The following is a 115343-nucleotide window of genomic DNA, read 5'->3' as shown; positions in this document are numbered from 1 at the left end:
GATACCACCGATACGCGGTGCATCGGGCTGGATGATGTCGACCGCACCGGCCTCGATCAGGCGCACGTGCTCGCCGACGCTGGCGAGCATCTCACCGGTGGCGATGGACGTGTCGAGGCTGCGTGCGAGGTGCGCATGGCCTTCGGCGTCGTAGGCGTCGAGGGGTTCCTCGATCCAGATCAGGTTGAACTTGTCGAAGATTCGACCCATCCTCATCGCGGTGGGGCGGTCCCACTGCTGGTTCGCGTCCACCATCAGCGGGACCTCGTCGCCGAGGTGTTCGCGGACCTTCTCCAGGCGGGCGATGTCCTGCTTCCAATCGGGCTGGCCGACCTTGATCTTGATGCCGCCGATGCCGCTGGCCAGCGAGGCCGAGGCGTTCTCGAGGACCTGCTCGATCGGAGTATGGAGGAAACCGCCGGACGTGTTGTAGGTCTGCACCGAATCACGATGGGAGCCGAGCAGTTTGGCGATCGGCAGACCGGCGCGCTTGGCCTTGAGGTCCCACAGTGCGATGTCGACGGCGGCGATGGCCTGGGTGGCGACGCCGCTGCGACCGACGGACGCTCCGGCCCAGACCAGTTTGGTCCAGATCTTGGCGATGTCGTTGGGGTCCTCACCGATCAGGACCGGCGCGATCTCCTGCGCGTGGGCGAACTGGGCGGGGCCACCGGCTCGTTTGGAGTAGCTGAATCCGATGCCCTCGTGGCCCTGCTCGGTGCGGATCTCGGCGAACAGGAACGCGACCTCGGTCATCGGCTTCTGCCGGCCCGTGAGCACCTTGGCGTCGCTGATGGGGTTCTTCAAGGGAAGGGTGATCGAGGACAGCTTCACCGACTCGATGCGGTCGAGCGTGGCCGCACCGGCCGCCAGTGCCTTGATCGCGGCGTCGGGTGCTGCCAGCGCGCTGGTCGGGCGGCTCGCGAGGGAATTGGTGGACATCGGTCATTCTCCTTCAGGGTGGCGTCGTTGCCGGGGTGGTGAGCGTTCGGTCAGCTCTGCGTCACGGCGCCGTCGATGCGCCGCCAGATGCCGAGTGGATTGCCGGTGCGCAGTTCGTCGGCGAGGAGTTCCTCGGGAACGTTCTGGTAGGCGACCGGGCGCAGGAAACGTTCGATGGCACGGCTGCCGACGGAGGTCGTCGACGGCGCGGTGGTGGCGGGGAACGGCCCGCCGTGCACGATGGCGTGGCCGACCTCGACACCGGTGGGCCACCCGTTGAACAGCACCCGGCCGGCGATGAGTTCGAGCCGGTCGACCAGGACGCGTGCGTGCGCGTGATCGGTCGGGGCGGCCTGAATCGTGGCGGTCAGCTGCCCCTCCAGGCGGTCGATGATCGCCGTCAGTTGTGCCACGTCCGCGACTCGGACGATCACCGAAGCCGGGCCGAAGACCTCGTCCTGGAGCTGATGGTCGTCGAGGAATTGCTCGCCGGTCGTGACGAACAGTTGCGGCACCCCGGAGCACCCGGCCTGAGCGGGAGCGGTGTCGGCAACGGCCACGGTGTCGATGTTCTCGTTCGCCGTCAGTCGGCGGGCGCCGTCGGCGAACGACGTCGCGATGCCGGAATAGAGCATCGGCGCCGGCGTGGCGGCCCGCACAGCGTCGGAAGCCGCCCGGACGAACCGGTCAGCGCCGGGAGCATCGACCAGGAAGACGAGGCCGGGGCTGGTGCAGAGCTGACCGACACCGGTCGTCATCGACGCGATGAAACCTGAGCCGAGTTCTTCGGCCCGGTCGGCAAGGGCACCGGGCAGGACGAAGACCGGGTTGATGCTCGACATCTCGGCGTATACCGGGATGGGCACCGGGCGCGCCGCCGCGGCTGCGGTGAGGGCGATCCCGGCCTGCTGCGACCCGGTGAATCCCACTGCACGGATGCGCGGGTCGGTGACGAGCGCGATGCCGATGGTCTGACCCGGGCCGAACACGAGGGAGAAGGTGCCCTCGGGCAGGTTGTGAGCGCGGACCGCGTTGCGGATCGCCCGCCCAACCAGTTCCGAGGTGCCGGGGTGCGCCGAGTGCGCCTTGACGATCACCGGCGCCCCGGCGGCGAGCGCGGAGGCAGTGTCGCCGCCGGCGACCGAGAATGCGAGCGGGAAGTTGCTGGCGGCGAACACGGCGACCGGGCCGAGTGGCACCTTGCGCTGACGCAGGTCCGGCTTCGGCAACGGCGTGCGGTCCGGGTTCGGGGTGTCGAGTCGTGCGCCGGTCCAGCTGCCCTCCCGGACCACCGCCGCGAACAACCGAAGCTGGCCGGTGGTGCGGGCGAGTTCACCCTGAACCCGCGCAGCAGGGATACCGGTTTCGGCATGGACCCGGTCGATCAGCACCGAACCCAGGTCGTCGAGTTCGGCCGCGATCGTGTCGAGGAACGCGGCTCGCTGCTCGAAGCTGGTGTGCCGGTAGCTGCCGAAGGCCTCCCAGGCAAGTTCGGCGGCCCTCGCGACAGCCGCCTCGTCGGCCTCGTGGTAGATCGGCTCGAGTGCGGCGCCGGTGACCGGGTCGGTGGCCTGGAACGGGGACCGGGTGCCGGGAATGTCGTCCGCGCCGATGAGAGAGGCTCCGGTGAGTTCGATTGTGTGCGAGGCGGTCACGATCAGCTCACCTTCTTGATCAGGTCGGCGAGTTCGGCGAGTTCGACGTCATCGAGGTCGGTGAGCGGGCTGCGGACGGGGCCGGCGGGCCGGCCGATGACCTTCATGCCGGCCTTGATGATGCTGACCGCGTACCCGGCCTTGCGGTTGCGCAGGTTGCAGTACGGGATCACGAACTCGTTGAGGGCGTTGACGACGAACGCGTTGTCTCCGCTGCGGAGGGCGTTGTAGAAGTCGAGTGCGAACTGCGGGACGAAGTTGTAGATCGCCGACGAATACGTCGTCACACCGAGTGCCAGATACGGCAGAGCGAACATCTCCGCGGTCGGCAACCCGCCGACGTACGTGAGGCGGTCCCCGATGCCCGCGTAGATGCGCGTCATCTGCTCGATGTTGCCGACCCCGTCCTTGAACCCCACCAGATTCGGGCAGCTGTCGACGAGTTCGGCGACAGCCGACTCGGTGTAGACGGCGTTGGCGCGGGAGTAGATGGTGACACCGAGATCGGTGGCGGCGCAGACCTGTTTGACGTGCGCGACCAAACCGTCCTGGCTGGCCTCGGTGAGATACGGGGGAAGCAGCAGGATTCCGTGCGCGCCTGCACGTTCGGCGGACCGGGCCATCTCGACCGCGGTCGCGGTGCCGTAGCCGGCGGGGGCGATCACCGGCAGGCCTTCGGGGGCCTCCCGGACCGCGGCGGTGACGACCTGCTCGACTTCGGCCGGGGTGAGGGAGAAGAACTCGCCGGTGCCGCCGGCCGCGAACAGTCCCGACGCGTCGAACTGGCTGAGCCAGGCGATGTTCTCGCGGTAGGCCGCCTCGTCGAACGACCCGTCTTCGCGTAGGTGCGTGACCGGGAACGACAACAGACCGGAGCCGAGCTTGCGGGCGATCTCCTGGGGTGAGGCGGTGGTCATGGCGTTTGATCTCCTCATCGACAATCGTGCGCTTCCTGTGCACTGATCCACAAGGCTAGGAACTAGGTACTATTCAAGTCCAACACTTCTTAAGAATCATTTGATACAGGAAAGGTATCGGATGTTTTCTCTCAATCAGCTGACGCAATTCGTGGCCGTCGCCGAAGAAATGCACTTCGGGCGGGCCGCGAATCGGCTGCGCATGACACAGCCACCGCTGAGCAGGCAGATCCAGCTCCTCGAGAAGGACCTCGATGTCCTGCTCTTCGACCGCTCGAGCCGGGCGGTCAAACTCACTCCGGCGGGCAAGGCGTTCCTGGCCGATGCCCGCAGGCTCCTGCAACAGTCCGAACGTGTCGCGCTGTCCGTGCGCAAGACGTCCCAGGGCAGGACGGGCATTCTCCGGGTCGGATTCACGGGCGGCAGCGTCTACTCGGGCCTCGAGACCGTGCTGACATCTGCCCAGGCGACCATCGAGGACGTGGAGGTCGAACTGCGGGAGTTGGTGACCATGGATCAGCTCGAGGCGCTGTCGGAGGGCTCGCTGGACCTGGGGCTGGTCCGCCCACCGGTGACGCGGCCCGACCTGGCCTCGCACCCGCTGCTGCGTGAACCGCTCGTCGTCGCCATCCCCATCGAGCACGAGTTGGCCGGCCTGACCAGGCCCGTCGACGTCACCGATCTGCACGGGGTCGAGATAGTGATGTACACGCCCATCGAGTCGCGGTACTTCTTCGAACTGCTGTCGTCGGTGTTTCACGAGGCCTCGGTTGCCCCCGTCGTCGTCCAGTACATGCACCAGTTCCACAGCATGCTCGCCCTGCTCAATCTCGGCTGGGGGCTCGCCCTCGTGCCCGAATCGGCGAGCAAGATGCACTTCGACGGTGTCACATACCGGCCGTTGACCACACCGCGTCCCGCACAGGTCGAGTTGGACCTGGTGTGGCGGATCGACAACGAGAATCCGGCCCTGGCGCGCCTGCTCGCGAAGTTGGTTGCCGAGACGCCCACTGACCAGGCTCCACTAGGCGCCGAGTCTGATACCTAACTTGGATGACTTGATGCGATTTCGGGCTTGGACGCGCATACGTCGGCGTCTGTACATTCGGTTCATTCGCGCATGTGACTCACGACACGGTCCATTCGCCGGCACCATTCTTCACGCCCCTCCGAAGGAGCCCTCAGTCATGACCCTCAGTCGCTCGGTCGACGAGTCGACCATCGCCTCGACCTTGAAGATCGGCAAGGTCCGATACACGATCCTGGCGATGATCTTCGCGGTGACCGTGATCAACTACGCGGACCGCGCGACCATCTCGATTGCCGGCGACTCGATCCAGGACGAATTCGGTATCAGCTCGGTCACCCTCGGGTACATCTTCTCCGCCTTCGGGTGGGCGTACCTGATCGGGCAGATTCCGGGCGGCTGGCTTCTCGACCGCTACGGCGCGAAGAAGGTGTACGGCTGGGCGATCGTGACCTGGTCGACCTTCACCGTCCTGCAAGGCTTCCTCGGCAGCTTCAGCATGGGCACCGCGGTGGGTCTGCTGGTCGGCCTCCGCTTCCTTGTCGGGCTCACCGAATCCCCTGCCTTCCCCGGCAATTCCAAGATCGTCTCCGCCTGGTTCCCGGCCAAGGAGCGCGGGACCGCTGCCTCGATCTTCAACTCCGCCCAGTATTTCTCGACCGTCGTCTTCGCCCCGATCATGGGGTGGCTCGTCACCGCGCTGGGCTGGGAGCACGTATTCACCGTCATCGGTGGCATCGGAATCGCCCTCGGATTGATCTGGACGAAGGTCGTCTACAGCCCCCGCAAGCACCCGCGCCTGAAGAAGCCCGAATTCGAGTACATCGAAGCCGGTGGCGCGCTGGTCGACATGGACCAACCGGGCCAGAAACAGCAGGCCGGATCCGATCAGCTTCGCTACATGAAACTCCTGCTGACGAACCGGATGACGCTCGGCGTGTTCGTCGGTCAGTTCTTCATCACCACCATCACCTGGTTCTTCCTCACCTGGTTCCCGGTCTACCTCGTCCAGGAACGAGGCATGAGCATCCTCGAGGCGGGCTTCATCGCCGTCCTCCCCGCGATCTGCGGTTTCGTCGGCGGCATCAGCGGTGGCCTGATCTCGGATGCGCTGCTGCGCCTGGGCTGGTCCCTGACCAGGGCTCGCAAAACCCCCATCATCACCGGTCTGCTACTGGCCACCGCGATCATCGGCTGCAACTTCGTCGAGGCCTCCTGGCTCGTCGTCGTCCTGATGTGCGTGTCCTTCTTCGGCAAGGGCCTCGGCGCGCTCGGCTGGGCCGTCATGGCCGACATCTCGCCGAAGGAAATCTCCGGCCTCGGCGGCGGCGTCTTCAACACCTTCGGATCGGTCGCCAGCATCACCACACCGATCGTCATCGGCTACATCGTCGACAGCTACGGCTCCTTCGAACTCGCGCTCGTCTACGTGGGTGTGTGCGCGCTGCTGACAGTCGTCTCGTACATCTTCGTCGTCGGCCCGATCAAGCGCCTCGACCTCGCCGAGATGCAGGCCCGCGCCGACCGCAAGCGCGCCCTGCGGCGGCACTGACAGCGAGCCCGTTGCACCTCGTCGTGCGAGTCGACGATGATGAGGCGGTGATCATCGAACGCAGCTCGGTCGTCGGCGCGCCGATCGGGCAGGTGTGGGCGAGGGTCGTCGATCCGGAGGGAATCAACGACGAGATGCGTCCGTGGATGACGATGAGCATCCCGCGCGGTCAGGAGTCGATCACCATCGACTCGGTCGCGGTCGGTGAACCGCTCGGCCGGGCGTGGCTGCGACTGTTCGGGCTGGTCCCGTTCGACTATGACGATCTGACCATCGCGGAGCTGGAACCGGGCCTGCGGTTCCACGAGAAGTCGACGATGCTCAGCATGCGCCGGTGGGAGCACGAACGCACGCTCCGGCCGTTCGACGACGGCAGCACCGGCGTCCACGACCGGATCACGTTCGAGCCGAGGCTTCCGCTGGTGCCGCTGACGCCGGTGCTCGCCCGCGTCCTGGGCGCGTTCTTCGGGCACCGGCACCGGCGTCTGGCGCGGCACTTCGGCTGACGGCCTCAGTGCGCCGTGTAGCCACCGTCGACGACGAGTTCGGTGCCGGTGGTGAAGCCGGACTCGTCCGAGGCGAGGTAGAGCACCCCGTACGCGATCTCGTCGGGTTCGCCCTGCCGCGGAAGGGGGTTGCCCGACACGAGTTGGCGGTAGTACTCCTCCGGCCCGAGCGCGCTGCCCTCCGCCGACCGCCGGCTCATCGCCGTTCGCATCGACCCGGGGTGGATCGAGTTGACGCGAATCCCGTCCGGCCCGTACGTGACGGCGTCGGATTTGCTCAGCAGCCGCACCGCGCCCTTCGACGCGTGGTACAGCGGGACGTTGGCGCCTCCGGTCAGCCCGTGGATCGACGAGAAGTTCACGATGCTGCCCTTGTTCCGGCCGATCATGTGGGGCACCACGTGTTTGGTCATCAGCCAGACGCCCTTGACGTTGACGTCGAAGATCTGGTCGAACTCGGCGACCGACGCCTCGTGTGACGGTGCGGGCCTGCCGATGATGCCGGCGCAGTTGACGAGAACGTCGGGGACGCCGACGGTTTCGACGATCGCTGCGACGGCATCGGCGACACTGGTCTCGTCGGTGACGTCGACGGCGAATGGCGTGATCGCCTCCGAATCCCACGGTGCGTCCGGGAGTTTCAGGTCGAGCGCGGCAACCAGCGCCCCTTCCTCGGCGAGCATCCGGGCGGTCGCGCCGCCGAGATCACCGTTCGCTCCCGTGACGACGGCGACCTTCCCTGCCACTCGACCTGTCATGACCTTCCTCCCACTGCTGCGACGGCCCACGGGCCGATCATCGGAATCCATTCGGTGATGTCGTACGACGCGACGTATCCGTGCGTCCGGAACGGGTCGCCCTCGACGACGTCGACGACGTCCTGCCGGTCCGCGGCCTCGTAGACCATGGCGGCGCCGGGATCTTCTCCCCCGGCGAACGGTCCCGACCCGAGGATGAGTCCGCGGTCGGCGGCGGCCTGCAGGTGACTCTTGTGTTCGGGACGATGCGTGTCCCGGCCGGCGGTGTCGCCGGTGTATGCGTAGCGGACGAGGTAGAACGGCACGTCAGACCTCCTCCAGGACGGTCGGTGTGGTGGATTCGCTGCGCAGCGACGCGAGGATCTCGGCGTCCCGGCCGATGGTGTATCCGAAGACGAGGGCGGGCCCGATGTTGGCGCCGTAGCCCGGGTATCCGCCGCCGAAGATGCTGACCGCCGCGGAACCGGCCGCGAAGAGACCGGGGATCGGCTGGTTGTCGTCGTCGAGGACCTGGCTGTGCCGATCGACGGCGAGGCCGGAGTAGGCGCCGAGATCGCCCATCTCGATCTTCGCCGCGTAGTACGGTCCCTTGTCGAGCGGCTCGAGGTTCGGATTGGGCTGGTGCTCCATGTCGCCCTTGAAGTGGTGGAACCAGTTGGATCCGCGATTGAACTTCGGGTCCTCCCCCTTGGCGGCACCCGCGTTGAACTCGGACAGGGTCTTCTTCAGCCCGGCGGCGTCGACACCGATCTTTCGAGCGAGATCCTCGACCGTGTCGGCCTTGTGGAGGAATCCGGTCTTCTTGAAATAGCCCTGCGGGATGGGCCGCGGCTTCGCGTAGCCGATTCCGTACTTGTTCATGGCTTTCGAGTCGGCGATGATGTAGCCGAACGTCTCGTCTTGGCCGGCGTTCTCCTGAATCATCGCCATGCCGAAGTCGTGGTACGAACTCGACTCGTTGGCGAAGCGTTCGCCCTTGCGGTTCACGGCGATCAGTCCGGGAAGCCCGAACGCACGCAGGTGCGGGAAGATCCGCTGCTGTCCGCGCAGACCGGTGAACACCGTGACCGGCGCCCAGGCTGCCGGCTCGTGGACGTCGGTGTCGACGTGCCCGCCGAGCGGCGCGGCCAGGCGCACGTTGTCGCCGTCGTGCCCGACGGTGGGCGTGAAGTGGTTGTCGCCGTGCGGATCATGACCCCAGTACTCGGCACGCAGGGCGGCGTCCGAGGAGTAGCCCCCTGCCGCGATGACGACTCCGAGCCGCGCCTCCACCGTTGCCGCGTGAACTCCCCCGAGCACGGCGCCGGTGACGACCCCGTTCTCCGACTGCAGGATCTTCGTGACGGGTGTCTCGGTCCACATCCGGATGCCGAGCTTCGCGGCGGACGACACCATCCGCACCATCAGCGAATTGCCGTTGGTCCGGTCGAACGACCGTCGGCAGAGCACCGTCTCGACCCACGTCTTGAGGAGCTTCTTCGACACGTAGGCAAACGATTTCCACGACTGGTTGGCGTGCAGGAATTGCGCGATGTCTGGTCCGACCTCAGGCATGTACCCGAACACAGTGTAGGTGTCGAGGTAGGGGCGCAACCGGAGCCGGTTCTCGCCGAGCGTGCGCGCGTCGACGACCTTGCCGGAGATCGCGCGCCCCGACGGCTTCGCACCCGGGGCGTCCATCTGGTAATCCGGAGCCATTTCCGGATAGACGAATTCGACGTCGGTGTCGCGTTCGAGCCAGTCGATCGCCTCGGGGACCTCGTCGAGGAAGGTGTCGACCATCTCGGCCTTGTAGCAGTCCTTGGCGAGTGCCCGGATGTACGTTTCGATCTCCTGGCGGGTGTCGCCCTGCGCGACGCCCTGCTTGTTGCCCGGCACCCACGCCCAGCCGCCCGAGATGGCGGTGGTGCCGCCGAGCCACTTCGACTTCTCGGCGACGATGACGCTGTGACCTTCGCTCGCGGCCTTGAGCGCGGCGGCCATGCCCGCGGCCCCGGACCCGATGACCAACAGGTCGCATTTGACGGATTTCGAACTCATATGTGGACCTTCCCTGGAGAGTCTGCACTCGATCGCGGCGCGCGAAGACACTGCTGTGCAGCATGTTTGGAGTCACACTGTGCGATCGGTGACGGTGTGTTCGTGTCACCCACTCTGGCCCAGCCGAGACTGGGGTCACAGCTCGACTCCAATGGATGGAAAGGTTTCTGTCAGTGCCGCGATCCGCGCGTCATCGCCCGGGTGATGCCGCGCGACGCCGTCGTCAGAGCCGCCACCACCGACTGCGGGTTCGCCTGATCGTGCGGGATGACGACGGACAGGGCGGCGATCACCTTGCCACCGTCGCTGTCCCGCACGGGCACAGCGACTCCCGTCGCACCCGGGGTGATGAGACCGGCGGCCACCGCGAAGTGCTGGTGCCGCACCTCGGCGAGGAGACGCCGCATCTGGTCGGGGTCGGTGACGGTGGCGTCGGTGTACCGCTCGAGCGGTTGCGACAGCAATTCGTCCTGCACGTCGCGGGAGGCGTTCGCCATCAGGACCAGACCGGACGAGCACGCATGCACCGGCAGCCGTCCGGCGATCTTGGTGACGTTGACGACGGACCCGCGGGTGGAGAGCCGTTCGACGAACAGCACCTCGTTGCCGTCGAGGACGCCCAGCTGCGTGTGCTGTTTGATCGCGGCGTTCACGTCTTCCATGAACGGCATCGCCGCCTCGCGCAGGCTGAGCGTGTGCGAACCGCGGGACCCCAGTTCCCACATCCGGACCCCGATGCTGATGCGGGTGTCGTTGCGTTCGAGGAGGCGGAACTTGACGAGTTCGCCGACGATGCGGTGCGCCGTCGCGACGGGGAGGTCGGATCGACGCGCAATGTCGGACACCGACAGGGACGGTGTGTCCGCGTCGAAGGAAGACAAGACCCTCACGACGCGGGCAGTGACCGATTCTCCTGTCGGTGTCCGTGACATCGCCCCATTGTCCTCCGGCTACTCCCGCGAGGTCGACGGACGCCCGAGTTCGGCCAGCGGCACCCGGTACGTCTCGCGGGCGGTGAAGGCGGCGACGGACGAGACCAGCATGCACAGTGCCGTGAACACCGCGACCGGGACCCACGCGTTCGCCCCGGTGCCCAGCAGTGCCCAGCCGATCGCCGGGGCGAAACCGGCGATGAGGAAACCGATCTGCGTGCCGACGGCGAAACCGGAATAGCGCACGGGCGCCGCGAACATCTCGGTGAAGAAGCTCGGCCACAGGCCGTTCACCATCGAGTAGAACAGCGTCATCGTGAGCAGGGCGGCGACGAAGATCAGCGGAACGGAGCCGACCGAGATGGCCCAGAAGTACCCGAAGATGGTGACACCGCATCCGAGAGTGCCGGTGATCCAGACGGGGCGGCGTCCGACGCGGTCCGACAGCTTGGCGAGCAGAGGTATCGCGACGATGGAACCCGCGATCGACGCCGACGACGCCCACAGCATCGTGGTGCGGTCGATGCCGACGTCGGGTCCGGTGGCGTAGGCGAGCCCGAAGACGGTGAACACCGTCTGCCCGACGGCGAACAGCGAGCACAGCGCGATCCTCAGGACGTCCCGCCACTGGGTGGTGACGACGGTGACGACGGGCAGTTTCTGCACCTCCGCGTGCTCGCGTGACTCCTCGAACACCGGAGTCTCGTCGAGCTTGGTGCGCACGAAGTAGGCGACCACGAGCATCACGGCGCTGCACCAGAACGGAATTCGCCAGCCCCAGCTGTCGAGTTGCTCCTTCGGCAGCGCGGCCACCGGGATGAAGACGAGGGTCGCGAGGACCATCCCGGCCGCGTAACCGGTCATCGTGAAACTCGTGAAGAACGCCCGCCGCCCCTCCGGTGAATGCTCGAGCGTGAGCGTGCTGGCGCCTGCCGCCTCACCGCCCGCGGAGAATCCCTGCGCGAGGCGGCACAGGACCAGCAGGATCGGGGCGGCGATGCCGATCTGCTCGTAGGTGGGCAGGAACCCGATCGCGAGACTCGACAGTCCCATGATGAGCAGCGTCAGCAACAGAATCTTCTTACGGCCCAGCTTGTCCCCGAAGTGGCCCAGCACGATTCCGCCGACCGGCCGGGCCACGTAGCCGACGCCGAACGTCGCGAGCGCGGCGACCGTGCCGATCGCGTCGTTGCCGGCCGGGAAGAACGTGTGCCCGAAGACGAGGGCGGCGGCGGACCCGTAGATGAAGAAGTCGTAGTACTCGAGCGCGCTCCCGAGGAACGACGCGAGCGCCGCCTTCTTCGGCGTCTTCGCGACCTCGACGGGTGGCGCGTCTGTCGGGCTGTCGTGCGTCACGGCGGATACGTTCATCGACTCTCCTGCGATCGGGCCGGGCGTGGTGTGACTCAACGTGCCAACCGCGCCCACGCGTGCGCAACGTCACATCCATCCATTGGAAAGGTCGCACCACCGTTCTGTCCCGGACGAACGGGACGCCCGTTGCGTCAGATCGAACGAGCGTCCCGTTCGTCCGAGAAGGTTAGGGGTTCGCCGGGGACAGTTTTGCCCGCATCCACCCCCACGTGAGTGCTAAAGCGTGCCCCGGCACACGACGCCACTCACATGGGGCCGAGTTCACCCAGGACGGCCGAGAGAATGGTGTGCGCGCTGGCGATGACCGTCTCGATCGGCTGAGGGTTCTCCGACAGCACCCACTGCTGGGCGATCATCAGCACCGCTCCGACCAGGCCGGTCGCGAGGGTGCGGAGGTGGAACTCCGGGAACGCGGTGCGGTCGACGGCCGGACCGATGACGACGAGCACGGCGTCCACGAACGACCGCGTGACGCGGCGGTAGGCGGCGTCGACTTCCGGGCCGACACCGAGGACCTCCTGGAACGCGATCCGTGGGATCCGCGGGTCGTCGGCGACGGATTGGAAGAACGCGGTCAGCGCCCCGCGAACCCTGGCGTCCAGATCGGCACCCCCGTCCCCCGCGCCGCGCAGGACGCTGTCCCGGAGGCGGTCGGTCACGCTCGCGTACGCCGCCAGCAGCAGGGCCTCGCTGTCGTCGAACGACTCGTAGAAGTAGCGCTTGGTGAGCCCGGCGGTCGCGCAGATCTTCTCGACGGTCGCCGACCGGTATCCGCTCGTCCCGAACACTTCGACAGCGGCGTCGACGAGCCGCGCGCGGCGCTCTTCCTGACGCTGGCGAGGGCCCGCACCTCGGTAGGTGCGGCCCGTCTCGTCGAGCCTGGGCGAACTCACTCCCCAATATTGACACCGCACAGTTCCAGATACAAACTGACACTGAACGGTGCCAGATCACACGCCAGGAGATCCCATGCCCACGCTCAGGAACAAAGTCGCACTCGTCACCGGAGCCGCGCGGGGCATCGGAGCCGAGACGTCCCGCACCCTCGCCCGCAAGGGCGTCAAACTGATCCTGATCGATCTGGACGCCGAGCCGCTGAAGGCCCTCGCCGCGGAACTCGGTGACGACGTCGCGCTCGCCGTGGCCGCCGACGTCTGCGACCTGCCCGCCATGCAGAAAGCCGTGGACTCCGGCGTCGCGAAGTTCGGGGGCATCGACGTCGTTCTCGCGAACGCCGGCATCGCCAGCTACGGCTCGGTGATGCAGGTCGACCCCGCCACGTTCACGCGGGTCATCGACGTCAACATCCTCGGGGTCTTCCACACCGTCCGGGCTGCACTTCCGTCCGTGATCGAACGCAAGGGCTACATCCTGATCGTCTCCTCGCTCGCCGCGTTCGCACCCGCGCCCGGTCTGGCCGCGTACTGCGCGAGCAAGGCCGGCGTCGAACATTTCGCCAATGTCCTGCGCCTCGAAGTCGCGCACCGCGGCGTCGCCGTGGGCTCGGCCCACATGTCGTGGATCGACACCCCGCTCGTCCAGGACGCGAAAGCCGACCTCACCGCATTCAAGCAACTTCTCGCGGCCCTGCCGGGACCGGTCGGCAAGACGTCGCCGGTGGGTCCCTGCGTCGACGCATTCGTCGATGCCCTGGCCAAGCGGAGACGCCGGGTCTACGTTCCGCGGTGGGTCGCGCTCGCCGGCTGGCTGAAGGCGGTGGTGACGTCGCGCGTCGGCGATCGCAACACACTGCCCCACGTCCCCCGCATTCTTCCGCTGATGGACGAGGAGGTGGCGAAGCTCGGCCGCTCGACCAGCGCACGTAATGTCGCTCTCGACGACGTCGCCGTAGACCCGAAATAGTCAGCCGTCCCACCCAGCGAGAGAGTGTTCATGTCACACACCGATACCGCCGCCGACACCACCGGCGCGAAGGCTCCCGTCGAACACCTCGACGTGCTGATCGTCGGGGCCGGACTGTCCGGGATCGGTGCCGCGTACCACCTGCAGGACAGCTTCCCCGGCCGGACCTACGCGATCCTGGAGAGCCGCGAGTCGATCGGCGGCACGTGGGACCTGTTCCGCTACCCCGGAATTCGGTCCGATTCCGACATGTACACGTTGGGCTACCGCTTCCGGCCGTGGGAGAACGACAAGTCGATCGCCGACGGTCCCGCGATCCTCGAGTACGTCAAGGACACGGCGACCGAGCACGGGATCGACCGGAACATCCGGTTCCGGCACAGGGTTGTTCGCGCCGAGTGGTCGACCCCGAACGCCTGTTGGACGATCGACGCCGAGCGCACCGACACCGGTGAGACCGTCCGGTTCACCGCCGATTTCCTGATGTCCTGCAGTGGGTACTACCGCTACGACGAGGGCTACACCCCCGAGTTCCCGGGCATCGACCGGTTCGCCGGGCAGGTCGTGCACCCGCAGAAGTGGCCCGAAGACCTCGACTACGCCGGCAAGCGGGTGGTCATCATCGGCAGCGGCGCCACCGCGGTGACGCTGGCGCCGTCGATGGCCGCCGAGGCCGCACACGTGACCATGCTGCAGCGCTCGCCCACGTACATCATCTCGATGCCGGCCAAGGACAAGCTGGCCAACAAACTGCGGCGCCACCTGCCCACGCGGCTCGCCTACGCGCTGACACGGCTCAAGAACGCGTCGGTGGCGACGGCGATCTACCAACTGTGCCAGAGGTACCCGGAATTCATGAAGGGCCGCATCCGGCAACTCCAGGAGAAGTGGCTGCCCAAGGGCTACGACATCGACAAACACTTCACGCCCCACTACAACCCGTGGGATCAGCGACTGTGCCTCGTGCCCAACGGGGATCTGTTCCGCGCCATCCGCAACGACGAAGTGTCGATCGTGACCGATCACATCGACACGTTCACCGAAACCGGGATCACGCTGAAGTCCGGCGACGAGCTGCGCGCCGACGTCGTCGTCACCGCAACGGGTTTGAACCTGCTCGCGTTCGGCGGGATGACACTCGCCGTCGACGGCCGCGACATCGACCTCACCGAGACCATGGCGTACAAGGGGATGATGCTCAGCGGGGTGCCCAATTTCGCGTTCGTCATCGGGTACACCAACGCGTCCTGGACGCTCAAGGCCGACCTGGTGTGCGAGTACGTCTGCCGTCTGCTCGCGCACATGGACGCGAACGGGTTCGCGCAGTGCTCCCCGGAACGGGACAGTTCGGTCGACGAGGAGCCGTTCCTCGACTTCGCCGCCGGCTACGTGCTGCGGTCGGTGGAGTCGTTCCCGAAGCAGGGTTCGAAAGCACCGTGGCGGCTGCGGATGAACTACTTCCGCGACCTGGTGACGCTGCGGCACGGCAAGATCGTCGACGACGCTATGCGCTTCGCGCCCGTGAGTACTTGTTAACCGCCGGCGGTTAACAAGTACTCACGGGTGGTGTCTTCCGACATTCGGAATCGGAGTTGGAAACGGGTGACCTGTCAGCCACGGTAAGTGGGTCGTGAGCCACATCACAGCCCACCTCCGAGGAAGAGCAGGTCCCGAGCATGCAATTCGACCTTCGCGAACGCATCGACAGCAGTCCGATGACGCACTACCAATGGGGCGCCATCGCCATCTGCGGTCTACTCAACGTGCTCGACGGCTTCGACGTCCTCGTCATGGCGTTCACCGCGCAGTCGGTGTCGCAGGAGTGGGAACTGTCCGGCTCCGTCGTCGGCCTCCTGCTCAGCGCCGGGCTGTTCGGCATGGCCGCGGGATCGCTGTTCCTGGCGCCGTGGGCAGACACCATCGGTCGCCGCGCCATGATCCTGCTGTGCCTGGCGCTGGCGTCGTCGGGCATGCTGCTGTCCGCGGTCAGCCAGAACGCGATGCAACTCGGTCTGCTCCGCGCGCTCACCGGAGTCGGAATCGGCGGAATCCTCGCCAGCAGCAACGTCATTGCCAGTGAGTACGCGTCCAACCGCTGGCGCGGGCTGGCCGTGAGCCTCAATTCCACCGGGTACGCCGTCGGCGCCACCCTCGGCGGCATCATCGCCGTCGTGCTGCAGAATTCACTCGGCTGGCGCTCGGTGTTCCTGTTCGGTGGCCTGTGCACGGCCGTGATCATCCCCGTCGTCTACGCGCGACTCCCCGAATCGATCGACTTCCTGCTCGTGCGTCGCCCGGCCAATGCCCTCGACCGGATCAACGCGTTCGCGCGGCGGGCCGGTCAGCCGCCCCTCGACGACCTGCCCGCACCGCGCGCCGCCGCCGCTGCGGACGCCGGATTCGCGGTGCGCGTGCTCCTCTCCCCGGAGCGGCGCCGCAGCACCCTCCTGGTGTGGTTCGCGTTCTTCACTGCGATGTTCGGCTTCTACTTCGTCACCAGTTGGACGCCGAAACTGCTGGTCGAGGCTGGCATGTCCGCGAACCAGGGCGTCACCGGCGGCGTGCTCCTCAACCTCGGCGGCATCTTCGGCGCTACCCTGCTCGGCGCGCTGTCGGCGCGGTTCGCCCTGAAGCGGGTGCTCATCGCCTACCTGGTGATCGCTGGGGTGCTCCTCGTCGTCTTCGTCCCCGCCACCGCATCCATCGTCGTCGCGTTCGGGCTCGGCGCCCTCATCGGCGTCTTCGCCAACGGCTGCATCGCCGGGCTGTACGCGATCACCCCGTCGGTCTACTCCCCGGCCGTCCGCGCCACCGGAGTCGGCTGGGGCATCGGCATCGGACGCGTCGGCGCCATCGCGTCCCCGATCGTCGCGGGCGCCCTCCTCGACCGCGACTGGTCGCCGACGCAGCTGTACACACTCGTCGCCGTGTCCTTCCTGCTCGCCGGCATTGCCGTGTCGCGACTGCGATTCGAGAAGACCGGCGGCTCCGCCACCCGTGAGTGGTTAACGAGTGCAGAGACTCGCTAACCACTCACGGGCCCGGAGGGCCTAGGCGTGGACGTGGAGAGGTTTGCCGGCCACTGCCAGCAGTGCCTCGCCGAGGGCCTCGCCCTGGGTGGGGTGGGCGTGCACGAACTTCGCGGCCTGGGCGGCGTCGATCCCGAAGTTGTACAGCAGCTGCGCCTCGCCGATCAGCTCGCCGACGCGGTCGCCGACCATGTGCACACCGACCACGACGCCGTCCGGCGCCGCCACGAGTGTGACCGCCCCCGACGTCTTGAGGATCTGACTCTTGCCGTTGCCGGCGAGGTCGTAGACGACCGTCCGGATCTCGTCGCCGAACTTCTCGCGCGCCGCGGTCTCGGTCAGCCCGACCGACGCGACCTCGGGGTGGGAGTACGTGACGCGGGGAATGCCGGTCTCGTCGATGACGTCCGGACGGAGTCCGGCGATCTCCTCCGCCACGAAGATGCCCTGCTGGAACCCGCGGTGCGCGAGCTGGAGTCCGGGCACGATGTCGCCGACCGCGAAGACGTTCGGCACGGTGGTGCGCAGCCGGTCGCTGGTGACCACGAATCCCCGGTCGAGGACCACGCCGGTCTCCTCGTACCCCATCGAGGCGGTGTTCGGACCGCGGCCCACCGCGACCAGCACGACGTCGGCGTCGAGCACGTCGCCGGAGTCGAGGGTGACGGTCACCGCGTCGTCGTCCTGCGCCACCTCGGTGACCCGCACCCCGGTCTTCGCGGCGATCTTGCGACGACGGAACGCCCGCTCCAGGTATTTGGAGACCGTCTCGTCCTCGTTCGGGACCAGCCTCGGCATCGCCTCGACGATCGTCACCGACGCGCCGAACGACGCCCACACACTGGCGAATTCGACGCCGATGACGCCGCCGCCGAGGATGATCGCCTTCTTCGGGACCGTCGGCAGCACAAGCGCCTGATCACTGGTGACGACCCTGCCGCCGATGCTGATGCCCGGCAACGCCTTCGGAGACGAGCCTGTCGCCAGGACGACAGCCCCGCCGGTGATCACCTCGCCGTCGACCTCGACACCGTTGGGCCCGACCAGCCGTCCGCGTCCGTTGACGACGGTGATGCCGTGGGAGTCGACGAGACCGTGCAGGCCCTTGTGCAGGCGGGTGACGATGGCGTTCTGATAGCTCAGCACCTTTTCGAGGTCGACCCCGCCGAACGTGACGTCGACCCCGAACTGCGCGGCCGTGCGGGCACTGTCGGCGACCTCGGCGGAATGCAGCAGCGCCTTGGTCGGAATGCACCCCTGGTGCAGGCAGGTGCCGCCGAGTTCGTTCTCTTCGATCAGAATGACCGAACGGCCCAGTTCGGCCGAGCGGATGGCGGCCGCGTAGCCGCCGGAACCGCCGCCGAGGATGACGACATCTGCAGATCGGGACATGGGAACTCCTTGCTGGAACGGAAAGGGAATCGACATCAGAGGGCAGCGGTGGCGGCGACCGCTTCGGCGTGCAGGCGGCCCGCCCGGTAGGACGACCGCACGAGCGGGCCGGACAGAACGCCGAGGAATCCGATCTCGCGGGCGACCCCATCGAGCATCACGAACTCGTCGGGTGTCGCCCACCGCTCCACCGGATGATGCCGGGCCGAGGGCCGCAGGTACTGCGTGATCGTGATCAACTGGCAGCCGGCGGCGTGCAGGTCCCGGAGTGCCTGAATCACCTCGTCCGTGGTCTCCCCCATCCCGAGGATCAGGTTCGACTTGGTGATCAGGCCGTCCTCCCTGGCCCGCGTGATGACGTCGAGGGAACGCTCGTAGGTGAAGGCAGGCCGGATGCGACGGAAGATCCGGGGAACGGTCTCCACATTGTGCGCGAGTACCTCCGGGCGGGTGTCGAACACCTCGCGCAACTGCGCGGCGTCGGCATTGAAATCCGGGATCAGCAGTTCGACGCCGGTGCCCGGGCACAGTTCGTGAATCTGCCGGACCGTCTCGGCGTACAGCCAGGCGCCGCCGTCGGGCAGATCGTCGCGCGCCACGCCGGTGACGGTGGCGTACCGGAGGCCCATGGTCTGCACCGATTCCGCGACCCGCCGGGGTTCTCCTCGATCGAGGGCCGCGGGACGGCCGGTGTCGATCTGGCAGAAGTCGCACCGCCGGGTGCACTGGCTGCCGCCGATGAGGAACGTGGCCTCACGGTCCTCCCAGCATTCGAAGATGTTGGGACATCCGGCTTCCTGACACACGGTGTTCAGGTTCTCGCGTTCGACGAGGGCGGCGAGATCACGGTATTCGGGGCCGGTCCGCATCTGCACCTTCATCCACGACGGTTTGCGTTCGACCGGGGTCTGGGCGTTGCGGACTTCGAGGCGGAGCAGGCGGCGGCCCTCAGGGTGTGCAGTCATGTGGGGAACTCCTATGACCGGTCGAAACCGGTCGGTATGCGACCCCCGGCAGCACGGCACGAGGGAAAGTGAGGGGGAAGGCGAGCACACGACGACAACCGTTGTACTCGAGGCTGTCTGGGCTCTCACCGATCGGCGTGTGCGGTCACGTCCGAGCGAGGATCACTCGAGGATGCCAAACGACGAGGCGTTTTGGCAACATCGTCGCCCGCTCGGCGACCGGGACGGAGCCTGGGGAGACAAACCCGCCACGCCTGTGTACTGTTTGGCCAACCACAACTGAATACGCCGTTGACGCGCAGCGGGAGAACCTCCTTTTCGGAGGCGCCGTAGGAGCAACTTCCTCCCCGGGAATCTCTCAGGCCCCAGTACCGCAGCGTAGAGGCAACTCTGGAGAACAGAATCGGCCGCAGGCCGGTACTTACCGAAGGTGAAGAGCACGCCGCTCATGCGGTGCGCCCAAACTCTCAGGTTTCAGGACAGAGCGGGGAGGTGCCCCCTTGTCGATGTCCGGTGCGGTCCGGACTCAACGAAACCGGAGTCACCTCGTGTCAGTCGAATCCCGCCACGTGCATCGCAGCGCGCCTCTCACCAGCGATTTTCCGTCACGCCACATCGGCCCCGACGCTTCCGCCACCCAGCGCATGCTCAGCGCCCTCGGTTACGACACGCTCGATCAGCTCATCGATGCCGCGGTTCCTGATCAAATCCGCAGCTCGGAGGCCATGGACCTGCCGGTGGCACGGTCGGAGCAGCAGGTGCTGTCCGACCTGCGCACGCTGTCGGAGCGCAACGAGACCCGCGTCCAGATGATCGGCCTCGGTTACCACGACACCATCACGCCCGCAGTTCTGCGCCGCAACATGCTCGAGTCGCCGGCCTGGTACACCGCGTACACGCCGTATCAGCCGGAAATTTCCCAGGGCCGGCTCGAGGCGCTGCTGACGTTCCAGACGGTCATCGAAGACCTGACGGCGCTGCCCCTCGCCGGTGCGTCCCTGCTGGACGAGGCCACCGCGGTGATGGAAGCGGTGCTGCTGATGCGGCGCGCGAACAAAGCGAAGTCCGGCACCAACAGGGTGGTCGTCGACGCCGACTGTCTGCCGCAGACCCTCGCGGTGGTGTGCGGCCGGGCCAAGTCGGTGGGCATCGACGTCGAGGTGGCCGACCTGACCGGCGGACTTCCGGACGGTGACCTGTTCGGCGTCGTGTTCCAGGCGCCCGGGGCCAGCGGCCACGTGCGCGATCTGGCCCCGCTCATCGCCGTCGCCCAGGAGCGCGGTGCACTGACCACGGTCGCGGCCGACCTGCTGTCGCTGACGCTGCTGACGCCGCCCGGCGAGCAGGGTGCCGACATCGCGGTGGGATCCGCGCAGCGTTTCGGTGTGCCGCTGTTCTTCGGCGGGCCGCACGCCGGGTACATGGCCGTGCGCGGCGGACTCGAGCGGATGCTCCCCGGCCGGCTCGTCGGGGTGTCCGTCGACGTCGACGGGAAGACCGCCTACCGGCTGGCACTGCAGACCCGCGAACAGCACATCCGGCGCGACAAGGCGACCAGCAACATCTGCACCGCGCAGGCGCTCCTCGCGAACGTCGCCGCCATGTACGCCGCCTACCACGGCCCGGAAGGTTTGCGCGCCATCGCGACTCGGGTACACGGACACGCGACGTCCGTCGCGGGCGGCCTCCGCACGGCGGGACACTCGGTGGTCCACGACAGCTTCTTCGACACCGTGCTGGTGCACGTTCCGGCCGGAGCGCGCGACGTCGTCGACCGTGCCGACCGCGCCGGCATCAACCTGAGGCTGGTCGACGCGGACCACGTCGCGGTCGCCTGCGACGAGTGCACCACCGACGAGATCGTCGACCGCGTCCTGGCCGCGTTCGGCGCCCGCGCCCAGGCGGGAACCACCTCCGCGCTGCCGCAGTCGCTGCTGCGCACGTCGAACTACCTACAGCACCCCGTGTTCCACGAGCACCGGTCCGAGACGGCAATGCTGCGGTTCCTGCGCGCCCTGTCGGACAAGGACCTCGCACTCGACCGCACCATGATCCCGCTCGGCTCGTGCACGATGAAGCTCAACTCCGCCGTGGAGATGGAGCCGATCAGCTGGCCCGGGTTCGCGAACATCCACCCGTACGCCCCGGTCGAACAGACCAGCGGCTACCTGCAACTCATCCGCGGCCTCGAGCGGTGGCTGGGTGAGATCACCGGATACGACCGGGTGTCGTTGCAGCCCAACGCCGGATCGCAGGGCGAACTGGCCGGGCTGCTGGCGATCAACGGCTACCACGACAGCCGCGGCGACCACGGACGGGACATCTGCCTGATCCCGCAGTCCGCGCACGGCACCAACGCCGCGTCCGCGGTGCTGGCGGGCATGCGGGTGGTCGTCGTCGCGACCGCGGAGAACGGCAACATCGATCTCGATGACCTGCGCGCGAAGATCGCCGCGCACGAGGGCACGATCGCCGCGATCATGCTCACCTACCCGTCCACCCACGGCGTGTACGAGAACGACGTGCGGACGGTGTGCGATCTCGTGCACGAGGCCGGCGGCCAGGTGTACGTCGACGGCGCCAACCTCAACGCGCTCGTCGGCCTGGCCCAGCCCGGGAAGTTCGGCGGCGACGTGTCGCACCTGAACCTGCACAAGACGTTCTGCATCCCGCACGGCGGCGGCGGCCCCGGCGTCGGACCGGTCGCGGTGCGCAAACATCTGGCGCCGTTCCTCCCCGGCAACCCGCTCGGCGGAGACCAACTCGGCACTCCGGTGTCGGCGGCCAACTACGGCTCCGCCGGCATCCTGCCGATCACGTGGGCGTACATCGCGCTGATGGGCCCGGACGGTCTGACGGAGGCCACCAAGTCCGCGGTGCTGGCCGCCAACTATGTCGCGAAGGCGCTCGACGCGCACTTCCCCGTCCTGTACACCGGACCCTCGGGTCTGGTGGCGCACGAGTGCATCCTGGACCTGCGTCCGGTCACGAAGGCCACCGGCGTGACCGCCGAGGACGTGGCAAAGCGGTTGATCGACTACGGTTTCCACGCCCCCACCCTGTCGTTCCCCGTCAGCGGCACCCTGATGGTGGAGCCCACCGAATCCGAGGATCTGGCCGAACTCGACCGCTTCATCGAGGCGATGATCTCGATCCGCGGCGAAATCGACCTGGTCGGCGACGGCGTGTGGCCGCTCGAACGCAGCCCACTGCGTCAGGCCCCGCACACCGCGGATCAGGTCACCGCCGACAACTGGGATCTGCCCTACCCGCGGCACCTGGCCGCCTTCCCCGTCGCGTCGCTGCGGGCAGGCAAGTACTGGCCCCCGGTACGCCGCATCGACGGCGTGCACGGCGACCGCAACCTCGTGTGCTCCTGCCCCGCGCCCGAGGCCTTCGAGAACACCACCGACATCAAACTGCCAATCAAAGCAAATTCCGGGGCCCTCGCCGAGACCCCCGAGGAGGCCTTCGCATGACCGTCACCACCACACCCGCGTCCCCGCTCCTGGGCGAGCACGGCGCTCTCGGAGCGCATTTCACCGACTTCGCGGGCTGGCAGATGCCGCTGAAATACGATAGCGAACTCGCCGAACACCACGCCGTCCGTAAGTCTGCCGGACTGTTCGACCTCTCGCACATGGGTGAGATCGCCGTCACCGGAACGGAATCCGGCGCACTGCTGGACTACGCGCTGGCCGGCGAGCTGTCGAAGATCGGTGTCGGGCGGGCCAAGTACTCGCTGCTGTGCAACGCGGACGGCGGCGTGATCGACGATCTCGTCGTCTACCGGCTCACGAACGAGCACTTCCTGGTGGTCGCGAACGCCGCGAACGCCCCGGCCGTGTACCGCGAACTGGCGGCACGCGCCGACGGTTTCTCGGCGACCGTCGACGACCAGTCCGCGGAGACCGCGCTGATCGCGGTGCAGGGACCGGCGGCCCAGGACATCGTGCAGTCGCTCGTCCCCGCCCCGCAGGTGGAGACCGTCGCGGAACTGAAGTACTACGCGGTCACCCGCGCGGTCGTCGCCGGCCTCGACGTCCTCCTGGCCCGCACCGGCTACACCGGTGAGGACGGCTTCGAGCTGTACGTGCCGAACGCACAGTCCGTGGCGTTGTGGCGCGCACTGCTGGCCGCCACCACGGAGCGGGACGGCGTCCCCGCGGGTCTCGCGTGCCGCGACACCCTGCGCCTCGAGGCCGGAATGGCGCTCTACGGGCACGAACTGACCCTCGACACGAATCCGTACGAGGCCGGTCTCGGCAAGGTGGTCCGGCTGAACAAGGAGTTCGTCGGCCGCGACGCCCTGCAGACGTTGTCGGAGCAGGCCCCGCAGCGGGTGCTCGTCGGACTCGCAGGCACCGGACGCCGCGCCGCCCGCGCCGAATACACCGTCCACGACGCGACCGGCGGAACGGCCGTCGGCACGATCACGTCCGGCGCCCTGTCCCCGACGCTCGGACATCCGATCGCGCTGGCGTTCGTCGACATCGCGTTCCGTGAGCCCGGCACCGAGCTGACCGTCGACATCCGCGGCAAGAAGGAACCGTTCGTGGTCACCCCCTCGCCGTTCTACCGCCGTTCCTGAACCCTCCCACTCCCTTCGGCCCCGAAAAGGTACCGCCATGTCTTCAGCAGCCTTCCCCGACGACCGCAGCTACACCGACGACCACGAATGGGTTCTGATCGCGCCGGGCGCCGATCTCCCCGACGAGCCCGTCCGCGTCGGCATCACGTCCGTCGCCGTCAACTCGCTCGGCGAACTCGTCTTCGTCGATCTGCCCGAGGTCGGGACGACCATCGTCGCCGGCGAATCGTGCGGCGAGGTCGAGTCCACCAAGACCGTCTCCGAGCTGTACCCGCCGGTCAGCGGCCGGGTGACCCTGATCAACGCTGCCGCCGTCGACGACCCCGGCCTGGTCACGTCCGACCCGTACGGGGAGGGCTGGTTGTTCGCCGTCCAGCCGTCCGCGGCCGGCGAGCTCCTCACCGCCGCCGAGTACGCCGAGAAGAACGGAGCGAACGCATGAGCGTCCTGAACCGTGACCTCGCGGACTTCGACCCGGATGTGGCCGCTCTGATCGGCAAGGAACTCGATCGTCAGCGCACCGGCCTGGAGATGATCGCGTCGGAGAACCACGCGCCGCTCGCGGTCATGCAGGCGCAGGGTTCGGTGCTGACCAACAAGTACGCCGAGGGGTACCCGGGGCGCCGCTACTACGGCGGCTGCGAGCACGTCGACTCCATCGAGCAACTCGCCATCGACCGCGTCAAGGCCCTGTTCGCCGCCGAATACGCCAACGTGCAACCGCATTCCGGTGCCACCGCGAACGCGTCGGTGATGCACGCGCTGATCGAGCCGGGCGACACGATCCTCGGACTGTCCCTCGCCGACGGCGGCCACCTCACGCACGGCATGCGGCTGAACTTCTCCGGCAAGCTCTACAACGTCGCCGCCTACGGGGTGTCCGAGCAGGACTACCTCATCGACATGGACGAGGTCGCGAAGGCCGCGCGCGAGCACCGGCCGCAACTGATCATCGCCGGCTGGTCGGCCTACCCTCGCCAGTTGGACTTCGCCCGCTTCCGGGAGATCGCGGACGAGGTCGGCGCCTACCTGATGGTGGACATGGCCCACTTCGCGGGCCTCGTGGCCACCGGATTCCACCCGTCCCCGGTGCCGCACGCGCACGTCGTGACGTCGACGACGCACAAGACGCTCGGCGGTCCCCGCGGCGGGATCATCCTGACGGGTGACGCGGCCATCGCGAAGAAGATCAACTCGGCGGTCTTCCCCGGCCAGCAGGGTGGGCCGCTCGAGCACGTGATCGCGGGTAAGGCAACGGCATTCAAGATGGCGGCCGAACCCGAATTCGCGGAACGTCAGGAACGCTGCCTGGACGGGGCGAAGGTTCTCGCCGAGCGCCTCAGCCGCCCCGACGTCAAGGAAGCCGGCATCAGCGTCCTCACCGGCGGCACGGACGTGCACCTCGTCCTCGTCGACCTCAGGGACGCCGACATCGACGGGCAGCAGGCCGAGGACCGCCTCGACGCGATCGGAATCACCGTCAACCGCAACGCCGTTCCGTTCGACCCGCGGCCACCGATGGTGACGTCCGGCCTGCGCATCGGCACGCCGGCACTCGCGGCGCGCGGTTTCGGCCGGGACGACTTCGTGACGGTCGCCGACCTGATCGCGCAGGCCCTCGTCGCACCCTCCGACGCGGACACGTCCGGATTGGCCGCCCAGGTCCGGGTCCTCGCGGACAAATACCCCCTCTACCCGGAGCTGTAGGGATGACCATCAGCGTCTTCGACCTCTTCTCCGTCGGCATCGGCCCCTCCAGTTCACACACGGTCGGGCCGATGCGGGCGGCGGGGACGTTCGTCGACGACCTCGGCGCACTCGGCGTTCTCGGGGACGTCGCCGGTGTCCGTGTCGACCTGTACGGCTCGCTCGCAGCGACCGGCGCGGGACACGGCACCATGTCGGCGATCCTCCTCGGCCTCGAAGGGTATCGGCCGGAGACCATCGCCACCGAGGAGATGGAGACGCGGCTCGACGAGGTGCGAGCGAGCCGGCGGATCCGCGTCGGCGGGACGGTCGACATCCCGCTCGCCGAGGACGAGATGGTGCTGCATCCGTTGACGGTGCTGGATTTTCACCCCAACGGCATGACGCTCACCGCCACCGGGGTGGACGGTCGCGAATTGCATGCGCAGACGTACTTCTCGATCGGCGGCGGCTTCGTGGTCACCGGCACCGAACCGGCTGTGTCGGTCGGTGCCGGCGCGAACGCGCTGTCGTTCGGGTCGGCTCGCGAATTGCTCGAACTCAGCGAGCACTACGGACTCGGCATCAGCGAGGTGATGCTCGAGCACGAACGGGCCCTCCGGCCCGAGTCGGAGGTCCGGGCGCGACTGCTGCACATCCGGGACGTGATGGTCGAGTGTCAGCAACGCGGCATCAGCCGGGACGGGTACCTGCCCGGCAATCTGCAGGTGCGCCGACGCGCCCGCGGCTGGTACGAGCGGCTGAACACGGAAGACCCCCACCGCGATCCCGCGTTCGCCGAGGACTGGGTGAATCTGGTGGCCCTCGCCGTCAACGAGGAGAACGCGTCCGGTGGGCGGATCGTGACCGCCCCCACCAACGGCGCGGCCGGCATCATCCCGGCGGTGCTGCATTTCGCGCTGCACTACACCGCCGTGGGGAAGGCGGATCCGGACGGCACGTCGGTGCGATTCCTGTTGGCGGCAGGCGCAATCGGATCCCTGTACAAGGAGCGGGCCTCGATCTCCGGGGCCGAGGTGGGCTGCCAGGGCGAGGTCGGCTCCGCGGCGTCGATGGCCGCCGCCGGTCTCGCCGAGATCCTCGGCGGCACCCCCGCGCAGGTGGAGAACTCGGCGGAGATCGCGATGGAACACAGTCTCGGTCTGACGTGCGATCCCATCGGGGGGCTGGTGCAGATTCCGTGCATCGAGCGCAACGCCATCTCGGCGGGCAAGGCGATCAACGCCGCCCGGATGGCACTGCGCGGCGACGGCACCCACCGCGTCAGCCTCGATCAGGTGATCGAGACGATGCGGGCCACCGGCGCCGACATGAGCTCGAAGTACAAGGAGACGTCTACCGGCGGTCTGGCCGTCAACGTGTCGGTGAACCTCGTCGAATGCTGACGCAGTGCCGGGGATCCGATCGGGATCCCCGGCACCGCGGTCATGCAGGTGCGGGCTGCAACAGACCGATCCGGTCGAATCGCGCCGCACGTTCGGAGAGTCGCTGGGTGGTGTCCGCCGCATCGAGGAGCGCCAGCTCGCGGTGGAGCACCGCACCGACCCGGGTGCAGAATGCCGTGGATTCCTCGGCTGCGTCGGGGAATTCGGGGATCACCTCGTCGACGATGCCGCTCGCGAGGAGATCGGACGACCGGATGCCCTGGCGGGCGGCCATGTCCGGCGCGTGCGCGATGTCGTGGTGCAGGATCGCGCTCGCACCCTCGGGCGGCAGCGGCGACAGCCAGCCGTGCTGGGCCGCGAGCACCCGGTCGGCCGGAATCAACGCCAGCGCGCCGCCGCCGGTGCCCTGCCCGAGCAGCAGGGAGATCGTGGGAACGTCGAGTGAGACCATGTCGGCGATGCAGCGCGCGATCTCGCCGGCGAGCCCGCCTTCCTCGGCCTCCTTCGACAACGCGGCTCCCGCGGTGTCGATGACCGTCACCAGCGGCAGGTTCAGTTCCGCCGCCAGCCGCATTCCCCTGCGCGCTTCCCGCAGGGCGGCCGGGCCGAGCGGCGACCGGGTGGTCTGCCCGCGACGGTCCTGCCCGAGCAGGACGCAGGGCATGTCACCGAACCGGACGAGGGCGAGGATCAGACCCGGATCGATCTCCCCCTGACCGGTTCCGTTGAGCGGGAGAACATCCGAGGCCGAATGGAACATCACGTCGCGTACCCCGGGCCGGTCCTCGCGTCGCGACGCGAGCACCGAGTCCCACGCGGGCACGTCCGGCAGACTCTCGTGCACGGCGGGGTCGGCGGGAGCCGGCCGGCCACCACGGCTGGAGGTGATGATGCGCAGCGCGCGGTCGACGATCTCGGCGAGCTGGTCCGGCGGCCGCACCGCGTCGATGAGTCCGTGCGCGTGGAGGTTCTCGGCGGTCTGGACACCCGTCGGGAACGGCGACTCGTACAGCGCCTCGTACACGCGCGGCCCGAGGAATCCGACGAGCGCTCCCGGTTCCGCGATGGTGACGTGGCCGAGTGATCCCCAGGACGCGAACACCCCGCCGGTCGTGGGGCTCCGGAGGTAGACGAGATACGGCAGGTGCGCCTCCTTGTGCTTGATCACCGCCGCCGTGATCTTGACCATCTGCAGGAAGGCAGTCGTCCCCTCCTGCATGCGCGTCCCACCCGAGGTGGGCAGGGCGAGCAGCGGAAGCCGCTCGTGGGTGGCGCGGCGGATCGCGGCGACCAGGCGCTCCCCCGCCGCCACGCCGATCGAGCCGCCGAGAAAACCGAACTCACAGACGAGGATTGCGGTTCGGCGGCCGCGGATGGTGGCGACTCCGGTGAGCACCGCCTCGTCGAGGCCGGTCTTCTCCTGCGCGCGGAGAAGCTCGTCCGCGTACTCGGAGTCCGCAGCGACCTGGATCGGCGGGGTGTCCCACGACTCCCAGGTGCCGGCGTCGACCACCAGATCGAGCAGTTCGGGAGCGGTCAGGCGCGCCATCAGCTGCATTCCTTCAGCCACGACATCACGGTGTCGTTGTCCGCGCCGAGGACCGGCGGTGCGGTGTGCCGGGTTTCGGTGACCTCGGTGCCGTCCGGTTCGAAGAACCGCAGGGGCGGGCCGGGCAGCGTGATGTTGCCGAGTGTGCGGTGGTCGACGTCGACGAGCAGCCCCTGCGACTTCGTCTGCTCCCATTCGTAGACCTCGGAGATGGTGCGGACGCGTCCCGCGGGCACCCCGATCCGGTCGAGTTCGATGAGGAGTTCGTCGCTCGTGTACGCGCCGAACGCGTCCTCGACCATCTCGAGGACCTGCTTGTGGTTCTCGACGCGTTCGGGATTGGTGGCCATGCCGGGGGCGTCGGGGTCGAGGTGGAAGCCCGCGCAGAACCGCTTCCACAGCCCTTCGCTGCCGACCGAGATCTGCACGGCGCCGTCGGCGGTGCGGAACAGTCCGTACGGGGAGATCGAGGGATGGTGGTTGCCCTGCGCCTCGCCGACCTCGCCTGCGACGGTCCACTTCGTCCCCTGGAAGGCGTGCACGCCGACGACGCTGGCCAGCAACGACGTTCGCACGACGCGGCCCCGTCCGGTGCGTTCGCGTTCCTGCAACGCGGCGACCACCCCGAACGCCCCGTACATGCCGGCGAGCAGGTCCGCGATGGGAACGCCGACGCGCTGGACGTCGTCGGGATTGGGTCCGGTCAGCGACATCAGCCCGGCCTCGCCCTGTGCGATCTGGTCGTAACCGGCGCGTCCGCCTTCGGGTCCGTCGTGACCGAAACCGCTGATGGACAGGACGACCAGGCGCGGGTTCAGTTCGGCGAGACGCTCGGTGGTGAACCCGAGCCGGTCGAGGACCCCGGTGCGGAAGTTCTCCATGAGGACGTCGGCCCGCCGGACGAGGGACTCGAGGGTGTCGCGTCCGTCTTCGGCCTTGAGGTCCAGGGTGATCGACTTCTTGTTCCGGTTCGTGGACAGGAAGTACGTCGATTCGCGCGGCGCGTCGGCGGGTTCGACGAACGGCGGCCCCCACCCGCGGGTGTCGTCGCCGCCGTGCGGGGTTTCGACCTTGATGACGTCCGCGCCGAGATCGCCGAGCATCATCGCCGCGTGGGGACCCGCCAGTGCGCGCGTCAGATCGACGACGACCACTCCTTGCAGCGGACCCGTGCGCTCCATCGTTTTCGTGGACATGTGAAACCACCGTTACTTCCTGGCGAGAGCCGCGAGAGCTGGACTGTTGGTGCAGTGACCTAGTGGACTAGCCAATTAAATGAAACATCTGATCCGACCGATGTCAAGAGCCGAGTTTTCGAGGTGGCGGGCCGGACGCCTACCCGCCGGCGGTCAGAGCCAGCCGGGCACCACGAGAATCGCCCAGGCCGCGAGTGGCCCGATGGCGACGACGAGCGCGCTGTACTTCAGGATCTGCTTGTAGAACCGGTCACGATCGACGTTCTGCGCGTTCGCGAGGACCAGCGCGCCGTTGGTCGAGAACGGGCTGACGTCGACGATGGTCGAGGAGATGGCGAGCGCGACGATGACACCGACCGCACCCACCTCACCGGCGAGAAGGAATGGAACCGCGAGCGGGATCGTCGCGCCCAGGATCGCCGTGGACGAGGCGAAGGCGGAGACGATGGCCCCGATGTAGCAGAGGAGCAGGGCGACGAGGAGCGGCATGCCCAGGCTCGCGACCGCGTTGCCGACGTACTCGACGGTGCCCGCCTCCTGCAGGACGCCCACGAACGTGAGGACGCCGCCGATGAGCAGCACCGTCGACCAGCTGATCTGCGCGATCGCACCCTTCTGCGCCTTCGGCGAGGCGAGCGCCAGGACGACCGCCACCGTCATCGAGATGAATCCCACGTCGAGATCGAGGATCAGCGAGAACACGGCGAGCGCGGCGAGACCCACCAGAGTGAGGGCCTGATCGACCGTGACGCCGGAGTGCGCAGGTGAGCCCGCGAGGGTCTGCGCCGGACGCACCTTGGTGGCGGTGGCCCCGCCCGACCCCGCGTCGCCGCCGGTCGTCGGCGCTCCACCGCCCGAGCCGCCGGCACCGGTTCCCTCCGTGTCCTCGACACCGTCGTCGTGCACGCTGCGCCCGATCAGGTCCCGCCCGCCGAGGAACACGAACAGCAGCACCCCGATCGCGGCGTTGAACAGGAGACTTCCGAGGAAGAGGGTGAGCGGGCTGTTGGTCAGTCCCGCCTTCGACGCGATGTCGTTGACCGTGACGCCGTAGATGCTGATCGGCGAGAATCCGCCGGCCTGTGCGCCGTGCACGACCATCATGCCCATCAGGAGGGCGTTGATCTTGTAGCGCGCGGCGAAGCCGAGAGCGATCGGCGCGACGATCGCCACGGCGGCGGGGCCGAGCGCACCGATCGCGGTGAGGACCGCCGTGATCCCGAACATCACCCAGGGAATCAGGGCGACACGACCGCGGACCAGCCGGACCGCCCCGCGGACCATGAGGTCGACGGTGCCGTTGTTCTGGGCGATTGCGAAGAGGTAGGTGATGCCGACCAGCGTCAGGAACAGGCTGCTGGGGAATCCGGCGATGATGTCGTCGCTGCTCATGTGCAGCGACAGGGTGCCGACGAAGAAGGCGGCAACGAAGCCGAGGGCGCCCATGTTCACGGGCAGCACGGTCGCCGCCAGGAACATGACGGCAAGCGCGAGGATGGGGATCAACTCGGTCGACATGAAAGTCTCCGGTTCTGTGGCAGTGGCAACTGGTGCCGGCCGACGCTCCGAGAATTGACTCAGTGGCAAATTGGCCTAGCCACTTCATCGAAGCAGTGTTGTAGGTCACTGTCAACAGCAACTGTGCGTGCGGTTACCCGCCTCCGGGAGATACCGTGGAGTAGTTTCAGTGGAATGGAGAGTGGGTGGCCCAGTGGCTGAGCAACTGCGTCCGGTAGCGCGACCGCGGCTGTACGAGGTGATCGTCGAGCAACTCTGCGCCCATATCGCGGAACACGAGATGACGCCGGGCGACCGCCTCCCCGCCGAGCGCGAACTCGCAGCTCAACTGGGGGTGTCCCGCGCGTCCCTGAGCCAGGCCCTCGTCGCCCTCGAGGTGCAGGGCGTGGTGTCGGTGCGGCACGGCGACGGCGCCGTCCTCGTCCGACAGCCCATCGAGGAGCGCGCGGTCAAGGCCCTGCGGGAACACGCCGACCGCCTGCCCGAGGTGATCGAGGCCCGCGAGGCACTCGAGGTCAAACTTGCCGGGCTCGCCGCCGAGCGCCGGACCGACGCGGAGATGGCGGCAATCGATTCCGCCCTCGCGACGATGGAGTCCGAGATCGCCGCGGGCGATCGCGGCGTCGTCGGTGACGAGCAGTTCCACGAGGCCATCACCGTCGCGGCGCACTCGTCACTGCTGGCCAAGCTGATGCACGAGATCTCCGGGCTGATCCGGGAGACCCGGATCGAATCCCTCTCCCAGGCCGAACGCCCGCGGGCCTCGCTCGAAGGGCACCGTCGTATTGCGACGGCGATTCGAGACCGTGACTCCGCGGGCGCCTCCCGTGCCATGGCCGATCACATTCGGATGGTGTCCGACGTCGCACTACTGCGCGAGGGCGGGTAGGGCACACACAGGGCGCGGAAACACGTACGCCTGACTAAAGCAGTGATACCGGTTTGTCCAACAGTACGGTTACGCCCTGGTGAGCCGTGCCATAGCGTTCCCTCTCGTCAGCCACTGCGGTCCCGCACTCCCGGGACATCGACCGAGAGGATCACCATGACGACCACCGAGAACATCGTCGAAACCCGCCCCGCCCCCTTCACCTGGGCGCAGTCCGCGCAGTACAGCCAGGGCGCCAAGGCCGGGGACCTGGTGTTCACGTCCGGTCAGGCCGGCTACGACGACGCCGGCAACCTCGTCGACGGCGGCTTCGAGGCGCAGGCCCGCCAGGTGTTCCGCAACATCGAGAAGATCCTGACCCAGCACGGCGCCTCGATGTCGTCGGTGGTCAAGCTGACCGCCTACCTGGGCGACCGCGACGACTTCGACACGTTCAAGAAGGTGCGCGCCGAGTTCTTCTCCGCCCCGTATCCCGCGGTGACCGCGGTGCAGAACTCGTTCCTCGTCGAGGGCATGCTCTTCGAAGCGGACGCCGTCGCCGTGGCCGGTGCCCAGCGCGTCCTCGCCGACACCGACGCCGGCTGACCACCCCTTCCACCACCAGTACAGAACTGGGATGTCCATGTCTGAGACCCTCTTTCCGACGCTGTTCTCTCCCCTGCAGGTCGGCGACGTCACCCTCAAGAACCGCATCTTCTCCTCCGGGCACGACACCGTGATGGTGCACGACGGCGCCGTCACCGACCAGCTCGTCGAATACCACCGCGCCCGGGCGGCCGGCGGCGCCGGACTGATCGTCATGCAGGTCGCCGGGATCCACGAGACCGCGCGGTACACCTACCACGTCCTCATGGCCACCGACGACAGCTGCATCGCCGGCTACCGGCGCGTCGCCGACGCCGTCCACGAGCACGGGTGCGCGCTGTTCGGTCAGGTGTTCCACCCGGGCCGGGAGATCATGGAATCCCAGGACGGTGCGCTCCCGGTCGCGTACGCCCCGTCGGCCGTGCCGAACGAACGATTCCGGGTCATGCCCCGGCCGATGTCCCAGGCGATGATCGCCGAGGTCGTCGCCGGATACGCGGCCGGGGCGCGCCGGCTCCAGCAGGCCGGACTCGACGGCGTCGAGATCGTGGCCAGCCACGGCTACCTGCCCGCCCAGTTCCTCAACCCCGACCTGAACCTGCGCACCGACCAGTACGGTGGCGACCGCGACAATCGGATGCGATTCCTGCGCGAGATCATCGCCGCCGTCCGCGAGGCCGTCGGATCGGGATTCGCCGTCGGCGTCCGCGTGTCCGGGATCGAGCACTCCTCGGCGGAGGACGAACCCACCGACATCGTCGAGGTCTGCCGACGGCTCGACGCGGACGGGCTGCTGGACTTCCTGAACGTCACCGAGGGCACGTCCGCGAGCCGGTCCGGGTCCCTGCACATCGTTCCGCCGATGAGCGAGGAGGCCGCCTACACCGCACCCGCCGCGGCGAAGATCAAAGCGGCAGTGTCGATCCCGGTGCTCGTCGCCGGACGGATCAACCAACCGCAGGAAGCCGAGATCGTCGTCGCCAAGGGTCAGGCCGACGCCTGCGCGATGACCCGCGCCCTGATCTGCGACCCGGACATGCCTGCCAAGGCCCTCGCCGAGCGGCCGGACGACATCCGGGCCTGCATCGGCTGCAACCAGGCGTGCATCGGCCACTTCCAATCCGGCTACCCGATCTCCTGCATCCAGCGCCCGGAGACCGGACGCGAACGCGAGTTCGGCACGCTGGTGCTCACCCCGAAACCGACGGACGTCATGGTCGTCGGCGGCGGACCCGCCGGGATGAAGGCCGCCGTGGTCGCCGCCCAGCGCGGGCACCGGGTCACCCTCTACGAGGCCAGTGGCCGGGTCGGTGGGCAGGTGCTGCTCGCCGAGCGGCTGCCCGGCCGGTCCGAGTTCGGCGGCGCCGCCACCAATCTGCAGTCCGAACTCGACCGCTACGGGGTGATCGTGAAGACCCGCGTCCAGGTCGATGCGGCGATGATCACCGAACAACGACCCGACCACGTCATCATCGCGACCGGCGCCACCCCGTACCGGCCGCACCTCGAACTGGACGGCGACATGCCGGTCCTCGAGGCGTGGGACGTGATCGGCGCGAACGGCGGCAACACCCCCAAGGGGGAGATCGTCGTGGCCGACTGGCGCGGAGACTGGACCGGACTCGGGGTCGCGGAAATGCTCGCCCGCGAAGGGCGCAAGGTGACCCTGTGCGTCAACGGCTACGCGGCCGGCGAGAACCTGCAGCAGTTCACCCGGGTGTCGATGCTGCGCGCGGCCACCGAAGCGAAGGTCCGCATCGTCCCCCACACCCGCCTGTTCGGGGCGGACGACGACACCGTCTACCTGGTCAACACCCTGACCGGCGAACCGATCATCCTCGACGGCATCGACGGACTCGTCCTCGCCCTCGGCCACCAGCAGAACGACACCCTGCTCGCCGACGTCGAATCCACCGGCATCCCGTTCACCGGAGTCGGTGACTGCCTCGCCCCGCGCACCGTCGAAGAGGCCGTCCTCGACGGGTTGCGCGCGGCCGCCGCCGTCTGACCCTGTTCAGTCGGTCAGCGCACTCGCGTGGGCGCGGGCGCGGAGCGCCAGCCACAGCATCGCGATGTCCGAGGACGCCTTGAGATTGCGTCCCGTCACGGACTCGATCTTCCGGAGACGGAAGGCCAGAGACTGCCGGTGAATTCCGAGCTGCTCGGCCGTCTCCGTCCAGCTTCGGTCGTGGGTGAGGAAGGTTTCGAGCGTCTCGACGAGGTGCGACTCGTGCCCCCGGTCGTACAGGAGGAGATCGCCGAGGATCGCGTCGGTGGCGTGCCGGGCGTCGGTCAGGGTGCGCGGCACGAACAGTGGTGCGTCGGTGGTGTATCGGGCGACGGGTACGCCGGTCGATCGGGCGGTGTCCAGCGCCCATCCCGCCTGACGAGCGCTGTCGGAGATCTGCCCGATCGTGGTCGCCGAGGGTGACACTCCCATCGCCCGGGTTCTGCCGCTCAGCACGTCGATGGTCTCCGGACTCCGGCCGGTGGGAATCAGCATGTACGCGTGTTCGTCGAGGGAGCCGGTCACGTTGGGGACGCCCCGGTCGCCGGTTATCGTCCGCGCAGCCGGTAGGAAGTCGGTTCCGAAGCTCAGCACCGTCCATTCGGGTTCGGCCAGGTTGAACTGTTCGAGCAGTGGTATCACCGCCTCGGCGGCGTCGGTTCCGGCGAGAATTCTCCGCAGCAGGCCCTCACCGGCCTCGTCGGCGTGCTCCCGCTCCCTGGTGACCTTTTCGACTTCGACGCCGATCAGGGTTCGCACATGCAGCAGGGCGAAGGCATCGACGTCCGTGGCCGGGCTTCCCTCCATCACCAGCATGCATTTCCGGTGAGTGGGAAGGGCATGGGCGGTCATCACATAGTCGGCACCGTCCATCAGCGTGAGGTGGGCGGGCAGACGATCGAGGGTCCCGGCGACCCGCGCGGCCAACGCGCGGATGGTCTTGTCGGACAGTGCATTGTCGGTCGGGAGAACTTCGGTGCCGTACTCGACGTCGACGACGTGCAGCGTGTAGCGAAGCTCGCGGGACAGCCGGACAAGGAGACTCGTCTCCGCCAGCGACGTCGAGCGTGCGTGTTCGTAGAGTCGGCTCAGTCGTGCGACCCTGCTGACCTGAACACTCTGACTGGCCAAAGCCACCGTACGTCCGATGGCCGCGAACGGGGTGGTGTGGCTGCACCGAAGGATGGGGAAACCCAGTCGGTCGGCAACAGCGAGCATCGCGGCCGTGAGCGGTGGCGCTGTCGCGTCGTCACCGATGATGACGCCCGCCAGACCCTTGTCGTGGAGGCGCTCGACGAACGTGCACTGTGCCTGCTCGTCCGGCGGCACGCACAAACCGGCGGTCATCAGCAGCTCGTCCGCTCCCAGCCAGTCCCAGGGGTCGAGTTCCGAGGTGTGTGCCCACACGATCCGGCGATCGAGTCCCGTCACACCGGCGACGGCAGCGCACCCGAGCTGATCCATGGCGATGAGGTCGCCGACGGTGAGTCTCGACATCGTCTTCCTCTCGTCTCAGTCCCGGACGCTACTGATCCGGCGGGTGATCAGCGCCATCCAGAAGTCGGCGATGTCTGCGGAACTCTTCATGCTTCGGCCGGTGAGGCCCTCGATCTTGCGCAGCCGGTATCCGAGCGTCTGGCGGTGAATGACAAGCTTTTCCGCGGTTGCCGACCAGTTCCGATCCATGGACAGGAATACGTCCAGCGTCTCGACGAGATCGCTGTGATTGGCGGCGTCGTAGTCGATGACCTTCCCCAGCACGGCCCGCGTCGCAAAATGTGCTTCGGTCAACGTTCGGGGAAGGAACAGGGGGGCCGCGGTCGAATACTCGGCAAGGCCGCCGCCCGCCGCCCGCGCGGCCTGGAGAGCCCACCGGGCTTGACGAACGCTGTCCGGAACCCGCCCCGTCGTCGCGTTACGGGCCGACATTCCCATCGCATCGATGTGGCGGTCGAGGAGGTCCGCCGTCAGGTCGGCCTCGGTGCTCGGGACCATCAGGTACCCCTCGTCCCCTACCGAGCACGACAGGTACGGGACTCCGCGGTCCCCGATGAGCGTGCGGGCCGTCTGGAGGTGAGATGCGTCGAATCCGATGACGCACCAGTGGGTATCGGCCAACTCCAGTTGTCCGAGGCGAGGTGTGGCAGCCTCCACGCCGATCGATCCGGTGATCATCTGCTCGAGCAGCTCCGCCCGCACCACATCGGTGCGTTCACGTTCCCGGGTCACCCGCTCCACTTCCACGCCCACGAGGCTCTGCGCATGCAACAACACGAACGCGTCGACCTCGATGTCGGCGTGCCCGGCCGCGACGAGCATGCACCTGCGGTGGGTGGCGAGGGGGAACGCTGTCGCCACCGTCCCGGCGCCGGCGTCGATCGACACCCTCGACGGAAGACGGTCGAGCCGGCCGCCGACGCTGCGGCGGAGCTCGTCGACGAGATCGTCGCCGAGCGGACGGGCGTCGCGCAGCACCTCGCTGCCGAGTTCGACGTCCACGACGTGGAGTCGGTGTCCGAGTTCCGCCGACACTCGATCGAGCAGCGACGTCTCGTCCTCCGGTGCCGCCTGCGTGGCGTCGTAGAGCCTGCTCAAGCGGGCGATTCGACTGACCTGGACGCTCTGGGCCGCGATGGCGACGGTACGGCCGATCGCGACGAAAGGCGTTGCATGACCGACCGAGACGACGGGGAAGCACTGCTCGTCCGCTTCGGCCAGCATGTCCTGCGTCAGCGGCGGCGCGAGCAGGTCGTCGCCGATCGCGATACCGGCCAAACCCGCCTCGCTGAGACGTCGCACGAACTGTCGCTGTGCGTCCGCCGCTGCCGGCAGGCTCATACCGGTGGTCATCAACAGGTCGTCCTTACCCAGCCAGTTCCAGGGGTCGGGCAGTTCGCACACCTGCGCCCACACCACGATCCGGCCGGCACCGGCAGCGCCGGCCACCACGCTGCACGCGAGTTGCCGCATGGCCACCAAGTCGCCGACTGTCAGGTTCGACACGAATCACTCCGTCGATGCGGGTAATGAACGTCGCCAGCAGAATTGTACGTCCGTATGGCTCCTCGTCAGGGGACGAGGACGACGGCACCGGTCGTCTTCCGGGCCTCGAGGTCTCGATGCGCGTCGGCGGCGTGTTCGAGCGGGTAGTGCGCGCCGACGCGAACGTGCAACGAGCCGTCCGCGACGGCCGCGAAGACCTCGCCTGCCCGCCAGGTGAGTTCCTCACGGGTGCGGATGTAGTGCGCGAGCGTGGGACGGGTGAGGACCAGGGACCCTGCGGGATTGAGTCGTTGCGGGTCGAACGGCGGTACCAGGCCGCTCGAGGCGCCGAAGAGGGCAAGGGTGCCACGGACCCGGACGGACGCGAGGCTCGCCTCGAACGTGGCCGCGCCGACCCCGTCGTAGGCGACGACCACACCCTCCCCGTCGGTGAGTTCGCGGACGCGGGCGGCGATGTCGTCCTCGTAGCGGAGCACCTCGGCGGCGCCGGCCTCGCGCGACAGCTTCTCCTTCACATCCGACGAGACGGTGGTGATCACCCGCGCACCCAGCTTCGTGGCCAGTTGAGTCAGCAGCAATCCGACGCCGCCGGCCCCGGCGTGGACGAGCACGGTGTCGCCGGACTGCACCGGGTAGGTCGAGTACGCCAGGTAGTGGGCCGTCATCCCTTGCGCCAGTGCAGAAGCCGCCTGCGGGGCGGGCACGCCGTCCGGTACCGCGATCGCGACTGCGGCGGGCACCACTACCTGTTCGGCGTAGTTGCCGGTTGCCCCGCACCACGCGACGCGGTCACCGGGCGCGAAGCCGAGCACCCCGGCACCGACCGCTTCGACGACGCCCGAGCCCTCGTCGCCGGGAACGTACGGCAGCGGATGCGGGTACACCCCGGTCCGGAAATAGGTGTCGATGAAGTTGACGCCGATCGCGTCGGTCCGCACGAGCAGATCGTCCGGACCGGGCTGGGGATCGGGGACCTCGGTGAGTTCGAGCACGTCGGGACCACCGAGACGAGAGACCTGAATGGCACGCATGGCCTATGTTCTACACGCCCATCCACTATTTGAACATGCCGGCCATAAAGTGAAGGCGTCGTGAAGTGGCGGGGAGGCGAGCATCGACAAGTTTCGGGGTAATTCTTGCGAAATGCGCTATTGACGCCCACACATTCCACCTCTTACAGTGTTGTTCAACACATGAACTACGTGTTCAAAAAGTGAACGGAGATAGACAATGGCGTCTCAGCGCATGCGGATCTTTGCCTTCGACTACCAGGGCCCGGCGCACCTGTCGGCCGGCCTGTGGCGGCACCCGAAGGATCAGGGCGCGAACTACAAGAACCTCGCCTACTGGACCGAGTACGCCAAGCTGCTCGAGGCGGCCCGGTTCGACGGCATCTTCTTCGCCGACAACGTCGGCTACCACGACATCTACGAGGGCAACGCCGACGCGGCCCTCGCCGACGCCGCGCAGATCCCCGCGCAGGATCCGTTCATGGCCGTCTCCGCGATGGCGGCGGTGACGAAGAACCTCGGATTCGGGCTGACGGGGTCGACCTCCTACGAGCACCCGTACGCGCTGGCCCGCAAGTTCAGTACCCTCGACCACCTCACCGACGGCCGGGTCGGCTGGAACCTGGTGACCTCCTACTCCGACAGCGCCGCCCGCAATCTCGGTACCGGACAGCAGGTTCCGCACGACGAGCGGTACGACATGGCCGCCGAGTACCTCGAGGTCTGCTACAAGCTGTGGGAGGGATCCTGGGACGACGACGCGGTCGTGCGGGACGCCGAGCGGGGCGTGTACATCGATCCGCGCCGAGTCCACGACATCGAGCACAAGGGTAAGTACTTCTCCGTGCCTGGCTTCGCGTTGTGCGAGCCGTCCCCGCAGCGCACCCCGGTGATCTTCCAGGCCGGCGGCTCGTCCAAGGGCCGCGCCCTCGCCGCCGCCAGCGCCGAGGCGGTGTTCGTCAACGCCGTGTCCATCCCGGCGCTGAAGAAGCAGGTCGACAGCCTGCGCAGTCTCGCCGCCGAGGCCGGCCGCGACCCGGCCAACGTGCACGTGCTGCAGATGCTCAACGTCGTCTGCGCACCGACCGACGAAGAAGCGCACGCGAAGTACGAGAGCTACCGCAAGCTCGTGAGCTACACCGGGGCGATGGCCCGCTACAGCGGCTGGACCGGATTGGACATGTCGCAGTTCGACCCCGACGTTCCCCTCAAGCACGTCAAGACCAACGCCGGACAGACCATGGTCGACCTGTTCTCGAAGATGGACCCCGACAAGGAGTGGACCCCGCGCGACATCGCCGAATTCGTCGGCATCGGCGGCACCGGCCCCACCATCGTCGGCTCGCCCACCACCGTGGCCGACGAACTGACCCGGTGGATGAACGAGACCGGTATCGCCGGCTACAACCTCGCCAACGCCATCAAGTACCAGGACATCGCCGACTTCATCGAACTCGTCGTCCCCGAACTGCAGCGGCGCGGCACCATGTGGAGCGACTACGAAGGCTCCACCCTGCGCGAAAAGCTCTACGGCCCCGGCGCCGTCCGGCTCCGCGACGACCACCCCGGCCTCCGCTTCGGCAATCGCACCGTCGACGCCGTCTGACCCACCGACCCGACAAGGACACCCATGCAGACCACCGAACTCCACGACGTCGCGGCCACCCTGCGGACCGCACGCGTGAACGGGGCACCGATCACCGCGCCGACCAAGACCTGGCCCGCCCTCGACGCCGACTCCGCCTTCGCCGTCCAGCGCATCAACGTCGAACACGCCGTCGCGGGCGGTGACCGCCTGGTCGGATACAAGCTCGGCAACATCGCGAAGGTCATGCAGGAAGCCTTCGGCCTCGGCCAGCCCGACTACGGATTCCTGCTCGCCAGCATCTTCGCCTACGAAGGCACCACCCTCGAACGGGAAAACTACATCGAACCGTTCGTCGAACTCGAACCCGCATTCGTGCTGAAAAGCAGTCTGCGCGGGCCCAACATCACCGTCGCCGACGTCATCAACGCCATCGACTACGCCGTGCCCGCCATCGAGATCATCGACTCCCGCGTCCAGAACTGGGCCATCGACCTCCCGGACACCCTCGCCGACAACGGATCCACCGGCGCGGTCATCCTCGGCGGCACCCCCCGCCGCATCACCGACCTGACCCTGCGCGACATGAACGGCTCCCTGCACTTCAACGGGCGCGAGGTCATCACCGGCAACACCCGCAACATCCTCGGCAACCCCCTCGCCGCGGTCGCCTGGCTGGTCAACCGCCTCGCCGCCTACGACGTCGAATTCCAGGCCGGCCAGGTCATCCTCCCCGGCAGCTGCCTGCAGGCAGTCCCCATGAACCAGGCCGGCCGCTGGGTCGGCGAATTCGAAGGCTTCGGCACCATCGAGTTCGACGTCTCCACCGCCACCAACTGACACCACGAAAGATCTTCGCGGGAACATATTCCCTGCGGCAACACGTTCGTTCAGGAATCAGGAGCGCCTTCTTGACTGAACGAACTGCGCGGGTGCCTGACCTGATGTGTCGGCGTCAGGCACCCGCCCTCCACGTGCGCGACGCACCGCCGTACCGGCCACACTTTGTCCCGGTTACGGCGGTGCGTTTGTCGTAGGAGTACCGAAACGTCGACCCCGGGAAACCGAATGACCATCACCGAGCATCCATCCGACCCTCCGTCCGGCTGGGACTGGCGACATGAGGGATCGTGCCGCGGCACCGACACCGCCATGTTCTTCTCGCCCGACGATCGCGAGCAGCGAACCGTCCGCACACGGCGCGAACGCCGCGCCAAACAGATCTGCCAGGACTGCCCCGTGCTCCGCGAATGCCGAACTCACGCCCTCACCGCCGCGGAACACTACGGCATCTGGGGCGGCTCCGCCGCCCGTGCGTGGTTGAAGAGTGCAGAGACTCCTTAACCACGCACGGGCGCGCAGTGCCTATCGCGCTGCGGCGGCGACTGCCTTCGCGACAGCGGGGGCGACGCGAGGATCGAGCGGGCTGGGAACGATCCTGTCCACAGCCAGCTCGTCACCGACGACCGAGAGGATCGCCTCGGCGGCGGCGAGCTTCATGCCCTCGGTGATCCGCCGGGCACCGGCATCCAGGGCACCCTTGAACACCCCGGGGAAGGCGAGCACATTGTTGATCTGGTTCGGGAAATCCGACCGTCCGGTGGCGACGATCGCCGCATGCTTGCGGGCGACGTCGGGGTGGATCTCCGGATCCGGGTTCGACAGCGCGAACACGATCGCGTCATCGGCCATGGTCGCGATGAGCTCCTCCGGGACGGTGCCCGCGGACACGCCGAGGAACACGTCCGCGCCGTCGAGGGCCCGGGCGACACCGCCGCGACGACCGGCCGGGTTGGTGCGCGCGGCCAGATCCACCTTCACCTCGTTCAAATCCCGACGATCCACGGAGACGATGCCCTTCGAATCCAGCACCGTCACGTCCGCGATACCGGCGGCGAGCAGGATATTCGCGCACGCCACACCGGCGGCCCCGGCACCGGAGGTCACCACCCGCAGGCCGCTGAGCTCCCGGCCCTGAACCTTCACCGCGCCCTTCAACGCGGCGAGGACGACGATGGCGGTGCCGTGCTGGTCGTCGTGCATCACCGGGCAGTCCAGCGCCTCGATGACCCGCCGTTCGATCTCGAAGCACCGGGGTGCGGAGATGTCCTCCAAATTCACCGCCCCGAAGCTCGGGCGAAGCCGGATCAGGGTCTCCACGATCTCGTCCGGATCCTGGGTGTCCAGGACCAGCGGGATCGAGTTCAACCCGGCGAAGTTCTTGAACAGGGCGGACTTGCCCTCCATCACGGGAAGGGAGGCACGCGGGCCGATGTCACCGAGGCCGAGGACCGCGGAGCCGTCGGAGACGACGACCACGAGGCGGTTGGTCCAGGTGTAGCGGTCGGCGAGGGTCTCGTCGGCGTGGATGGCGCGGGAGACCTGCGCGACACCCGGGGTGTACGCGATCGACAGGTCGCGCTGATTGTCGAGCGGGGCCGTCAGCTCGACCGAGAGCTTGCCGCCGAGATGGCCGGCGAAAATCTCCTCCTCGGTCAGTTCAACCTTCTGCGGCGTGGCGGATTCGGACACGACAGTCACGACTTCTACTCCAAAGATGTTGGACGGAAACGGGGATGAGTCGTCAGAGCACGGCAGCCGACAGGGCCCCGATGCGGGACCGGGTGGGTGACGCGGGGTTCAACCGAGCCGCTGGAGGGTGTGGCCCATGCGGTCGCGTTTGGTGGTCAGATAGGACCGGTTGTAGGCGGTCGGTGAGGACTCGTGGGGGATCTGTTCGGCGACGGTGATGCCGTGGTCGCTCAGAGCCCGGACCTTGTCGGGATTGTTCGTCATCAGCCGCACTCGGCCGACTCCGAGGTCGTCGAGGATTTCGCAGGCGACGCGGTAGTCGCGGCTGTCGACGGGCAGGCCGAGGCTGACGTTGGCGTCGATGGTGTCGAGGCCCTCGTGCTGTTGGAGTTCGTAGGCGCGCAGTTTGTGCCCCAGGCCGATTCCGCGGCCCTCGTGTCCGCGGAGATAGATCAGGATGCCGGCGCCGACCTCGGCGATGGCGCTCATGGCGGATCGGAATTGGGGTCCGCAGTCGCAGCGCAGGGAGCCGGCGAGGTCACCGGTGATGCACTCGCTGTGCATCCGAACCAGCGGCGCGTCGGTCGTGGCCACGTCGCCCATCACCAGGGCCAGGTGCTCGACGCCGTCGCCGGGTGCCTGATAGGCCAGCGCGTCGAACGTGCCGACCTCGGTGGGCAGGGTGCTGCGGCCGGACCGGACGACGATGTTCCCGGGGCGCGCGGCACTCTGGCGGAGCGGGGTCACCGTTCCATCCGTGCGTGAGCGCCATGCGCGCAGTTCGGCGATGGAAATCATCGGGATCGAGTGCTGTGCGGCGAGTTGTTCGAGGTCGTCGCGTCGCATCATCTCCCGCCGATCGGGGGTGACGATCTCGCAGAGCAGGGCGGCGCCGCTGAGCCCCGCCATGCGGCACAAATCGACTCCGGCCTCGGTGTGCCCCGGGCGCTCGAGGACGCCGCCGGGCTTGGCGAGCAGCGGCATGACGTGGCCGGGCCGGGCGAGATCGGCGGGCTGCAGGGCCGGGTCTGCCAGGGCCCGGATGGTGGCGCCGCGATCGCCCGCACTGATTCCCGTGGTGGTGCCGTGCCGGTAGTCGACGCTGACCAGGAATGCGGTGTTGTGGGCTTCGGTGTTGTCGGGGACCATCAGGTCGAGGCCGAGCCTGTCGGCGCGGGCCTCGTCGATGGCGACGCAGAGAAAGCCGGATGTGTGTTCGAGGAAGAACGCGACCGCATCGGTGCTCGCGTATTCGGCGGCCATGATCAGGTCGCCCTCGTTCTCGCGGTCCTCGTCGTCGACGACGAGGACCATTCCCTTGTTTGCCAGTGCGGTGACCGCGTCCGAGATGGTCGACATGATCGCTGGCTCCTTCCTTGGCGAACACACGGAGTGTGGTGGGACGTTCTGGGGGGTCGAGGCGGAGTCGCGGGGCTGACGTCGTTGTCGGTCCGGCGACTCCGCGCTCGGGATCGGGGTGTTACCGCTGGTGCGGAGCGGACGTTTCGCTGAGACTGCGGCCCATCGTTTCCGGGGCGAGGACCTGGGAGACCGACGCGCCGATGACGCAGATGCCGGCCGCGATGAGCATCGTGGTGCCCGCGCCGAGGTTGTGCATCGACCAGGGCAGCAGGAACGTGCCCAGACCGGCTCCGACGCGGCTGAACGCGGTCGCGAAACCGGTTCCCAGGCCGCGGATCTCGGTCGGGAAGATCTCCCCCGGGTAGACACCCGTCAGCGCGGTGCACATGGCGTTGGCGAACGCGAAGACCAGGAAGCCGATGAGCACCAGCACCGGCGGTGCAGAGGTCCAGAGCCCGATCGCGGCCAGGACCGCGGCGCACACCCACTGCTGCGGGATGGTCAGCTTTCGCCGGCCGATCCGTTCGATGAGGATCACCGAGATGACGACACCGGCCAGGGCGAGACCGTTGACCCCCAGGGCGCCGACGAGTCCGTCGCCGAGACCGTAGTCGGCGAGCACGCTGGCCGCGAACGTGGCGATGGCGAAATACGGTGCCACCACACAGAACCAGAAGACGGAGATGAAGATCGTCGCCCGCCGGTAGGACGGGGAGAACAGCATCCCGAATGTGCCCGTGCGGGTCGGTTCACTGGTGGTGTCGAGGACGTCGGCGGGGTCCTCGAGGTAGGTGTGGGCGATCTCGGTTGCCTCGTCGGTACGGCCCTTGTTCATCAGCCAGCGCGGGGATTCGGGCATACCCAGCCGGGCCAGGAGCAGGATGACAGCGGGCAGGGTGCTCGAGCCGAGCACGATGCGCCAGTCCAGGGACCACACGGCGGTCATCAGGAAGCCGGCGATAAAAGCCGTCATGAATCCGAGGTACCAGGCGACCTCCGAGAAGGCCATCAGCCTGCCGCGCAACCGCCTGGGTGAGAACTCGGCGAGCAGCGGCCAGCCCACGGAGTAGTCGGCGCCGATCGCGATGCCCATCAGCAACCGGACGAGGAAGAGGTGCCAGGCCGAGTCGACGAAGAATTGCAGGACCGAACCGGCGGTGAAGATGAGCAGGTCGATCGTGAACAGCGGCTTGCGGCCGAGTTTGTCGGCGAGCCAGCCGCCGAGGGGGCCGCCGACGAAGATGCCGATCAGCGCGGACGCACCGATGAGCCCCTCCCAGAACAGCGACATGCCGAGATCGAGGGTGATGGCACCGATGACGGTGCCGATGATGCCGAGGATGTAGCCGTCGATGAACATGCCACCGGCGATCACACCGGTCAGCTTGACCAGGAAGCGCTTCTTGTCGACCGACTGCTGGTCGATGTCCACGGGTTCGTTGTTCGTGATGGTCATCGGCCCTCCTCGCTCGTGCGCGTCGGCGTGGCGATCACGACCGACGACGGTGGGCAATCACCGTGCGCAGGGGCGGAGAGGCGGGAAGCAGATGTTCGCACGTGATGTCACAACCTTCGTGAAGTGGTGCACGGCCACGGAATCCGAGGGATCTCTGGCGACTGCGGGTCGTTGGGATGGGCTCGATCGCTGCAGCTCAGCCGCGCTGCGTGTTCAATAAATGAACGATGTGGTCAAAATTGTGACATGAGACTCACGGCGCGTCAAGACCGCACCTGAGCCCGCACTGTCGCAGGATCGACATTCAGGCCCGCCGCTCTTGACAGATTGTGATCTACGGCTCAGGATCATGACCGATCAATATTGAACAAGACGTTCAAAATATGAACAGTTCACGGCGGTGAGGAGACACCATGGCGGACAGCGCCCACCAGCATCAGGAAGCCGATGTCGTCGTTGTCGGCGGCGGCATCGCCGGGTTGATCACCGCCCGGGAGCTGTCCCGTACCGGACTGAGTGTGGTCGTGCTCGAGGCACGCGACCGGCTCGGCGGACGGGTGTGGACCGACCACCGCCTCGGCAGGGACCTCGAGATCGGCGGCACCTGGATGCACTGGGTGCAGCCGCACGTGTGGGCCGAGATCACCCGGTACGGACTCTCGGTGACCCGTGGCCCGCGCGCGGAGCAGGCGTACTGGCTCGCCGGCGACCGGGTCCGCACCGGCACGTTCGAGCAGTTCATGGAAGTGATCGATCCCGGAATGCGCCGGCTGCTCGCCGACACCATGAACATCGTCCCCCGGCCCGATCTGCCGCCCGCATCACCCGAACTCGCGAACATCGACCGGTACAGCGTGCAGGACATGCTCGACCGGCTGCAGCTGAGCGAGGACGAATACCAGGCGAACGAGGCGGCCTGGGTCGGACACTTCAACGGCCCACTCACCGAGGGGGCCTTCACCACCGCGTTGCGGTGGACCGCCGCCACCGCGGGCTCGTGGCATCTGATGCACGAGGCGTCCGCGGTCTTCCGCCTCGCCGACGGCACCCAGTCCCTGGTGGCGGCGATCGCCGCCGATACCACCGCGGAGCTGCGCACCCGCGCGGAGGTTTCTCACATCGAACACGACACCGAACGCGCTCGAGTGCACCTGAGCGACGGCCAGGTGATCACGGCGCGTCGAGTGGTACTCACCGTGCCCCAGAACATTCTCGGCGACCTCGCCGTCACCCCACCGCTCAACGACTGCAAGCTCGCCGCAAGCAAGGAGAAGGCCGCCTCCCAGGGGGTCAAGTGCTGGATCCGGGTACGTGGCCCGATCGCCCCGTTCTTCGCGTATTCCTCCGCCGCCCACCCGCTGTCCGTCGTGCGCACCGAATACCTCGGCGACGACGATGCAGTTCTGGTCGGTTTCGGGGCCGACTCGACGCGACTCGACCCCAACGACCGCGATGCCGTTCAGCGGGCGTTGACCGTCTGGCGGGACGATCTCGATGTCCTCGAGGTGACCGGACACGACTGGATGAGCGACCAGTACTCGCAGGAGACCTGGATGATGCACCGTCCGAACCAGGTCACTCGTTACCTGGGCGCGCAGCAGGCCACCGAAGGCGTTCTGCACTTCGCGAGCAGTGACATCGCGAATCTGTGGGCCGGATTCATCGACGGCGCCATCGAGAGCGCACTGCGCGCCGCACGCGACATCGCCACCGAATTGCGCTCCGACCATTCCTCCTACACCGCTGCCGGGTCCGGCACCACGATCTGACAAGGAGCCACCATGCTTACGTCCACCATCGACCAGGCCCACTACCGCACCGTCATGGGACACCTGCCCACCGGCGTCGTCGCCCTCTCCGGCATCACCCCCGACACCGAACACCCCTGCGGCCTCGTCGTCGGCACCTTCCAATCACTGTCCCTGGACCCACCCTTGGTCAGCTTCAGCGTCGCCCACACCTCCACCAGCTGGCCCAAGGTCCGCGCCACCGGCCGACTCTGCGCCAGCATCCTCGCCGCCGGCCAGGAACCGATCTGCCGCGCCCTCTCCAGCAAACAACCCGACAAATTCGCCGACATCGACTGGACCCTCTCCCAGACCGGATCCCCCCGCATCACCGGAGCCCACGCCTACGTCGACTGCGAAATCACCCACGAACTCGACGGCGGCGACCACACCATCGTCATCGCCCACGTCCTGCACATGGACACCGGACACGGCGAACCCCTCGTCTTCCACCAAGGCCGACTCGGCGGAATCCGGCAACTCACCGCCGCCTGACCACAACCGGATACGCCTGACCGAGCCCACGAAAGAGGTAAAGCGTTGCGCATCGCCGAGATTCACGTGTATCAGATGGATCTGCCGTTCAGCGGCAAGGCCTACCGGATGTCCGAGGGCTCGTACACCGCCCTGGACTCGACGATCGTGCAGATCGTGTCCGATGCGGGTGTCTCCGGGTGGGGTGAGACGTGCCCGGTCGGCCCGACGTATGCGCCGGAGCACGCCCTGGGCGCGCGGGCTGCACTGAACCAGATGTCGGCGGGCCTGATCGGCATGCCGGTGACGGGTCCGCTGGCCGTGCGCCGCGCACTGGACCGGCTCCTCAACGGGCACAACTACGCCAAAGCCGCGATCGACATCGCGATTCACGACCTGATCGGCAAGACTCACGGAATCCGCGTGTGCGACATGCTGGGTGGCGCGACCACCGATCGGGTGGACTCCTACTACGCGCTGTCCATCGGCGAGCCGGACGATGTCGCCCGGACTGCCGTCGAGAAGATCGCCGAGGGGTATCCGCGGTTGCAGATCAAGGTGGGCGGACGGCCGGTCGAGATCGACATCGAGACCGTTCGCAAGGTCTGGGAAGCAACCGGATGCACCCGCCTGTCCCTGGATGCCAACCGCGGACTGTATGCGCGCGACGTCCTTCGAATCGGCCGGGAGTGCGCCGACATTCCCTTCGTCTTCGAGCAGCCCTGCAACACGATGGAGGAGATCGCCGCGATTCGCGGCCAACTGCACCACGCGGTCTATCTCGACGAGAACACCGAGGATCTCGGCGACGTGCTCCGAGCGATTTCTCTCGGCGTGTGCGACGGATTCGGACTGAAGGTCACGCGACTGGGCGGTCTCGGTACCCTCGCGACCGTGAGGGATCTCTGCGAGGCGCGTTCCATGCCCCACACGTGCGACGACTCCTGGGGAGGCGACATCATCGCGGCCGCGTGTGCCCACATCGGATCGACGGTTCAGCCGCGCCTGCTCGAGGGCGTGTGGATTGCCGAGCCCTACATGGACATTCACTACGACTCGGACAACCCGGTCCGGATCGAAGGGGGGCGCATCCGGGTACCGACCGGCCCCGGTCTCGGCGTCGTCCCCGACGAGGGCGTCTTCGGCGAGCCGGTCGCGTCCTTCGAATAGACAACCGCCAACCCGACCCACACACCCGGCTGCGCCGCACCCGCCGCGAGCCTCTCCGAAAAGGATCCCGCACTTCATGACTGACGTCACGCATTCGATCGCACCGGACACCACCGACGCACAACTCGACCGCCTCCTCGACGCCGCGGCCGCCGCCGCACCGCTCTGGGAGGACCGCACCCCCCACGACCGCGCCGCTGTACTCGTCGCGATCGCCGACGCCCTCGAGGCGCACGCCGACGGGCTGGTCGCCGACGCCATCACCGAAACCGGGCTTCCCCAGGCCAGGTTGAGCGGGGAACTGAACCGGACCTGCGTGCAGTTGCGGATGTTCGCCGAGGAACTGATCGACGGCACCTTCCTCGACGTGATCATCGACCGCGCAGATCCCGACTTCGTCCTCGGCGCACGCCCGGACCTGCGCCGGTACCAGATCCCCGTGGGCCCGGTCCTGGTCTTCGCCGCCAGCAACTTCCCCTTCGCGTTCTCCGTCGCCGGCACCGACACCGCCTCCGCGCTGGCCGCCGGCTGCCCGGTGATCCTCAAGGCCCATCCCGGCCACCCCCGCACCTCCGCCGCCACCGCCGACGTCGTCGCCGGGGCACTGTCCGCGGCCGGCGCCCCCGACGGCACGTTCGCCCTGATCAGCGGTTTCCGGGCCGGCACCCGCGCCCTCGAGGACCCGCGGATCGCCGCAGCCGCCTTCACCGGGTCCGTCGCCGGTGGCCGCGCCCTGTTCGACATCGCCGCCGCCCGCCCCAACCCGATCCCGTTCTTCGGCGAACTCGGCAGCGTCAACCCGGCCGTCGTCACCGCCGGTGCCCTGGACGAGCGCGCCGAGGCGATCGCGTCCGGATTCGTCGGCTCGTTCACCCTCGGCGCCGGACAGTTCTGCACCAAACCCGGCATCCTGCTGGTGCCCGCCGGATCGCCGGTCACCGAGCAGATCACCACCCTCGCCCAGCAGGTGCCCGCGGCACGGATGCTCACCGCGAAGATCGCCGAGGGCTACCACCACCGGATCGAGGATGCCGCCGCAGCACCCGGCGTCGAGGTCCTCGTCAAGGGCACCGCATCGACCGGCGAGAGCGGAGTCCCCGAGGTCACCCCGACACTGCTGCGCACCACCGCCGAGCAACTGATCGCCCAGGCCGACACCCTGCTCGAGGAGAGCTTCGGCCCCGCCGCGATCATCGCCGAATACGGCACAAACGACGAGGTGAACCGCGTCCTGAACGGGGTCGACGGCACCCTCACCGTCACCGTCCACACCCGCACCGAACCCACCCCCGACGAACGCGAGCAACTCCGCAGCCTCACCCGGATCGCCGCCACCCGCGCCGGCCGACTGGTGTTCAACGGCTGGCCGACGGGCGTCGCCGTCACCCCCGCCCAGCACCACGGCGGCCCCTACCCCGCCACCACCGCGGTCTCGCACACCTCGGTGGGCACCACCGCGATCCGCCGATTCCTACGCCCCGTCACCTACCAGGACGCCCCCGAGGCGCTCCTGCCCGCACCGATCCAGGAGCGCAACCCCCTCGCGATCCCCCGCACGGTCAACTCCGCCGGCCAATCGTCCACCTGGGGCCGCGCTCAGTCCTGACAATCGAGGAGCGCGCGGTGTGCGCTCGATAGTTCCCACACTCTGCCGCCCCAGCGTTCACTATATGAACGCTGGGGCGGTAGAGTGGTCGTGCAAGCGCGTACCCGAGGGTGTGGTGCGCACCGACACGACGAAGGGGTGGCATGAGCGAAGTACCCGAACCGACGGAGATGACGAACAAGTCGGTGACCAAAGCGGTTCGGCTGCTACGGGAGTTGGCCGCGCACCCGCGCACCGGTGCCACCGTGACCACGCTCGCGAAGGGGGTCGGGATCTCCCGGCCCACCGCGTTCCGTCTGCTCTACAGTCTCGAACGCACCGGGCTCGTCGACCGGATCGACAACAACTACATCCTCGGCTGGGAAATGGCCCGCCTCGGGCGGCGCGCCGACCCGTACGCCGGCCTGGTCGCTCGCGCGCAACCGCTGCTGCAGGAGTTGGCCGACAAGTTCAACGAATCGGTGACCCTGTCGGTGCCGAATTCGCACGACGGCCTGGACCTCATCGCCGAGGCCGCCGGCTCGCACGTGGTCGGGATCATGAGCCGCATGTCGACCCACATGGTCGGCCAGCAGTATCCGCTGCACGCCAGCTCTACCGGCAAGGTTCTGCTCGCCGAGATGCCGCTGGAGAAGGTGCTCGCGCTGCTGCCCGAGAAGCTCGAGGCGTACACGTCCCACACCATCACCGACCGTGCCGTTCTGCTCCGGGAACTCGACCAGGTCCGCGAGCAAGGGTTCGGCATCATCGACAACGAACTCGAAGAGGAACTGATTTCGCTGTCCCGGCCGGTGCGGGATACCTCGGGCAGTCTGGTGGCGATCCTGACGCTCAACAGCCCCCGCTACCGCTTCGGGCGCGACCGCATCCCCGAGGCGCTCCAGCAGATGCAGGCCATCGTCGAGCGCCTCGTCGAGGTGTTCTGGCAGGACGCGGCGGGCGAGTAGTCCCGCCGATCGGCCACACCGCGTGAAGCACCGGGAACCGGAGCCCTGGCACGGACTCCGGTTCCCGGTGCTGTACGCGATCGGTCAGGTTCGAACGGGCCGACCGCCGCGCGGGGCCGAGGTTTCGCTGAGGTTGCGGCCCATCGTTTCCGGCGCGAGGACCTGGGAGACCGCGGCACCGACGATGCAGATGCCCGCGGCAATGATCATCGTTACTCCACTGCCGAGGTTGTGCATCGACCACGGCAGCAGGAACGTGCCCAGACCCGCACCGACACGGCTGAACGCGGTCGCGAAACCGGTTCCCAGGCCGCGGATCTCGGTCGGGAAGATCTCACCCGGGTAGACCCCGGTCAGGGCGGTGGACATGGCGTTGGCGAACGCGAAGACCAGGAAGCAGATCAGCACGACCGCGGGCGGCGCGGACGACCACAATCCGATGATCAGCAACACGACCGCGCACACCCACTGCTGCGGGATGGTCAGCTTCCGGCGGCCGACGCGTTCGATGAGCAGGACCGAGACCATGACACCCACCAGGGCGAGGCCGTTGACCCCGATGGCGCCGACGAGTCCGTCGCCGAGACCGTAGCCCTCCAGCACGCTGGCCGCGAACGTCGCGATCGCGAAATACGGTGCCACCGCACAGAACCAGAAGACCGAGATGAAGATCGTCGCCCGCCGGTAGGCCGGGGAGAACAGCATCCCGAACGTGCCCGTGCGGGTGCCCTCGTTGGCGATGTCGACGACGTCCGTCGGGTCCTCGAGGTAGGCGTGGGCGATCTCGGTGGCCTCTTCGGTGCGGCCCTTGTTCATCAGCCATCGCGGTGATTCGGGCATACCCAGCCGGGCCAGGAACAGGATCACCGCCGGAACGGTGCTCGAGCCGAGCACGATACGCCAGTCGAGGGACCACACGGTGGTCATCAGGAAGCCGGCGACGAAGGCGAACATGAAGCCGACGTACCAGGCGACCTCACAGTAGGCCAGCAGTTTGCCGCGTAGCCGCCGCGGTGCGAATTCGGAAAGCAGTGGCCAACCGACCGAGTAGTCGGCGCCGATCGCGATGCCCATCAGCAACCGGACGACGAACAGTTGCCAGGCCGAGTCGACGAAGAACTGCAGGGCGGATCCGAGGATGAAAATCGCCAGGTCGATCGCGAACAGTGGCTTGCGGCCCAGTTTGTCGGCCAGCCAGCCCCCCAGCGGGCCGCCGACGAAGATGCCGATGAGCGCGGAGGCGCCGATGAGCCCCTCCCAGTACAGCGACATCTCCAGGTCGAGGGTGATGGCACCGATGACGGTGCCGACGATGCCGAGGATGTAGCCGTCGATGAACATGCCACCGGCGATCACACCGGTCAGCTTGACCAGGAAGCGCTTCTTGTCGACCGGACCTTGATCGGCCTTCGTGCCGACGGGTCCGTCCTCATACTCTCCGACGGAATCCGTGTTGGTAATCGTCACCAGGTCACTCCTTGCTGGTGCGCGTCGACATGACAGCCGACGTGGACGGCGCGAATGCCGTCCGGGGGCGGGGAAAGGCGGGAATGAAGTGTGCACGCGTGCCGGCGGTAGCAATTCGATCACCGACATCGTATTCGTTCAATAAGTGAACGTCACGCTCAAAATTGTGACATGGACCTCATGGGCCGTCAAGACCCCTTCTCGTCACAGCTGCGATCACCCGCGCCGACCCCGGGGCGGGCGCCGGGCCGTGGAGGTATCGCACGGCGGGCGAGCGACTGGATAGCGCACCTCAGATAGCGATTTCGGCAGAATTGCACACGGAGCGCGCCCGCGCACCGCCCCGCGCCCAGGCTCCGCCGAGCGCTTCTCGGCCTTGACAAGCTGTGACCTGGGCCGCACTATCGTGAAACACATAGAATGAACGCACTGTTCATAAAGTGACGATCCGCATACACCCGTTCACGGTCGCCGGAATCGAACACGCAGCACAGACGACGGGAGAGTTTCAGGTGCGGTTGATCAATCTCGAAGGCCGCCTCCAGGTGTCGACGCGAAGCGGCCTCGTCGACGTCGAGGCGGAAAGCCACGGCTACTTTTCCTCCCATCCGCAGAAGATTTACGAGCGGTGGGCGGAGTTCGTCACCTGGTACACGGGCAACCGAGACAGGGTCACCCCGACGCAACACGGTGGGATCGACCCGGGTCGACTCGGTTCGCCGGCGCCTGCGCCGCGCCAGGTGTTCGCCGTCGGCCTGAACTATGCCGACCACGCGGCGGAGTCCGGCGTGGAACGGCCCGAGTCACCCGTCATCTTCACCAAGTTCGCCTCGGCGATCTCCGGCCCGGTCACCACCGTGCCCCTCCCCTCGGACACGGTGGACTGGGAGGTCGAACTCGTGGTCGTGATCGGCCGAGGTGGCCGCGACATCCCGGCCGATCGGGCATGGGAGTCCGTCGCGGGATTGTCTGTCGGACAAGACCTGTCCGACCGCGGGCGGCAATTGGCCGGCCCGGTTCCGCAATTCAGCCTCGCCAAGTCGCATCGAGGGTTCGCCCCGATCGGGCCGGCGCTGGTGACGATCGACGAGTTCGCCGATCCGAACGATCTCACGCTCGAGACCCGCATCAACGGCGAGCTCGTCCAGTTCGGACGCACCGCGCAGATGATCTTCCCGGTGCCGGCGCTGATCGAGCACCTCTCGCACACCCTCGAGCTCTACCCCGGAGACGTGGTGTTCACCGGCACGCCCGCCGGCGTCGGGGTGGGCCGGACACCGCAACGGTTCCTCGGCCCCGGCGACGTGTTGCGCAGCCACATCGCCGACATCGGCGAACTCACCCAGACCTTCGTCTCCCGCGAACCGCTCGCCGCGCCGGCGTGACCGGGGTACGCCGGCCCACACACACATCCGATCGAAATCCGAAGGAGCCAACCTTGTTGCCGGAACACATGACCGCAGTTCTCCTGACCGGGCATGGAGGACTCGACACACTCGAGTACCGCACCGACATCGCCGTCCCCCGACCAGATCGGGGCGAGGTGCTGATCGAGGTCGCCGCCGCCGGAATCAACAACACCGACATCAATACCCGCATCGGGTGGTATTCGAAGGCGATCGACTCCGATACGAACTCCGGTGGCGCGAGCGGGTTCGAGTCCGTCGACGACGACGATGCCAGTTGGTCGGGCACGACCCTGAAATTCCCCCGGATTCAGGGCGCGGACGTGTGTGGGCGCATCGTCGCGGTCGGTGACGGCATCTCCCCCGACCGCATCGGCGAACGGGTCCTCGTGCGCACCATGCTGCGCAGCTACGTCGACTACCGGCCGTACGAATGCTGGACGCTCGGCAGCGAATGCGACGGCGGCTTCGCACAGTACGCGGTGGCTCCGGCCCGGGAAACCTTCGCGGTCGACTCCGATTGGAGCGACGCCGAACTCGCGGCGCTGCCGTGCGCCTATTCCACCGCCGAGAACATGCTGCACCGCGCCGCGGTCGGCGCCGAACGCGTGCTCATCACCGGCGCCTCGGGCGGTGTCGGCCTCGCGGCGGTGCAACTCGCCAAACGCCGCGGCGCCACGGTGATTGCCGTCTGCTCGCCCGACAAGGCGGCCGAGGTGAAGGCGCAGGGCGCCGATCGGACCATCGAGCGGGGAGTCGACCTGATCGGCGCGCTCGGCGCCGGCTCGGTGGATGTGGTGGTCGATCTCGTCGTCGGACCGCAGTGGCCTCAACTGCTCGACGTGTTGCGCACGGGCGGCCGCTACACGATCGCCGGTGCAATCGGTGGGCCGATCTCCGAGATCGACCTGCGCACGGTCTACCTCAGAGACCTCACGCTGTACGGGTGCACCTTCCAGGACGACGCCGTATTCGAGAACCTCGTCGGATACATCGAGCGGAATGAAATCCGTCCGGTCGTCTCGGCCACGTATCCGTTGTCCGACATCGTTCGGGCGCAGGAGGATTTCCTCGCCAAGAAGCACATCGGAAAGCTTGTGCTGATTCCACCGACACCCCAGACGTGACCGGCGGCGTTCACCGACCGCCGCCCGCAGATCCCCGAATGGAGTACCCCGCAATGACCTCGACCTCGACCGCGCCGTCACTCGGAGCGTGGCTGACGCTCGACTCCGTCTTCGCTGCCGAACTGATGGTTCGAACTGGATTCGATTGGGCCGTGATCGATTTGCAGCACGGTGCACTGGGAACCGACGCCGTCGTGCCCCTGCTCTCGGCGGTGCAGGGCGCCGGCGTCGAGGCGTGGGTGCGGACACAGGCGACGAACTACGCACAAGCCAATTGGGCGCTCGACATGGGCGCTGACGTCGTCGTCGTCCCGCAGATCGGGTCGGCCGCCCAAGCATGTGAGGCGGTCGGTTTCTGCCGCTACGCCCCCGAGGGACACCGCTCGTGGGGACCGGTTCGGGCAGCGTTGCGCCCGGCCTCGGCGCCCCGCCAGCGGGTCTACCTGATGATCGAGGACACGAACGGCCTGGCCGAGGCCGAAGCGATCTGCGCGACGCCCGGACTGGACGGGATCCTGATCGGCACGGCAGACCTCACCCTGTCGCTGGCCGGTTCCGCCTCGGACGTCCTGGGGGGAGCCACTTTCGATGCCGTTCGCACGATCGTGGAAGCGTGCACCCGCCACGGACTGGACGTCGCCGCCTACGGGGGAAGTCAGGAAATGACGACGGCGTGCGCCGAGAACGGAATCCGGACCGTCGCTCTCGCCGCGGACTACGAACTGCTTCACGAAGGCGCCCAGGCGGCGTTGGCGCTGGCCCGCGGAGCATTCGCAGCCGAGGGTGTCCGCCTCTGACCTCATGTTGCCGTGACGGTGTGGGTGCCGGAACAGATACGCCGCGTCGGGGTGAGTCGCAAGACTCACCCCGACGCGGCTTTTCGGTGTTACCTCAGTCGCTCCACACGGCCACCGGGTCGCCGAGCACCGTCTCGTCGACCTCGATCCCGAGTCCGGGAGCGTTCGGGGGCAGGATGCCGCCGTCCTCGGTCAGCACGTCGAACCTCGCCGTCGGCAGTGTCACCATGTCCTCGCAATTGAGGACGCAGCGCAGCGTGCGCGGCGGGACGGTGGCGCCGAGTTGCACGATCGCCGCGAACGCGATGGACGAGCCGACCGTGTCCTGCACGCTGACGGTCATCCCCGCTGCGCGCGCGATGTCGCGGTGACGACGGCCGCGGGTCAGACCGCCGGCTTTGGAGATCTTCAGTCCGATGCCGTCGGCGACGTCGTGCGCCGAGGCGAACGCGATGTCCTCGTCCTGCTGCGCGAGTTCGTCGACGACGATCGGGTAGGGGCACCGCTGACGCAGCGAGATCGTCTCCCGCCACGTGGCGCAGGGGGCCTCGAGCACGAAGTCCAGACCGGCCGGCAGCATTCGGAGCATCCGCAGCGCGGTCTCCGGCAACAGTCCACCGTTCGCGTCGACCAGGAAGAACTCACCGGGTTGCTTGTCGGCCAGGGATGCGGCGATCCGCTCCGCATCGAGCGCGGGCCCACCCTCGCTGTCGAGTGCACCGATCTTGATGGAGTGGCCGCGGTATCCCTTGGCACGGTGATCGGCAACGCGGCGGCGCATTTCCTCCGGTTCACCGGCGTAGATCGACGAGATCATCGACATCGGAACACCGGTCGAACCGCCGAGGAGTTCGGCGACCGGAAGCCCGACGGACTTGCCGAAGACGTCCCAGCACGCGACGTCGAGTGCGGTCTTGGCGTGGTTGTGACCGACGAGTGCCTCGTCCATCGCGTCGTTGATCCGGTCGACCTGACGTGGGTCCCGGCCGAGGAGGTGGGGTGCGATCTCTGCGATTCCGGCGCGGGTGCCGAGAGCATGGGAGGCGATGTAGGTGGAGCCGAACGGTGTGCTCTCGCCCCAACCCTGTTGGCCGTCATCGGTGGTGATGCGGACGATGGAGGCATCGAACGAGGTGTACGAACGGCCGCCCGAGAGTAGATAGACACCGCCCGAGTACGGCAAGTCCACCTGGAAGAGTTCGATCTGCGCGATCTTCACCTGTTCTCCTTTGTTCATCTGTTCTCGTGTGTGCCGGGCCGAGGTTCCACAGGATTATTGATGTTCATTTTCTGAACACTGTGATTGAAATTGTGACAGGGCCCTCAATGGCGGTCAACACGGCCCGACGTCACGCCTTGCCGTCGCAGTTCCGCCCGGCCCCGGATTCAGACCAAGCACCAAACAGCTTGTCGAACAACACCGCGTCAGGTCATCTGCACCACGGGACAGGTGGCCGACCGACGACCCCGAGACGCTTGACAGGGTGTGATCCAGGACGCAATACTTACTTCAGTTTGAACATGCCGTTCATAAATTGAACGTCCTCGATACTCATCCGACCGGCACCCGCGCCGCGTGCGACCCCGAAGAGGAGCCACCATGCTTACGTCCACCATCGACCAGGCCCACTACCGCACCGTCATGGGACACCTGCCCACCGGCGTCGTCGCCCTCTCCGGCATCACCCCCGACACCGAACACCCCTGCGGCCTCGTCGTCGGCACCTTCCAATCACTGTCCCTGGACCCACCCTTGGTCAGCTTCAGCGTCGCCCACACCTCCACCAGCTGGCCCAAGGTCCGCGCCACCGGCCGACTCTGCGCCAGCATCCTCGCCGCCGGCCAGGAACCGATCTGCCGCGCCCTCTCCAGCAAACAACCCGACAAATTCGCCGACATCGACTGGACCCTCTCCCAGACCGGATCCCCCCGCATCACCGGAGCCCACGCCTACGTCGACTGCGAAATCACCCACGAACTCGACGGCGGCGACCACACCATCGTCATCGCCCACGTCCTGCACATGGACACCGGACACGGCGAACCCCTCGTCTTCCACCAAGGCCGACTCGGCGGAATCCGGCAACTCACCGCCGCCTGACCACAACCGGGACACACGAAAGTATCGGGGGCGCAATGAACGAGCCGAAGGCGGCCACAGTGATCGCAGTGAATCCCAGCGAGCCGGCGGAGATTGCCAACAAGTCGGTGACCAAGGCTGTCCGTCTTCTGCGCGAGCTTGCATCCCGGCCCAAGACCGGCGCGACGGTGAGCACCCTCGCCAAAGCCGTCGGGATCTCCCGTCCCACCGCATTTCGTCTGCTCCACAGCCTCGAGCGGACCGGCCTGGTGGATCGCATCGACAACAACTACATCCTCGGCTCGGAGATGTCCCGTCTCGGACGGCACGCCGACCCCTATGCCGGTCTGGCCGCCCGCGCTCGACCGTTGCTGCAGGAGCTGGCCGACTCGTTCGACGAAACGGTGACTCTGTCGGTGCCGAATGCAAAGGACGAGCTCGATCTCATCGCCGAGGCCGCCGGCTCACACGTCGTGGGCACGACATCGCGGATGTCCCCTCACATGATCGGCAAGCAGTATCCCCTCCACGCCAGCTCCAGCGGCAAGGTCCTCTTGGCCGAATGGCCGATCAAGAAAGTTCTCGGCCGCCTGCCCGAAACGCTCGAGGCATACACCGCGCACACCGTCACCGATCGCGCGGCCCTGCTGGCCGAACTCGATCGGATCCGCGAAGACGGCTTCGCTCTCATCGACAACGAGCTCGAGGAAGAGTTGATCTCCCTGTCTCGTCCCGTGAGGGATTCGTCCGGGAACCTGGTGGCGATCGTGTCCCTCAACGGCCCCCGGTACCGGTTCGGCCCCGACCGCATACCAGAAGGCCTGCAACAGATGCAGCGGCTGGTCGAGCATCTCGCCGATGCGTTCTGGCGGGATTCGGAATAGATACGCACCGAACGGGAGCGTAGCTCGCCCGGGGGTAGCCGGGTTTATCCGCCGACCACCGACTTCGGTCGGTGGGCACCCAGTACTGCGTCCGTGTCGGCGCCGAGAATCGGCGGCGCGGACGTCAGGTGCGGGCGCTCGCCCGAGAAGCTGACCGGGAACGCGATCTGCCGCAGGCTGCCGATCGTCGGGTGGTCGACCGTCCCGATCATGCCGAGCGCCGCGGTGTGCGGGTCGGCGTAGCTCTCGTCGAGGTGCCGGATCGGTGACACGGGCACGGCGTGCGCGGCGAGCGTGTCGCACCACTGCTCGACGGTGCCCGACGTGAAGGCCGTCGACAGTTCCCGCTCGAGATCGCCGCGATTCGCCACCCGGTCCCGGTTGCGCTCGAATCGCGGATCGGCCGTCAAATCGTCGCGTGCGATCGCCGAACACAGGCTTGCCCATTGCGTGTCGTTGCCCACCGCGACGACGAAGTATCCGTCGCTCGCGGGGAACGCTTGATAGGGAGCGAGATTCGGATGACCGGAACCCAGTGCGCCGGGACGCTCCCCGGTGGCGAAATAGTTCGTCGCCCAGTTCACATGCAAGGCGAGCTGACACTCGAACAGCGACGTCGTCACGTACTGCCCGCGGCCGGTCCGCGACCGCTCGACGAGGGCGGCGAGCACGCCGATCAGACCGAACAGCGCCGCCCCCAGATCGCCCATCGCGAATCCGGCCTTCATCGGCGCCCCGCCCGGCTCACCGGTCAGCGACATGAGGCCGCCGGCGGCCTGCGCGATCATGTCGTAACCGGGTTCGTCCCGCAACGGCCCCTCCTCCCCGAACGCGGAGATGTGCAGCACGACCAGATGCGGGTACCGCTCGGACAGCGTCCGGTAGTCGAAGATCCGCTGCAACCCGCTGCCGGGCTTGAAGTTCTCGACGACGACGTCGGTCTCCTCCAGGATGCGGTGGATGAGGTCCTGCCCCTCTTCGGATTTGAGGTCGACGGTCACCGATTTCTTGCCCCGGTTGATCGCGAGGTAGTACGTGGCGTCGACGCCGACGAACGGCGGCCCCCACGACCGTGTCGGGTCGCCGCCCTCGGGATGCTCGACCTTGGTGACGTCGGCGCCGAGGTCCGCGAGCGACATGGTGGCATACGGTCCGGCGAGGATCTTGGAGAGATCCAGCGCCCGTACCCCCGCGAGGGGTGCCGGTCCGGTGTGGGTGGTGTTCACAGGAGAACTCCTGTCGCAGAGTCGGTTCGGTGAGCGGCTGCCTGCGCGACATCCGCGGTGACGTCGGTGCCGTCGACGACGGCCGCGAGGTGGCGCAGGGCGGCCTCGGGAACGTCTCCGGACTCGCCGGCGAGGTAGGCGTTCGCGACGAGCAGCGACCGGTAGCCGCTGCCCGTGCCGACCGCGAAATCCGCCAGATCGAACAGCAGGGTGGCCATCGTCGCGCGGGCCAGTGCGTTGGCGTAGCGCGCGCACCCGGCCTGCGCGGTGCCCTCGTCCCCGGCGACCAGCAGGTCGCCCGCGTCGACGAGGTCGTCCCACCGCCGGCGGAGCACGTCGGCGCCTGCGCCGCAGTCCGGTCCGAGTCCGGCCAGGATGCCGCGCATCGTGTCCGCCAGCTGACGGTGCGCACCGAACTTGCGCATGCACCGCAGCACGTCCAGGGCGATGACGTTGCTCGATCCCTCCCAGATCGACCCCAGGTGGGCATCCCGGACCAGGCGGGCGTGTGCCCATTCCTCGATGTAGCCGTTGCCGCCGCGGACCTCCATGGCCTCGCCGGTGACGACGCGCGCCCGTTTGCACACGTAATGCTTCGCGAGCGGGGTGAGGACCCGGATCAACGCACGGGCCGATTCGTCTCCGGCGTCCGCCGACTGCAGGCACTGCGCGCTGTACGCCACCAAGGCGAGCGCCGCCTCGGCGTCGAGCGCGAGCGGCAGCAGGGTGGCGCGCATCAGCGGCTGGTCGAACAGGGTCTTGCCGAACACGACCCGCTCCCGGGTGTGGTCGACGGCGTCGCGTACGGCCCGCCGCATCAGGGCACTCGACCGCATCGCGTTCGACAGCCGCGACGTGTTGACCATCTCAGCCATCTGCCGGAACCCTCGGTCGAGTTCACCCACTTGGAGGGCGTACGCACCGGTCAGCGACACCTCACCGCTGGGCATCGAGCGGGTGCCGAGCTTGTCCTTCAGCCGGTCGATCGTGTAGCTGTTGCACTCGCCGTTCGCGAGAACCTTGGGGACCATGAACATTCCGACGCCGCGGGTGGATTCGGCGTCGCCGCCGGGGAACCGGGCGAGGGTCACGATGACGTCGGCGTCGGGATTGGACGCGAACCACTTCTTCCCGAGGAGTATCACCATCGTGTGATAGCTCAGGCCCTGCATTTTCGGGAACCCGCCATCGCCAACACGAAAGATGCCCGTTCGGGGCCTGTTTATGCACCATCGGTTCTCACAGCCCTCATACACGAGTTATTTTCCGCTGACCATGGATCGAACATTTCACCCGCCTTCGATATTTACTTTGCAAGTACGCAACCAACTACGTCCACCGCAAATGTGTGATTCTCCTGGCCGATGCCTCGACATGGGGCTTCTCCAAAGGCCCCCTCGCGCACGCGTCAACTACGCGAGAAGCAGTAGGCGGATTCGCGCCGCCGAGTCGATCCGGAGCGTCGTGGCGACTGCGGAGATGCGCAGCTGGATCGGATGGCGGCTACTCGCACCAACCGATGATCCGCGGTGTTCCCGGGTGGCCGGTGCGGAGCTCCACCATGTAGTGGAGGATGCGGCGCCTACCCTTTCCGGGTTGCCTTCTACCCGGGCTCGCAGGCCCCGATACAACGAGTGAACGCCTGAGCTGTAGCGCCCACTACCGATCATCTGCCGGCGGATCGGATGATCGCCGGCCACGCGCACCTCGCAGGCTGTGTCGAACGCACCCGAATCGCCATACTCAGGACACGCTTGGCATTCCACCCTCCTGCTGATCAGTACAGGAGCCGATAGCGCATGCCCTCAGGACGCGGGTTCGAGCCGCTGCGCGGCGGCACACAGAATGTGGTCCAAGTGTGGCGATTCCATGCCACTCCCGACGTGGCGATACGCCGCCGACATCGTCAGCACACCGTCATGGCGCTGGCTGGTTTCTTCGGGCTGTCGCTCATAGGTTCTGCTGCCCAACACCATTGCGGCGAAGCCGCCATCGCAGCTCTACTATCCACCGGTTTTGGCCTATGCCTGTTCGTCGAGCGTCGCCTCGAACACCGGGGGAGGCCACCGAGGACTCCTCCGACGGGACCTCTTCCTAAGAACGACGTACGCGATCGGGCGGATGGCGCGGCCACGAAAGAGCGCCACTCCTAACCACTGGCAGGTGACACACGAGTCACGTCCATTGGTACACCTGCGCCCTCGCGTGGTTGTGACGCCGATTGGCTGTGCAGGAATCTGTATTGCGACCCGCGGCCACCTACGATTCAGTAGGGTGGTTCACCTTGCCTCTGTTCGATGACCCATGCCGCGATCTGCGTGCGGGAGGTGAATCCCAGTTCGGAGTGGATGTGCTCCACGTGCCCCTGGACGGTGCGTTCTGAAATGACGAGCTTCCCGGCGATCACTCCGTTGGTGAGGCCCTCGGCGACAAGTTCGGCGACCTGCTGTTCCCGCCGCGTAAGACTCGTGGATCCCGACCCGGACGAGATGACGGTCGTGCCCTTCTCGTCGAGGGCGTACGCTGCGGCATCTTCGAGCCGCGTCCGGAGCCCCGAGCCTGAACTCCGCCTCGAACGCGCGGCCACCGATCATCCGACGGGCGTCTTGCTCGAACCGGTCATGTACGAGGTTGAGATACGGGTAGATGGTGCCCTGTCCCCCGACTGTCTGTGCGAGAGCCACCGCAGCACCCATCAACTTGGCAGCCCGCCTGAGAGCTCCTTCATCCACAGCGATCCACGCGAGGGCTTCCATGCACCCCCGGTGCTGCTGCGGTCGTCCACTGAACGCGCGAGCGGCAATGCCTGCGTGAGTAAATCTTTCGCGTGGGAGTGCTCGTCCCGCTGCAAGGCCCCAACCCTTAAGCGCCACAGCGACCATCTCCGGTAAACCGACTCGCCTCGCGACTCGATGAGCGCGAGTATCTCCCGCCGGCATTCCTCTCTCCGTGTCCGATTCCCGTCCGCGTCACTGGCCAGCGCGAGCCCGAACAACGACCGGATCATGTACAGGAGGTTGCCGCCGTTGCGGAAGACCGCGAGCGAGTGTTCGAAGTGTTTGCGCGCCGCCGCGGAATTCTGGGTTATCAGTGCGTGCCGGCCGGCGGCGTCGGCCATGAGCGCCGTCCCAGTCGGATCGCCGAGCTGGAGCTAACTACCATTCGAGCAGCTGCGCTGGGTAGGCACAGTCTTTCGCCGCGCATCCCTTGAATCGATCTTCTCGGCCGCTTTCTCAGCGGATTCAGATTGAAGTTCGTAGTGGAGATAGATGTAGCCAACCGACGCCATACCAACGAGCGCGAGCGACACCGCGTATAGCTTGTTCAGCACAATATCTCCATATCGTCAGGTCCTGTGGCTCACGGCTGTTGTGCCAGATCACCGCGATCCCACAGAGTCGACACCGCGAGGAATCTGAACGTTGTCCTGTTTCAATCGAAGTCGCAGCAGCCCAACAGAGTTTGTTGGCTGGCGCACACCCGGGCCGAACCGTCTTCTACAGCAATCGAGTGGCACTCGTTGGCGCTCACAGGTCACACCGCATGCAGATCGGATGGCTATCTGAGGGGACGGAATCGGGATCCGTGGAAGACGAGGGGATCCTGGTCCATATCGGCCTCCACACCCGTGACTTCCAGGACCACGATTTCGTGATCACCCGCGGGGTACACGGCGTAGATCGAGCACTCGAGCGTCACGCATGCGCCGTCGATGAAGACGGCTCCGTCACGTGATCGCGATCGTGATATGTCCTTCCACCGCTCGCTCTTGTCCTTGTTGGCGAGTTGTCGGCACAGGTGGTCCTGTCCAGTGGACAGCACGGATACACCGATCGAGGGCGCGTCGCGCAGCATCGGCCAGGTGGTCGATGAACGCTGGACCGCGAACATCACCAGGGTCGGGTCGAGCGAGACGCCCACGGTGAATGACGACGCCACCAGGACGACGTCGGAGTGGTCGATCGTTGCCGCGAGTGCGGCCACGCCGGACGGGTAGTGCCCGAAAACGCGACGGAGGTCGTCGCTCATCGCGTGCCCGGCCGGCTCAGCACGGCGAGACGTCTGGGTAATCATGGGGAGTCCTTTGGTGATGGATGGGCCAACAACGAGATGTCGGGGTGTTGGTCGGGTCTGCAGGGCAGCCACGACCGACACCCCGATTGGGTCAGGCCTGACCTGATTCGACGGGCGAGGATCGCTTGTCCACCGCGGTGGCGACCACGTTGAGGACCTGCGCTGCTGCGGCGAACAGCAGGATGACGAGCAGGGCGCGAACCGACGCGACGATGGTCGCTGCCTCGTCGAAGGGCCCGCTTCCCGGGTTCGTCGACACCACGATCACGGTCAACGCGGTGCCGAGGGCCGCACCGATTCGCTGGGCGGTCACCACCACTCCGCCCGCGCCGCCGGCGATGGCCGGCGGCACCGGCGACAGGATGGAGGACACATTCGGTGCGACGAAGATTCCGCTGCCCAGCCCAGCGACGAAGATCGGCGGGGTGAGAACCAGGAGATGCGCATACGGCTCGGCGAGGAGCAGGAAGTACAGCGCCACATACCCGCCGACGAGAAGCACCAGGGCGAACGTCACGGCGTGGCGTCGAAGTCGTACGGCCACCCGCTCACTGAGCGCGGCACCGAGGATGGCACCGATAGAGAACGGGAGAGTGACGAGTCCGGCTGCCAGTGCGGTTTCGCCACGCCCGGACTGCCACAACACCGCCAACGCGATGTAGATCGAGGTCGTCGCGCTGGCGAAGGTCAGCACAGCGACTATCAGTCCGAGGGAGAAGGACGGGTAACGGAACAACGTCATCGGGATCAGCGGCTCGACGTTCCGGCTGGCACGCCGGCGTTGCCAGTAGACAAACGCGACCGCGACGGCGATGGCAATGCCAAAGCTCTCCGGCGCCCAGGCGGGAAGGCTGCCTCCGTCCGTCTGAATGAGCGGCGCCATGGCTCCGAAGATGACCACGGCAAGCATCGCCATACCGAGTACGTCGAACCCACCGGCCTTGTGGCTGCGTGTGTTGGGCAAGATCATGGTTGCGGCCACGATGCCGACGAGGCCGACCGGTGCGGTGGCGAGGAACGCGAGTCTCCACCCGAGTCCGTCCGAGGTGTTGTCGATGATCCACCCGCCGAGCAGTGGCCCGATCGACGTTGCAATTCCGGTGACCACGGTCAACAGCCCGAATGCCCGAACCCTGGCCGCGCCGGTGAAGAGAACCTGAATGTAGGCGAAGACGGGGGTGACCATGACGCCGCCGGCGATACCGTGGGCCACGCGCGCAGCGACCAGGAGGCCTTCCGACGACGACGTCGCGGCGATCACGCCGGTGAGAACGTAGCCCGCCATGCCGAGCACGAACAGTGGTTTGTGGCCGTAGCGGTCGCCGAGTCGGCCGGCCGGGACCAGGGAAAGCCCGTAGGCAAGTGCGTATCCCGTGACCACCCAGGACAGGGTCGCGTCGGAGGCGCCGAGACCGGTCTGGATTGCCGGTAGGGTGATGTTGGCGATGGTGGCGTCGGTGAGTCCGATGAGGACCGCAATGAGCAGGACTCCGAGCGCTGTCCAGCGACTGCGTGCTGACATTGTGGACTCCAACGTCTCCTCGGCGGGAGGTCGTTCCTGTGGGGGTATGACCGCCGCTGTTCCCTCGTGGGTGTGTTCGTCGTGCACGGGAGGCTCCTGTTTCAGGGTGGTGGATCTATGTAAAAACTCTTTCGGGTGGGAACGAGCGACCGCCAGCGCGGCGACTTGGCGACCTCAGAACGCGAAGAGGTTTTCGCGCAGTGTGTTACCCGAGTAGTCGGTCCGCATCGCGCCCAGCCGCTTGAGTTCGGGCACAACACCATCGAAGATTCCGGACAGATGCGACTCGTTCGCATCCTGTGTGGCCATGATGATGTAGCCGTCTCCCCCGGCCTCCTCCATGGCAGAAACCAGGTTCTGCGCGACGTCGGACGCCGGACCGACGAGTCCGAGCTCGTCGTCGCCCCAGTTGAAGTCGATGATGGCATCGCGCAGGCTCTGGCCTCGGCGGCCCTTTTCCTTCAGCGACTCGACCATGCTCGTCGTGCCGTTGGCTACGACGTCCTGCGGGAAGGGCTCGTCGAGAGGGAACTGGTTGAGATCGACGCCGAGATGCGCCGAGTGCTTGCCGAGCACGGACAGCAGTTGCGAGTCGGTGATACTCGATCGGAAGTCTGCTCTGGACTCCGCCACATAGAGGTGGGTGGCGTACATGATCTTGCATTCCTTGGGATCGCGTCCGAACTTCTTCATCCGGCCGTGGATGTCCTCGCGGAAGGCCTTCATCGCCTCCACTCCACCGATCGTGGTGGACATGACCAATTCGGCGTTCTGTGCCGCGAAGTCCCGGCCTCGCGGCGAACCGCCGGCTTGGGCGAATACCGGTGTGCGCTGAGGTGAGGGCAGCGAGTTCAAAGGTCCGCGGACCTTGAAATGCTTACCGAGGTGGTCGATGGCACGGACCTTCGCCGGGTCCGTGTAGACGTTGTTCTCTTGGTCTCGCACCACCGCGTCCTCGTCCCACGAGTTCCAGAGTGCACGAACGACTTCGAGGAACTCTTCGGCGATCTCGTAGCGCTCATTGGTGGGTGGAAGAGCGTCGAGGCCGAAGTTCTGGGCGGACTCGTTCTCACTCGAGGTGACGATGTTCCAGCCGGCGCGCCCCCGTGAGAGGTTGTCGATCGTCGAGTACAGCCGCGCGAGCAGGAACGGCGGGTACAGGGTGGTCGACGCGGTGGAGATCAGACCCAATCGTGTCGTCTTCCCTGCGAGATAGGACAGCAGGGCGACCGGGTCGTTCTTCGGCGCACTGAGCGCGTACCGAAGGTCCATGTCGATCGAGCCACCGACGGTGGTCGACACGGCCGCCGTGTCCTCGAAGAACATGAAATCGAAGTGAGCATCCTCCGCGCGCCGCGCCAGGCGTGCGTGGTACTCACCGGACCACCAGTCGGATCCGTGCATCCGGTCGCTTCCCGCTTGCCACGCGGGCGGCGAGAAGGAGCTGAAGAATCCGATGTGAATGGGTGTCGTCATAACCGTCTCCTGAAGAAATGGGTGAACTCTGTGGACACGGCTGGAAGGCTGTGGAAAGAGCTCGAATTGCGGATAGTTCGCCGCGAATAGCGATTTGAATGACTGCAGATGGTCACGGGAGCCGAGGCGGATAGCGCCCGCGTGGGGTTTGAGGCGAGGGCTCGGCAGTGATCATCCGGCTGCTTTCCCGTCGATCCGGCCGTCTCGGCGTCGTTGTCGAGCGGGGGTTGGCCTCTCGGCGGTCGGGCCGTTGGTGTGGGTCAATCGTAGGCCTGCGGTGTGTTTCGGATCGACACTTTTAGGTAACGAATGTGTAACAGGTCACACCTCGGGCGAGCTTTTGGGTGTATGGACGCAGGACTTGTTCACTGCGAGTGATCAACAATGCGCAATAGTAGACATCAGGGTCATGGTTCCCTGTTCGGATCCGATGCGCTCCTGGGATCACTGAGCTTGCGAGGGGTCCGAGAGGGGATACACGGTGCGGGTGTCCCACTCCGACTCGGGCTCGTATCCGTAGATCCAGTTCATGCCCAGCGGGGTGTCGCCCTGACGGGTTCGTTCCTCGAACGTCTGTCGGCGCTGTTCCCAGTCGCCGGCGTGCACGAGCTTGCTGTTCGCGAGTGACTGCCGTTGGATCGCGTGAGCTCTCGGGATCCGGACGTCGCGGAAGCGCGCGAGTGCCAGTTCGGGATCGGAGCGCAGTGCGTCAAGCCACCGCGACAATACGTAGGCATCTTCGAATGCCTGCGCGGCTCCTTGACCTGCGTTGGGCAGCATCGGATGCGCGGCGTCGCCGATCAGTTGCACACGTCCGCGGCCCCAGTCGTGCGATGGCTGGCGCCCGAACAGGCCCCATTTCGAGCAGATCGTCACCGCGTCGAGCAGCTGTTGCAGCTGGGGTGTGGCGCCGGGGAAGGACGCTCGCATCTCGTCGGGGTCACCTGCGATCGACCAGCCCTCTTCCACCCATTCCTCGGTGTCCGACTGCGTGGTGATGTTGATGATGTCGGTCCCGCGGAGGTAATAGGTCATCATGTGGCTGCCCTTGCCGATCCATCCGCAGAACCCGTGGGGCCCGAGAAGGCCGGACGGGAGGGACTTGCCGTCGAGCTGTGCGCGCCACACCATCTGTCCGGTGAACTGGGGCGGGTCTTCCTCTCCGTAGAGGTGCCTGCGGACCTGGGAGTGGATGCCGTCGGCGCCGATGACGATGTCGGCTCTCCGATCGGTGCGGCCGTCGAATTGGAGAACCACTCCGTCGTTTTCCTCGACCACGCCCACGCATCGGTGCCCGAGATGGACCCGCGAGCTGTCGAGCGCGTCGGCGAGCACGTCGAGCAGATCGGCACGGTGGAAGGTGTAGTACGGGGCACCGAAACGATCGGCCGCGTTCCCGTTTTTCGCCAGCCCGGTTTCCACCAGCTCGTCGCCGGTGTACATCGAACGCTGGATTTGGCCGGTGATCGGATTCCCCACCTCGGCGAGTCGAGTTCCGAGGCCGATCGCCTGCAACGCCTTGGTGGCCTGCGGGCTGATGTTGATCCCCGCACCGACCTCGCCGAGTTGGCTGGTGCGCTCGAATACGTCGACCTCGAAACCGCGTACTGTCAACGCGATCGCGGTGGCGAGGCCACCGAGACCACCGCCGACGACGGCGATGGATGGACTGTCGGACATAGCTGTCACTTTCGATAGAACGTCAGGGTGTGGTGGGTGCGCCGTGGGCGTGGCGGCCCCGGGCGGCGTGGCGTCACTAGACCCAAGTCACCACCCTGTCCTCGGGCAGACGCGGCAGTCGGCTGACGGCCGCATCGGACGCCGGGTAGCCGAGATTGACCAGGACCAGCGCGTGCATCGTGTCGGGGTCGAGGAACTCCTCCGTCACTGCCTCCGTGTCGAAACCGGCCATCGGCCCCACCGACAACCCGACCGCTCTCGCTGCCAGCATGAAGTAGCCGGCCTGCAGGGTCGCGTTGAAGTGCGCGTGCTTGATGCGCAGCCCTGCCGGTCCCTCGTCGAGCATCTCCCGCAGACCCTCGGCGCGAGGAAACAACTCGGGGAGGTCGTGGTGGTAGTTGTAGTCCGACACCAGGATCGAGGTGACCGGTGCCTGTTCGACTTTCGCCCTGTTCCGCTCGTCCACGAGTGGAAGCAGGCGGGCCTTTCCCTCGCGGCTGGTCACGTGGATCACGCGCATGGGCTGGCTGTTCCAGGCGGTGGGGGGCCACTTCGCGAGCTCCCATGCCCTCTCGAGAACGTCACGAGCGACAGGTTCGTCGGAGAACTGGCGTATCGAGTGGGCACCGCCGAACAGCAGGTCCTGGCCGGTCTGGTCCAGCTGCGGATGGGTGATTCCCGTTGTCATGGTTTACCTTCCGTCGCTGCGACTGGCGTGCGGTCGGGGCACGGTCGGCGGGTCACCGGAACACGACCGGGTTCGCGAGTGGTGCCAAGCCGGTGATATCGACCCGGACGAGGTCGCCGTCCGTCAGCTGTTCGCCGCGGGTGTGGCCCACGCCGGCCGGGGTGCCGGTGGCAATCACGTCTCCGGGTTCGAGGGTCCAGCGGCGACTGGCGGCGGCGACGAGGGTTTCGATTCCGTGCAGCAGATTCGCGGACGATCCCTTCTGCTTTACCACTCCGTTCACGGTGCAGCGGATCTCGAGATCGCCTGCGTTCTCGATCTGCCAGGCCGGCGTCACCGGGCCCAGGGGACAGAAGGTGTCGAGGCCCTTCGATCCGGCCCAGTCCCAGGTGAACGGTGGTGCGATCGTCACCTTGCGTGCCAGCAGTCCGCGTGCGGTGACGTCGTTGAAGCACGCGTAGCCGGCGATGTGCTTGCCGGCGTCCGCGGCGTCGATGTCGCGTCCGCCGGTGCCGATGACGACCGCGAGTTCGGCTTCCCAGTCGACTCGATACGCGGGATCGCGCGGAATGGTGATCGGCTCGCCGTCGCCGATCATCGTGGTCGTCGTCGGCACGGTGAAGAAGAACGGTTCGCATCCCTCGGGGATGTCGGTGACGCCCATCTCGGCGATGTGGTCACGGTAGTTCGCGCCGACGCACAGCAGTTTGCGCGGGTAGCGGACGGAGAGAACTTCGGTCGCGTCGACGGGCTCGAGCGTGTCCGGATCGATCGCGCGGAGTGCGGGTTCGACCTGTGACCAGTTGTCGAGTGCTTCCGTCAGGCCGGCGAAGGCGCGCAGAATGTCAGGGACGACGTACCGACCGTCGGCCCGCCGGATCGCGGCGATCTCCGACCGATTACTGCCGTGGCCGGTGCGGCAGGTTACGAGACTCCAAGTCATGATCAACCTTTCACGTTCACTTCACTGGTCGATTTCGACGCAGTCGTTCTCTCGGCGCGCCGGACCAGGTAGTCGAAGGCGGCCCGAAATGCGGTCGGCGGCCACAATGTCGATCTCTTGGCGGCCACCTCGTCATCCGATGACCACCGGCGCGGCCCGCCTGCGGCAAGCGCGGTCAGGTGCGTCGCGCAGGCGCGGTCGAGCAACACCGCGTGCATGACCGCGTCGGAGACCGTGGCGCCCACGGTCACCAGTCCGTGCGCCGGGATGAGGCAGCCATTGCCGGAGCCGACGCATTCGGCCAACGCGCGCCCGAGTTCGGGTGTGGCGATGAGGTTCCCGGTCTCGTGGAACCGGGGCACATCGGGATCCAGGAACGGGGTGGCGTCGTGGCTCAATGCCCGCAGAGGCACGTTCAACGAGGCGAAGGCGGTCGCGGAGGATGCGTGCGAGTGCACGGACGCTCCGACGTCTGCGCGCTGGCGCATGAGCTCGGTGTGGATGTGGTATTCGATGTGCCGGGGTCCCTCGCCGAGGAGAACGTCGCCGTCGAAGGAGACGAGCTGGACCTGATCGGGTCCGATTTCGTCCATTCCCCAGCCGGCCGCCTTGATCCAGATCCCGCGCCCGGTGGGGTCCCGGACAGCCACGTGACCCCAGATCAGGTCGCCCTGACCGGCCTCTGCCAGCGCGAGGTGGGCGTCGACGACCTGCGCTACGAGCTGTTCGTCGCGCATGGTCACCGCTTGATCATCCCGTCGGGGATCGGGCCCCACTTGTTCATCACTGCCAGGTCCGCTTCCCATGTCGTCGGTCGCATCGGGAAGTGTTCGTGCCACGGCCGCGGCTCGAAGTAGCCGTTGTCCTCGTCGAGCATGACGTCGAGCTGGGTGAACAGCTCGATGTGGTTGCCGTCGGGGTCCTCGTGGTAGGTGAAGATGTTGTGGCCCACCGAATGCCGGCCCGGACCCCAGTACAGCCGGTAGTCGTGCTTGTTGAGGTTGTCGATCATCGTCTGCAGATGGGTCAGGTCCCGGGCTTCGTAGGCGATGTGGTGCATGCCCTGCATGGTGGTGCTCTGCATGAAGTTCGCCGCGTGGTGGTCGGCGTTGCACCGCAGGAACACGAAGAAGTCACCCACGGTGTCGGACCACCGGAATCCGAGGGCGCCCTCGTAGAAGGACCGCATGTCACGCGGGGACGGGGTGTAGGCGGCGACGTGGCCCAGCTTGTTGGGGCGATGGTCGAACGTCGAATCGACGCCGCTGCGCGACTGCTCCTCGTACAGGTGCAGTGCGCTTCCGGTCAGCGGCTCCTCGATGACCAGGACGTCGGGGGTGCCGGGGCCGATGTCGGTGCGCCGTTCGCTGGCCAGCCCGGCTTCCTTCAGTCGCAGCTGTGCATTGTCGAGGCTCTCGCGGATCTCGTAGCCGATCACGTTGCGTCCCCGGGACACCTCGGCCTTCTCGATGGTGATGCAGTGATGGTCGCCGCCGGTGGTGAGGAAGACTTGGCTGGTGGTCTCCTCGACGAGGGCGAATCCGAGGACCTTGGTGTAGTACTCGGTCAGTCGTGCGACGTCGGGTGTCTCGAACGAGACATAGCCGAGTTTGGTCACCCGGACGGGCGGTTCGGGGGCGGTCATGGATGTGCTCCTGGTTCGTTCGGGTAGTGCGCTCATGCGAGCGTGGTGTGCTCGGCCGAGTAGCGGGAATGGAGAGCGGCCCATCGTCGTCCGGCCTCGCGGCCGCATTCGAGGTATTCGTCCGGGCACGAGGAGTACGGCGGTCGTACCGGTCCGGGACGGTAGTAGCCTGCGGCCTCGAACTCGGCCCGGTCGATCTGGATGTTGTACTTCGAGAACTCCTCGAAGCTTCCGTTCGGGAACAGCGGTTCGAGCGCCTCCCCGATGTCGGCCTGGATCTTCTCGGCGCGGTCCCAGTCCCGGTCGAGGATGGCGTCGCGCAACCGCAGAACCGGTGCCGGCCCGGCCGCGACGTCGCCGCTCCAGCATGCGCGGATCTCGTCGGGGAACCGCCGGGCCGTGGTCGACCAGTCGCCGGCGACGGGCAGTAGCCGGATACGGCCGCTCACCGCGGCGAGGTCTTCGGCGAAACGCTCGCCCATCAGTCCGAGGCCCATGTGCTTCGCCGCGACGATCTGGGGGATCTCGGCGAGGCGGGCGTACTCCTGCGGTGAGATCTTCCGCTTGAAGGCATTCGGGTTGTCGTAGGCGATCTGCGCCATGTCGGGAAGTGCTTCGGCGACGTTGCGGTGGAATTCGACGGTCTGCTCGGCGTCGAGTGCCACCCACATGGGGCGGCCGAGGAAGAGCCCGTCTGCGCCGAGGTCGCGCAGTGTGCGGCCGCGGTCGATGGTGTCGCGGGTGTTCAGGGTGGTCGCGCCGGCAAAGACCGGGCGGCGGCCGGCGACGGTGCGGATCACCGTGTCGTTGAAGGTGATCACCTCGTCGAGCGTCAGCGATGCGCCTTCGGCGAAGGTGCCGCAGGTCATGATGACGTCGACGCCGTCGTCGATGAGTGCATTCGTCAGTCGCTCGGTTTCCGCGACGTCGACGGTCTCGCGGGCGTCCCATCGATCCGATCCGGGAAGTGACGGGGTCGGCAGGATGGCGACGACGCCGCTGATGTCCTGTGCTGTGTATCTCGTCATCGTGTCTCGTCCTTGTCGAGCATCGCGTCGATGCGGTGGGTGGGTGACTTCGGGATTCCGGGGACCGCGGGCGCCGGCTGCGCCCCGATGATCGGATGCGGCTCCTCGTAGAACAGACCGAGTGCCTGGAGCACCGGGATGTCGTGGACGGAGAAGATGCGGAGCGCCTCGTCGGTGTCGTTGATGAGCCGGTGCCAGGTGAAATTCGGGATCGCGAACGTGTCACCCGGGTGGAGGTCGAACACCGCGTCCTCGATTTCGACCTTGCCGTGGCCGGAGACCACGAATCCGACGCTGCTCGACGTCCGGCGGTGCCGCTGACCGTCGAAGCCGGGACCGAGCTGTTGGATCCAGCAGTCCATCGTCGGCAGCGTCGATCCGCCGGTCACCGGATTGGTGTAGCGCAGCGACAGTCCGTCGTAGGGATTGCCTTCCGCGGTGCCGTACGCATCGAGGATCTCGCGGACTTCCGCCCAGGGGTAGCGGACCGGGAGTCTGCTTTCGCGGGTCCGCTCCCACGTCGGACGCAACGCCTTCATCCGCAGGCCCTGGGACTGTGCGGCGTCGGTGCGACGGGGCTGGCTTTCGTCTCCGAAGGGTTCGAAGATGGCCTGCTTGAGGCTGAGCGTCAGGCCGAGGTCGAGGACGTCCAGCCAGACCACTTCGTCATCGGTGGGGTTGTGGTGGTCGTGCCAGGAGTACCGCGGGGTGATCAACAGATCGAAGGTGTCCATCGCCAGCTCTTCGCCGTCGACGACGGTGAACGATTCGGGGTTGCCATCGATCACGAACCGCAGCGCCGACATGGTGTGGCGGTGTGAGAAGTTGACTTCCTTGGCACGCATGATCTGGATGCCGGCCGCGAGGGTGTGTGTGGACCCGGGTGGGCCCGCGGTGATGCCCGGGTTCAGGAAGGTCAGGTTGGTACGGCCCCACCCTGCGGGACCGAGGATGTCGGCGGCCTCCTGTAGACGGGGCCGGGTCGTCGACCACGGCCACACGTGCCCGACACCGGCCGGGATCGGACCTCCGATCGATGCGTCGAGCAGTGGTTCGAACGACCACTGGCCGATCAGGTGGTCGCCGCGGATCGCCTCGTCGTAGCTGGCGAGCTTCTCGTTCTCGGTGGTCGTCATGCCTGAACGGCTCCTTCATGCCGGTGTTCGCTGAAATTGATGTGGACGTTCTTGGTCTGGGTGTACGAGTACAGTTCCGCCAACTCCTCCTCCCGGCCGATCCCGCTGTCCTTGACGCCCCCATAGGGGGAACCGAGCAGGTGCCGTGAGACCTCGTTGACCCAGACGTAGCCCGCCTCGACTGCGTCGACGAATCGGTGCGCCGTCGCGAGGTCACGGGTGAAAACACTTGCGGTGAGACCGAATCGGGTGGAGTTCGCGATCCTGATCGCCTCCTCCTCCGATCCGAATCGGAGCACCGACAGGATCGGACCGAAGATCTCTTCCTGCGCCAGACGCGAACTCACCGTTACGTTGGCGAAGACCGCGGGGCGAACGAACAGTCCGTCGCCCAGTTCGCCCTCGGTGATCCGCTCACCGCCGGTGCACAGCCGTGCTCCGTCCGCCAACCCGATCTGCACGTATTCGAGGACCTTGTTCAGTTGCTGTTCGTGGACGATGGCGCCGGTCTGGGATGCCGGGTCCGTCGGCAGTCCGGGCCGTAGCGCCGCTACCCGGTCGGTGAGTTTCTCGACGAACTCGTCGTGGATGGCGGAGTGCACGATGACGCGCGAGAGCGAGCCGCAGGACTGGCCCTGCCAGGTGAAGTTCATTCCGCGTACGGCGGCGTCGACCACGAGGTCGAGATCGGCGTCCGGGAAGACCACGAGGGGGTTCTTGCCACCCAACTCCAGCGTGACGGACTTGACCGATGCCTGCGCGGCACGGCGGGTGATCGCCAGCCCGGTCGCGACGGATCCGGTGAACGCCAGCCGTCGCACGGCCGGATGCGCGACCAGGGAGTCGCCGACCGCCAGGCCATCGCCGGTGACCACATTGAACACACCTGCGGGCAGGATGTCGTGGGCCAGCTCCGCGAGCCGCAGTGCCGACAGGCTGGTGTGCTCGCTCGGCTTGAGGACCACGGCGTTGCCGGTCACCAGTGGTGCCGCGATCTTGCTGGCAGCGAACATGAACGGGTGGTTGAACGGGACGATGCGACCGACCACGCCGAAGGGGGTGTGGGTGGTGTAGGTCAGCTCCCCGACGGTCGTGGGAAGGGTGCTGCCCCGGACCTGCAGCGCGAGTCCGGCGAAGTACCGCAGCGCGCCCGCTCCGGCGGCGACGTCGCGTCGCATCTCGGTCAGCAATGACCCGTTGTCGGCCGTGTCGATCCGCGCGAACTCCTCGGCGTTGGCGTCGATCGCGTCGGCGAGTTCGGTGAGGAGCCCGGCGCGTATCGACGGCGCGGTCCGCGACCAGTCGTCGGATGCGCGGTGAGCGGTCTCGACGGCGATATCGACGTCTTCGGGGGTGGCTGCCGGGAATGAGCCGAGCCGCTGCCCGGTGGAGGGATCGATCGAGTCGATCCGCGCGCCGTTGGCGGCGGAACGGAATTCGCCGCCGATGGACATGTCGTACTCCAGGCGGGTGGTCAGGGTCGTCATCGTCGGCCTTTCGGGAATGGGGGTCGTGGGCGAGGGCCGAGCGGGGTCAGATGGCGCCGTCCGCGCGCAGTTTGTCGACGACCTCTTCGTCGTATCCGAGCAGGTCGCGGTAGACCTCGTAGTTGTGTTCGCCGACTGCGGGACCGGCGTGGGAGATCGCCGAGGGGGTCTCGCTGAAGCGGATCCACGGTGCGAGTAGCTGAAGCTGTCCGGCCTGCTCGTGGTCGACCTCGACGAACGCCTTTCGGGCGACGATGTGTTCGTCCTCGAGGATCTGGTCGATCGAGAGCACAGGTCCGGCGGGAACCTGCTGCTGGCGGAGAATGTCGAACAGTTCCTTGGTGGGGAACTGCTTCATCCACGAGCCCACTTCCTGCTGGAGGACCTTGAGGTTCTCGCGGCGCGTGACTACTGTCGAAAAGCGCGGGTCGTCGATCGCCTCGGGGTGTCCGAGTGCCGTGGAATAGCGTTGGAACAGGTCGTCGTTCAGATCCGGCAGGTGCGTTGCGACGTGGCCGTCCTTCGATTCCATGTAGGCGCCGGCGGGCCCCATGCCCTCGAAGAACTCGTGGAAGCTGCTGACCATGAAGCCCATCAGCGCCTCCTGCATGGAGACCTCGATTTTCTGGCCCTTGCCGGTCTGGGTGCGGTTATACAGTGCCGCAAGGATTCCCAAAGCCATCGAGACGCCGGCCGCTTCGTCGCCGGGTCCGAACACCTGGGTGCCGGGGGCGCCGGACAGGCGCCAGGACGCGTCGGCCCAGCCGCTCACGGCCATAGCGATGGTGGCGAACGAGCGCAGGTCGGCGTAGGGCCCGGTTTCGCCGTATCCCTTCGACGAGGCGTAAATGATCTTCGGGTTGTGCTCGCGCAGGGCTTCGTAGCCGAATCCCAGACGATCCATCACGCCGGTGGAAAAGTTCTCGACGATGACGTCGGATCGCTTGACGAGGTCGAGGAAGATTTCTCGGCCCTGCTCGTTCTTGAGGTTGAGGGTGATCGCCTTCTTGTTGGCGTTGACGACCAGGAACTCGTAGCCGTCGTGGTCGGCGTCCATCGGCATCCAGGCGTGCCGGAACCGATCGGGGCTGCTTTGCTGCTCGACCTTGATTACTTCCGCGCCCATGTGAGCGAGCAGCATCGTGGAGAACGGTCCGTTGAGCACGTGTGAGAGATCGAGAATGCGGACTCCGCCGAGTGGGCCGGTGAGGGCGTGATCAGCCATGAGGTCGTGCCTCTTCTTCCTTGTTGTGGAGGATCTTGAATGTGGGGAGGACGGGCTCGTCGCCGGTGTCGTCGAGCACGACCGTCACGCGGGAGCCGACCGAGGCGTTCATCCATTCCCAGCGTTTCAGTCGCGATACGAGCACCATTTCGCCGTCGGTGCCGTCGATCTGGACGTGCACAATCGCGAGCGGGGCCTCGTCGCTGAACGCCGGGTCCATCACTCGGTGTTGGATGACCAGGCCGACGATCGTTCCCGTTCCGGGCAGCTTCTCCCACACCGGCTGGGCGGCGTGACAGGCCGGGCAGTACCGGCGCGGGGGCCAGCGCCAGATCTGGCAGTTCCCGCACCGCTGGCCGTACAGCTCGCCGTAGGAGCATTTCGCCCAGAAGTAGGCGCTGTCGGCATCTGCGGTCGGTCGTGGGCGCATCGGGGTATTCATGACACCCTCGTCAGGAGTAGTGAGCTGTCGCCGGATTCGCCGACGACCAGGGCGACCTCGGGGTCGCGGACCTGTCGGCACCGCGTGCGGTCGTAGTCGTGGTCTCCGTCGCAGTTGTCGTCGCGGACGCCGCCGGCACGGAGTTGTTGCACGGCTTCGATGACATGGCCGAGGCCCGCGACGTTTCCCTCGGACAGGTGCCCGCCGTGGGTGTTCACCGGTAACCGGCCGTCGAGCGAGAGTTCACCGTCACCGATGCTGCGAGCCGCACCGCCGGGTTCGGTGAGACCGAACTGCTCGATGTGCAGCAGCGCCATCCCGGTGAACGGGTCGTAGACCTGGGCGATGTCGATGTCCTCCACCGTCATCCCCGCGCGGTAGTAGAGAGCCGGTGCGGCATGTGCCGCGTTCAACTCCCACCGGTTACGGCTGGTGCGTGCGGTGACCGGCGTTCCGAGCGAGCCGCCCTCGACGGCTCTGATCGTCACCGTCGAGTCGCCTCGGCGTCGAACGTCGCGGGCAGAGGAGACGACCACGGCCATCGCGCCGTCGTTGAACGCGCTGCAGTCCAGCAGCCGGAACGGTTCGATGATCCACGGCGAGGCCTGGTGGTCCTGGGCCGTGATCGGCTTCTTCATCAGGGCCTTCGCGTTGAGCGAGGCGTTCGCGCGTTGCTGGACCGCCAGCTCCGCGAAATCGGCGTTGCCGATTCCGTAGTGGGCCATGTAGGCGCTGACGCTCGGCCCGTACAGCGTGGCGGCATGGGTTGCCCCGAACGGTTCGCTCCACTGCCGTTGCCCCGACGGCCATAGATCGGCTGTCGCAGGATTGAGTGGTTCCGATCGTGAGTTCGCCGCCCGGTACACCAGGACGTTGCGGCACACTCCCGAGTGGACCGCCATCGCGGCCGCCGCCAGGGCGGAGCATGCCCACGCTCCGCCGCTGCTGTCGCAGAACGACATGTGGCAGGAGGTCAATCCGAGCGCGGCCACCATCTCCCCCGGCGCCGGGGTGTCCCGGGTGCCCCAGTAGAAGGTGACGAGACCGTCGATGTCCGCCGGCTCGAGTCCGGCGTCGGCGATCGCCGCGAGAGAGGCGGTGGTGCCGAGCGTGAGGGCGGTCTCTCCGCTGCGTTTGGTCAGGGGGGTCCATCCGACACCCGAGACCGCCGTGCGGTCTCTGAAGCCGTCGATACTCATGTGCGTAGTCCTCTGTCGTACAACCGATTCGTGGCCCGATTTACGAGGCGAGGTTGTGTGCGATCCACTTCGGGAAGTTGGCCATGACCTCGGGCGACATCGGTGTCTTCTCCGCCGCGATCCGGGCCATGCGCTCCTTGATCGCCTTCGCGGAGTCGTCGGTCTTGGCGAGCAGGGCGGGGAGGTCGACGCCGACGAGTTGGCCGTTACGCTTGACCACCTTGCCCGCGACGAGGACGGTGTCGATGAGTCCGGGGCTGGTGTGGAAGATGAGCTGGCCGACGGGATCGTTGACCGGCCGGATACCGATGTGGCGGCCGCCGACGACGATGAGGTCGGCTTGCTTGCCCGGGGTGAGGCTGCCGACCCGGTCCGCGAGGCCGAGGGCGTCGGCGCCGTTGATGGTCGCCCATTCGAGTGCTTCGTGCGCGGTGCGCGAGACGACGTAGATGTCGCCGCCCTGCTCGTTGGTGCCCACAGCATCGGCCCAGCGTGTGTAGGCCAGGGCCTGACGGGTGGGTGTGATGATGTCGCCGCTGTTGAGGGAGACGACGTCGGCGCCGATCGTCGGCTTGAGGCCGTGACGCAGGACGCTGTTGATCGCGAGCTTGCCGGCACCCATGGCCAGCTCGCTCTCGGGAGTGGTGGAAACCTTCACTCCGGCTTCTGCCGCCAGCTTCCAGTCCGTCTCGGCGAAGGTGTTGGCGTGCGCCAGAACCAGGCGGGAGTCCAGGACACCGGCGTGGAACAGCTCGGCCAGTCCCGGAGGCAGCGACCACGAGGTGCCGATGTGCACCGTGGACACGGCGCCGAGGTCGTCGGCGAGTTGCTTCTGCTTCTTGTTGACCGAGATCGGGCTCAATCCGATCTCGGACAAGGCCGCTCCCAGCGTCAGCAGTCCCGATCCGGAGAATCGTTCGGACGCGATCCGGGCGAGGTCGGCCATCCGGTCGAACTCCGGGGGCGCCATGATGTTCGCCTGACCCAGGCCGTACGCGAAAACGGCACGGATTCCGGCCTCCTCGAGACCGTCCACGGCAGCATCGGCGTGTTCGGGCGAGTTGGTGATGTGGGCGTAGTCCAGGAGGGTGGTGACCCCACCGTCGAGGGCTTCGAGAGCACCGACCAGGGTGCCGAGCTTCGCGTCCTCGGCCGTGTAGGACGGGGTCGCATCAGCCCAGAACCCACTGATGTACTGCTGCAGGGAGGTGTCGCAGCAACACCCACGCAACTGCGCCTGCCAGGTGTGGCGGTGCGTGTCGATGGTCCCCGGGGCGATGATTCCGCCCTCGGCGTCGATGATCTCCGCGTCACTGACGCCCAGATTCGCCCCGACAGCGGTGATGACACCGTCCTCGACCAGGACTTCCCCGTTCGGGATGACACCCAACTTGGCGTCGGCGGTGACGACATGTCCACCGCGGATCAGCTTGCGATCTGTACTCATGTGATTTCCACTCTCTGTTGCAAATCCGGCGCCCGCGTCGGGGCGCGGCGAGGCGGCCGTCGCGGGTGCGCCCGGCCACCCCGCGGCCCGAGGGGCAAAGTGTCGAAGATGTTCAGGCGAACAGGGTTTCGGTGTCCTCGGTGAGGTTCACCGTCTTGATCTCGTAGTAGGACTGGATGCCTTCTCGGCCCAGTTCACGGCCGATCCCGGAATCCTTGACTCCCCCGAATGGGGCGTTGTGATTGTGGGTGTAGGAATTGACGCTGAACGTTCCCGTGTGGACGCTGCGCGCGACGTGCGCCGCGGCGTGGGGGTCGGCGGTGAACACGCCGCCGTGCAGTCCGTAGTTCGAATCGTTCGCGATGGCGATCGCCTCATCGACCGATTCGTGGGTCAGCACCGTGACAACCGGGCCGAAGATCTCTTCCTGGCAGATCCTCATCGAGTTCACCGCGTCGACGAGGACCGTGGGCTGGACGTAGTAGCCGATTCCGTCGCCCTCGGGCGCACCACCGCCGGTGGCCACTACCGCGCCCTCCGCTGTGCCGATCCGGACATAGTCCAGGACCCGATCGCGTTGGTTCGCCGAGACCAGCGGCCCCATGGTCGTCGCGGGGTCGAACGGGTCACCGACCACGAAGGACTTCGCGGTCTCGACGATGGCGTCGATCCACTTGTCCCGGTGAGCAGCCGGAACGATGATCCGGCTGAACGCGGAGCACACCTGGCCGGTGTTCGCGAACGAGCCCATGGCGATTCCGCGCATCGTCGTCTCGACATCGGCGTCCTCGAGCACGATTGCCGCGGACTTCCCGCCGAGTTCGAGTTGTAGTCGGGTGAACCGCGGTCCCGCTTCGCTCACGATCTGGCGCCCGGCGGCAGTCGACCCGGTGAAGCTGACCTTGTTCACCTTCGGATGGGTGACGAGGGACCGGCCGGTGGCCCTGCCCCCTGTGACCAGGTTGAACACTCCCGGCGGCAGACCTGCCGCGGCGAGGGCCTCCGCGAGGAAGTACGCATCGAGCGGAGTCTCGGGGGCGGGTTTGTAGACGACGCTACAGCCGGTGACCAGCGCCGGAAAGATCTTCGCGACCGCCATGTTGAAGGGCCCGTTCCATGGGGCCACGGCCGCGACGACACCGACGGGTTCCTTCACCACTGCCGCGGGTCCCCACATCGTCTGACGTACCTCGGTGAGGGTGTCGTTGACTGCGAGATCGAGGAAGTACCGCCCGGCGGCGAGTGCTCCCGGAATCTTCTTGTGCGCAATCGAAGTCGGCAGTCCCATCTCGGCGGTGACGAGATCCGCGATGTCGGCGATCTTCGGTTCGAGGGCCTGCAGTGCGAGTTCGAGAATCCGGGCGCGCTCGGATATCGGCAGCCCGCGCCAGGCGCCGGCCCCGAACGCCGCCGAGGCCGCCGAGACCGCGCTGTCGACGTCGGAGTCGTCGGCGTCGGGCACCGTGCCGATGACCTTCTCCGTGGACGGGGAGACGACGTCGATCGTCACTCGAGAGTGGAGGCTTCGCCACTCGCCGTCGATGAAAAGGGTGTCGCGAACGGTCATGGCATTCACTTCCGCTGAGAGGTGGGCGCCGAGTGTGACGGGCGCCTCTATCTGACGGACAAAACGTAGCAAATGCAATGTTTGAAAGCAATGGATCTACCGACTTCGATAAAACCGCAGATCAGCGGTGCGCGACGCTGGCTGACGGGGCAGACGCGGCCCGGAGTAGCGCCGACATCACTCGGCGCGAGCCGGCGATTTCCTGTTCTGTGACGGGGGCATATGCCTGCCCGAACACCACGCGCTGATAGACGATGCCCTCGGCCATCGCGATGATGATCGCGACGAGTTCCTCGTCGGGCGTGAGAATCGACTGGGCCAGTGCCACCCGGACCGCCTGCCGGTACGACTCCTGGTGGCGATGCGCCAAGTGGATCAACTCGTCGCGATGCCGGGCACCGACGAAGACCTCGGTCTGGAAGGCCGGGATCTCCGGATGTTCCTGCATGGAGTCGACGAGGTGGGCGAAAATGTCCTCGAGCGACTCGATGGGGCGGTGCAGGTAGCCGTGCGAGACCTCGAGGCAGTACTCGAGCCCTGCTTCGAGCACGCCGACCAGCGAGTCGAAGTGGTGCCGCAGACTCCCCTGGCTCACGCCGGCCTCCGCCGTGAGGGAGCGATAGGTGAGCTTCGAGAGCCCGTCTCGGGCAACGAGCCTGATCGCCGCCTCGACGAGCGCCTGTCGCCCTTCGCCGTACGGAAGGCGCGGTCGGACCGCCTCTTCGGTCATATCAGTCGCACCTTTCTCGCTGATTCATCCACTTGAGGTCACGATAGAACACTTCTTCACCGCCGCGCGGTCGCCACACTCCCCAAACATCGCACTTGCAATGTTTGGGGAGTCGCGGCACGATAACCGACAAGGTGTCCTCTGCCACACCGTCACCAATACGCATCCGACGCATTCCGAGAGCGTTTCCGGTCTCGTCGCACACCGACCCGATTGCGAGAAGCAATGACTCACTCCCCCACGACCGCTGCGGACGTTGTCGTCATCGGCGGCGGGTTCGCTGGAATCTCCGCCGCCCGTGACCTCAGTCGCGCCGGTTTCGAGGTCGTCCTCCTCGAAGCCCGGGACCGACTCGGTGGTCGGACCTGGTACCGCGACAGCCCGTTGGGACGCCCCCTGGAGCTGGGCGGTACCTTCGTGCACTGGATCCAGCCGCACCTCTGGGCGGAGATGGTTGCTCACGACCTCGAACTCGAGCGCTCCCCCGGCGTCGACGAGGTCTACTGGATCATGGGCGGGAAGGTCCACAGCGATTCGGTCGAGGAGTACAGCGCACTCGTCTCCCCCGGGATGGCCGGGCTGACCGAGGGCGCGCGCGACGCCTTCCCGATGCCCCACCAGCTCTTCCCCATGTCCGAGAGCGCCCTCGCCGCGGATTCGCTCTCGGTCACCGACCGGCTCGGCCAGCTCGGTCTCACTGCCGAACAGATCGAGGTGGCGCGCAGCCGCTGGGCACTGTCGTTCAACGGATCGCCCGAGGAAGGGTCCGCTGCGCAACCGTTGCGACTCGCTGCTCTGTGCGGCGGCAACTGGCAACTGGTCAGTGAGGCAAACCGTGCCTACACCATTGCGGGCGGGACGGGTCGCCTGGTCGAGGCGGTGCACGAGGGATCGACTGCGCAGGTCCGGCTGTCGACCACCGTCACCGCCCTGAAGGCGTCCGAACACCAGGTGGAGGTGACCACATCCGAGGGTGCCACCGTGACAGCCCGACACGTCATCGTCACGCTGCCGTTGGACATCCTGAACACGATCGAGTTTGATCCGCCTCTGTCGGAGGGCAAGCACACCGCCGCGGACCGTGGACAGGTCTCGTCCGGCGTCAAGGTCTGGATGCGCGCCAAGGGCCACGTTCGCCCGTTCATCGCGTTTGCGCCCGACGAGTACCCGCTGACCATGGCCGGGACCGAGTACGCGATAGGCGACGACACCATCCTGCTGGGCTTCGGCCCGCACTCCGACAAGCTCGACGTGACCGACGTGAAAGCGGTCGAGGCCGCACTGCACCAGTGGCGCCCTGACATCGAACTGATTGCAGTCGATGCCCACGACTGGACCGCGGACCCACTGTCCGGAGAAACCTGGGCAATGCCGCGCCCCGGCCACCTGTCGACCGAGATCGAGGAACTTCAGCGCCCGGAGGGCCGCGTCCGATTGGCCGGCAGCGACTACGCACACGGTTGGGCCGGCTACATCGACGGCGCCCTCGAAAGCGGGCGTCGGGCAGCGCGGCACCTGATCGACGAGCTGACCCGGGTCGCGCGATGAACCCCGCCGCCGCGCCTTCGGCCACGGTTAGCGCGGTGGACAGAGCATGCAGCGAACTACGCTCCGGCCGACCGATTCTCCTGAACGACACAGACGATGCACTAGGCACAGGTGGAAGCATCGTCCTGCCGGCGGCGCTGGCCGACCCGCACTGGACCGCCTGGGCCGTGCGTCAGACATCGGGTTTCCTGTGTGCACCCCTGCCCGACACCATCGCCGACGCGCTCGACCTGCCGCTGATGGTAGGAACCACCGGCTCCCGATCCTCATCGACAGCGTTCACGGTCTCCGTCGACGCCACCGCAGGAACCACCACGGGGATCAGTGCTACCGACCGAGCACGCACAGCACGGGTTCTCGCAGATCCGGAATCGGTTCCCGCGGACTTGATTCGACCGGGACATCTCGTCCCGATCCGGGTGCACGAGGGCACCGAACACCCGCGGACGGGGCGCAATGAGATCGCCGTCGACCTGTGCAGAATCGCCGGTCTACCGCCCGTCGCCGTTGTCGGTGACCTGGTAGCCGACGACGGGGAGATCCTGCGACCGGGGTCGGTGCCCACTCTCGGAATCAAGCACGGATTGACAACGCTGTCTGCCAGGGACGTACTGGAGCACAGACTCTTCCACGGAACCGGAACGGCGGGGCGAGTCACTCGCGGTAACTCGACCCTGATGCGAACCGCTCAAGCCGATTTCGACGCGACGGTCTTTCACGACGAAGTCACCGGCGCCGACCACACCGTCCTCCGAGGTCCAAGCACTCCTGCCGTGCCCACTGTGTCGGTGCACCTCGAGTGCCATTCCGGTGAGGTGTTCGGCGCGTTGACCTGCACTTGCGGTCGGCGGCTCCAGGAGGCGTTGCAGCGGACGGCCCAGGACGGTGGGCTGCTGATCTACCTCCGGCGCGGCACGTCCACCTCGCGCCTTTCTTCACCACACCAGTGCACACTCGCCGACACCGGCGCCGTAGCCGCCATCCTCTCCGACCTCGACGTCGACACCATCCGGTTGCGCGGCGGCGGAATCGCCCCCACCGCCCTCGCCTCGGCCGACATCACCGTGGTTGCGGGCCCCAACAGAGAACAGGAGCAATCATGAAAGTCACAGTCGTCGCGGGAAACCCCAAACCACACTCGAGAACACTCGCCGCCGGCACACTTCTCGCGGAAAAGCTCGCCAACCGACCCGTCGGCGCAGGCGTCGACCACACCATCGACGTGATCGACCTCGGACCCGGGTTGCTCGGCTGGGGCGACGAGGCGGTGAACAACGCCGTTCGCCAGGTCCAGGGATCGGACCTCGTCGTCTTCGCCAGCCCGACGTTCAAGGCGACGTACAGCGGGCTCCTCAAACTCTTCCTGGATCAGTTCGAGGGCGGTACCGGCCTGCAGAACGTGGTGTCGGTGCCCCTGATGCTGGGGGCGGGTCCCGCACACGCACTCGCGCCGGACCTCACCCTCAAACCGGTCCTTGCAGAACTCGGCGGCACCTGTGCACTGCCGGGCCTGTATCTGCGCGACAAGACCTTCGCCGAGGACGAGGCGTTGGATATGTATGTCCACCGGTGGACTCCTACTGTCAACGCCCTGATAGACATCCGAATTACAAGCGGATGATGACGTCTCAGCGCTCTTTGGAGAGCATCGCACGTAGTCGGATCAGCGAGGCGTTCGTGGTGGAGGCATCGCCGCGGGCAAGATGCTGCAACGCGAGCCCATCGACTGCGGCGTATACGAGCAACGTCAAGTCGTCGTCCGGAGTCACTCCCACCCGTTCGAGGGCAGCGCGCGTGGAGTCGAGCAGCGTGGAATACAGTAGCCGGACCGCGACACCCAGCTCCGGCCTCCTGCGGGACTCGAGGATCAGCTCGTACTGGAAGGTCTGAAGGTCGGGGTCGTGATCGATTTGCCGGGTCAGACCGTCCAGCAGATCCTCGAGTGCATCCGTGTCGGTCAGACGCGCGAGCACCCCGATGCTCCTGTCCAGCGCGTGCTGGAGAGCTGCGACGAGCAGGTCGTCTTGTGACGGAAAATGCGACAGCAACAGTCGGTGCGTGACGCCGGCCTCGGCGGCCACCGCCTTCGTGGTCAACGTTCGCATACCGTCGCGTGCGACGGCGCGGATCGCCGCCCCGAGCAGAAGCTGTCGAACCTCGTCTCTCGATTCTCGTTTGACCCGGCCGCTGACATCAGTGCTCACAACGACATTGTGGCAGCTCGGCGCTGGCCGGGACGCCATGACCCGTATTCACGAACGCGGTTGTACCTCGTCTATCGAGTCGATTGATGACTAGAACCCCGAATTCAACCCCAACGGGGGTCGTGGCAAGACTTTGCTTTTCAAGACAGTGAGAGCGAAACACCCAACGCATTGCCACTCCGCCCGGCGTAGCTGCCCGACCCCGACCGCGCTGCCCACCGACCGAGCGCCCACCATGAGCTCCCTCAGGAACCTGCCATGACCAACCTTTCATTCCCGCGCAAGGGACCTCACGAACACACAGACGTCGACCCTCGTCTCCACATCACTGACCAGGTCAACCAGTATCGAGCGGAACGCCGCCGGCGACGGCGGAAGGCGAACAACACGCGGCGGCACGAACAACCTCCGAGTCAAAGAGATGAGGTACTCCACCTAGCCACTATCTGGGCCCCATACGGTGAGCCACCCCCAGACGAGATCTTCGTGCGATTCGGCATCACACCCCAGCACTTCGCCGACCGAGTCCGGCAGTTACTGCAAAAATTGGACTCCACCTCGACCTCGACGGCGAAACTCAACGACGTCTATCGTCAGCGGCACCCGCCGGTCCAGGTATAACCGACCAAACCTGCGAACGCTACTGCACCGCAGACTATCCCCCATGACAACGGTGCCACAACAGGAACCCACCACTCGAAATCCCCGTACCGGTCGATTCCGCCAGTTGGGCGATCGGTGAACGCATTCCAGCGGAGCCCAGTGATCTTGTCCTCGGATCAAAAGCACCGCCCGAGAAGGAGCCAAGCGGTGGGAGCCGAAACGGCTACGACTGCGCCTGTTCGCGATCGCCGGGCGCATCGCTTGTCACGCACGAAAAGTGCATCTGCGGCTGTCCGCCCACGCACCCTGGATCGACTTGCTGATCACCGCATTGGCCCGTCTCAACGCAATCCCCGACCCTCTCTGACCAGTACCAATCCGACTGCCGAGACGAAAGGAAATCAACTTTCGGGGCCCTGGACCCCGACGACCACCCGACCGCGTCGGGCGACCGCGCGTTGCCGAGCACCGAATCCATGCCCGAAACACCCAACCCGAAACTGATCAGAGCGACACGTCAGACGCATGCAAGATCGAGGTTAACCTCGGCGCCGGAGTTGGGCACCAGCGCCGACCGTGTTACAGGTGACTTCAACAGCCCGCCCCATCGCGTGATGCGCCGGTTCGCAGAAGACGCTGCGTGGATCGACGTTTTTCTGGCCTTTCGTCGGAATCCTTGACTGAGATGTTTCAGTGGATATCGACCGACAGCTGTGCGATGGCGAGCTTCCGTATGGCGCCTTCGGCAAGCGTGATACCAAGCCCGGGCCCTGCGGGGACAGCGACCAGCCCGTTCTCAAGCCGGATCGGCTTGGTCAGAACTGCCTCGCGCAGGGGGTTGTAGCCGCGGTCGAATTCGAGATATTGCGGTGTACCGGTGCCGTCGCCATACGGAGAGTCGGGCAGGGTCGACAGAAGCTGCAGGCAGGCAGCTTCAGCCACCCCTGTACCCCAACAGTGCGGTGAGACACGGCGGTTCCAGGTGTAGGCCATCTGCGTGATGAGCTTCGCTTCGGTGAATCCGCCGCACTTGGTGACGTCCGGTTGCACGATGTCCATCCTGCCGTCGGCGATGGGGTCGCGGAACCCGAACCGGGTGTACAACGATTCGCCGGCGGCGATCGGGATGCCGGCCTCCCGCACCCGGTCCCAGCCGTCGCGCTGATAGGGAGGTAGCGGCTCCTCGGCCCAGCCGGGTTCGAGGTCGGCCAGTGCCCTCAGGGATCGCAGCACCACGTCGGCGGTGGCGTTGGCGTTATAGTCCACCATCAGTTCTCCGTCCGGTCCGAGGACGTCGAGGGTGATCTCGCTGCGTTGGCGGTCGGCACGCAGACCGGTGCCGATCTTGATCTTTGCGGCGGTGAAGCCTTCGTCGGCGGCGCCCTGGATCTGTCCGCGGAACTCGTCGAGGTCACCGTCGCGGGTGACGTAACCGATGGAGGCGTAGGCCGGAACAGTGGTGCGCACAACTCCACCGAGCAGGTCACCGATGCTGACGCCGAAGCCGCGGGCCTGCGCATCCCACAGTGCGATGTCGAGCCCGGACAGCGCAGCTATGTGCAGACCTCCGGTGGACAGGTGGTAGGAGTGCGCGACGACTTGCTGAACGAAGTTCTCCTTCGCGTCCACAGGAACGCCGAGCAACGCTCGTCCGTAGTAACTCAGATAGGGGGTGAGCAGTTCGGGTACGCCGTAGCATTCGCCCCAGCCTTCGACGCCGTCCGAGGTGGTGATCTTGACTAGAGTGCACACTCGGGAAGACACCAGTCCCTTGGCGGTGCCGTACCCGCCGTCGGGAAGTGCGTGTTCGAGCGCGAAGGATTCGACCCGTGCGACCACGGGCCGGTCGTGGGGATTCTTCGTTGTCATGGTGCGTCCTGTGTGGGTTTTGCCGACATCGCTGCCGGGGCAGATAGGGAGCGTCTGGGTGGGCAGGACAATCCGCTGATCTGCAGCATGAAGTCCTTGTGCTCCCACGGTGGGACATGGAACTGTGCGGGCTTGTCCCGGTATTCGCCGACGAAGTCGACCGGTGAAGGCAGCCCGGCCCACGGCTCGATACACAGCAGGTCGGCGCCGTCGGGCGGGGACCAGATCGCAAGTTGCTCAAAGCCACTCCAGGACAGGGAAATACCTGCACCTCCGGTAGTTTCGTATCGCATGGAGGTGCTCGACAGCCGGTCGAGGATCAAGGCGCCGTCGGCGAACAGTGTCGGATCCAGCACTAGCGACGATTCCGCGATCGGGCTCGGACATCGGGCGTCCCGCAGCAGGACGTCGTCGACGCGCCGAATCGGACGGTCCTCCGTGGCGTTGAACTCCAGCCGGTGACGAGACTTGTCGTGGTCACCGAGGGGCCAGCGGAAGGCCGGGTGGACACCGAATGACGCCGGCAAGATGGTCTCGGGATCGGGGTTGCCGACCTTGTAGCTGATCGACAGGGCGTCGGCGCCGAGCTCGTAGAATACATCGAGGGCGAAGGCGAATGGGAAGTGTCTTCGGGACTCCGCGGTATCGGTGAGGCGAAAGTGTGCCGACGTCTCGGTGACCGAGATGCGCGAGAAGTCGAGATCACGCGCGAATCCGTGTTGCGGCATCGGATGCCGTACCTCTTCGTGCAAGAGGGTGTCGTCAACCATCCGCCCGATCACGGGGAAGAGCAGTGGCGCGTGGCGCGGCCAACTAGGACCGGCCTGCCACATCAACTCTTGTCCGGCTCGGTTACGCAGCGAGCAGAGCTCCGCCCCTCGCGGGGCGACAGCGGCCGTGACGTGTCCACAACGCAGGAGGGTGCGGTCGGTCATAACCAGTCCGACACCATCGGAGTGCCGTCAACCCGCCGTGGAATCGCCTCGAGTTCACTACCGATCGGGTACGGCAGCGCGACCCGGAACCCCCGGCTCGCCCGTTCGAAGCACGATGCCGCGCCCGCTGCGGCACCACGGATACCGGCGGTCTCCGCGACGGTCGTCCCGGTTCGGGGGTCGGTACCTCCGAGTGTGATCACAGCGCTTTCCTTCCGGTGTTGACTGTTGGGTGTTGTTCAGGCTCGCCGGCGACGTTTGACGTCGGCCGAACACGACATCACACCTGTTGTGTCACGTCGTGGCACAGGCGTGCGGGGACGTTCCTCAACGTCGCCGGGGTTGCGACGGCGCCGGGTTCGACCTGCGGGGCACGCGCCTGCACTGACATTCCGCCGTCGATGTTGAAGACCTGGCCGGTGACGTACGCGGATTCATTCGCGGTCAGGTACAGAACGGCGCCGGCCACATCGTCGACCGTACCGGGACGGCCCATCGGGATCTGACTGCTGCGGACGTCGCCTGCCTCGTCCCGCGGATCTTGCCAGTCCATCTTTTCCCCGTCGACTGCGACCGATCCCGGGCGGACGCAATTGGAGCGAATTCCCCACGGCGCAAGGTCCACTGCTACCGCACGGGTGAATGACTCCATCGCGCCCTTCACCGAGTCATATGGAATGTGCTGTCGATGTGCACGGGCAGCGCCGTGCGAGCTGATATTGACGATCGTTCCCTGCCGACCGGCGGCCGCCAACGTGCGTGCGACCCGCTGGGTGCACGCGAAGAACATGGTGGTGTTCGCGGCGATGAACCGTTGCCAGTCAGCCGGTTCCACCGCGAGGAACGGCTCGAAACTCGATTCTCCGACCCGTGCGTACGCGTTGTTGACGAGGGCATCAACGATCCCCAGGCGGTCTTCGACCTCGTCGAAGACCTGGTCTACCCCGTCAATGGACGAGAGGTCCCCCGTCACGGCAACGGCGCGACCGCCGTTGCCGACGATGAGGTCGGCGACCCGCGTGGCAGCAGCCTGGTCGATGTCGGCCACCGCGACGGCGGCGCCCTCTGATGCGAAGCGGCGAGCGATCGCCTCGCCGATGTTGTGGCCGGCACCGGAGACCAGAGCAACTCGCTCGGCGAGCTGCCCGTAGCCGGTATCAGGTCCCGGCGCATGCCATCTCGCTTGTTTCGTCACGGTCACTCGGTCCTCGCTTTCGCCCTGCGGGCGTCGTGCTGAAGCACCTCGCCGAAGAGGCGGGGTAGGGATTGTGGCGCGAGCCACCATCCACTATTGTTGGCGCCATCACATTCCCATTCATTACGATAAACTCCCAATGAGTGGGACGCAAGACGCGAATTGGAGTGCACAGTCCCTCGCTCCTTTCCGCAGTCGCCGAGCCCTGGTGCTAGGCGCTATGCCACCCCTCCTCAACTCGTTACCCTGAGAGACGACACCATGACCACATCACCCACCGGCATCCGTGCCACCGACCGCCCACGGCAACGGAACTTTCGTAAGACGATCCTCGTCATGCTCACCGCAGCGATGGTGATCAACTACATGGACCGTTCGGCACTCGCTGTGGCCATGCCCTTCATCACCGAGGACTTCCACCTCACTGATGTCGAGAAGGGCCTCATCTTCAGCAGCTTCTCCGTCGGCTACGCGCTGTTCAACTTCCTCGGCGGAGTCTTGTCCGACAAGTTCGGCGCCAAGAAGGTATTCGTTTGGGCCATGGTCTTCTGGTCCGTCATGTGCGGACTGACCGCGGGCGCATTCAACTTCTGGACACTGTTGATTGCCCGCGCCCTGTTCGGCGTCGGCGAGGGCCCGATTTCCACCACCGCCAACAAGATGGTCAACAATTGGTTCCCGCTGCGCGAGAGAGCTCGATCGGTCGGCATGAACCAGGCCGGTGGCCCTCTCGGAGGAGCACTGTCCGGACCGGTGGTCGGCTTCCTGGCGTTGACGTTCGGATGGCGAGTGGCGTTCATCCTCATCGCCTTGATCGGTCTGACCTGGGCGTTGATCTGGCGCCTCGTCGCCACCGACAACCCGCGCGACAACAAACGAGTCAGTACCCGCGAACTCGCGGAGATCGAGGCGACCGAATCCGTCGAGGAAGTCGCCACCGAAGAGGTCGCCACCGGCGAGAAGCCGTCCATGTGGAAGGCGATCCTCCAGCCTGCCATCCTCGCGACAGCCCTGTCACTGTTCTGCTACAACTACATCCTGTTCTTCTTCCTTACCTGGTTCCCTGTCTACCTCGTCGATGCCCAGGGCGTAAGCCTGCGCGACATGTCGATCGTCACCGCGATCCCGTGGATCGTCGGCGCCGCCGGTTATCTCGGCGGCGGCTTCCTGATCGACTACATCTTCACCCGCACCGGCAAGCAGTTCTTCTCCCGCAAGGTCGTTCTCGTCACCTGCCTGATCACGAGTGCTCTCTGCGTCGGGCTGACCAGCACCGCGAGCACCGCCACCAGCGCCGTCATCCTCATGACCATCGCCGTCGGATTCCTCATGCTTGCCGCCCCCGCCTACTGGACTCTGATCCAGGACGCCGCACCGAAGGAATACGTCGGCAGTGCCGGCGGCCTCATGCACGGTCTCGCCAACATCTCCGGCATCGTCGCCCCGACAGTGACCGGCTTCATCGTCGCCACCAGCAACTACGGCGGTGCATTCGTCCTTGCGGGCGCCCTCGGCGTCGTCGGCGCCATCATCGTGTGGATCTTCGTCCGTCACCAGAAAGCGGTGGGCATCGAGGTTCCCGTAGCCGAAACCCCCGTGCGGTAGTCGAGCGACAGGCCCGCAGAGTTGGGACGCGGTTCCCGCTCAGCTGTCGCTCGACGATCCAGGGCACCGATCAGCCATTGCTCGATCGGCGCCCTGGATCAGTGCACTCACCCCGATGCGGCGGCACTACGATCTGGCGCCGTGACGCGGTTGAGCTGCCGGCCGATGCCTTCGACCTCGATCTCCACCACGTTCCCTGGCCGCAATGCGATTGGGGGCGTTCGGAAATCGCCGCAACCAGTGGGCGTTCCGGTGAGGATTATGTCGCCTGGATGCAGCGTGAAGTGATGCGAGCAGTAGCTGATCAGCTCGGCTACGGAGAAGATCATGTCCGAGGTGTTGCCGTCCTGCACGAGTTCACCGTCGAGCCAGGTCCGGATCCCGACGTTCTGCGGGTCCCTGATTTCGTCGGCCGTGACGACGGCTGGGCCGAGCGGGCAGAACGTGTCGAGGCCTTTGCCACGCACCCATTGACCGTCGTCGGCCTGCAGGTCGCGGGCCGAGATGTCGTTGGCTGCGATGTATCCGAAGACGGCACCCAACGCAGAGGCCGGCTCGAGATCACGGATGCGACTGCCGATCACCACCGCGAGTTCGGCCTCCCAGTCCGCGCGGGTGGTGAGGTTCTCATCGACGATCACGTCGTCGAACGGACCGCACGCGCTCGACGACAGCTTGGGGAACAGGTACGGCTTCTCGGGTATGGCCCAACCCATTTCGCGGACGGTGTCGTGGAAGTTGAGGCCGATGCCGAAGATCGTCGGCGGACGATAGGGCAACGCGAACTCGGGCTGTCGGAGCACGTCGCCGGTGGCGGTGACGTCGGCGCCACCGATCACGTCGAGCAGCGTCACGTCCTCCGCTGTGAGCCGCCAGTCGCCCTCCGGTTGCGCGACCGCGAGACGACGCGCCTCGTCCACTATGACCGTTGCGTACCTCATGGTTTCTCCCATTCCCTCTAAGTTGGTATTGCGTCCCAATGAATGGGAGTCTATCGTACTGAGTGAGACAATCCGTCGAAAGGGCAATTCATGACGCACAGTTCCGCGGCCCAACCTCTGGACCCCGATGTCATCGCGACGTACCGCAAGATCTCCACAGCCACCCTGGCGACCCGGTTGTTCGCCGTCGGACTGCGGCAGCAGTACCTGGTGGGCCTGAACCCGGTGAACACCTCCATGGAGGGATTCGTCGGCGAGGCATACACGATGCGATTCATCCCTGCCCGCGAAGACATCGACACCCTCGAGAGCCTGCACGGCCCCGACAACCTTCAATGGATCGGCGTCGAGGCACTCGAGGAGGGCCAGGTGCTCGTCATCGACAGCCGCGACGACATCAGTGCTGCGTCGGCTGGAGACATGCTCGTCACCCGCGCGCTGCACAAGAAGGCGGCCGCGGTGATCACCGACGGCGCATTCCGCGACGGCTACGTGCTCGCCGACATTCCGATCCCCACTTACAGCCGGGCCATTACCGCGACCACCCGGCTGACCAGCTTCCATGTGGCCGACCTGCAGGTGCCGATCGGGTGCGCGGGTGTCGCCGTCTACCCGGGCGATCTGCTCGTCGGGGACCGCGACGGGGTGATCGTGATTCCGCGGTATCTGGCGGCTGAGATCGTCGACGAATGCCTCGAGCAGGAAGAGCTGGAGGCCTATCTCCACACCCGCGTCCACAACGGCGAACCCCTTCTCGGTGGGCTGTACCCGCCGAGCGAGCAGACCAAGGCCGCGTACGCCGAGTGGAAGCTCTCCCGGAACGGGGCGGTGACGGCATGACCCGGTTCGCCGACCTGGACCGCGACGTCCAGCGCAAGCAGATGGAATCGACCATCCGCACCTACTTCGACGGCTGCAACGAGGCGGACGTGGAAAAGATGGCGGCCACATTCGCACCGAACGCGGTGCATTTCTTTCCGCCAGGCCTGGACGGGCCATGGGTAGGGAACCGCACCATCGCCGAGAACTGGCGGCGGCTGACACTGACCATCGGGTCCGCGTGGACCATCGATCGGTTGATCGCGGAACCGGAATCGTTGCAGGCCGTGATCGAGTGGACGCACTACAAGACCTGGCCGGGCGGATTTCTGCGCGGCGACGAATGGTACAAGTTCGATCCCGAGACCGGGCTGATCACCGAGATCCGCGCCTTCTACGCCTCCGCCCCGGATGGGCGAGAGAAGGTCGAACTCCAGGGCTATGAATACGCCGAGCAGGGCTATCACCTCGAGTGCCCGGTCCCGCGTCCGCACCCGGACGCCGAATACACCGCCCGACGGGAGAACGAATGACCACCGATACCGATACCGATACCCTCACAATCTTCTCCGTCAATCCTGCTCAGGGCACGTCCGAACTCACCCACCTGCACGAGACGACCTCGTCCGACGTGGAGGAGATCTGCGCGAGAGCTGCTGCGGCGGCCCCGCATTTCGAGGCCGCCGGCCGTGCCGGCCGCGCCGTGTTCCTGCGGGCGATCGCCGACGAGCTCGAATCTGCGCGTGAACCGATCGTGCGAATCGCGATGCGCGAGACCGGCCTTCCGGATGCCCGGCTGAATGGCGAGCTGACTCGCACCTGTTATCAGATGCGGCTGTTCGGCGACGTGCTCGACGAGGGGTCCTACCTCGAGGCCACCATCGACCACGCGGGCGACACCCCGATGGGTCCCGGCCCGGACCTACGCCGGATGCTGGTCCCCCTCGGCCCCGTGGCAGTCTTCGGCGCAAGCAATTTCCCGCTCGCCTTCTCCGTACCCGGGGGCGACACCGCCTCCGCGCTCGCCGCCGGATCGCCGGTGGTGGTCAAGGCGCACAGCTCGCACCCCGAGACGTCGGCGGCGTGCTTCGACGCCCTGGTTCGGGCCGCCGCCGCGACCCAGATGCCCGACGGTGTGGTCGGGATCGTGTACGGGCAGGCCGCGGGTGCAGCGCTCGTCGCCGATCCACGAATCACGGCGGTGGGCTTCACCGGATCACTGGGCGGTGGGAAAGCATTGCTGGACATCATCTCCCGACGTGACGACCCGATCCCGTTCTATGGGGAGCTGGCCAGCCTCAATCCCGTGATCGTGACCGAGAACGCCGCGGCCGCCCGGGCGGACGAGATCGCGGCCGGGCTCGTCGCCTCCGTCACCGCGTCCGCCGGACAGCTGTGCACCAAGCCCGGGCTGGTGTTCGTGCCCACCGGCGAGGCGGGCGACGCCCTTGTCGCAGGACTGCGCACCGCGCTGGCCGACGTCGACGCACCGGTGGTTCTCAACGAGCGGATACGAAACTCCTACAACGACATCAGCGTGTCGCTGTCGCGCTCGACTGCCGTCGAGGTGCGTACCACGGGCCGTGAGGCGGGCCCTGAAGGGTTCCGCGTGACCCCCACCGTGCTCGAGGTGAATGCCCAGGCACTGTCTCCGGAGATTACGGAGGAGTGCTTCGGACCGTTCGCCGTCGTCGCTCGCTACGACAGCGACGAGCATCTGCGCCGCGGACTCGATGTGCTGCCCGCGTCGCTGACGGCCACCGTGCACAGTGAGCCGGGTGAGGACGACTGCACCTCCGCCCTCACCGAACTGCTGCGCCCGAAAGCGGGACGGCTGCTCTACAACGGCTACCCCACCGGTGTCGTCGTCTCGTGGGCGCAAACTCACGGCGGCCCATGGCCTGCCACGAACACCCTGCACACCTCGGTCGGGACCTCCGCGATCCGGCGGTTCCTGCGGCCGGTCACGTGGCAGGACGCCCCCGCTTCAGTCCTGCCCGCGGAGTTGCAGGACGGGGACTCGGCGGTTCCACGTCGGATCGATGGGCGGTTGACCCTGCCGGCAGCCGGCTGACACCTTCATCCACGACTCCCTGCGCCGACACCGACGTCGACGCAGGTGACACCGGACGGTGCCCCACGCTCGCGTCTATGCGTGGGGCACCGTCCCTTCCACTCTGTCCCCGCCCGTGAGGGAAACAATGACGAAACCCTGCTCGCCGCCGGACGTTCTGTTCACCGCGGGATTTCTCAAACCCCACCGCGCCGATCTGCGCCGACGGGACGGCGCGGCGGAGTACTCGCCGGGTGCACCTCGGAAGCACCACCGTCGAGAATCGCGAGCATATGCGGGAGTTGTTGTGTAGCAACGTCACATCGGTAATTTTCGGTGACGCACCGCCGACAGCGGTCCCTCAGTTCGCGCCGGCGAGATAACCCAGCTCGGCGGAGAGTTTCGCAGCGACATCGGCGACCCGCGGCCCGACATCGGCGACAACTCGTTCCATGCGCTCGGCGACGCCGGCGACGCTGATGGCGGCGATCGGCAGTCCTGTGTGGTCATACACGGCGGCGCCGCAGCAGCAGCTGGATTCGTCGAACTCCCGCAGATCCTGGGACCAGCCACGCAGGCGGGTGCGGGTGACCTCCGCCTCCAGATCGGCCCGGGTGTCGGCGTCGATCGGCGACTGCTCCGACGCGACGAGCTGGTCGAGCATCGCGTCGAGGCGGTCGGCGGGCAGTGCCGCCAGGTACGCGCGCCCCACGGACGTGCAGTGCAGCGGGCGGGCGGCGCCGAGCTCGTCCGAGACGGCAACGGGACGCGGTCCGCGTTCACGCTGGACGAACACCATATTCACCCCGTTGGGGACCGCAAGGCTGACCGTCTCCTGGGTGAGATCTCGCAGTTCACGCAGGGCCGGTCCCGCGATGTCTTTCAAACTCACCGCCGCGACCGCGGCGGACGCGAGGCGCGCCGCGGACGGCCCGAGGCGCCACCGCCCGCCCGAGACGTCCTGGGCCAGCCAACCCTGCTCTCGGAGGCGGTCCACGAGTCGGTACATCGTGCTGCGGCTCAGGCCAAGGGTCTGACTGAGTTCCACCGTGGTGCAGCTCCCGGCGACCGCGAGGTGGTCCAGGATGGCCAGCCCTCGATCGAGAGCACTCGGTCCTACCGCGGCTCCACCGGTTTCACCATTGCCTGACACTGCCACCACCGATCCCTTCCCATTCATTGAGAGTCTATGCCAATCTCACGGTTGCCGGTCGCAGTCCCGCTCCCGACCTGCGTCGACGCCCTGGCGGGCGTAACGGCCCGTCGATACACGGGAGGCGCGATCGCGCGAAACGCCGGTGATAGTTCCTCACATTCGATTCCGTGCGCGGTCTTGCGATATGGGCTGGATCACTGTAATTTAGCATCAGTCCCGATGAGTGGGACATAAAGCCATTGAATAGGAATCCACGCCGAACGGCTCAGCCGCGTCGAGAACAAGCCCAGGATTGGCCACTCGGGACGTGTCGATTCTTCAACCGCGAAAGGTTGATGCTCGTGTCAACAGACTCATCACGAAGCACTGAACACTCCTCGATGGCCAGCGCCCTCGACAGCGCCGTCGCAAAGATCTTCCGCCGGGTCGTACCGCTATTCGCGATCATGATGATGTGTAACCAGCTCAATCGCAGCAACATTGGTTACGCACAAACCCACCTCGAGGCCGACCTCGGCATTGGCGCAGCCGCATACGGCCTGGGCGCCGGCCTGTTCTTCATTGCGTACACGGTCTTCGAGCTTCCCAGCAACATGCTCATGGAGCGATTCGGCGCCAAGGTGTGGCTCTCCCGCATCTGCGTCAGCTGGGGACTGGTATCGGCAGCGATGATCTTCACCGAAGGCACCACCAGCTTCTACGTCCTACGATTCCTCCTCGGCGTCGCAGAGGCAGGCTTCGTCCCCGCAGTCCTGTACTACCTGACCAAATGGCTCCCCAACTCCCACCGCGGCCGGGCCAACGCCCGCTACGCGGTCGGTGCGCTCATCGCATTCACACTTTCCGGACCACTCTCGGGACCCCTGCTCTCACTCAACGGCTTCCTCGGTCTGGCCGGATGGCAGTGGTTGTTCCTCATCGAAGGATCGATGTCGGTGGTCATCGGCGTCTTCGCCTACTTCCGGCTCGACTCGAAGATCACCGACGCCAAATGGCTCACCGAGTCCGAACAGAACGCCCTCATCGGCAAGATGACCGAAGAGGAAGCGCTGGTCCGCGCCGAGTACGGGGAGCAACGCCCGTCGATGTGGTCGGTTCTGAAGGACCCACGGATCGCACTGTTCGTGATCATCTACTTCGCCACCCAGATGTCCATCTACGCCAACACCTTCTGGCTTCCTTCCATCGTGCGCAACATCAGCGGCACCAACGACATCACCGTGGGCCTGCTGTCCTCGCTGCCCTGGATCTGCGCCATCGTCATGCTGTTCACGATGGCCAGGCTCGGCGACCGCACCGGCCAGCGGCGCCGCATCCTCATCTGCCTGCTCCTGATCTCAGCAGCCGGCTCGTACCTCGCCGGAATCACCTCCCCATGGGTGGCCCTGGGAATGCTGTGCATCGCCGCGATGGGGTTCAAGTCGATCAGCCCGATCTTCTGGCCGATCGTGCAGAAGTCGATCCACCCGATGACCGTCGGCATCGCCATCGCACTGATCAACGCTCTCGCCAATCTCGGCGGGTTCGTCGCCCCCTACGGCTTCGGGCTCATCAAGGAACACACCGGCAGCACCCAGTGGGGACTGTTCGGACTGGCGCTCGCCTCCGTCGTCGCCGCCGGATGCTGCCTGCTCATCAAGGACAAACCCACACCAGTCGCAACCGAGATTCAATCGACACCGAAAACCGCACTTTCCCAGACCAAATGATACGAAGTAAGCACGTCCCCGCACATCAAGGAGTTGCACAGTGACCGCCCAGAAGACGACCGTCGTCGCCCCTCAGCTCGCCCGCCAGATCGTCGGCGAAGCCACCACCGATCGCATCTCGGGGGTCAAGGTTTCCCTCGCATACCTGCCGCTCGCCGCACCGATCAGTGACGCCAAAGTCTTCGCGGGACGCCAGAAGCCGCTCACCGAGATCGCCTTCATCTTCGCCGAGATCACCACCGAGGCCGGCTACGAGGGCATCGGATTCGGCTACTCCAAGCGCGCCGGCGGCCCCGGCATGTACGCCCACGCCGTCGAGATCTCCGGGGACCTGATCGGCGAGGACCCCAGCGACATCGGCCGACTGTGGAACAAGCTGGTGTGGGCCGGCGCGTCGATGGGACGCAGCGGCCTGACCACCCAGACGATCGCCGCGTTCGACATCGCACTGTGGGATCTCAAGGCCAAGCGTGCACAGCTCCCGCTCGCGAAACTGCTCGGAGCACACCGCGACTCGGTTCAGGTGTATAACACTTCCGGCGGCTACCTGTCGATGGAACTCGACCAAGTGCTCGAGAACATCGACGAATCGGTCGCCAACGGCATCGGCGGCATCAAGATCAAGGTCGGTCAGCCCGACACCGTGACCGACCTCAAACGAGTCGCCGCAGTACGCGAACGCCTCGGCGACCAGTTCCCCTTCATGGTCGACGCCAACCAGCAGTGGGACCGCGCCACGGCAGCACGCATGGGCCGCGTCCTCGAGCAGTTCAACCTGACCTGGATCGAAGAACCCCTCGACTGCTACGACGCCGAAGGCCACGCCGCGCTCGCCGCCTCGCTCGACACCCCCATCGCCACCGGCGAGATGCTGACCAGCGTCGCCGAACACTGGAACCTGATCAGTGTCCACGCGTCCGACTTCGTTCAGCCCGACGCGCCCCGGGTCGGTGGCATCACCCCGTTCCTGCAGATCGCCTCCCTCGCCTCACACAAGGGCCTGAGCCTGGCCCCGCACTTCGCGATGGAAATCCACCTGCACCTCGCAGCCGCGTACCCGAGCGAACCGTGGCTCGAGCACTTCGAGTGGCTCGAGCCGATGTTCAACGAGAAGCTCGAGGTCCGCAACGGACGGATGATCGTTCCCAACCGCCCCGGACTCGGCTTCAGCCTCAGCGAACAGACCCGCGCCTGGACAACCGAAACCCACACGATCTAACGTGCCAACAAGCCCGTTCGGCGCCCCGGATGAGGCTGAACATTGGCTGCACGCCCGCCTCGGAGAGCACACACCCTCTGAGGCGGGCTTCCGCAATTCTCAAACGGCCGACGGCGTTGAGAGCTGCGACAACCTGCGCCGCCCGGAAGTCCGCGCAGGAGCTCTGGCTACGAGGTGGTGAACGGCAATCGCTAACTCGCGCCAGCACCTTTCCGGCGGGTCCTCATCGCCAGCACACCGTCGGACAGGATCCGGACGCATTCGTCGTCCCAGCGGCGGCCGCTGACATCGATCCGGATGAACTGACGGGGTTCGTCGCCGGACAGGTATTGCCGTATAAATAGATTCGCGACAAAGTGATGCTGGAGGCTTTCCCGCGTCTGTCGCCGGGAGGATCCTCAAGACCGACCTGCGAACCACGTTGGCGTCCGAACACATGTCGTGAAGGTTCATTCTCCGCGTTCCGCTGCCCTGATTGGGGTACACGGTATACGTCGAGTCTAGTCGTCCGTCCGCTCCACGACCCAGGCCGCGACCTGTGTCCGAGAGGTGAAGCCCAGCTTCGCCAGGATGTGCTCCACATGACCTTGTGCAGTGCGAGGAGAGATCACCAGGCGGGTTGCGATAGCCTGATTGGTGAGACCTTTGGCGACGAGATCGGCGACTTCACGTTCCCTCTTTGTCAGTCCCCTCGACGTGCCAGCGGCGGGCACGGAGGGGTTCGGGGGTGGCTCGCGGAGGGCGTAGGCGATTGCCGCATCGAAGCCGAGACGTTGGCCCTTACGGTTGGCCGCGTCGAACGCTCTGTCTCCGATCTGCAGACGGGTACTTTGATCGCATTCCTGGTGGTAGACAACAAGACCCGAGAATGCCACCGCGGGGCTGCCCACCGACCGCGCCAGGTCCTCGGCGGCCCCCATCAGCACCGCCGACCGCGGTGCGTCGCGCTGTTCGCAGGCGATCCAGGCCAGCGCCTCGAGGCAGGCTGTGGCGACGCGCGGGCTATGCACTTGCCGGGTCAGCTCCAGCGATTCTTGGAGGAGCCGCACAGCGCGATCGGCATCGCCCTGTCGCCACACGGCAATGCCGAAGGCCCACAGCGAGAGCGACCGATACATCTTCTCGCCCTGCACCTCGGTGATCGCGAGAACACGCTCATGACACCTGATCGCCTGCTCCGTCTTGCCGGACATCCCATACGCCAAACCCAATGGGTACAAAGCACCTATCTCGAGTGGTTGATTCCGGCGCTCGATGAACTCCTCGACGGCGGCTTCGAGACGCAAGCAGGCGTGCCTGAGATCGCCGCTATAGAGGGCCAGCATGCCGTCGGCGTCGGTGACGAGAGCACGCATCATCGGATCATTGGTCTGCGCCGTAAGGGTGCGTCCCGCCTCCACGAGTGCGGCTCCGGCGTGGAGGTCACCCTGCACATTCGCCATCACGCTGGCACAGTAGAGCGCCTTGACCCATTCGAGGGTGGGCGGGCCGCTCTGACAAGCGAGCAGTTGGGCGTACCAGTGACGTCCCTCGTTAAAGAGGCCCTGAGATGCCCAAAACACGTAGAGTGCGGCGGCAGTGCGCAGGCCGGCGGCAGGATCATCGTCCACGCAGAACTCAAGTGCCTCTCGAAAGTTCGGTTGTTCCCGCTTCAGCCGTGTGATCCAGTCGAGCTGTTGTGCGCTGATCCATTCGGCTTCAGCGTCGAGTGCCAACGCCTCGTACCAATCGCGGTGTCGACGACGAAGTTGCACTTTCTCGCCTGTCTGTGCGAGCTTCTCGCGGGCGTACTCGCGGAGCGTATCGAGCAGCCGGAAGCGCACCGCCGGCCCATATTCCTCCCGGATCAGGATTGACTTATCCACCAGGGAGGTCACCGTGTCGAGCAGATCGCCCGGTGCCAGATCAGTTCCGCACACCTGCTCGGCCGCATCTAGTTCAAAACTTCCCGCGAACACCGCCAGTCGTGACCACACCATCTGTTCGCGAGGTGTACAAAGCTCGAAACTCCAGTCGATACACAGTCGCAGCGTCTGTTGCCGTGTCGAAGCGTCCCGGCTGCCGCGAGTCAGCAGGGTGAAGCGGTCGGTCAGGCGTTGGAGGATCTGCTCGGGCGACATCGCCCGCAGCCGAGCGGCAGCCAACTCGATCGGCAGTGGCAAACCGTCGAGCCGAGAACAGATCCGAGCCACCGGAACCGCATTCTCCTCGGTGAGCTCGAATCCGGGCACAGCGGCAGCGGCGCGTTCGGCGAACAACGTCACCGCATCGTATTTGGGCAATCCCCGCAGTGAGGGCTGCCGCTGAGGGTCTGGGATGGCCAGCGGAGGGACCCGTAGCACCGCTTCTCCGCCGACACCGAGGGGTTCGCGGCTGGTGGCAAGAACTCGCAGACGGCGGCAGGCCCGCAGCAATATCTGGGTCAACTCCGCGACCGCGTCTACCAGGTGCTCACAGTTGTCGAGCACAAGCAGTAGTTCCTGAGCAGCCAGATAGTCGATCAGGGCCTCACGCAACGGCCTCGCCGAGTGGTGCTGAACCCCCAGAGCGCTGGCCACCGCGTCTACCAGCAGCGCCCCGTCGCGCAGCTCGCTCAGCTCGACCAGCCACACGCCGTCGTCGTAGTCGCGGCGGACGGCCGATGCGACCCGCATTGCCAGACGCGTCTTACCGGCACCCCCGATCCCCGTCAATGTCACCAGCCGGGACACGGCCAGCAAGTTCTTTGCCTCACTCAGCTCATGTCGGCGACCGATGAAACTGGTCAGTTCCAGGGGGAAGTTCCCCGAGGCAGAGGCATGTGGGTGCCGCTGTGGGCCGCCGCACGCCGGTAGTCGATCATGCACCTGCACATTTACTTCCGCGTGTAGGGCCATTTCGTCAACAGGGAAGTTGTGGTGCCGCTGGAGTCGTCGCAGGCCCTCGCCGAAGTCGGCGGCGGTGGTTGGACGCTGGTCGGGGGAACGGGACATTGCTTGTGCGATCACCGAGGACACGTCGTCGGGGATGCCGCATTCGCGAAGATCGGGCACCTCCTCCGTGGTGATCCGCAGGAACTGAGCGACGACCTGCTCACCGCTGCGGCGTTCGAACGCGGCATGGCCGGTGAGGGCGCTGAACAGGGTGGCGCCGAGGCCGTAGACATCCGCCGCCGGGCTCGGTGGATCACCGCCCAGCACCTCCGGCGCAGTGTAGGCAGTAGAACCAGTGACGGCGCCAGTGGCGGTCTCGAAGGCACCTGCGATATGTGCGATGCCGAAGTCGGCCAATTCCGGCTCGCCGTAATCCGTGAGTAGGATGTTTCCGGGTTTGACGTCGCGATGAAGGATTCCGAGCCGGTGCGCCGTCTCCACCGCCCCCGCCATCTTAACCCCGATCCGCAGGGCCTCGCCTAAAGGCAGCGGCCCGTGGCGACGGATCCGCATCCCGAGGGAATCCTGGGGGTGGTACGGCATCACGATGTAGGGAAGTCCGCCGTCGGTGGCACCGACCTGCAGGACGTTGACGATGTTCGGGTGCCCGGTCAGTCGGCCCATCGCGCGCTGTTCCCGAAAGAATCGCGCCCGGTTCTCCTCGTCGAGTTCAACGGTGACTACCTTCACCGCCACCAGGCGATCCAGCGCGGACTGGGTGCAGCGAAAGACGACACCGAAGCCGCCGTGGCCAATCTCCTCGGCGTTGTCGAACCCGGTTCTTCGCAGCTCGGCAGCGACCGAGAGAGGCTGATACCGCGGTGGGGCGCGCCGATCACCTTCACCCATCCCAATGGTCTTCTCTCTCCGTCAGCTAGTGGTTCCTATGCGCACGCCCCGACGGCACAACCAGAAGAAATTCAACCTCACGTTCACCTCTTCACTGTGCTCTCAAGGATATCGCTGGGCACAGAGTCAGGTGCCCCGAAGGATTTATCTCCCGGGGGGGGTGGAACCGCCGCATTGCTTCGGCGGTCCCCCTAACAATTGGGCAAGCGACTGGTCGCCGCATACGGATCAGGCAAGCCGGCGGGTTGCCGTGTGCTGGATCTGTGGCAGTGGAGCGTCCGGCTCGGTTGGCAGTGGGCGAGTATCGGACGGGCGTGGTGAGCGTTCGACACGCCGCCTCCATTGCGCCGAATCGGGGCTTCCCGCTCGAGCATGCCGAAGGCACGCGCTGAGGACCGAAACCACGACGGAGCCCGAGATCGCGGCTGCTCCTCGAACCTCCTGGGCAGTGCGGTGCTGGAAAGTATCGATGCAGGACATGCTCCTCGAGATCGGTAAGGCGCCGTCCGACGAGAAGCACACGAAGCGCGCACGAATCGGCACCACCCCTCCGTGACGGCGTAAGCATCTTCGACACGGCATCCCGCGCCGCGGTCGTGCGGCCCGGGCCCATCGAACCATTGATGTCTTGTCGGACTGCCAGCTCAGGACGGTCGGATAGTGCTAACAATCGGGTCCGGGTGAGGACGGGCGGGGATATCCTGGAGGCGCATCATCGAGAGGAAGCAGATGTTGCATCGTACAAAGTTGCCGCCAGGTCGAGCGTAAGCAACCGATGGTCGAAGACGATCCGCTCGAGACTCAGCGCGCCCCGGCTCCCGCGGTGGTGGCGGAGTTGCGTGCTGCCGGATTCGAAGATGTGTGTGAAGTCGGGCGCGGTGGATTCGGCATCGTGTACCGCGGTGTCGAGACCCTGCTGGACCGCACCGTAGCGGTGAAGGTTCTCACCGCCGACCTCGACGACGACAACCGGGCGCGCTTCTTCCGCGAGCAACAGGCCATGGGACGCCTCACCGGCCACCCGAACATCGTCGGCGTCCTCCATGCCGGCACCACCGACAGCGGGCGACCCTTCATCGTGATGCAGTACCACCCGCGGGACTCGCTGGAAAGCCAGATTCGCCGCCAAGGGCCGCTCGGGTTGACTGAAGCGTTGCGTCTCGGAGTAAAGATGGCAGGCGCGTTGGAGACCGCTCACCGGCTCGGCATCCTTCATCGTGACGTGAAGCCGGGGAACATCTTGTTCACCGACTACGGGGAGCCGGCGCTGACCGACTTCGGGATCGCTCACATCGCCGGTGGATTCAAGACCGCCACCGGGGTTGTCACCGGATCACCGGCGTTCACTGCCCCCGAGGTTCTCAGCGGTGAGGCCCCCAGCGTGGCGTCCGATGTCTACGGTCTCGGAGCCACCATGTTCTGCGCGGTCACCGGCCACGCAGCCTTCGAACGCCACAGTGGTGAACAAGTGGTCGCACAGTTTCTCCGCATCACCACCCAACCTGTTCCGGATCTACGCGAACAAGGCATCCCTGACGACGTGAGCGCCGTGATTGCACGGTCAATGTCTCCCGAACCGCGCGACCGTCCATGCAGCGCCGCGGAGTTCGGTGACGAACTCCGCCAGGTCCAGTTCGATCATGGCTTCCCCGTCGACGAGATGGCCCTGCTCACCGGAGCGGGCGAGCCCCGACTGGATCCGGATACGCTTGCGGCACGCTCGAGCGCTACGGGTCAGCGCACACCTCCGACGCCGCCGGCCACGAGAGGCGCGGGAGACCTGCCCCTCGAACTGACCAGCTTTGTCGGGCGCCGCCGCGAAATAGCCGACACGAAGGAGATGCTGTCGTCCTCGCGGCTGGTGACACTCACAGGAATCGGGGGTGTCGGGAAAACGCGTCTGGCACTACGGGTGGCTGCGGATGTCCGGCGAAGTTTCGGTGACGGTGTGTGTCTCGTCGAACTGGATGAGTTGCGCGACGAATCGTTGCTGGTCGATGTGGTGGCGGCATCTCTGGGCGTGCGGGACCGGTCGTCGCGTCCGGTCGAACACGCGGTGGCAGACTTTCTCACCTCACGCCACCTGCTGCTCGTGCTGGACAACTGCGAACATCTGGTCGGAGCGGCCGCCGGACTGGTGGAGAGGCTGCTGCGCGCGTGCCCGGAACTCCACGTCCTGGCGACGAGCCGCGAACCGCTCGGCATCGGCGGGGAAGCCGTCCTGCGGGTTCCCCCGCTCACCATCCCCTCCCCCGAACGCCAGCCCAGCCTTCGGGGCCTGCCGCGGTACGACGCCGTGACGTTGTTCGCCGAACGAGCCGCCACCGCCGTGCCGGGATTCGAACTCACCGAAGACAACCGGCTCACGGTCGCTCGGATCTGCCACAAGCTCGACGGCCTCCCGCTGCCGATCGAATTGGCGGCCGCACGGCTGCGCGCCATGTCCGCCGATCAGATCCTGGACCGGCTGACCGATCGGTATGCTTTGCTGACCCGGGGTAGTCGCGGGGCGCCGACACGACAACAGACGCTTCGGTTGTCGATGGACTGGAGTTACGAGCTGTGCACTACCAAAGAACAGCGAGTGCGGGCGCGCCTGTCGGTGTTCGCCGGTAGTTTCGAACTGGACGCGGCGGAGCAGGTGTGCGACGGCGACCTGCCTCCGGGCGAGCTACTCGATGTGGTGACCTCGTTGATCGACAAGTCGATCCTGATCCGCGACGAGCAGGACGGCGTCGTCCGATTTCGAATGCTCGAGACCTTGCGTGACTACGGCCGCGAGAAGCTGGAGCAGGACGGCGAGTACGACAACCTTCGCCGACGGCACCTCGACTGGTACCAGCAGTTGGCGCTCGATGCCGAAACCGGGTGGATCAGTCCCCGGCAGCTCGACTGGATCGGCCGCCTCGAACGCGAACAGCCGAACCTGCGGGAAGCGATGGACTTCGCCTTGTCGCACACGGTCGATGCAGAGATCGATGCCGGAGTCAGGATCGCCACCGCCCTGTTCCCTTTCTGGCTCGCCCGCTCGCTGTTCAGGGAGGGACGACGTTGGCTCGATCGCGCCCTGGCCCGCCAGCCTGCGCGGCCAACCATGGAGAGAGTCAGGGCCCTGTATGCCAACGGCACTCTCGCCGGGATGCAGGGCGACCTCCCGGCGGAAACCGCCCTCGCCGAGGAGGGACAGGCGTTGGCCGAGCAGACGGCAGATCCGGTCGTGCACGCACTCGCCGCCCACGTCTCCGGAACCTTGGCGCTCTTCAGCGGTGACCCTGCCCGTGCGTGCAGATACCTGGAGGAGGCCCTAGCACCGTTCGACGCGCCCGACGACGCCGCTCTGGAGGTCAGGATCGCAGCGCTGCTATCGCTCGCGTGGGCCTACCAGCTGCAAGGGAACACGCCACGAGCGATTGCCTGCAATGAACAAGCGCTCGCCCTCACACAAACGCACGGCGAATCTGTGTACCAATCGTTTGCGTTGTGGGCCATGGGAGTTGCCGCGTGGCGGCAGGGCCACAGCGACCGCGCGGCCACACTCCTGAAACAGGGCCTGACGTTGAGCCGAAAAGTCGACGACCCGATCCTGGCGGCAACGTGCCTCGAAGCGCTGGCGTGGACCTGCGGCGAGGACAACGCGCAACGCGCCGCAACACTGCTGGGAGCCGCCGAGGCGCTAGGTCAATCAGTAGGCAGCTCCACGGCCATATTCCCCGCCCTCGTCCTCTACCACGAGGAATGCGAGCGGCACACTCGCCGCACACTCGGACAGCGTACATTCGACACGGCCCACCGAGGCGGTGGTCTCCTGAGTTTCGACGCTGCCGCCGCCTACGCCCTCGGCGAGCAACCCAACGTCTCTGTGCAGGAAACTGATTCGACACCGGCGCTCACCAAACGTGAGCAACAGGTCGCAGACCTCGTCGCCGAGGGTCTGACCAACAGGGCGATCGCCACCCGTCTGGTGATTTCACAACGCACCGCGCAAGGCCACGTCGAACACATTCTCACGAAACTCGGGTTCACCTCACGAGCGCAGATCGCCGCGTGGGTAGTGGAACGGACCCGCGACACCCGACCAACCTGAACTCGCATGAGTGGTCGTTGCAAATCGAATCGGCCACCGAATGCTCTTCCTCGGACTTCGGGCCGCGCTGCTGCGACTGTGGAACCTCCGACCTGGCCCGACTCTCTACTGGGGCGGCCGTGTCAGCCGGTCGTCACAGCCATAGAGCTTGGCGTCCACATCGGTGAAGGCTGGCTGATTCGCGCCCGTCATGCGTGATGCACCGAGGTGCCGTCGGTACCCGTTGATGAGGTGCATGCGAACGAGCCTCTGCGGGGCTGTCGCAGGAGTCCTCCCTGTGGCAGATCGAGCCGAATGAGGTCATCCACGCTTAGGCATAGCGGATAGAGTCTCCGTTTTGCCGATCGGCCCTATACCGTGAGGACCATGACCGCCTCCTCCGAGCGCAAGCCCCGCCAAGACGCACAACGCAACCGAGCCACGATCGTCGCCACCGCAGCGCGGCACATCGCCGCAAACGGTGTCGACGCCTCGCTCGACGCGATCGCTAAGGAGGCCGGCGTGGGCCCAGCCACCCTCTACCGTCACTTCCCGTCGAGGGAGGCGCTCCTTGCCGCGGTCCTGCGCTCACACGACGACTCACTGCTCGCCGTGCGCGAGGAACTTCGCCAGGTGAAGGACTCTGGCACGGCGCTGCGCGGCTGGCTGCGCGCACTGGACGAGCACTTCGCAGCCTTCACGGGAGTCGCCGAGCCGCTGCGATACGCACTGGACGATGAAGGATCACCACTCGCGCTGACATGCCACGAGCTCACCGACATGATCGAGGAGTTCCTGATTCCCGCCCGCCGCGCCGGACACACCCGGCCCAACGTCTGCTCCCGGGATCTGCTCCTCGCCGTCCTCGCGACCGCCTGGGTCGCAGGCACCCAGCCCGGCGACTCCGCTAGAGCCGCCGCCGTGCGCGACTTACTCGAGCACGGTTACACCTCGGCTCACCATCCTGCCGCAAGTCCCGAACAGACCAAGGGCGCCTCAACCTCCACTTCGAAGTCCCGGATCGCGGAATAGGCAAACAGGCCGGGCGCCGACGTAGTCGTTGCCGAACCCAACCCCGCGGCCCGCGAGAACTCGCAGGAATTCGGGTACACCGGGTACCAGAGCGACATTGCGGTCTACGCAGTGACGATCTCGATCTCGTGGCCGATTTCACCAGATTCGATTCGACCGCCTCGGGCGCTAGCCGACGGCTGGGTGCACCGTCTCGTCCGGCCGGGCCTTGTCGGCGATACCTCAGTTGGACCGAGCCACGTCGAACCTCTCGGTCGGTGCAGGCGCTTGATCCGCGCCCGCCCGATGGGCGTGCCGAGTCTGATCTCGTGCGGGTCGATCAACTCTCAGGCGAGCCAGTTGGCAAGTCCCGGAATACTATCGGCCAGCCAGGTCGCCGTGTGTGCCGCATCCAAGGGTATCCGAACGGCGCTCCCGGCACCTCGCGGCGGCAAGATCCGACAACCCGCAGCTCCAACCCGCAGTCGACGACCCGTTCCTCGCCGGTGTGTCTATCGCGATGGGTACAAACCGGATTCGGATGAGGGTCTTGGCACGGGAGATCACCGCGTCCTCCGAGAGCGGCTGCGACCACTGCGGCGTGAACCCGCGGGTGGGCGTGACCCTCCAACTCGGCGTGAGATCCGCGGGTCGAGCCCGTAGCGATCAGGGACCCCGAGGTGGCCACGGAGAGTATTGCCCTCGTAGTCGACATGAAAGAGGCCACGCGCTTGCAAGATCGGTACAACCTGGTCGACAAAGGCGTCAATTCCGTCATGGAATGCATCGACGGCGAGCGAGAACCCGTCACAGGCACCAGCGTCGAACCACGACTGCATGTGATCAGCGACGTCGGTCGCTGTGCCCGCAACAACAGGATGGTAGTCGATCACGCCGTGGGCGAGGACGTCGCGGACGGTCCATCCTTCCCGGATCACCTCCAAGGCTCGCGACGAGCGGGGATCGTGAGGGTTCGCCACCGCGCGTTCCCGCAGATGCCGCGGCACGGGTTTGTCGATCTGCTTGAAGCTGAGCGGCACACCGATCATGCTGCCGAGATACCTCACTCGTTGACGCAGGTCGAGCGATTCATCCATCAAGCGTCGACGATCGAGCGCGGCACGGCGGGATTCGGCGATGGTGGGCATGAATCCGACGAACACCTTTACGTTGTCCGGTTTGCGGCCCGCTTTCTTTGCCGCATTTCGGATGGCGTTGCGCTGCGCACGAGCACTGGCGATATCGAATGGATTGGCGTACACACCATCCGCGTACATTCCCGCCAGTTCGAGACCCTCGGTTCCACCGCCCGCCTGAAAGACGACCGGCTGGCCCTGCTCCGACGGCGGGATCGGCAAAGGGCCACGTGCTGCGGCGTAACGCCCCTGCAAGTCGACCGGCCGGATCTTCGACATGTCCGCGAATCGACCTCGCGGCGCATCACGAACCCAGGCATCCCGTTGCCAACTTCCCCAGAGGCCATGCACGATCTGGACAACTTCATGCGCACGCCCGTACCGCTCCGGACGCGATGGAATCGTCCGGCCGAAGTTCGCCGCGGCGCCCGGGTCGGAGGTGGTCACCGCATTCCATCCAGCCCGCCCATGACTGATCACATCCAGTGCTTTGAACTGCCGGGCAAGGTTGTACGGCTCGTTGAAGGTAGTGGACGCCGTGGAAACCAACCCGATCCGCTCGGTTCCGCGAGCGATCGCCGTCAGCACCAGAAGCGGATCGATCGGAAATTGAGGATTGTGCTTGGCCAGATCCGCCGACATCGTCGGAGTGTCCGCCAAGAAAAGGAGTTGGACCTTGCCCCGTTCGGCGGCGCGGGCAAGCCGCACGAACTCATCCATGTCGGTGTAGGCGGAAGGATTGGCTCCCGGCAGGCGCCACGCCCCGGGTTCGCTCCCGTATCCACTGACGAGCTGCACGCACAGGAGCATTTTCCGGTTCTTCATCCTGAATCTTCCACTCTGCGTCAGGGATTGCAGGGCTGGCCAGCGCAGTCCGCTCCTGACTCAGCCGAGACCTGTGAAATCTCCCGCGATCCATCCCCATCGCTCCGTCACCAATAGGCAAGAGCCCAAACGGAGAATTCATCCGTTTACAGCAGGTCACAATACGGAGATACTCTCCGCTATGTCAAGCATGGGCGTAACAGCCAGAGGGCGAGGTGAAGACTCCCAAGCACCGTGCGGGCACATCCTCACGGGGCCCGTCGTTCCCACACCAGCACCCATTCCCGCCGCCATAACGCAATGCTGGGCGGGCGACTTGGGCGGGTTGGGGCATCCACACGGTCAACTCGGCAACCCGGGCGCCGTCGCGGGCCGCGCCGTCGCTGTCAATCGCCGCCCGCCACGCCTGCACTGGGCTCGGTCTGCCAGCCGCGCGTGAGGAGGTTCGCGACGACCTCGCCAGTCGTCTTGGTCGCCGAGGGGGCTGATGCGGCCCAGGCGGCACCGAGGTTCGCGAGGTACAGGTCCCGTCCGGTGAGTTCGGGCCGGGCCAACCCGTGGGCCTGCGCGTTGCGGAGGAGTTCGTCGGTCATCTCGATGACGTTCACACAGTTGGCGCCCAGCGGCGTGGATTCCTCTTCCCACGCTTGACGAAGCGGTCCGGGCAGGCCGTCGTAGCTGGTCATCCACGCGCGCATTGCAGTGAGCCACTGGTCCAGCCTCGCGGCCGGGCCCTGCGGGGATTCGACGAGGCCGCGATGCGTCTTCTGCAGATCACCCACGCGATCCTCGACGAGAGCGGCGATCAGCGCTCCCCGGTTGGGGAAGTGGCGGTACAGGGTCCCGGGCCCCACTCCGGCCTGCTTGGCGATCGTGTCCATCGGGACATCGAGTCCGTTCTCGGTGAAGAACTTCTCCGCGATCGCGACGATGCGGGCACGGTTCTTCGCCGCATCGGATCTCGTACTGATGCCGCGTCCACCCGCCATGATGCCCTCCACTCTTGCTAATCGGAGAGCCTCTCCGTATGCTCCGATACGGAGGGGCTCTCCGTATGAGGGTAGCGGACTCCCACCATCGGCCAGAAGGAAGCAACATGCCAGATCTCTCGACTCTCGCACTTCGACGCACCTTCGGTGCCTACGCGACCGGGGTCGCCCTGATTGCCGCTGACATTGACGGTCGCCGGCTCGGCATGCTGGCGAACTCGTTCACCTCGGTGTCGCTGAACCCGCCTCTGGTGTCGATGAGCTTCGCCCACACCTCGACGACCTGGCCCGCCTTGTCCCACGCCCGAAACTTCGGCATCTCGGTCCTCGGTGCCGGCGATCGAGAACGCGCCGACCTGCTACGCCGGCCGAGTGCGGAACGCCTCGAGGGGATCGCGACGCGCAAAGCGGGCGACGATGCCCTGCTGCTCCCCGATGCTGCCGCGACCCTGATGGTCGAGCGCCACTCCGAGATCCAAGCGGGCGACCATGTCGTGATGCTGTTCCGCGTCCTGGATCACTGCCGAGATGCGGATGCCGATCCGCTGGTGTTCCACAGCGGGCGCCTCCACGAGCTGGCCCGCTGACCCCAGCCGACACACTTCACAGAAAGGCTCACAGATGACGAACGACAAAAAGATGCTGATCGGCATGCAGATCGGAAACGGGTACGGCGGCCAGGCGACTGCCTGGATGGCGCCCAACGTCGACCCGCACAACTACACGGACCTCGACGCGCATGTCCGCTACGCCCAGGCCGCGGAACGGGGGAAGTTCCAGTTCCTGTTCCTTCCGGACTTCCTGGCGCAGAGCCAGAAGTCCGATGGAGATGCACCCAGCCTGACCATGGACCCGTTCGTGACGATGACGGCGATGGCCCGCGAAACGAAGAAGATCGGGTTCGCCGCGACCGCGTCGACGACCTTCTACGAGCCCTACAATCTGGCCCGGATCCTCAAGACACTCGACGTTGTCAGTGGAGGCCGGATCGGGTGGAACGCCATCACCACCTCCGATCAGGCATCCGCCGCCAACTACGGCGCGCAGATCGCCGACCGCGAAACGCGCTACGCCCGCGCTCACGAGGTCATCCAGATCGTCCAGGCGCTATGGGGCAGCTGGCAGAAGGACGCCTGGATCGCAGACAAGGAGACAGGGATCTTCGCCGACCTGTCGAAGATCCAGCCCATCAACCTCCAAGGACAATACGTCGCCTCGCGGGGACCACTGGAGATCCCCCAGTCCAAGCAGGGCCAGCCCGTCATCTTCCAGGCAGGCGGCAGCCCACACAGCCTGGCCCTGAGCGGCCGATTCGCGAGCGCCGTCATCGGCGCCACGTTCACCATCGAAGACTCCATCCGCCAACGCAACGCCATCCGCCACGCCGCCGAGCAATTCGGACGCAACCCGGACGACATCAAATTCTTCGCCGGCATCATGCCCACCATCGCCCCGACCGTCCGGGAAGGGCTCGATCGTCGTGGCCAGTTCGTCGAGCCCAGCATCCGCCAACGCGTCGGCTACCTCGGAATGATGCTCGGCCTCTCGCTCACCCCGGCCGACCTCGACCACCCCCTCACCGCACAGCAGCTCGCATCCACGCACGCGAACTACGAAGACCCACGCTCGGAGAAGGCACTCGAGATCGCCCGCGAAGGCTGGAGCGTCCGCGACATCCTCTATCACGCCGTCATCGACTACCACCCCTCACCCATCGGGCCCGCCCACCTCACAGCCGATCACATGCAGGAATGGTTCGAAGCCGGAGCCTGCGACGGATTCTGGTTCACCCCAGACGTCTACGAAGACGGCATCGACACCTTCGTCGACGAAGTCGTTCCCCTCCTACAGCAGCGCGGCCTCTTCCACTGCGACTACGAAGGCGACACACTCCGCGACCACCTCAGCATCGAATACCAATACGGACTTCGCGAGGAGTCGGCCTGAGTCCGATGCCGTCGGGCGTTCACCCTCGCCGTGAATAAGCAGAACGCCGGAGCAGGCCACGTCGTGACAACACCGACGACCGGTGCCGACGGATCGCTTGCCATGACCCGGTCACGCCGAGGCCGGCAGGCTCTGGATCGGCTCAACGCCGACGACACCCTGAGAGCAAGAATGGTCTCCGAACGCAGGAGTGGGCTTCGCCTCGGACCGCCGAGGTGGGGGTCTTGTCGAGGCAGTGAGCTGCGGTCACGCTGGTGGTCATGGCTACACTCACGGCGGAGAACGATCTGCTCGACGGGCATGTGATGCTCGACGTTGAGCGTCTGGACCGGATCTACCTGAACGCCTATGCGCCGAACCCGCAGGTCGGTGGGCAGGTGGTGTCGTTCATGACCGCGCACCTGGGTTACCCGATCCCGTCGCCGGCGATCCTGGAGAGGATCGGCACGGCATTCCGCCGGGCGGTGCGTCGTTTCGCGGACGACAACCACATCCCGGTGGTGCGGTTCGGCAAGCACGACCGCAAGATCGACGTGATGGGGCCGTACCTGAGCAGGCAGGCGAAGGCCGGTCGGCCGGGCAGTTCAAGACCAAGATCGTCACGTACGGCACCGAGGTCAACGTCAACGCCTTCTACCGGCACTCGCGGATCAAGCAGCACCTCAAGGCGGGCGGGCGCTGCGAATCGAAACCGTCGTCAACGACCCGGGCGACCTGGGCTGCCTACGACGGCTACCCAACCTCGACGAACTGCAGACCCGAGCCCGTGCGGTCAACCTTCGCCTGCTCGATACTGAACGTGTCGGCCAGAGTTGCGCCCTTGCGAGTCCAGCCTTTGAGCGGATCGTACGCCCACCCTCACCGAGGACGGCAGGAGGGCCCCGGCCCTGCGGTTCGGCACCCCTCGGGTCCAGGCCCTGGCCGGCGCCCTGTGAACCACCCTCGCCGTCACCGGCATCACCAACAAGCGCCTGCGAGCCTTGATGACCGGACTGCTCGGCGGTGCGAACTACTCGATGAACCAGGCCAGCTACGACCTGGCGCGGCTCCGGACAAACGGGCTCACCACCCGCATCCCGGGCCCAAACACCTACCGCCTCGACCCAGACGGCCTCCGATTCGCGATCTTCTACACCAAGGTGTACGACCGGGTTCTGCGCCCCTGCT

At 66.5% G+C, this 115343-nt stretch carries 93 protein-coding genes, 2 pseudogenes and 1 riboswitch (2 of these 96 cut by a window edge); of the genes and pseudogenes, 42 read left to right on the top strand and 53 right to left on the bottom strand.

What is annotated here, in order from left to right; all coding sequences use genetic code 11:
* The 3 genes in view from P3H15_RS10255 to kdgD are tightly spaced (at most 50 nt apart) and all read right to left on the bottom strand, a layout consistent with a single transcriptional unit that may run on beyond the window.
* Positions 1-942, bottom strand: partial view of a mandelate racemase/muconate lactonizing enzyme family protein gene (locus P3H15_RS10255; RefSeq protein ID WP_276137122.1) — the 5' portion only. 267 nt of this gene lie to the left of the window's left edge; only the first 942 of its 1209 coding nucleotides appear in the window; the start codon lies at positions 940-942; its stop codon lies off the left edge, out of view.
* Positions 943-992: 50 nt separating this feature from the next.
* Complete coding sequence (locus P3H15_RS10250) at positions 993-2597, bottom strand: aldehyde dehydrogenase (NADP(+)) (RefSeq protein ID WP_276137121.1); 1605 nt, start codon at positions 2595-2597, stop codon at positions 993-995.
* A 2-nt stretch (positions 2598-2599) separates the two neighbouring features.
* Positions 2600-3514, bottom strand: coding sequence for a 5-dehydro-4-deoxyglucarate dehydratase (gene kdgD, locus P3H15_RS10245; protein WP_276137120.1), 915 nt, complete (start codon positions 3512-3514; stop codon positions 2600-2602).
* A gap of 121 nt (positions 3515-3635) precedes the next feature.
* Between kdgD and P3H15_RS10240 the strand changes: the two genes are divergently transcribed.
* The 3 genes from P3H15_RS10240 to P3H15_RS10230 all read left to right on the top strand — a co-directional run bounded on the left by P3H15_RS10240 (position 3636) and on the right by P3H15_RS10230 (position 6599).
* Complete coding sequence (locus tag P3H15_RS10240; RefSeq protein ID WP_276137119.1) at positions 3636-4562, top strand: LysR family transcriptional regulator; 927 nt, start codon at positions 3636-3638, stop codon at positions 4560-4562.
* A gap of 139 nt (positions 4563-4701) precedes the next feature.
* Positions 4702-6093 carry an MFS transporter gene (locus P3H15_RS10235; protein ID WP_276137118.1) on the top strand — a complete coding sequence of 464 codons (1392 nt, stop codon included), beginning with the start codon at positions 4702-4704 and terminating at the stop codon, positions 6091-6093.
* A gap of 47 nt (positions 6094-6140) precedes the next feature.
* Positions 6141-6599, top strand: coding sequence for a hypothetical protein (locus P3H15_RS10230; protein ID WP_276137117.1), 459 nt, complete (start codon positions 6141-6143; stop codon positions 6597-6599).
* A 5-nt stretch (positions 6600-6604) separates the two neighbouring features.
* Here the strand turns inward: P3H15_RS10230 and P3H15_RS10225 are convergent, their stop codons facing one another.
* From P3H15_RS10225 to P3H15_RS10200, 6 genes are all read right to left on the bottom strand, one after another.
* Positions 6605-7357 (bottom strand): SDR family NAD(P)-dependent oxidoreductase, encoded by a 753-nt coding sequence (locus P3H15_RS10225; protein WP_276137116.1) that lies wholly within the window; start codon positions 7355-7357, stop codon positions 6605-6607.
* Complete coding sequence (locus P3H15_RS10220) at positions 7354-7662, bottom strand: YciI family protein (protein ID WP_276137115.1); 309 nt, start codon at positions 7660-7662, stop codon at positions 7354-7356. Before P3H15_RS10220 ends, P3H15_RS10225 begins: the two co-directional genes overlap by 4 nt.
* A gap of 1 nt (position 7663) precedes the next feature.
* Positions 7664-9397 (bottom strand): FAD-dependent oxidoreductase, encoded by a 1734-nt coding sequence (locus P3H15_RS10215; protein ID WP_276137114.1) that lies wholly within the window; start codon positions 9395-9397, stop codon positions 7664-7666.
* A gap of 170 nt (positions 9398-9567) precedes the next feature.
* Positions 9568-10329, bottom strand: a complete 762-nt coding sequence (locus P3H15_RS10210; RefSeq protein WP_095862047.1) for an IclR family transcriptional regulator — start codon at positions 10327-10329, stop codon at positions 9568-9570.
* A gap of 18 nt (positions 10330-10347) precedes the next feature.
* Positions 10348-11700 carry an MFS transporter gene (locus P3H15_RS10205; protein ID WP_276137113.1) on the bottom strand — a complete coding sequence of 451 codons (1353 nt, stop codon included), beginning with the start codon at positions 11698-11700 and terminating at the stop codon, positions 10348-10350.
* Positions 11701-11948: 248 nt separating this feature from the next.
* On the bottom strand, positions 11949-12596 hold the full coding sequence (locus P3H15_RS10200) for a TetR/AcrR family transcriptional regulator (RefSeq protein WP_276137112.1): 648 nt from the start codon (positions 12594-12596) through the stop codon (positions 11949-11951).
* Between the two features lie 76 nt (positions 12597-12672).
* Between P3H15_RS10200 and P3H15_RS10195 the strand changes: the two genes are divergently transcribed.
* From P3H15_RS10195 to P3H15_RS10185, 3 genes are all read left to right on the top strand, one after another.
* Entirely contained in the window at positions 12673-13566 is an 894-nt protein-coding gene (locus P3H15_RS10195; protein ID WP_276137111.1) for an SDR family oxidoreductase, read from the top strand.
* A 30-nt stretch (positions 13567-13596) separates the two neighbouring features.
* Positions 13597-15102 carry an NAD(P)/FAD-dependent oxidoreductase gene (locus P3H15_RS10190; RefSeq protein WP_276137110.1) on the top strand — a complete coding sequence of 502 codons (1506 nt, stop codon included), beginning with the start codon at positions 13597-13599 and terminating at the stop codon, positions 15100-15102.
* Positions 15103-15242: 140 nt separating this feature from the next.
* On the top strand, positions 15243-16595 hold the full coding sequence (locus tag P3H15_RS10185) for an MFS transporter (protein WP_276137109.1): 1353 nt from the start codon (positions 15243-15245) through the stop codon (positions 16593-16595).
* 21 nt (positions 16596-16616) lie between these two features.
* Here P3H15_RS10185 and lpdA read toward each other — a convergent pair whose 3' ends face one another.
* Together lpdA and lipA are read right to left on the bottom strand one after the other, a co-directional pair.
* Positions 16617-17987, bottom strand: coding sequence for a dihydrolipoyl dehydrogenase (lpdA, locus tag P3H15_RS10180; RefSeq protein WP_276137108.1), 1371 nt, complete (start codon positions 17985-17987; stop codon positions 16617-16619).
* 35 nt (positions 17988-18022) lie between these two features.
* Entirely contained in the window at positions 18023-18952 is a 930-nt protein-coding gene (lipA, locus tag P3H15_RS10175; RefSeq protein WP_276137107.1) for a lipoyl synthase, read from the bottom strand.
* A 292-nt stretch (positions 18953-19244) separates the two neighbouring features.
* Positions 19245-19336: riboswitch (glycine riboswitch) on the top strand.
* A gap of 122 nt (positions 19337-19458) precedes the next feature.
* Between lipA and gcvP the strand changes: the two genes are divergently transcribed.
* From gcvP to P3H15_RS10150, 5 genes are read left to right on the top strand one after another with little or no spacing between them, the layout of a single operon-like run.
* The gene (gene gcvP / locus P3H15_RS10170) at positions 19459-22431 is read left to right on the top strand and encodes an aminomethyl-transferring glycine dehydrogenase (RefSeq protein WP_276137149.1); all 2973 of its coding nucleotides are present in this window, start codon (positions 19459-19461) and stop codon (positions 22429-22431) included.
* Positions 22428-23543 carry a glycine cleavage system aminomethyltransferase GcvT gene (gcvT, locus tag P3H15_RS10165; RefSeq protein ID WP_276137106.1) on the top strand — a complete coding sequence of 372 codons (1116 nt, stop codon included), beginning with the start codon at positions 22428-22430 and terminating at the stop codon, positions 23541-23543. Before gcvP ends, gcvT begins: the two co-directional genes overlap by 4 nt.
* A 37-nt stretch (positions 23544-23580) precedes the next feature.
* Positions 23581-23985, top strand: a complete 405-nt coding sequence (gcvH, locus tag P3H15_RS10160) for a glycine cleavage system protein GcvH (RefSeq protein WP_276137105.1) — start codon at positions 23581-23583, stop codon at positions 23983-23985.
* Complete coding sequence (gene glyA, locus P3H15_RS10155) at positions 23982-25250, top strand: serine hydroxymethyltransferase (RefSeq protein ID WP_276137104.1); 1269 nt, start codon at positions 23982-23984, stop codon at positions 25248-25250. The genes gcvH and glyA overlap by 4 nt, the downstream gene beginning before the upstream one ends.
* Before the next feature lie 2 nt (positions 25251-25252).
* Positions 25253-26635 (top strand): L-serine ammonia-lyase, encoded by a 1383-nt coding sequence (locus tag P3H15_RS10150; RefSeq protein ID WP_276137103.1) that lies wholly within the window; start codon positions 25253-25255, stop codon positions 26633-26635.
* A 40-nt stretch (positions 26636-26675) separates the two neighbouring features.
* Here P3H15_RS10150 and P3H15_RS10145 read toward each other — a convergent pair whose 3' ends face one another.
* The 3 genes from P3H15_RS10145 to P3H15_RS10135 all read right to left on the bottom strand — a co-directional run bounded on the left by P3H15_RS10145 (position 26676) and on the right by P3H15_RS10135 (position 30898).
* The gene (locus tag P3H15_RS10145; protein WP_276137148.1) at positions 26676-28184 is read right to left on the bottom strand and encodes a carboxyl transferase domain-containing protein; all 1509 of its coding nucleotides are present in this window, start codon (positions 28182-28184) and stop codon (positions 26676-26678) included.
* Positions 28184-29380, bottom strand: coding sequence for a CaiB/BaiF CoA-transferase family protein (locus tag P3H15_RS10140; RefSeq protein WP_276137102.1), 1197 nt, complete (start codon positions 29378-29380; stop codon positions 28184-28186). Before P3H15_RS10140 ends, P3H15_RS10145 begins: the two co-directional genes overlap by 1 nt.
* 153 nt (positions 29381-29533) lie before the next feature.
* On the bottom strand, positions 29534-30898 hold the full coding sequence (locus tag P3H15_RS10135) for an SLC13 family permease (protein WP_276137101.1): 1365 nt from the start codon (positions 30896-30898) through the stop codon (positions 29534-29536).
* Between the two features lie 193 nt (positions 30899-31091).
* On the opposite strand from P3H15_RS10135, the gene P3H15_RS10130 reads away from it, so the two are divergent.
* The 3 genes from P3H15_RS10130 to P3H15_RS10120 all read left to right on the top strand — a co-directional run bounded on the left by P3H15_RS10130 (position 31092) and on the right by P3H15_RS10120 (position 34380).
* Entirely contained in the window at positions 31092-31787 is a 696-nt protein-coding gene (locus tag P3H15_RS10130; protein WP_072936901.1) for a FadR/GntR family transcriptional regulator, read from the top strand.
* 156 nt (positions 31788-31943) lie between these two features.
* Positions 31944-32372 carry a RidA family protein gene (locus P3H15_RS10125; RefSeq protein WP_276137100.1) on the top strand — a complete coding sequence of 143 codons (429 nt, stop codon included), beginning with the start codon at positions 31944-31946 and terminating at the stop codon, positions 32370-32372.
* Positions 32373-32409: 37 nt separating this feature from the next.
* A complete protein-coding gene (locus P3H15_RS10120; protein WP_276137147.1) occupies positions 32410-34380 on the top strand; it encodes an FAD-dependent oxidoreductase in 1971 nt (656 codons plus the stop codon).
* A 6-nt stretch (positions 34381-34386) separates the two neighbouring features.
* Here P3H15_RS10120 and P3H15_RS10115 read toward each other — a convergent pair whose 3' ends face one another.
* The 3 genes from P3H15_RS10115 to P3H15_RS10105 all read right to left on the bottom strand — a co-directional run bounded on the left by P3H15_RS10115 (position 34387) and on the right by P3H15_RS10105 (position 38414).
* The gene (locus P3H15_RS10115; protein WP_276137099.1) at positions 34387-35877 is read right to left on the bottom strand and encodes a PucR family transcriptional regulator; all 1491 of its coding nucleotides are present in this window, start codon (positions 35875-35877) and stop codon (positions 34387-34389) included.
* A 15-nt stretch (positions 35878-35892) separates the two neighbouring features.
* Positions 35893-37383, bottom strand: a complete 1491-nt coding sequence (locus P3H15_RS10110; RefSeq protein ID WP_276137098.1) for a PucR family transcriptional regulator — start codon at positions 37381-37383, stop codon at positions 35893-35895.
* 65 nt (positions 37384-37448) lie between these two features.
* A complete protein-coding gene (locus P3H15_RS10105) occupies positions 37449-38414 on the bottom strand; it encodes a quinone oxidoreductase (RefSeq protein ID WP_276137097.1) in 966 nt (321 codons plus the stop codon).
* Between the two features lie 199 nt (positions 38415-38613).
* On the opposite strand from P3H15_RS10105, the gene P3H15_RS10100 reads away from it, so the two are divergent.
* From P3H15_RS10100 to P3H15_RS10090, 3 genes are all read left to right on the top strand, one after another.
* Positions 38614-39999, top strand: coding sequence for an LLM class flavin-dependent oxidoreductase (locus P3H15_RS10100; protein ID WP_276137096.1), 1386 nt, complete (start codon positions 38614-38616; stop codon positions 39997-39999).
* 24 nt (positions 40000-40023) lie between these two features.
* Positions 40024-40818 carry a 2-keto-4-pentenoate hydratase gene (locus tag P3H15_RS10095; protein WP_276137095.1) on the top strand — a complete coding sequence of 265 codons (795 nt, stop codon included), beginning with the start codon at positions 40024-40026 and terminating at the stop codon, positions 40816-40818.
* Positions 40819-41046: 228 nt separating this feature from the next.
* Positions 41047-41322 carry a WhiB family transcriptional regulator gene (locus tag P3H15_RS10090; RefSeq protein WP_276137094.1) on the top strand — a complete coding sequence of 92 codons (276 nt, stop codon included), beginning with the start codon at positions 41047-41049 and terminating at the stop codon, positions 41320-41322.
* 21 nt (positions 41323-41343) lie between these two features.
* Here P3H15_RS10090 and P3H15_RS10085 read toward each other — a convergent pair whose 3' ends face one another.
* From P3H15_RS10085 to P3H15_RS10075, 3 genes are all read right to left on the bottom strand, one after another.
* Positions 41344-42519: an NADP-dependent malic enzyme gene (locus tag P3H15_RS10085; protein WP_276137093.1), complete on the bottom strand. Its 1176-nt coding sequence runs from the start codon at positions 42517-42519 to the stop codon at positions 41344-41346.
* Between the two features lie 99 nt (positions 42520-42618).
* Positions 42619-43869: a GTP cyclohydrolase II gene (ribA, locus tag P3H15_RS10080; RefSeq protein WP_276137092.1), complete on the bottom strand. Its 1251-nt coding sequence runs from the start codon at positions 43867-43869 to the stop codon at positions 42619-42621.
* Positions 43870-43990: 121 nt separating this feature from the next.
* Positions 43991-45328 (bottom strand): MFS transporter, encoded by a 1338-nt coding sequence (locus tag P3H15_RS10075; protein ID WP_276137091.1) that lies wholly within the window; start codon positions 45326-45328, stop codon positions 43991-43993.
* Positions 45329-45741: 413 nt separating this feature from the next.
* Here P3H15_RS10075 and P3H15_RS10070 point away from each other — a divergent pair, with 413 nt between their 5' ends.
* From P3H15_RS10070 to P3H15_RS10050, 5 genes are all read left to right on the top strand, one after another.
* Complete coding sequence (locus tag P3H15_RS10070; protein ID WP_276137090.1) at positions 45742-47097, top strand: NAD(P)/FAD-dependent oxidoreductase; 1356 nt, start codon at positions 45742-45744, stop codon at positions 47095-47097.
* A 12-nt stretch (positions 47098-47109) separates the two neighbouring features.
* A complete protein-coding gene (locus P3H15_RS10065; RefSeq protein ID WP_276137083.1) occupies positions 47110-47610 on the top strand; it encodes a flavin reductase family protein in 501 nt (166 codons plus the stop codon).
* Positions 47611-47655: 45 nt separating this feature from the next.
* Entirely contained in the window at positions 47656-48759 is a 1104-nt protein-coding gene (locus tag P3H15_RS10060) for a mandelate racemase/muconate lactonizing enzyme family protein (protein WP_276137089.1), read from the top strand.
* A gap of 76 nt (positions 48760-48835) precedes the next feature.
* Entirely contained in the window at positions 48836-50365 is a 1530-nt protein-coding gene (locus P3H15_RS10055) for an aldehyde dehydrogenase (NADP(+)) (RefSeq protein WP_276137088.1), read from the top strand.
* A 143-nt stretch (positions 50366-50508) separates the two neighbouring features.
* On the top strand, positions 50509-51312 hold the full coding sequence (locus P3H15_RS10050) for an IclR family transcriptional regulator (RefSeq protein WP_072936884.1): 804 nt from the start codon (positions 50509-50511) through the stop codon (positions 51310-51312).
* A gap of 84 nt (positions 51313-51396) precedes the next feature.
* Here P3H15_RS10050 and P3H15_RS10045 read toward each other — a convergent pair whose 3' ends face one another.
* Positions 51397-52779: an MFS transporter gene (locus P3H15_RS10045; RefSeq protein WP_276137087.1), complete on the bottom strand. Its 1383-nt coding sequence runs from the start codon at positions 52777-52779 to the stop codon at positions 51397-51399.
* 512 nt (positions 52780-53291) lie between these two features.
* Here P3H15_RS10045 and P3H15_RS10040 point away from each other — a divergent pair.
* The 3 genes from P3H15_RS10040 (at position 53292) to P3H15_RS10030 (ending at position 56109) form a co-directional block, all read left to right on the top strand.
* The gene (locus P3H15_RS10040) at positions 53292-54164 is read left to right on the top strand and encodes a fumarylacetoacetate hydrolase family protein (RefSeq protein WP_276137146.1); all 873 of its coding nucleotides are present in this window, start codon (positions 53292-53294) and stop codon (positions 54162-54164) included.
* Between the two features lie 68 nt (positions 54165-54232).
* The gene (locus P3H15_RS10035; protein WP_276137086.1) at positions 54233-55312 is read left to right on the top strand and encodes an alcohol dehydrogenase family protein; all 1080 of its coding nucleotides are present in this window, start codon (positions 54233-54235) and stop codon (positions 55310-55312) included.
* A gap of 53 nt (positions 55313-55365) precedes the next feature.
* Entirely contained in the window at positions 55366-56109 is a 744-nt protein-coding gene (locus P3H15_RS10030) for an HpcH/HpaI aldolase/citrate lyase family protein (RefSeq protein WP_276137085.1), read from the top strand.
* A gap of 94 nt (positions 56110-56203) precedes the next feature.
* Here P3H15_RS10030 and P3H15_RS10025 read toward each other — a convergent pair whose 3' ends face one another.
* Positions 56204-57346, bottom strand: coding sequence for a mandelate racemase/muconate lactonizing enzyme family protein (locus tag P3H15_RS10025; protein WP_276137084.1), 1143 nt, complete (start codon positions 57344-57346; stop codon positions 56204-56206).
* Between the two features lie 363 nt (positions 57347-57709).
* On the opposite strand from P3H15_RS10025, the gene P3H15_RS10020 reads away from it, so the two are divergent.
* Entirely contained in the window at positions 57710-58210 is a 501-nt protein-coding gene (locus P3H15_RS10020; RefSeq protein ID WP_276137083.1) for a flavin reductase family protein, read from the top strand.
* A 35-nt stretch (positions 58211-58245) separates the two neighbouring features.
* Positions 58246-59073: an IclR family transcriptional regulator gene (locus tag P3H15_RS10015; protein ID WP_276137082.1), complete on the top strand. Its 828-nt coding sequence runs from the start codon at positions 58246-58248 to the stop codon at positions 59071-59073.
* A 44-nt stretch (positions 59074-59117) separates the two neighbouring features.
* On the opposite strand, the gene P3H15_RS10010 is transcribed toward P3H15_RS10015, so the two are convergent.
* The 21 genes and pseudogenes from P3H15_RS10010 to P3H15_RS09910 form a co-directional block, all read right to left on the bottom strand.
* The gene (locus P3H15_RS10010; protein WP_276137081.1) at positions 59118-60299 is read right to left on the bottom strand and encodes a CaiB/BaiF CoA-transferase family protein; all 1182 of its coding nucleotides are present in this window, start codon (positions 60297-60299) and stop codon (positions 59118-59120) included.
* A pseudogene (locus tag P3H15_RS10005) lies at positions 60296-61448 on the bottom strand (acyl-CoA dehydrogenase family protein); the annotation flags it as partial. The gene P3H15_RS10010 and the pseudogene P3H15_RS10005, both read right to left, overlap by 4 nt.
* Before the next feature lie 1117 nt (positions 61449-62565).
* The gene (locus tag P3H15_RS10000) at positions 62566-62886 is read right to left on the bottom strand and encodes a response regulator transcription factor (RefSeq protein WP_276137080.1); all 321 of its coding nucleotides are present in this window, start codon (positions 62884-62886) and stop codon (positions 62566-62568) included.
* Between the two features lie 108 nt (positions 62887-62994).
* A complete protein-coding gene (locus P3H15_RS09995) occupies positions 62995-63417 on the bottom strand; it encodes a hypothetical protein (protein WP_276137079.1) in 423 nt (140 codons plus the stop codon).
* Between the two features lie 440 nt (positions 63418-63857).
* Positions 63858-64373 carry a flavin reductase family protein gene (locus P3H15_RS09990; RefSeq protein WP_276137078.1) on the bottom strand — a complete coding sequence of 172 codons (516 nt, stop codon included), beginning with the start codon at positions 64371-64373 and terminating at the stop codon, positions 63858-63860.
* Positions 64374-64464: 91 nt separating this feature from the next.
* A complete protein-coding gene (locus P3H15_RS09985; RefSeq protein ID WP_276137077.1) occupies positions 64465-65895 on the bottom strand; it encodes an MFS transporter in 1431 nt (476 codons plus the stop codon).
* A 174-nt stretch (positions 65896-66069) separates the two neighbouring features.
* Positions 66070-67371, bottom strand: a complete 1302-nt coding sequence (locus P3H15_RS09980; RefSeq protein ID WP_276137076.1) for an NtaA/DmoA family FMN-dependent monooxygenase — start codon at positions 67369-67371, stop codon at positions 66070-66072.
* Between the two features lie 444 nt (positions 67372-67815).
* The gene (locus P3H15_RS09975; RefSeq protein WP_276137075.1) at positions 67816-69051 is read right to left on the bottom strand and encodes an FAD-dependent monooxygenase; all 1236 of its coding nucleotides are present in this window, start codon (positions 69049-69051) and stop codon (positions 67816-67818) included.
* Between the two features lie 76 nt (positions 69052-69127).
* A complete protein-coding gene (locus P3H15_RS09970; RefSeq protein WP_276137074.1) occupies positions 69128-69739 on the bottom strand; it encodes a malonic semialdehyde reductase in 612 nt (203 codons plus the stop codon).
* Between the two features lie 52 nt (positions 69740-69791).
* Positions 69792-70682, bottom strand: coding sequence for a fumarylacetoacetate hydrolase family protein (locus P3H15_RS09965; protein WP_276137073.1), 891 nt, complete (start codon positions 70680-70682; stop codon positions 69792-69794).
* A 2-nt stretch (positions 70683-70684) separates the two neighbouring features.
* A complete protein-coding gene (locus P3H15_RS09960; protein ID WP_276137145.1) occupies positions 70685-71419 on the bottom strand; it encodes a class II aldolase/adducin family protein in 735 nt (244 codons plus the stop codon).
* Positions 71420-71421: 2 nt separating this feature from the next.
* Positions 71422-72327: a VOC family protein gene (locus tag P3H15_RS09955; protein WP_276137072.1), complete on the bottom strand. Its 906-nt coding sequence runs from the start codon at positions 72325-72327 to the stop codon at positions 71422-71424.
* Between the two features lie 32 nt (positions 72328-72359).
* Positions 72360-73355: a dihydrodipicolinate synthase family protein gene (locus P3H15_RS09950; protein ID WP_276137071.1), complete on the bottom strand. Its 996-nt coding sequence runs from the start codon at positions 73353-73355 to the stop codon at positions 72360-72362.
* Entirely contained in the window at positions 73352-74491 is a 1140-nt protein-coding gene (locus P3H15_RS09945) for a cupin domain-containing protein (RefSeq protein ID WP_276137070.1), read from the bottom strand. Before P3H15_RS09945 ends, P3H15_RS09950 begins: the two co-directional genes overlap by 4 nt.
* Positions 74488-75978 carry an aldehyde dehydrogenase family protein gene (locus tag P3H15_RS09940; protein ID WP_276137069.1) on the bottom strand — a complete coding sequence of 497 codons (1491 nt, stop codon included), beginning with the start codon at positions 75976-75978 and terminating at the stop codon, positions 74488-74490. The genes P3H15_RS09945 and P3H15_RS09940 overlap by 4 nt, the downstream gene beginning before the upstream one ends.
* Positions 75979-76024: 46 nt before the next feature.
* Positions 76025-77203, bottom strand: a complete 1179-nt coding sequence (locus P3H15_RS09935) for a CaiB/BaiF CoA-transferase family protein (RefSeq protein ID WP_276137068.1) — start codon at positions 77201-77203, stop codon at positions 76025-76027.
* The gene (locus P3H15_RS09930; RefSeq protein ID WP_276137067.1) at positions 77196-77645 is read right to left on the bottom strand and encodes a Zn-ribbon domain-containing OB-fold protein; all 450 of its coding nucleotides are present in this window, start codon (positions 77643-77645) and stop codon (positions 77196-77198) included. The genes P3H15_RS09935 and P3H15_RS09930 overlap by 8 nt, the downstream gene beginning before the upstream one ends.
* Complete coding sequence (locus P3H15_RS09925; protein ID WP_276137066.1) at positions 77642-78844, bottom strand: thiolase family protein; 1203 nt, start codon at positions 78842-78844, stop codon at positions 77642-77644. Before P3H15_RS09925 ends, P3H15_RS09930 begins: the two co-directional genes overlap by 4 nt.
* Positions 78845-78884: 40 nt before the next feature.
* The gene (locus tag P3H15_RS09920) at positions 78885-80291 is read right to left on the bottom strand and encodes an amidohydrolase family protein (RefSeq protein WP_276137065.1); all 1407 of its coding nucleotides are present in this window, start codon (positions 80289-80291) and stop codon (positions 78885-78887) included.
* Positions 80292-80403: 112 nt separating this feature from the next.
* The gene (locus P3H15_RS09915; RefSeq protein WP_276137064.1) at positions 80404-81858 is read right to left on the bottom strand and encodes an aldehyde dehydrogenase family protein; all 1455 of its coding nucleotides are present in this window, start codon (positions 81856-81858) and stop codon (positions 80404-80406) included.
* Between the two features lie 121 nt (positions 81859-81979).
* Positions 81980-82588, bottom strand: a complete 609-nt coding sequence (locus P3H15_RS09910) for a TetR/AcrR family transcriptional regulator (RefSeq protein ID WP_276137063.1) — start codon at positions 82586-82588, stop codon at positions 81980-81982.
* Positions 82589-82813: 225 nt separating this feature from the next.
* On the opposite strand from P3H15_RS09910, the gene P3H15_RS09905 reads away from it, so the two are divergent.
* The 3 genes from P3H15_RS09905 to P3H15_RS09895 are packed head-to-tail and all read left to right on the top strand — an operon-like array spanning position 82814 to position 85757.
* Entirely contained in the window at positions 82814-84136 is a 1323-nt protein-coding gene (locus tag P3H15_RS09905) for an NAD(P)/FAD-dependent oxidoreductase (RefSeq protein ID WP_276137062.1), read from the top strand.
* Positions 84133-85239, top strand: coding sequence for a 3,4-dihydroxy-2-butanone-4-phosphate synthase (locus P3H15_RS09900; protein ID WP_276137061.1), 1107 nt, complete (start codon positions 84133-84135; stop codon positions 85237-85239). The genes P3H15_RS09905 and P3H15_RS09900 overlap by 4 nt, the downstream gene beginning before the upstream one ends.
* The gene (locus P3H15_RS09895; RefSeq protein WP_276137060.1) at positions 85236-85757 is read left to right on the top strand and encodes an NADPH-dependent FMN reductase; all 522 of its coding nucleotides are present in this window, start codon (positions 85236-85238) and stop codon (positions 85755-85757) included. Before P3H15_RS09900 ends, P3H15_RS09895 begins: the two co-directional genes overlap by 4 nt.
* A gap of 7 nt (positions 85758-85764) precedes the next feature.
* On the opposite strand, the gene P3H15_RS09890 is transcribed toward P3H15_RS09895, so the two are convergent.
* Positions 85765-86340, bottom strand: a complete 576-nt coding sequence (locus P3H15_RS09890; RefSeq protein ID WP_276137059.1) for a TetR/AcrR family transcriptional regulator — start codon at positions 86338-86340, stop codon at positions 85765-85767.
* An 802-nt stretch (positions 86341-87142) separates the two neighbouring features.
* Here P3H15_RS09890 and P3H15_RS09885 point away from each other — a divergent pair.
* Positions 87143-87310: pseudogene (locus P3H15_RS09885) on the top strand (transposase); the annotation flags it as partial.
* 323 nt (positions 87311-87633) lie between these two features.
* On the opposite strand, the gene P3H15_RS09880 reads toward P3H15_RS09885, so the two are convergent.
* From P3H15_RS09880 to P3H15_RS09865, 4 genes are all read right to left on the bottom strand, one after another.
* Positions 87634-88812 carry a mandelate racemase/muconate lactonizing enzyme family protein gene (locus tag P3H15_RS09880; RefSeq protein WP_276137058.1) on the bottom strand — a complete coding sequence of 393 codons (1179 nt, stop codon included), beginning with the start codon at positions 88810-88812 and terminating at the stop codon, positions 87634-87636.
* Positions 88809-89747 (bottom strand): aldose 1-epimerase family protein, encoded by a 939-nt coding sequence (locus P3H15_RS09875; protein ID WP_276137057.1) that lies wholly within the window; start codon positions 89745-89747, stop codon positions 88809-88811. Before P3H15_RS09875 ends, P3H15_RS09880 begins: the two co-directional genes overlap by 4 nt.
* Positions 89744-89950, bottom strand: a complete 207-nt coding sequence (locus P3H15_RS09870; protein ID WP_276137056.1) for a hypothetical protein — start codon at positions 89948-89950, stop codon at positions 89744-89746. Before P3H15_RS09870 ends, P3H15_RS09875 begins: the two co-directional genes overlap by 4 nt.
* 77 nt (positions 89951-90027) lie before the next feature.
* A complete protein-coding gene (locus tag P3H15_RS09865; RefSeq protein WP_276137055.1) occupies positions 90028-90942 on the bottom strand; it encodes an SDR family NAD(P)-dependent oxidoreductase in 915 nt (304 codons plus the stop codon).
* Between the two features lie 261 nt (positions 90943-91203).
* Between P3H15_RS09865 and P3H15_RS09860 the strand changes: the two genes are divergently transcribed.
* A complete protein-coding gene (locus P3H15_RS09860; protein WP_276137054.1) occupies positions 91204-92547 on the top strand; it encodes an MFS transporter in 1344 nt (447 codons plus the stop codon).
* 107 nt (positions 92548-92654) lie between these two features.
* Here P3H15_RS09860 and P3H15_RS09855 read toward each other — a convergent pair whose 3' ends face one another.
* Positions 92655-93488 (bottom strand): fumarylacetoacetate hydrolase family protein, encoded by an 834-nt coding sequence (locus tag P3H15_RS09855; protein ID WP_276137053.1) that lies wholly within the window; start codon positions 93486-93488, stop codon positions 92655-92657.
* Positions 93489-93578: 90 nt separating this feature from the next.
* On the opposite strand from P3H15_RS09855, the gene P3H15_RS09850 reads away from it, so the two are divergent.
* Genes P3H15_RS09850 through P3H15_RS09840 form a run of 3 tightly spaced genes read left to right on the top strand, consistent with a single transcriptional unit; the run spans position 93579 to position 96381 of the window.
* Positions 93579-94328: a hypothetical protein gene (locus P3H15_RS09850; protein ID WP_276137052.1), complete on the top strand. Its 750-nt coding sequence runs from the start codon at positions 93579-93581 to the stop codon at positions 94326-94328.
* Entirely contained in the window at positions 94325-94840 is a 516-nt protein-coding gene (locus tag P3H15_RS09845) for a nuclear transport factor 2 family protein (RefSeq protein ID WP_276137051.1), read from the top strand. Before P3H15_RS09850 ends, P3H15_RS09845 begins: the two co-directional genes overlap by 4 nt.
* The gene (locus P3H15_RS09840; RefSeq protein ID WP_276137050.1) at positions 94837-96381 is read left to right on the top strand and encodes an aldehyde dehydrogenase (NADP(+)); all 1545 of its coding nucleotides are present in this window, start codon (positions 94837-94839) and stop codon (positions 96379-96381) included. Before P3H15_RS09845 ends, P3H15_RS09840 begins: the two co-directional genes overlap by 4 nt.
* Positions 96382-96721: 340 nt before the next feature.
* Here the strand turns inward: P3H15_RS09840 and P3H15_RS09835 are convergent, their stop codons facing one another.
* Positions 96722-97519, bottom strand: a complete 798-nt coding sequence (locus P3H15_RS09835; RefSeq protein ID WP_276137049.1) for an IclR family transcriptional regulator — start codon at positions 97517-97519, stop codon at positions 96722-96724.
* Between the two features lie 377 nt (positions 97520-97896).
* Between P3H15_RS09835 and P3H15_RS09830 the strand changes: the two genes are divergently transcribed.
* Both P3H15_RS09830 and P3H15_RS09825 read left to right on the top strand, forming a co-directional pair.
* Positions 97897-99225 carry an MFS transporter gene (locus P3H15_RS09830; protein ID WP_276137048.1) on the top strand — a complete coding sequence of 443 codons (1329 nt, stop codon included), beginning with the start codon at positions 97897-97899 and terminating at the stop codon, positions 99223-99225.
* Positions 99226-99265: 40 nt separating this feature from the next.
* Positions 99266-100444, top strand: a complete 1179-nt coding sequence (locus P3H15_RS09825; protein WP_276137047.1) for a mandelate racemase/muconate lactonizing enzyme family protein — start codon at positions 99266-99268, stop codon at positions 100442-100444.
* Between the two features lie 500 nt (positions 100445-100944).
* On the opposite strand, the gene P3H15_RS09820 is transcribed toward P3H15_RS09825, so the two are convergent.
* Positions 100945-104205, bottom strand: coding sequence for a protein kinase (locus tag P3H15_RS09820; protein WP_276137046.1), 3261 nt, complete (start codon positions 104203-104205; stop codon positions 100945-100947).
* A 775-nt stretch (positions 104206-104980) separates the two neighbouring features.
* On the opposite strand from P3H15_RS09820, the gene P3H15_RS09815 reads away from it, so the two are divergent.
* Positions 104981-108289, top strand: a complete 3309-nt coding sequence (locus P3H15_RS09815; RefSeq protein ID WP_276137045.1) for a protein kinase — start codon at positions 104981-104983, stop codon at positions 108287-108289.
* 366 nt (positions 108290-108655) lie between these two features.
* A complete protein-coding gene (locus P3H15_RS09810) occupies positions 108656-109300 on the top strand; it encodes a TetR/AcrR family transcriptional regulator (protein WP_276137044.1) in 645 nt (214 codons plus the stop codon).
* A 542-nt stretch (positions 109301-109842) separates the two neighbouring features.
* Here P3H15_RS09810 and P3H15_RS09805 read toward each other — a convergent pair.
* Positions 109843-111240, bottom strand: a complete 1398-nt coding sequence (locus P3H15_RS09805) for an NtaA/DmoA family FMN-dependent monooxygenase (protein WP_276137043.1) — start codon at positions 111238-111240, stop codon at positions 109843-109845.
* A 386-nt stretch (positions 111241-111626) separates the two neighbouring features.
* Positions 111627-112229, bottom strand: coding sequence for a TetR/AcrR family transcriptional regulator (locus P3H15_RS09800; RefSeq protein WP_276137042.1), 603 nt, complete (start codon positions 112227-112229; stop codon positions 111627-111629).
* 107 nt (positions 112230-112336) lie between these two features.
* On the opposite strand from P3H15_RS09800, the gene P3H15_RS09795 reads away from it, so the two are divergent.
* The 3 genes from P3H15_RS09795 to P3H15_RS09785 all read left to right on the top strand — a co-directional run.
* Entirely contained in the window at positions 112337-112816 is a 480-nt protein-coding gene (locus P3H15_RS09795; protein ID WP_276137041.1) for a flavin reductase family protein, read from the top strand.
* Between the two features lie 34 nt (positions 112817-112850).
* Positions 112851-114176 carry an NtaA/DmoA family FMN-dependent monooxygenase gene (locus P3H15_RS09790; RefSeq protein ID WP_276137040.1) on the top strand — a complete coding sequence of 442 codons (1326 nt, stop codon included), beginning with the start codon at positions 112851-112853 and terminating at the stop codon, positions 114174-114176.
* Between the two features lie 983 nt (positions 114177-115159).
* A protein-coding gene (locus P3H15_RS09785) for a hypothetical protein (RefSeq protein WP_276137039.1) crosses the window boundary here: on the top strand, positions 115160-115343 show its 5' portion. The gene runs 56 nt beyond the window's last position; only the first 184 of its 240 coding nucleotides appear in the window; its start codon is at positions 115160-115162; its stop codon lies off the right edge, out of view.

It is taken from the genome of Rhodococcus sp. T2V, assembly GCF_029269925.1.
Classification (GTDB): Bacteria; Actinomycetota; Actinomycetes; order Mycobacteriales; family Mycobacteriaceae; genus Rhodococcus_F; species Rhodococcus_F koreensis.
The sequence above is the reverse complement of the archived record's forward strand: the minus strand, read 5'-3'. Positions and strand labels throughout refer to the sequence as shown.

Bases quoted from the DNA above. Each gene is read 5' to 3' on its own strand.
- P3H15_RS09815 (WP_276137045.1), top strand. From the start codon at position 104,981: ATGGTCGAAGACGATCCGCTCGAGACTCAGCGCGCCCCGGCTCCCGCG.
- P3H15_RS10150 (WP_276137103.1), top strand. From the start codon at position 25,253: ATGACCATCAGCGTCTTCGACCTCTTCTCCGTCGGCATCGGCCCCTCC.
- P3H15_RS09805 (WP_276137043.1), bottom strand. From the start codon at position 111,240: ATGAAGAACCGGAAAATGCTCCTGTGCGTGCAGCTCGTCAGTGGATAC.
- P3H15_RS09845 (WP_276137051.1), top strand. From the start codon at position 94,325: ATGACCCGGTTCGCCGACCTGGACCGCGACGTCCAGCGCAAGCAGATG.
- P3H15_RS09925 (WP_276137066.1), bottom strand. From the start codon at position 78,844: ATGAGTATCGACGGCTTCAGAGACCGCACGGCGGTCTCGGGTGTCGGA.
- P3H15_RS10225 (WP_276137116.1), bottom strand. From the start codon at position 7,357: ATGACAGGTCGAGTGGCAGGGAAGGTCGCCGTCGTCACGGGAGCGAAC.
- P3H15_RS09900 (WP_276137061.1), top strand. From the start codon at position 84,133: ATGAACCCCGCCGCCGCGCCTTCGGCCACGGTTAGCGCGGTGGACAGA.
- P3H15_RS09995 (WP_276137079.1), bottom strand. From the start codon at position 63,417: ATGGCCGACGCCGCCGGCCGGCACGCACTGATAACCCAGAATTCCGCG.
- P3H15_RS09875 (WP_276137057.1), bottom strand. From the start codon at position 89,747: ATGACCGACCGCACCCTCCTGCGTTGTGGACACGTCACGGCCGCTGTC.
- P3H15_RS09985 (WP_276137077.1), bottom strand. From the start codon at position 65,895: ATGTCAGCACGCAGTCGCTGGACAGCGCTCGGAGTCCTGCTCATTGCG.
- lipA (WP_276137107.1), bottom strand. From the start codon at position 18,952: ATGACTGCACACCCTGAGGGCCGCCGCCTGCTCCGCCTCGAAGTCCGC.
- P3H15_RS10185 (WP_276137109.1), top strand. From the start codon at position 15,243: ATGCAATTCGACCTTCGCGAACGCATCGACAGCAGTCCGATGACGCAC.
- P3H15_RS09830 (WP_276137048.1), top strand. From the start codon at position 97,897: ATGGCCAGCGCCCTCGACAGCGCCGTCGCAAAGATCTTCCGCCGGGTC.
- P3H15_RS09945 (WP_276137070.1), bottom strand. From the start codon at position 74,491: ATGACGACCACCGAGAACGAGAAGCTCGCCAGCTACGACGAGGCGATC.
- P3H15_RS09920 (WP_276137065.1), bottom strand. From the start codon at position 80,291: ATGAGTACAGATCGCAAGCTGATCCGCGGTGGACATGTCGTCACCGCC.
- P3H15_RS10105 (WP_276137097.1), bottom strand. From the start codon at position 38,414: ATGCGTGCCATTCAGGTCTCTCGTCTCGGTGGTCCCGACGTGCTCGAA.
- P3H15_RS10235 (WP_276137118.1), top strand. From the start codon at position 4,702: ATGACCCTCAGTCGCTCGGTCGACGAGTCGACCATCGCCTCGACCTTG.
- P3H15_RS10095 (WP_276137095.1), top strand. From the start codon at position 40,024: ATGCAGACCACCGAACTCCACGACGTCGCGGCCACCCTGCGGACCGCA.
- P3H15_RS10035 (WP_276137086.1), top strand. From the start codon at position 54,233: ATGACCGCAGTTCTCCTGACCGGGCATGGAGGACTCGACACACTCGAG.
- P3H15_RS09795 (WP_276137041.1), top strand. From the start codon at position 112,337: ATGCCAGATCTCTCGACTCTCGCACTTCGACGCACCTTCGGTGCCTAC.
- P3H15_RS10020 (WP_276137083.1), top strand. From the start codon at position 57,710: ATGCTTACGTCCACCATCGACCAGGCCCACTACCGCACCGTCATGGGA.
- P3H15_RS10215 (WP_276137114.1), bottom strand. From the start codon at position 9,397: ATGAGTTCGAAATCCGTCAAATGCGACCTGTTGGTCATCGGGTCCGGG.
- P3H15_RS09850 (WP_276137052.1), top strand. From the start codon at position 93,579: ATGACGCACAGTTCCGCGGCCCAACCTCTGGACCCCGATGTCATCGCG.
- P3H15_RS10120 (WP_276137147.1), top strand. From the start codon at position 32,410: ATGTCTGAGACCCTCTTTCCGACGCTGTTCTCTCCCCTGCAGGTCGGC.
- P3H15_RS09810 (WP_276137044.1), top strand. From the start codon at position 108,656: ATGACCGCCTCCTCCGAGCGCAAGCCCCGCCAAGACGCACAACGCAAC.
- P3H15_RS09905 (WP_276137062.1), top strand. From the start codon at position 82,814: ATGACTCACTCCCCCACGACCGCTGCGGACGTTGTCGTCATCGGCGGC.
- P3H15_RS10065 (WP_276137083.1), top strand. From the start codon at position 47,110: ATGCTTACGTCCACCATCGACCAGGCCCACTACCGCACCGTCATGGGA.
- P3H15_RS09820 (WP_276137046.1), bottom strand. From the start codon at position 104,205: ATGGGTGAAGGTGATCGGCGCGCCCCACCGCGGTATCAGCCTCTCTCG.
- P3H15_RS09790 (WP_276137040.1), top strand. From the start codon at position 112,851: ATGACGAACGACAAAAAGATGCTGATCGGCATGCAGATCGGAAACGGG.
- P3H15_RS09880 (WP_276137058.1), bottom strand. From the start codon at position 88,812: ATGACAACGAAGAATCCCCACGACCGGCCCGTGGTCGCACGGGTCGAA.
- glyA (WP_276137104.1), top strand. From the start codon at position 23,982: ATGAGCGTCCTGAACCGTGACCTCGCGGACTTCGACCCGGATGTGGCC.
- P3H15_RS09965 (WP_276137073.1), bottom strand. From the start codon at position 70,682: ATGACTTGGAGTCTCGTAACCTGCCGCACCGGCCACGGCAGTAATCGG.
- P3H15_RS09970 (WP_276137074.1), bottom strand. From the start codon at position 69,739: ATGACAACGGGAATCACCCATCCGCAGCTGGACCAGACCGGCCAGGAC.
- ribA (WP_276137092.1), bottom strand. From the start codon at position 43,869: ATGTCGACCATCTCGGACGCGGTCACCGCACTGGCAAACAAGGGAATG.
- P3H15_RS10195 (WP_276137111.1), top strand. From the start codon at position 12,673: ATGCCCACGCTCAGGAACAAAGTCGCACTCGTCACCGGAGCCGCGCGG.
- P3H15_RS09930 (WP_276137067.1), bottom strand. From the start codon at position 77,645: ATGAATACCCCGATGCGCCCACGACCGACCGCAGATGCCGACAGCGCC.
- P3H15_RS10205 (WP_276137113.1), bottom strand. From the start codon at position 11,700: ATGAACGTATCCGCCGTGACGCACGACAGCCCGACAGACGCGCCACCC.
- P3H15_RS09960 (WP_276137145.1), bottom strand. From the start codon at position 71,419: ATGCGCGACGAACAGCTCGTAGCGCAGGTCGTCGACGCCCACCTCGCG.
- P3H15_RS10145 (WP_276137148.1), bottom strand. From the start codon at position 28,184: ATGGCGCGCCTGACCGCTCCCGAACTGCTCGATCTGGTGGTCGACGCC.
- P3H15_RS09975 (WP_276137075.1), bottom strand. From the start codon at position 69,051: ATGTCCGACAGTCCATCCATCGCCGTCGTCGGCGGTGGTCTCGGTGGC.
- P3H15_RS09980 (WP_276137076.1), bottom strand. From the start codon at position 67,371: ATGACGACACCCATTCACATCGGATTCTTCAGCTCCTTCTCGCCGCCC.
- P3H15_RS09940 (WP_276137069.1), bottom strand. From the start codon at position 75,978: ATGACGACCCTGACCACCCGCCTGGAGTACGACATGTCCATCGGCGGC.
- P3H15_RS10015 (WP_276137082.1), top strand. From the start codon at position 58,246: ATGAACGAGCCGAAGGCGGCCACAGTGATCGCAGTGAATCCCAGCGAG.
- lpdA (WP_276137108.1), bottom strand. From the start codon at position 17,987: ATGTCCCGATCTGCAGATGTCGTCATCCTCGGCGGCGGTTCCGGCGGC.
- P3H15_RS10240 (WP_276137119.1), top strand. From the start codon at position 3,636: ATGTTTTCTCTCAATCAGCTGACGCAATTCGTGGCCGTCGCCGAAGAA.
- P3H15_RS10115 (WP_276137099.1), bottom strand. From the start codon at position 35,877: ATGTCGAGACTCACCGTCGGCGACCTCATCGCCATGGATCAGCTCGGG.
- gcvH (WP_276137105.1), top strand. From the start codon at position 23,581: ATGTCTTCAGCAGCCTTCCCCGACGACCGCAGCTACACCGACGACCAC.
- P3H15_RS09950 (WP_276137071.1), bottom strand. From the start codon at position 73,355: ATGACGAGATACACAGCACAGGACATCAGCGGCGTCGTCGCCATCCTG.
- P3H15_RS10125 (WP_276137100.1), top strand. From the start codon at position 31,944: ATGACGACCACCGAGAACATCGTCGAAACCCGCCCCGCCCCCTTCACC.
- P3H15_RS09895 (WP_276137060.1), top strand. From the start codon at position 85,236: ATGAAAGTCACAGTCGTCGCGGGAAACCCCAAACCACACTCGAGAACA.
- gcvP (WP_276137149.1), top strand. From the start codon at position 19,459: ATGTCCGGTGCGGTCCGGACTCAACGAAACCGGAGTCACCTCGTGTCA.
- P3H15_RS10090 (WP_276137094.1), top strand. From the start codon at position 41,047: ATGACCATCACCGAGCATCCATCCGACCCTCCGTCCGGCTGGGACTGG.
- P3H15_RS09840 (WP_276137050.1), top strand. From the start codon at position 94,837: ATGACCACCGATACCGATACCGATACCCTCACAATCTTCTCCGTCAAT.
- P3H15_RS09990 (WP_276137078.1), bottom strand. From the start codon at position 64,373: ATGATTACCCAGACGTCTCGCCGTGCTGAGCCGGCCGGGCACGCGATG.
- P3H15_RS09915 (WP_276137064.1), bottom strand. From the start codon at position 81,858: ATGACCGTTCGCGACACCCTTTTCATCGACGGCGAGTGGCGAAGCCTC.
- P3H15_RS09955 (WP_276137072.1), bottom strand. From the start codon at position 72,327: ATGACCGCCCCCGAACCGCCCGTCCGGGTGACCAAACTCGGCTATGTC.
- P3H15_RS10025 (WP_276137084.1), bottom strand. From the start codon at position 57,346: ATGAACAAAGGAGAACAGGTGAAGATCGCGCAGATCGAACTCTTCCAG.
- P3H15_RS09855 (WP_276137053.1), bottom strand. From the start codon at position 93,488: ATGAGGTACGCAACGGTCATAGTGGACGAGGCGCGTCGTCTCGCGGTC.
- P3H15_RS09860 (WP_276137054.1), top strand. From the start codon at position 91,204: ATGACCACATCACCCACCGGCATCCGTGCCACCGACCGCCCACGGCAA.
- P3H15_RS10135 (WP_276137101.1), bottom strand. From the start codon at position 30,898: ATGTCGACCGAGTTGATCCCCATCCTCGCGCTTGCCGTCATGTTCCTG.
- P3H15_RS10210 (WP_095862047.1), bottom strand. From the start codon at position 10,329: ATGTCACGGACACCGACAGGAGAATCGGTCACTGCCCGCGTCGTGAGG.
- gcvT (WP_276137106.1), top strand. From the start codon at position 22,428: ATGACCGTCACCACCACACCCGCGTCCCCGCTCCTGGGCGAGCACGGC.
- P3H15_RS09800 (WP_276137042.1), bottom strand. From the start codon at position 112,229: ATGGCGGGTGGACGCGGCATCAGTACGAGATCCGATGCGGCGAAGAAC.
- P3H15_RS10070 (WP_276137090.1), top strand. From the start codon at position 45,742: ATGGCGGACAGCGCCCACCAGCATCAGGAAGCCGATGTCGTCGTTGTC.
- P3H15_RS10075 (WP_276137091.1), bottom strand. From the start codon at position 45,328: ATGACCATCACGAACAACGAACCCGTGGACATCGACCAGCAGTCGGTC.
- P3H15_RS10100 (WP_276137096.1), top strand. From the start codon at position 38,614: ATGGCGTCTCAGCGCATGCGGATCTTTGCCTTCGACTACCAGGGCCCG.
- P3H15_RS10050 (WP_072936884.1), top strand. From the start codon at position 50,509: ATGAGCGAAGTACCCGAACCGACGGAGATGACGAACAAGTCGGTGACC.
- kdgD (WP_276137120.1), bottom strand. From the start codon at position 3,514: ATGACCACCGCCTCACCCCAGGAGATCGCCCGCAAGCTCGGCTCCGGT.
- P3H15_RS10190 (WP_276137110.1), top strand. From the start codon at position 13,597: ATGTCACACACCGATACCGCCGCCGACACCACCGGCGCGAAGGCTCCC.
- P3H15_RS09935 (WP_276137068.1), bottom strand. From the start codon at position 77,203: ATGGCTGATCACGCCCTCACCGGCCCACTCGGCGGAGTCCGCATTCTC.
- P3H15_RS10055 (WP_276137088.1), top strand. From the start codon at position 48,836: ATGACTGACGTCACGCATTCGATCGCACCGGACACCACCGACGCACAA.
- P3H15_RS10030 (WP_276137085.1), top strand. From the start codon at position 55,366: ATGACCTCGACCTCGACCGCGCCGTCACTCGGAGCGTGGCTGACGCTC.
- P3H15_RS10140 (WP_276137102.1), bottom strand. From the start codon at position 29,380: ATGTCCACGAAAACGATGGAGCGCACGGGTCCGCTGCAAGGAGTGGTC.
- P3H15_RS09910 (WP_276137063.1), bottom strand. From the start codon at position 82,588: ATGACCGAAGAGGCGGTCCGACCGCGCCTTCCGTACGGCGAAGGGCGA.